This window comes from Brevibacillus fortis, assembly GCF_046196545.1.
In the GTDB taxonomy this organism is placed as follows: domain Bacteria; phylum Bacillota; class Bacilli; order Brevibacillales; family Brevibacillaceae; genus Brevibacillus; species Brevibacillus fortis_A.
Genome location: NZ_CP176370.1, coordinates 320,001 through 407,500, shown reverse-complemented (window position 1 = coordinate 407,500; position 87,500 = coordinate 320,001). Strand labels below are relative to the sequence as shown.

At 46.7% G+C, this 87,500-nt stretch carries 86 protein-coding genes, 6 tRNA genes and 2 pseudogenes (2 of these 94 cut by a window edge); 31 read left to right on the top strand and 63 right to left on the bottom strand.

Features of this window, described 5'->3' with window-relative positions:
* From ACKKE8_RS02420 to ACKKE8_RS02380, 9 genes are all read right to left on the bottom strand, one after another.
* Nucleotides 1-625 carry the beginning of a GntP family permease gene (locus ACKKE8_RS02420; RefSeq protein ID WP_409176770.1) on the bottom strand. 758 nt of this gene lie to the left of the window's left edge, so only the first 625 of its 1,383 coding nucleotides appear in the window; it begins with the start codon at nucleotides 623-625; its stop codon lies off the left edge, out of view.
* Between the two features lie 395 nt (nucleotides 626-1,020).
* Nucleotides 1,021-2,391 (bottom strand): sigma-54 interaction domain-containing protein, encoded by a 1,371-nt coding sequence (locus ACKKE8_RS02415; protein WP_409176769.1) that lies wholly within the window; start codon nucleotides 2,389-2,391, stop codon nucleotides 1,021-1,023.
* Nucleotides 2,392-2,504: 113 nt separating this feature from the next.
* Nucleotides 2,505-2,891, bottom strand: a complete 387-nt coding sequence (locus tag ACKKE8_RS02410; RefSeq protein WP_409176768.1) for an MmcQ/YjbR family DNA-binding protein — start codon at nucleotides 2,889-2,891, stop codon at nucleotides 2,505-2,507.
* 31 nt (nucleotides 2,892-2,922) lie between these two features.
* Nucleotides 2,923-4,149 carry an MFS transporter gene (locus ACKKE8_RS02405; protein WP_409176767.1) on the bottom strand — a complete coding sequence of 409 codons (1,227 nt, stop codon included), beginning with the start codon at nucleotides 4,147-4,149 and terminating at the stop codon, nucleotides 2,923-2,925.
* Between the two features lie 277 nt (nucleotides 4,150-4,426).
* Nucleotides 4,427-5,758 carry an alpha/beta hydrolase-fold protein gene (locus tag ACKKE8_RS02400; RefSeq protein WP_409176766.1) on the bottom strand — a complete coding sequence of 444 codons (1,332 nt, stop codon included), beginning with the start codon at nucleotides 5,756-5,758 and terminating at the stop codon, nucleotides 4,427-4,429.
* An 18-nt stretch (nucleotides 5,759-5,776) separates the two neighbouring features.
* Complete coding sequence (locus ACKKE8_RS02395) at nucleotides 5,777-6,796, bottom strand: FecCD family ABC transporter permease (protein WP_409176765.1); 1,020 nt, start codon at nucleotides 6,794-6,796, stop codon at nucleotides 5,777-5,779.
* Entirely contained in the window at nucleotides 6,789-7,796 is a 1,008-nt protein-coding gene (locus ACKKE8_RS02390; protein WP_409176764.1) for a FecCD family ABC transporter permease, read from the bottom strand. The genes ACKKE8_RS02395 and ACKKE8_RS02390 overlap by 8 nt, the downstream gene beginning before the upstream one ends.
* A 19-nt stretch (nucleotides 7,797-7,815) precedes the next feature.
* Entirely contained in the window at nucleotides 7,816-8,820 is a 1,005-nt protein-coding gene (locus ACKKE8_RS02385) for an ABC transporter substrate-binding protein (protein WP_409176763.1), read from the bottom strand.
* A gap of 112 nt (nucleotides 8,821-8,932) precedes the next feature.
* The gene (locus ACKKE8_RS02380) at nucleotides 8,933-10,582 is read right to left on the bottom strand and encodes an AraC family transcriptional regulator (RefSeq protein ID WP_409176762.1); all 1,650 of its coding nucleotides are present in this window, start codon (nucleotides 10,580-10,582) and stop codon (nucleotides 8,933-8,935) included.
* 200 nt (nucleotides 10,583-10,782) lie between these two features.
* On the opposite strand from ACKKE8_RS02380, the gene ACKKE8_RS02375 reads away from it, so the two are divergent.
* The gene (locus ACKKE8_RS02375) at nucleotides 10,783-11,796 is read left to right on the top strand and encodes an ATP-binding protein (RefSeq protein WP_409176761.1); all 1,014 of its coding nucleotides are present in this window, start codon (nucleotides 10,783-10,785) and stop codon (nucleotides 11,794-11,796) included.
* 283 nt (nucleotides 11,797-12,079) lie between these two features.
* Here ACKKE8_RS02375 and ACKKE8_RS02370 read toward each other — a convergent pair whose 3' ends face one another.
* From ACKKE8_RS02370 to ACKKE8_RS02360, 3 genes are all read right to left on the bottom strand, one after another.
* A complete protein-coding gene (locus ACKKE8_RS02370) occupies nucleotides 12,080-12,595 on the bottom strand; it encodes a DinB family protein (protein WP_409176760.1) in 516 nt (171 codons plus the stop codon).
* Nucleotides 12,596-12,679: 84 nt separating this feature from the next.
* Complete coding sequence (locus ACKKE8_RS02365; protein ID WP_409176759.1) at nucleotides 12,680-13,645, bottom strand: helix-turn-helix transcriptional regulator; 966 nt, start codon at nucleotides 13,643-13,645, stop codon at nucleotides 12,680-12,682.
* 69 nt (nucleotides 13,646-13,714) lie between these two features.
* Complete coding sequence (locus ACKKE8_RS02360) at nucleotides 13,715-14,365, bottom strand: polysaccharide deacetylase family protein (protein WP_409176758.1); 651 nt, start codon at nucleotides 14,363-14,365, stop codon at nucleotides 13,715-13,717.
* 285 nt (nucleotides 14,366-14,650) lie between these two features.
* On the opposite strand from ACKKE8_RS02360, the gene ACKKE8_RS02355 reads away from it, so the two are divergent.
* A complete protein-coding gene (locus ACKKE8_RS02355; protein WP_409176757.1) occupies nucleotides 14,651-16,654 on the top strand; it encodes a dipeptide ABC transporter ATP-binding protein in 2,004 nt (667 codons plus the stop codon).
* 60 nt (nucleotides 16,655-16,714) lie between these two features.
* On the opposite strand, the gene ACKKE8_RS02350 is transcribed toward ACKKE8_RS02355, so the two are convergent.
* Both ACKKE8_RS02350 and ACKKE8_RS02345 read right to left on the bottom strand, forming a co-directional pair.
* Nucleotides 16,715-18,946 carry a heavy metal translocating P-type ATPase gene (locus ACKKE8_RS02350; protein ID WP_409176756.1) on the bottom strand — a complete coding sequence of 744 codons (2,232 nt, stop codon included), beginning with the start codon at nucleotides 18,944-18,946 and terminating at the stop codon, nucleotides 16,715-16,717.
* 190 nt (nucleotides 18,947-19,136) lie between these two features.
* Nucleotides 19,137-19,433, bottom strand: a complete 297-nt coding sequence (locus ACKKE8_RS02345; RefSeq protein WP_409176755.1) for a hypothetical protein — start codon at nucleotides 19,431-19,433, stop codon at nucleotides 19,137-19,139.
* Nucleotides 19,434-19,574: 141 nt separating this feature from the next.
* On the opposite strand from ACKKE8_RS02345, the gene ACKKE8_RS02340 reads away from it, so the two are divergent.
* Nucleotides 19,575-19,949: a metalloregulator ArsR/SmtB family transcription factor gene (locus tag ACKKE8_RS02340; protein WP_035290894.1), complete on the top strand. Its 375-nt coding sequence runs from the start codon at nucleotides 19,575-19,577 to the stop codon at nucleotides 19,947-19,949.
* 25 nt (nucleotides 19,950-19,974) lie between these two features.
* Here ACKKE8_RS02340 and ACKKE8_RS02335 read toward each other — a convergent pair whose 3' ends face one another.
* The 9 genes from ACKKE8_RS02335 to ACKKE8_RS02295 form a co-directional block, all read right to left on the bottom strand.
* Complete coding sequence (locus ACKKE8_RS02335) at nucleotides 19,975-20,346, bottom strand: hypothetical protein (protein WP_409176754.1); 372 nt, start codon at nucleotides 20,344-20,346, stop codon at nucleotides 19,975-19,977.
* Between the two features lie 5 nt (nucleotides 20,347-20,351).
* Complete coding sequence (locus ACKKE8_RS02330) at nucleotides 20,352-21,746, bottom strand: sensor histidine kinase (RefSeq protein WP_409176753.1); 1,395 nt, start codon at nucleotides 21,744-21,746, stop codon at nucleotides 20,352-20,354.
* Nucleotides 21,743-22,423, bottom strand: coding sequence for a response regulator transcription factor (locus tag ACKKE8_RS02325; RefSeq protein WP_409176752.1), 681 nt, complete (start codon nucleotides 22,421-22,423; stop codon nucleotides 21,743-21,745). The genes ACKKE8_RS02330 and ACKKE8_RS02325 overlap by 4 nt, the downstream gene beginning before the upstream one ends.
* A 280-nt stretch (nucleotides 22,424-22,703) precedes the next feature.
* Nucleotides 22,704-23,327, bottom strand: coding sequence for an alpha/beta hydrolase (locus ACKKE8_RS02320; RefSeq protein WP_409176751.1), 624 nt, complete (start codon nucleotides 23,325-23,327; stop codon nucleotides 22,704-22,706).
* Nucleotides 23,324-24,274: a ring-cleaving dioxygenase gene (locus ACKKE8_RS02315; RefSeq protein WP_409176750.1), complete on the bottom strand. Its 951-nt coding sequence runs from the start codon at nucleotides 24,272-24,274 to the stop codon at nucleotides 23,324-23,326. Before ACKKE8_RS02315 ends, ACKKE8_RS02320 begins: the two co-directional genes overlap by 4 nt.
* Before the next feature lie 22 nt (nucleotides 24,275-24,296).
* Complete coding sequence (locus ACKKE8_RS02310) at nucleotides 24,297-24,935, bottom strand: nitroreductase family protein (protein WP_409176749.1); 639 nt, start codon at nucleotides 24,933-24,935, stop codon at nucleotides 24,297-24,299.
* Between the two features lie 211 nt (nucleotides 24,936-25,146).
* Nucleotides 25,147-25,650: a DinB family protein gene (locus ACKKE8_RS02305; protein WP_409176748.1), complete on the bottom strand. Its 504-nt coding sequence runs from the start codon at nucleotides 25,648-25,650 to the stop codon at nucleotides 25,147-25,149.
* Nucleotides 25,651-25,685: 35 nt separating this feature from the next.
* On the bottom strand, nucleotides 25,686-26,774 hold the full coding sequence (locus tag ACKKE8_RS02300; RefSeq protein ID WP_409176747.1) for a saccharopine dehydrogenase family protein: 1,089 nt from the start codon (nucleotides 26,772-26,774) through the stop codon (nucleotides 25,686-25,688).
* Nucleotides 26,771-28,171 carry an MFS transporter gene (locus ACKKE8_RS02295; RefSeq protein WP_409176746.1) on the bottom strand — a complete coding sequence of 467 codons (1,401 nt, stop codon included), beginning with the start codon at nucleotides 28,169-28,171 and terminating at the stop codon, nucleotides 26,771-26,773. The genes ACKKE8_RS02300 and ACKKE8_RS02295 overlap by 4 nt, the downstream gene beginning before the upstream one ends.
* A 134-nt stretch (nucleotides 28,172-28,305) precedes the next feature.
* Here ACKKE8_RS02295 and ACKKE8_RS02290 point away from each other — a divergent pair, with 134 nt between their 5' ends.
* On the top strand, nucleotides 28,306-29,394 hold the full coding sequence (locus ACKKE8_RS02290; protein WP_409176745.1) for a response regulator transcription factor: 1,089 nt from the start codon (nucleotides 28,306-28,308) through the stop codon (nucleotides 29,392-29,394).
* Between the two features lie 68 nt (nucleotides 29,395-29,462).
* Here the strand turns inward: ACKKE8_RS02290 and ACKKE8_RS02285 are convergent, their stop codons facing one another.
* The 6 genes from ACKKE8_RS02285 to ACKKE8_RS02260 form a co-directional block, all read right to left on the bottom strand.
* Entirely contained in the window at nucleotides 29,463-29,777 is a 315-nt protein-coding gene (locus ACKKE8_RS02285) for a multidrug efflux SMR transporter (RefSeq protein WP_069852705.1), read from the bottom strand.
* Between the two features lie 19 nt (nucleotides 29,778-29,796).
* Entirely contained in the window at nucleotides 29,797-30,132 is a 336-nt protein-coding gene (locus ACKKE8_RS02280) for a DMT family transporter (RefSeq protein ID WP_409176744.1), read from the bottom strand.
* Between the two features lie 97 nt (nucleotides 30,133-30,229).
* Nucleotides 30,230-30,814 carry a TetR family transcriptional regulator gene (locus tag ACKKE8_RS02275; protein ID WP_409176743.1) on the bottom strand — a complete coding sequence of 195 codons (585 nt, stop codon included), beginning with the start codon at nucleotides 30,812-30,814 and terminating at the stop codon, nucleotides 30,230-30,232.
* A 61-nt stretch (nucleotides 30,815-30,875) separates the two neighbouring features.
* On the bottom strand, nucleotides 30,876-31,358 hold the full coding sequence (locus ACKKE8_RS02270; RefSeq protein WP_409176742.1) for a GNAT family N-acetyltransferase: 483 nt from the start codon (nucleotides 31,356-31,358) through the stop codon (nucleotides 30,876-30,878).
* Nucleotides 31,359-31,450: 92 nt separating this feature from the next.
* The gene (locus ACKKE8_RS02265) at nucleotides 31,451-32,557 is read right to left on the bottom strand and encodes a threonine aldolase family protein (protein ID WP_409176741.1); all 1,107 of its coding nucleotides are present in this window, start codon (nucleotides 32,555-32,557) and stop codon (nucleotides 31,451-31,453) included.
* A 137-nt stretch (nucleotides 32,558-32,694) separates the two neighbouring features.
* The gene (locus tag ACKKE8_RS02260; RefSeq protein ID WP_409176740.1) at nucleotides 32,695-33,264 is read right to left on the bottom strand and encodes a bifunctional transcriptional activator/DNA repair enzyme AdaA; all 570 of its coding nucleotides are present in this window, start codon (nucleotides 33,262-33,264) and stop codon (nucleotides 32,695-32,697) included.
* Between the two features lie 169 nt (nucleotides 33,265-33,433).
* Here ACKKE8_RS02260 and ACKKE8_RS02255 point away from each other — a divergent pair, with 169 nt between their 5' ends.
* From ACKKE8_RS02255 to ACKKE8_RS02245, 3 genes are all read left to right on the top strand, one after another.
* Entirely contained in the window at nucleotides 33,434-34,366 is a 933-nt protein-coding gene (locus tag ACKKE8_RS02255) for a DNA-3-methyladenine glycosylase 2 (RefSeq protein WP_409176739.1), read from the top strand.
* Between the two features lie 19 nt (nucleotides 34,367-34,385).
* The gene (locus ACKKE8_RS02250; RefSeq protein ID WP_409176738.1) at nucleotides 34,386-35,504 is read left to right on the top strand and encodes a deoxyribonuclease IV; all 1,119 of its coding nucleotides are present in this window, start codon (nucleotides 34,386-34,388) and stop codon (nucleotides 35,502-35,504) included.
* Between the two features lie 84 nt (nucleotides 35,505-35,588).
* Entirely contained in the window at nucleotides 35,589-35,888 is a 300-nt protein-coding gene (locus ACKKE8_RS02245) for a metal-binding protein (RefSeq protein ID WP_409176737.1), read from the top strand.
* A gap of 13 nt (nucleotides 35,889-35,901) precedes the next feature.
* Here the strand turns inward: ACKKE8_RS02245 and ACKKE8_RS02240 are convergent, their stop codons facing one another.
* The 3 genes from ACKKE8_RS02240 to ACKKE8_RS02230 all read right to left on the bottom strand — a co-directional run bounded on the left by ACKKE8_RS02240 (nucleotide 35,902) and on the right by ACKKE8_RS02230 (nucleotide 37,992).
* Nucleotides 35,902-36,234, bottom strand: coding sequence for a hypothetical protein (locus ACKKE8_RS02240; RefSeq protein WP_409176736.1), 333 nt, complete (start codon nucleotides 36,232-36,234; stop codon nucleotides 35,902-35,904).
* A gap of 37 nt (nucleotides 36,235-36,271) precedes the next feature.
* Complete coding sequence (locus tag ACKKE8_RS02235) at nucleotides 36,272-37,051, bottom strand: cyclase family protein (RefSeq protein ID WP_409176735.1); 780 nt, start codon at nucleotides 37,049-37,051, stop codon at nucleotides 36,272-36,274.
* A gap of 137 nt (nucleotides 37,052-37,188) precedes the next feature.
* A complete protein-coding gene (locus ACKKE8_RS02230) occupies nucleotides 37,189-37,992 on the bottom strand; it encodes a MerR family transcriptional regulator (protein ID WP_409176734.1) in 804 nt (267 codons plus the stop codon).
* 91 nt (nucleotides 37,993-38,083) lie between these two features.
* On the opposite strand from ACKKE8_RS02230, the gene ACKKE8_RS02225 reads away from it, so the two are divergent.
* Both ACKKE8_RS02225 and ACKKE8_RS02220 read left to right on the top strand, forming a co-directional pair.
* Nucleotides 38,084-39,094, top strand: a complete 1,011-nt coding sequence (locus ACKKE8_RS02225; RefSeq protein WP_409176733.1) for an alpha/beta fold hydrolase — start codon at nucleotides 38,084-38,086, stop codon at nucleotides 39,092-39,094.
* A 158-nt stretch (nucleotides 39,095-39,252) separates the two neighbouring features.
* Nucleotides 39,253-39,804 (top strand): dihydrofolate reductase family protein, encoded by a 552-nt coding sequence (locus ACKKE8_RS02220; RefSeq protein ID WP_409176732.1) that lies wholly within the window; start codon nucleotides 39,253-39,255, stop codon nucleotides 39,802-39,804.
* Nucleotides 39,805-39,898: 94 nt separating this feature from the next.
* Here ACKKE8_RS02220 and ACKKE8_RS02215 read toward each other — a convergent pair whose 3' ends face one another.
* Nucleotides 39,899-41,218 (bottom strand): hemolysin family protein, encoded by a 1,320-nt coding sequence (locus ACKKE8_RS02215; RefSeq protein WP_409176731.1) that lies wholly within the window; start codon nucleotides 41,216-41,218, stop codon nucleotides 39,899-39,901.
* A gap of 197 nt (nucleotides 41,219-41,415) precedes the next feature.
* A complete protein-coding gene (locus tag ACKKE8_RS02210) occupies nucleotides 41,416-42,177 on the bottom strand; it encodes an exodeoxyribonuclease III (RefSeq protein ID WP_409176730.1) in 762 nt (253 codons plus the stop codon).
* Between the two features lie 226 nt (nucleotides 42,178-42,403).
* On the opposite strand from ACKKE8_RS02210, the gene mphJ reads away from it, so the two are divergent.
* Together mphJ and ACKKE8_RS02200 are read left to right on the top strand one after the other, a co-directional pair.
* A complete protein-coding gene (mphJ, locus tag ACKKE8_RS02205) occupies nucleotides 42,404-43,327 on the top strand; it encodes a macrolide 2'-phosphotransferase MphJ (RefSeq protein WP_409176729.1) in 924 nt (307 codons plus the stop codon).
* 144 nt (nucleotides 43,328-43,471) lie between these two features.
* Nucleotides 43,472-43,789 (top strand): hypothetical protein, encoded by a 318-nt coding sequence (locus ACKKE8_RS02200; protein WP_409176728.1) that lies wholly within the window; start codon nucleotides 43,472-43,474, stop codon nucleotides 43,787-43,789.
* 280 nt (nucleotides 43,790-44,069) lie between these two features.
* On the opposite strand, the gene ACKKE8_RS02195 is transcribed toward ACKKE8_RS02200, so the two are convergent.
* A complete protein-coding gene (locus ACKKE8_RS02195) occupies nucleotides 44,070-44,594 on the bottom strand; it encodes a DUF420 domain-containing protein (RefSeq protein WP_409176727.1) in 525 nt (174 codons plus the stop codon).
* A 187-nt stretch (nucleotides 44,595-44,781) separates the two neighbouring features.
* A complete protein-coding gene (locus ACKKE8_RS02190) occupies nucleotides 44,782-46,161 on the bottom strand; it encodes an amino acid permease (protein WP_409176726.1) in 1,380 nt (459 codons plus the stop codon).
* A 387-nt stretch (nucleotides 46,162-46,548) separates the two neighbouring features.
* Between ACKKE8_RS02190 and ACKKE8_RS02185 the strand changes: the two genes are divergently transcribed.
* Nucleotides 46,549-46,893 (top strand): carboxymuconolactone decarboxylase family protein, encoded by a 345-nt coding sequence (locus ACKKE8_RS02185; RefSeq protein WP_409176725.1) that lies wholly within the window; start codon nucleotides 46,549-46,551, stop codon nucleotides 46,891-46,893.
* A 101-nt stretch (nucleotides 46,894-46,994) separates the two neighbouring features.
* Here the strand turns inward: ACKKE8_RS02185 and ACKKE8_RS02180 are convergent, their stop codons facing one another.
* Genes ACKKE8_RS02180 through ACKKE8_RS02170 form a run of 3 tightly spaced genes read right to left on the bottom strand, consistent with a single transcriptional unit; the run spans nucleotide 46,995 to nucleotide 50,282 of the window.
* On the bottom strand, nucleotides 46,995-47,942 hold the full coding sequence (locus ACKKE8_RS02180) for an alpha/beta hydrolase (protein ID WP_409176724.1): 948 nt from the start codon (nucleotides 47,940-47,942) through the stop codon (nucleotides 46,995-46,997).
* 13 nt (nucleotides 47,943-47,955) lie between these two features.
* Nucleotides 47,956-49,026: an LLM class flavin-dependent oxidoreductase gene (locus ACKKE8_RS02175; RefSeq protein WP_409176723.1), complete on the bottom strand. Its 1,071-nt coding sequence runs from the start codon at nucleotides 49,024-49,026 to the stop codon at nucleotides 47,956-47,958.
* A gap of 29 nt (nucleotides 49,027-49,055) precedes the next feature.
* On the bottom strand, nucleotides 49,056-50,282 hold the full coding sequence (locus ACKKE8_RS02170; RefSeq protein WP_409176722.1) for an MFS transporter: 1,227 nt from the start codon (nucleotides 50,280-50,282) through the stop codon (nucleotides 49,056-49,058).
* A 250-nt stretch (nucleotides 50,283-50,532) separates the two neighbouring features.
* Between ACKKE8_RS02170 and ACKKE8_RS02165 the strand changes: the two genes are divergently transcribed.
* Nucleotides 50,533-51,114 (top strand): TetR/AcrR family transcriptional regulator, encoded by a 582-nt coding sequence (locus ACKKE8_RS02165; protein WP_409176721.1) that lies wholly within the window; start codon nucleotides 50,533-50,535, stop codon nucleotides 51,112-51,114.
* A 74-nt stretch (nucleotides 51,115-51,188) separates the two neighbouring features.
* Here ACKKE8_RS02165 and ACKKE8_RS02160 read toward each other — a convergent pair whose 3' ends face one another.
* Entirely contained in the window at nucleotides 51,189-53,159 is a 1,971-nt protein-coding gene (locus tag ACKKE8_RS02160; RefSeq protein WP_409176720.1) for a methyl-accepting chemotaxis protein, read from the bottom strand.
* 350 nt (nucleotides 53,160-53,509) lie between these two features.
* Here ACKKE8_RS02160 and ACKKE8_RS02155 point away from each other — a divergent pair, with 350 nt between their 5' ends.
* Together ACKKE8_RS02155 and ACKKE8_RS02150 are read left to right on the top strand one after the other, a co-directional pair.
* Entirely contained in the window at nucleotides 53,510-54,286 is a 777-nt protein-coding gene (locus ACKKE8_RS02155; protein ID WP_409176719.1) for a hypothetical protein, read from the top strand.
* Between the two features lie 255 nt (nucleotides 54,287-54,541).
* Entirely contained in the window at nucleotides 54,542-55,603 is a 1,062-nt protein-coding gene (locus ACKKE8_RS02150) for an SDR family oxidoreductase (protein ID WP_409176718.1), read from the top strand.
* A gap of 135 nt (nucleotides 55,604-55,738) precedes the next feature.
* Here the strand turns inward: ACKKE8_RS02150 and ACKKE8_RS02145 are convergent, their stop codons facing one another.
* The 4 genes and pseudogenes from ACKKE8_RS02145 to ACKKE8_RS02130 form a co-directional block, all read right to left on the bottom strand.
* Entirely contained in the window at nucleotides 55,739-56,944 is a 1,206-nt protein-coding gene (locus tag ACKKE8_RS02145; RefSeq protein ID WP_409176717.1) for an MFS transporter, read from the bottom strand.
* Nucleotides 56,945-57,040: 96 nt separating this feature from the next.
* Nucleotides 57,041-57,343 (bottom strand): ArsR/SmtB family transcription factor, encoded by a 303-nt coding sequence (locus ACKKE8_RS02140; protein ID WP_409176716.1) that lies wholly within the window; start codon nucleotides 57,341-57,343, stop codon nucleotides 57,041-57,043.
* 323 nt (nucleotides 57,344-57,666) lie between these two features.
* Nucleotides 57,667-58,656: a chitinase gene (locus tag ACKKE8_RS02135; protein WP_409176715.1), complete on the bottom strand. Its 990-nt coding sequence runs from the start codon at nucleotides 58,654-58,656 to the stop codon at nucleotides 57,667-57,669.
* Between the two features lie 42 nt (nucleotides 58,657-58,698).
* A pseudogene (locus ACKKE8_RS02130) lies at nucleotides 58,699-58,941 on the bottom strand (fibronectin type III domain-containing protein); the annotation flags it as partial.
* Between the two features lie 104 nt (nucleotides 58,942-59,045).
* Between ACKKE8_RS02130 and ACKKE8_RS02125 the strand changes: the two are divergent.
* Nucleotides 59,046-59,156: pseudogene (locus ACKKE8_RS02125) on the top strand (GNAT family N-acetyltransferase); the annotation flags it as partial.
* 360 nt (nucleotides 59,157-59,516) lie between these two features.
* Here the strand turns inward: ACKKE8_RS02125 and ACKKE8_RS02120 are convergent.
* A complete protein-coding gene (locus ACKKE8_RS02120; protein WP_409176714.1) occupies nucleotides 59,517-60,254 on the bottom strand; it encodes a hypothetical protein in 738 nt (245 codons plus the stop codon).
* Between the two features lie 2 nt (nucleotides 60,255-60,256).
* Nucleotides 60,257-60,928 carry a hypothetical protein gene (locus ACKKE8_RS02115; RefSeq protein ID WP_409176713.1) on the bottom strand — a complete coding sequence of 224 codons (672 nt, stop codon included), beginning with the start codon at nucleotides 60,926-60,928 and terminating at the stop codon, nucleotides 60,257-60,259.
* Between the two features lie 169 nt (nucleotides 60,929-61,097).
* Here ACKKE8_RS02115 and ACKKE8_RS02110 point away from each other — a divergent pair, with 169 nt between their 5' ends.
* The 3 genes from ACKKE8_RS02110 to ACKKE8_RS02100 are packed head-to-tail and all read left to right on the top strand — an operon-like array spanning nucleotide 61,098 to nucleotide 62,466.
* Nucleotides 61,098-61,508, top strand: a complete 411-nt coding sequence (locus tag ACKKE8_RS02110; RefSeq protein WP_409176712.1) for a hypothetical protein — start codon at nucleotides 61,098-61,100, stop codon at nucleotides 61,506-61,508.
* Between the two features lie 47 nt (nucleotides 61,509-61,555).
* On the top strand, nucleotides 61,556-61,999 hold the full coding sequence (locus tag ACKKE8_RS02105; RefSeq protein WP_409176711.1) for a disulfide oxidoreductase: 444 nt from the start codon (nucleotides 61,556-61,558) through the stop codon (nucleotides 61,997-61,999).
* Nucleotides 61,969-62,466 (top strand): thioredoxin family protein, encoded by a 498-nt coding sequence (locus tag ACKKE8_RS02100; protein WP_409176710.1) that lies wholly within the window; start codon nucleotides 61,969-61,971, stop codon nucleotides 62,464-62,466. Before ACKKE8_RS02105 ends, ACKKE8_RS02100 begins: the two co-directional genes overlap by 31 nt.
* A gap of 107 nt (nucleotides 62,467-62,573) precedes the next feature.
* On the opposite strand, the gene ACKKE8_RS02095 is transcribed toward ACKKE8_RS02100, so the two are convergent.
* Nucleotides 62,574-62,849 (bottom strand): carbohydrate-binding protein, encoded by a 276-nt coding sequence (locus ACKKE8_RS02095; RefSeq protein ID WP_409179060.1) that lies wholly within the window; start codon nucleotides 62,847-62,849, stop codon nucleotides 62,574-62,576.
* 368 nt (nucleotides 62,850-63,217) lie between these two features.
* Between ACKKE8_RS02095 and glpT the strand changes: the two genes are divergently transcribed.
* The 8 genes from glpT (at nucleotide 63,218) to ACKKE8_RS02055 (ending at nucleotide 70,510) form a co-directional block, all read left to right on the top strand.
* The gene (glpT, locus tag ACKKE8_RS02090; RefSeq protein ID WP_409176709.1) at nucleotides 63,218-64,582 is read left to right on the top strand and encodes a glycerol-3-phosphate transporter; all 1,365 of its coding nucleotides are present in this window, start codon (nucleotides 63,218-63,220) and stop codon (nucleotides 64,580-64,582) included.
* 198 nt (nucleotides 64,583-64,780) lie between these two features.
* Nucleotides 64,781-64,906, top strand: coding sequence for a hypothetical protein (locus ACKKE8_RS02085; protein ID WP_012684041.1), 126 nt, complete (start codon nucleotides 64,781-64,783; stop codon nucleotides 64,904-64,906).
* A 5-nt stretch (nucleotides 64,907-64,911) separates the two neighbouring features.
* Entirely contained in the window at nucleotides 64,912-66,405 is a 1,494-nt protein-coding gene (locus ACKKE8_RS02080) for a spore germination protein (RefSeq protein WP_409176708.1), read from the top strand.
* A 28-nt stretch (nucleotides 66,406-66,433) separates the two neighbouring features.
* A complete protein-coding gene (locus tag ACKKE8_RS02075) occupies nucleotides 66,434-67,543 on the top strand; it encodes a spore germination protein (protein ID WP_409176707.1) in 1,110 nt (369 codons plus the stop codon).
* On the top strand, nucleotides 67,521-68,735 hold the full coding sequence (locus ACKKE8_RS02070; RefSeq protein WP_409176706.1) for a Ger(x)C family spore germination protein: 1,215 nt from the start codon (nucleotides 67,521-67,523) through the stop codon (nucleotides 68,733-68,735). Before ACKKE8_RS02075 ends, ACKKE8_RS02070 begins: the two co-directional genes overlap by 23 nt.
* Nucleotides 68,736-69,093: 358 nt before the next feature.
* Nucleotides 69,094-69,513 (top strand): MarR family winged helix-turn-helix transcriptional regulator, encoded by a 420-nt coding sequence (locus ACKKE8_RS02065; RefSeq protein ID WP_007723602.1) that lies wholly within the window; start codon nucleotides 69,094-69,096, stop codon nucleotides 69,511-69,513.
* Nucleotides 69,514-69,540: 27 nt separating this feature from the next.
* Entirely contained in the window at nucleotides 69,541-70,182 is a 642-nt protein-coding gene (locus ACKKE8_RS02060) for a nitroreductase family protein (protein ID WP_409176705.1), read from the top strand.
* A 31-nt stretch (nucleotides 70,183-70,213) separates the two neighbouring features.
* Complete coding sequence (locus ACKKE8_RS02055; protein WP_409176704.1) at nucleotides 70,214-70,510, top strand: putative quinol monooxygenase; 297 nt, start codon at nucleotides 70,214-70,216, stop codon at nucleotides 70,508-70,510.
* 337 nt (nucleotides 70,511-70,847) lie between these two features.
* Here the strand turns inward: ACKKE8_RS02055 and ACKKE8_RS02050 are convergent, their stop codons facing one another.
* On the bottom strand, nucleotides 70,848-72,350 hold the full coding sequence (locus tag ACKKE8_RS02050) for an Ig-like domain-containing protein (protein ID WP_409176703.1): 1,503 nt from the start codon (nucleotides 72,348-72,350) through the stop codon (nucleotides 70,848-70,850).
* A 682-nt stretch (nucleotides 72,351-73,032) separates the two neighbouring features.
* On the opposite strand from ACKKE8_RS02050, the gene ACKKE8_RS02045 reads away from it, so the two are divergent.
* The gene (locus tag ACKKE8_RS02045; protein ID WP_409176702.1) at nucleotides 73,033-73,938 is read left to right on the top strand and encodes a DMT family transporter; all 906 of its coding nucleotides are present in this window, start codon (nucleotides 73,033-73,035) and stop codon (nucleotides 73,936-73,938) included.
* A 300-nt stretch (nucleotides 73,939-74,238) separates the two neighbouring features.
* On the opposite strand, the gene ACKKE8_RS02040 is transcribed toward ACKKE8_RS02045, so the two are convergent.
* Both ACKKE8_RS02040 and ACKKE8_RS02035 read right to left on the bottom strand, forming a co-directional pair.
* The gene (locus tag ACKKE8_RS02040) at nucleotides 74,239-75,441 is read right to left on the bottom strand and encodes an MFS transporter (protein ID WP_409176701.1); all 1,203 of its coding nucleotides are present in this window, start codon (nucleotides 75,439-75,441) and stop codon (nucleotides 74,239-74,241) included.
* 123 nt (nucleotides 75,442-75,564) lie between these two features.
* Entirely contained in the window at nucleotides 75,565-76,647 is a 1,083-nt protein-coding gene (locus tag ACKKE8_RS02035; protein WP_409176700.1) for a serine hydrolase domain-containing protein, read from the bottom strand.
* A 263-nt stretch (nucleotides 76,648-76,910) separates the two neighbouring features.
* Between ACKKE8_RS02035 and ACKKE8_RS02030 the strand changes: the two genes are divergently transcribed.
* Both ACKKE8_RS02030 and ACKKE8_RS02025 read left to right on the top strand, forming a co-directional pair.
* Nucleotides 76,911-77,360, top strand: a complete 450-nt coding sequence (locus ACKKE8_RS02030) for an Lrp/AsnC family transcriptional regulator (RefSeq protein ID WP_409176699.1) — start codon at nucleotides 76,911-76,913, stop codon at nucleotides 77,358-77,360.
* Nucleotides 77,361-77,705: 345 nt separating this feature from the next.
* Nucleotides 77,706-78,095 (top strand): hypothetical protein, encoded by a 390-nt coding sequence (locus ACKKE8_RS02025; protein WP_409179059.1) that lies wholly within the window; start codon nucleotides 77,706-77,708, stop codon nucleotides 78,093-78,095.
* Between the two features lie 328 nt (nucleotides 78,096-78,423).
* Here ACKKE8_RS02025 and glmS read toward each other — a convergent pair whose 3' ends face one another.
* From glmS to sigW, 6 genes are all read right to left on the bottom strand, one after another.
* The gene (glmS, locus tag ACKKE8_RS02020) at nucleotides 78,424-80,256 is read right to left on the bottom strand and encodes a glutamine--fructose-6-phosphate transaminase (isomerizing) (RefSeq protein ID WP_409176698.1); all 1,833 of its coding nucleotides are present in this window, start codon (nucleotides 80,254-80,256) and stop codon (nucleotides 78,424-78,426) included.
* A gap of 483 nt (nucleotides 80,257-80,739) precedes the next feature.
* Nucleotides 80,740-82,086 (bottom strand): phosphoglucosamine mutase, encoded by a 1,347-nt coding sequence (gene glmM, locus ACKKE8_RS02015; RefSeq protein ID WP_289675667.1) that lies wholly within the window; start codon nucleotides 82,084-82,086, stop codon nucleotides 80,740-80,742.
* 43 nt (nucleotides 82,087-82,129) lie between these two features.
* Nucleotides 82,130-83,377, bottom strand: a complete 1,248-nt coding sequence (locus ACKKE8_RS02010; protein WP_409176697.1) for a YbbR-like domain-containing protein — start codon at nucleotides 83,375-83,377, stop codon at nucleotides 82,130-82,132.
* Complete coding sequence (gene cdaA / locus ACKKE8_RS02005) at nucleotides 83,370-84,194, bottom strand: diadenylate cyclase CdaA (RefSeq protein ID WP_007725283.1); 825 nt, start codon at nucleotides 84,192-84,194, stop codon at nucleotides 83,370-83,372. The genes ACKKE8_RS02010 and cdaA overlap by 8 nt, the downstream gene beginning before the upstream one ends.
* A gap of 105 nt (nucleotides 84,195-84,299) precedes the next feature.
* Nucleotides 84,300-84,923 (bottom strand): zf-HC2 domain-containing protein, encoded by a 624-nt coding sequence (locus ACKKE8_RS02000; protein WP_409176696.1) that lies wholly within the window; start codon nucleotides 84,921-84,923, stop codon nucleotides 84,300-84,302.
* A gap of 17 nt (nucleotides 84,924-84,940) precedes the next feature.
* Complete coding sequence (gene sigW, locus ACKKE8_RS01995; RefSeq protein ID WP_409176695.1) at nucleotides 84,941-85,504, bottom strand: RNA polymerase sigma factor SigW; 564 nt, start codon at nucleotides 85,502-85,504, stop codon at nucleotides 84,941-84,943.
* 170 nt (nucleotides 85,505-85,674) lie between these two features.
* Between sigW and ACKKE8_RS01990 the strand changes: the two genes are divergently transcribed.
* Entirely contained in the window at nucleotides 85,675-85,833 is a 159-nt protein-coding gene (locus ACKKE8_RS01990) for an aspartyl-phosphate phosphatase Spo0E family protein (RefSeq protein ID WP_007725277.1), read from the top strand.
* Nucleotides 85,834-85,926: 93 nt separating this feature from the next.
* Here the strand turns inward: ACKKE8_RS01990 and rocF are convergent, their stop codons facing one another.
* From rocF to ACKKE8_RS01955, 7 genes are all read right to left on the bottom strand, one after another.
* On the bottom strand, nucleotides 85,927-86,823 hold the full coding sequence (gene rocF, locus ACKKE8_RS01985) for an arginase (protein ID WP_409179058.1): 897 nt from the start codon (nucleotides 86,821-86,823) through the stop codon (nucleotides 85,927-85,929).
* Nucleotides 86,824-86,993: 170 nt separating this feature from the next.
* Nucleotides 86,994-87,067: transfer RNA gene (locus tag ACKKE8_RS01980), tRNA-Gly, on the bottom strand.
* Nucleotides 87,068-87,076: 9 nt separating this feature from the next.
* Nucleotides 87,077-87,153 (bottom strand) — tRNA-Pro (locus tag ACKKE8_RS01975).
* A gap of 5 nt (nucleotides 87,154-87,158) precedes the next feature.
* Nucleotides 87,159-87,235, bottom strand: a tRNA-Arg gene (locus tag ACKKE8_RS01970).
* 20 nt (nucleotides 87,236-87,255) lie between these two features.
* Nucleotides 87,256-87,331 (bottom strand) — tRNA-Lys (locus ACKKE8_RS01965).
* Between the two features lie 6 nt (nucleotides 87,332-87,337).
* A tRNA-Gln gene (locus tag ACKKE8_RS01960) sits at nucleotides 87,338-87,412 on the bottom strand.
* A 21-nt stretch (nucleotides 87,413-87,433) separates the two neighbouring features.
* Nucleotides 87,434-87,500 (bottom strand) — tRNA-Tyr (locus ACKKE8_RS01955); it runs 18 nt beyond the window's last position.

Genomic DNA, 87,500 nt, shown 5'->3' with positions numbered 1-87,500 from the left:
CAGCGACAGCTTGCTTGCGTCTGCGCTCCAGCCATAGCATCCCGCCAACGAAAACCATAATAGCGCCGATCGTTCCAACAACAGGTGCAGCATAAGCATCCGTACCGAAATAAGTAGTAGGAATGATGTTTTGAATTTGTGGTGTACCTGGCAAAGCGTCCATCGTATACGTAAATGCCCCGAGCGCAATCGTTCCTGGAATGAGACGCTTCGGAATATTGGCTTCACGGAAAATCGCAGCGGCAAACGGATACACCGCAAATGCCACAACGAACAGGGAAACCCCGCCATACGTCAAAATTGAACAAGCCAGAACGACAGCCAAGATCGCACGATTGGAGCCGAGTGCCTTTACAATCGTGTGGGCAATGGACGAAGCAGCACCGCTCAACTCCATGACTTTTCCAAAAATGGCACCCAGTAAGAAAATAGGGAAGAATGATTTCACATAGTTTGCTGCATTCGTCATAAAGGTTTCGGTGTAGCTCGGCAGCAGAGAGATCCCGGAAAGCACAACGGCCAGCAGCGTAAAAATAGGGGCAAATACGATAACAGGATAGCCCCGATACGCAAAAAACATCAGGAGACCGAGCGAAATCAAGATGGATAACACTTCGATGATCATATAATTCTCCTTTCAATTTTCTCCTCCGCTTACAGAGGAAATGGTGTGGATTCACTTAGAGAAAACGCTTTCATATCTAACCCATTTGCATGGACCATGCCAACTCCAGCCGATTTAAGAAAAATCGTTCAACCATACCCATTCATCGTGCCTCGACTGTTTGCAAGCAGATGATAGCGCTTGCATTTTTTCCTGATTTCCGGAATTTTTTGTCCGGTTTTATGGAATCTAGCAAAAATCTGCCCACCTGTTAGGGAATCCGCTCAAGGAAGGCTAGCGGGAGGCCATCTTGCTCTATTCCAGAAAACCGGAATCTACCAAAACATTATTCCAGCAGATGAAAAAAGCCGCGAACCTGGCTCAACGCCACATCCCCGACTTATAAGAGCCTCGTACTACTGGTACTTCTCCCACTTTTCGTAGAAGCTGGACTTACTGATTTGCAACAGCTTGGCGGCGGTAAGCTTGTTCCCCCCTGCTTCCTGCATCGCTTGGCGAAGCGCTTCCTGCTCAGCCTCTTCCAAGACTTGTTTCAATGGCCGAACGGCATGAGTCGGAACTGACAAGGACGGAAGCGTCCCTTCGTCAGATACAGGCAGCCAAACATGCTCCTTTTTCAGGACATCGTCCTCCATTAGATGAAGGGCTCGTTCCAGCACGTTTTTCAACTCCCGTACATTGCCTGGCCAGGAGTAGCCCCGAAGTACGTTCCATACCTCTTCATCAATGGCCCTGACCGCAACGCCAGTGGACTCGCCAAGCTGTTTGAGCAGATTCGAAACCAGCTCCGGCAAATCCTCCAGACGCTCGCGCAACGGAGGGATCGAGAGTGACACGACATTCAACCGATAATAGAGGTCCGCCCGAAACTTCCCTTCCTTGATGCTTTGAAGCATATCCGAATTCGTGGAAGCGATCACCCGCACATCGATTGGCGTCGTCCGTACAGCACCTACCCGCTCGACTTCTTTTTCCTGCAACACACGCAGTAGCTTGGCTTGCAGTGGCAACGGCATGTCCCCGATCTCATCCAACAAAATGGTTCCGTGGTTAGCCAGCTCGAACTTTCCTTTTTTTCCGCGGCGAACAGCTCCGGTAAACGCACCTTCTTCATAGCCAAACAGCTCTGATTCCAGCAAAGAATCCGGAATAGCGGCACAATTTACCCGAATGAATGGACCCATTTTGCGCTTGCTTTCGGCATGAATGGCGTGGGCAAACAGCTCTTTGCCCGTCCCGCTTTCGCCCGTGATGAGCACGGTCGAATCGCTTTTCGCAACTTTCTGAGAAAATTTTTTAAGCTCCTGTAGCTTCTGGCTGTACCCAACGATTTGATCAAAATGATAGGTAGCACCCATTCGCCGCCGCAGTTCTTTCTTATAATAGGTCAATTCGTCCTTCAGCTGAGCAACCATCGCAGCCAAGGCAGTGAGCTCCTGCACATCCTGGAACAGCACCGTTCCCAGAACGGCAATCACTTTTCCTTCGTCCATGATCGGGATGCGATGCGCAATCATGTTCTGTCCTTTTATTTGCTGAATGTCGGCGATCTCGGCAACACCTTCCTGACCGACAATATGCATCCGCGTGTTTTCGATGACATCCGTCACTGGCTGTCCGATCACGTCCTGTACATTCAGAAATTCCCGATAGCTCCGATTCAATAGTAGTATTTTTCCGTCCTTGTCCGTTACGATCATCGGTTCATGGGCATTTTCAAAAACGACCTCAAGCAATTTGCTCATCTGCTGGAGATTCCAATCCAAAACCGGCTCCCCCTTTGTCTGAATGCTGCTGTGTCGAACGTTCGCTCACTACTCGTTACGCTAAAATTATACAGGAACGATCAGGGGAGGTGTGCTTTTTCATAAAGGCTGTGTTATCGAGACTGCTCTTGTAATTGCTTAACCAATCGCTTGGGAGCCGCGCACATATAGCCTTCCCGTATGTAATCCTCGATTTCACCATAGCTAGTCACGTTTTTGTCCAGGATCGAAACCCAGCCGTGATGACCAATGTACGGTGTCTTGTAAAAATGCTCCTGCGCAAGCAAAATCTCTTGGGTCGTCTTCAGCACCTTCACAGAAAGGGAGGGGCCTTCAGTGCCCCCCTCTCCCAAAATGACAAACGGCTTGTCACTTACGCGAAACGATGTATGCCCAAAAGCGTCTACCTGCTCCGTTACTTCTGGCAACCGCATCGCCAGCTCGCGAACAGCAGCTACCATCTTCAAACCTTCTATAGATGAAATCTGTTCGTGCACCATCTGGTCCAAGCCTCCCTTTGCTTCCAAACACTTATATACCAGTCTGTTCTGTACTTTGCACCACGTTTCCTTCTCTCATACGATAAAGCGGCAAAATAAAGCTGAGACCAATGATCATCAGGAATGCAGCGATCCCGTATATGACTGCGAGCGGAAGATGCAGCTTTAATACCCCCGTAATACTCATCATGACGACCATGGAGCCTGTAAACAACGGGGTCAGTATTCCATTCACCCGACCGATAAAGGTACTCTCTGTGTTTTTAAGCAGCATGGTGTTGATCCCAATTTGAATGGAGGGCAAGAGCAATCCCGCGATGAACTGGGCAACAAGCGTCAGCCACAGATTCGTGGACATCCCGCAAATCGCTACTGCGACCGCATTTCCAAGAAGTCCCATGACCAATAACTTTTGCGGTGGAATCGTTTTGGCAGCTGCCATCGTCATGGCCCCTCCAGCAATCATCCCTACACCTTGGGCGGTAATTAACCATTGCAAGCTTTCTTTTGGCAATTGCAATTGTTCGGTCACGATAAAAATCCCAAGCGGCTGAATCATTCCCAATGAGAAACCCACAGCCAAAAAGCAAAAGCCAAGCATTGACAATACGCGACTGGAGAACACATAACGAATCCCGCTGACCATCTCGCCAAGCAGTGCCGTTTCTTGCTGCTCTTCTTTCTCGACGCGATCTGGTGGCAACAAATACAGGACACCGGCTGCCGAGAGGAACGCAACTGCCGTGATGACCATGGCAACCTCCATCCCCCATTGCTGGAACACAAACGTACCGACAATCGGACCAAATACCATGAAGATCGCGAAAATAGTCTGGTACGCTGACATTCCTACCTGAAGTTGTTCACCAGGGACATGCAGCTTGAACAGCTTCATTCCGGACGGTTGAGAAAACTGAGAGAGAATGGCTGAAATGAGTGTGGCAAAAAAGATGGCTTTCCACGAGCCGTAAATGAAGGTAAGAAGCACTCCGACAACCGATAGAGCACTGAGCACCTCACACCAGACCATCGTTTTTCTCGGTTGCCAGCGATCAGCAAACGTACCAGCAAGAAAGGAAAACAGAAAGATCGGCGCATACTCCGCCACAGAAATCATGGAAACCGCGAATGGATCGCCTCCTGTATGATCCATCACAAAGAGCAGAATCGCCATGTTGCGCACCCATATTCCGATTTGCAACAGAAATGCTGATAACAAAATAGCCCTGACATAGCGATTTTTGAAAACATTTGACATAAAAAAGCCTCCTTATCCATTGCGATCTGGACAGGAGGCTACGCATATTATCGCCAAAAAGACATAGAAACCCTTTGGTGAGTCTAAAAAGGATCTACCATCTATTCGCCAATATGCACATACTACCCCTATCCAAAAACGCATCGTTCTATCCGATTAGTTTTGTGGAAATAGGAGTTAGCAGATCATTGGCTTAATGGTCACCCTTTCTTGTAGAATGAACCAAGGGTACCACAAAAAGTAAGCCTGTGACAAGAAAAATTCGCTTGATCTTGTCCTATGCTTTGTCGACAAGTGTGATGCGCTCTGCTGCAGGAATGCGCGGCTGAGCGTTCGGGATCGCGGCCGGATAACCGATATGCAGGTTCCCCAGCACTTTTTCCCCAGGGCGAATCCCCATCGCTTCGCGGAATTCCGGCTCGTGTATCCACGGATAGGTCTCCCATGTCAGACCGATACCTTTTTCCCACGCAAGCAAGCTAAAGTTATGAATGACAATGCTCGTCGAAGCGAAATCGTCCTGACGCGTAATCAGGTTCGGGCTTTCTTCCATGATGACCGTCATCAGCATCGGAATCGCCATAATTTTATTGTAAAACTTCTCGCCGACTTCTTTCTTTTTCGCAGAATCAATCTCCCGCTTCTCCTTCATGATCCGCACGGCCTCCGCGATTCTTCTCTTGCCTTCCCCGTACGTTACAATAAAGCGCCACGGTTGTGTCATGTGATAATTCGGCGCCCACACGGCTGTATCCATCAGTTCGGTAACCAACACAGGGTCTACCTCACGATCTGTAAAGCGATGAATCGAGCGACGCTCTCTAATCAATTTGGCTAGTTCCATTTCTGTCTCCTCCTTCTCATTCCAGAGCCATTGCAACGCCCCCGGAAATCTGGCGTTTGCATATTCGCTCAAATGATCCGCCCCTTCGTCAATGAACAGGGCGAGCTGATTTGCTGTGAAGCCACTATCAGCCAATATCTGATGCGCTTCTTTTGTCAGCGGGACCATTTGTTTCTGGACGTTTTGTTTTTTGGCACCTTCCTTACTGCCAACATCCATGTAGATGCGCAGCCCGGGACGGTACATTTTCTTTTCCCGCATAAACGGAACCATGCCTTCATACCAATACGATCCCGAGATGCTGCCGATTTTCGTGAAAACATCCGGATATTGGTGCGCAGCGTACATCGAGATCAAGCCACCAAGCGAAAATCCAATGATCCCTGTTTTTTCCGGCATAGGGTCTGTCCTATACTTGCTGTCGATATACGCCTTACATTCATTGGCGACGTAAGAAAGATACGCATCTCCTTGCCCGCCAAAATCGATGTTGCGCTCAGGCGAGATCGCTTTGGAAAACCAGGGCGTATAGTCATCCCTGCGGTTTCCTGGTTGGATGCCGACGAGAATCAGCTCAGGAATTTTTCCCTCTGCAAACTTATCTTCGATTACATTGAGTGCAGTACTAAACGCAGGATCAAACAAGTCACCGCCATCATGGACATACATGACGGGAAAACGGGAAGTACTCTTATCATAGGATGGCGGCAAATATACGAGCAGTGCCCGGTGATGGCATACGTCTGCTAACAATTGTCCCTTCACAATTTGCACGTCCCCTCTTTATTTTTTTCTTCTACTCAGTAAATAGAAGAAATACGGTACACCGATGATGGAAATGACGATACCCACTGGCAGTTCAATGGGTGTGAACACAGTTTTGGCTATAAAATCAGCTGCCACGACCATTAGCATCCCGATTGTTCCTGACAAGGGAAGAACATACCTGTGTTGGATTCCCGTCAAACGCTTCGCAATATGCGGTGCCATCAAGCCGACGAATCCGATGCCTCCGGAAACCGAGACACACGCGCTCACGATCCCGATACTCGACAGCAGGAGAATATTGCGCTCCTTTTCCACGGACACACCCAGATTCTTGACGGACTCCTCACTCAGTTGAAGCAAATCGAGAATATGCACCTTGCGCATCAAAACAGGAATGAGTATGACTAGCCATGGCAGCATCCCTGCAATATGCGTCCAGTTGGCACTCCAGATACTTCCCGAGAGCCATACGGTTGCCATTTCAAAATCGTTGGGATTCATTTTTAACGAGAGATACAGCGACACGGCACCCAATCCAGAGCCAATCGCGATCCCCACCAGAATCAGTCGTTGTGGGTCAAGCGCTCCGTTACGCCAGGCAAATAGATAAATCAGTCCAGCCGCAAGCAATCCGCCTGTCAAACCGAACAGAGGCATGGCAACGATGGAATACCAGCTCGCATCCATAAATTGTCCACCGAAGAAAAACATAAAGGCGACGATAGCGGCTCCTGCCCCAGCATTAATGCCCAAAATCCCCGGATCAGCCAGCCCGTTACGGGTGATCCCCTGTATGACGGTACCAGCGACCCCCAAGCCAAAGCCGACCAACGCCGCAATAACTATCCGGGGGAGGCGAAAATCAAAAATAACCAAATCGTATTCCGCTACAGGATCAATACGCAGTAACGTACGGATGACATCCAACACCGTCATGTCAAATACACCGTTGGTCAGGCTGATATAAATCACCAGCAAAATCAGGGCGATGTTGACGAGAAACAGCAAACGAAATCTACCTTTTCGATTAGGCATGCTTTCCCCCTCCTCTCTTGTAAATCAAATAGAGGAAGAACGGAACACCAATAAAGGCAGTCACCACACCGATTGGAGTCTCAAACGGATTGTTCAGGAAGCGGCTGAGAACGTCAGACAATGCCAGAAATATGCCGCCCAGTACAGCTGCACATGGAATAATCCAGCGATAATCGAGACCTACCAAAAAGCGGGTCATGTGCGGAATAATCAGCCCGACAAAGGCGATTTTTCCAGCCAGCGCAACGGAAATGCCAGTAAGAATGACAACAGCAGTCGTTGCCAGGACTTTGACCAACACCGTTCTCTGCCCGAGACCACGTGAAACCTCGTCGCCCAAGGACAAAATCGTGATCGATTTAGACAAAAGGAGTGCCAGGATTATACCGACAACGGCAAAAGGAACCGCCAGCTTCACCAGTTCTGGCTCCAAGAGATGCAACCTGGCATTGTACCAGAAGCTGACGTTTTGCGAGACTTGAAAATAAGTAGCAATTGCAGCTGAGATACTGCTCAAAAAGGTTCCCGTAATCGTACCGATGACCGCCATACCCACTGGTGTCAGCCCGTTCGGCAACAGTCGGGAAAAAGCGAGAACCATCGCAACTGCGAGTGCTGATCCGATCAAGGACATAGTAATCATCGTGACACTCGTAGCGGATGGAAGGAAAACCATGCAGAGCGTAACGGCAAAGACCGAACCATCAGATACACCCATAATAGATGGGGACGCGAGGTAGTTCCTCGTCATCCCCTGCATCAACGCTCCTGATATCGCCAGAAATGCTCCGATCATCAGTGCGCCCAAAGCTCGCGGCAAGCGAGAGTGCATCACGATTTGATGATCCACATTCCCTTCATCAAAGGCAACGAAAGCTTGATAAATCGTTCCGGCATCGATCTGCTTGGCCCCGTAATGAATGGAGAGCAAAATCGTAAGCAGGATCACTACTGGCGAAACAGCTAGTATGATCAAAGAAGTTGCTTTTTTGGATTGCATAGACTACCCTCGCCCACTTTTAGTTGGCAGACAATTTTTCTACAGCCGCCTTCAGGAATTGTGTTTTGCTCCAAGCTGTACCGCCTTGTGCAAGAGGATCGACTACGTTTACGTAAACCTTGCCGTTTTTCACTGCATTCACACTCTTCCAGATCGGGTTGTTCTGCAAATCTTCCAATGCTTTTGGATTGTCCTTATTCTCATCCGGGGAGAATTGGACGAACAAATAGTCCGGGTTGATCTGGCTGAATTTTTCCATCGAGATGATTTCTTGCGCTTTCGCCGCTTTTACTTCTGCAGAAGCAGTTAAACCAAGGTCTGCGTACAGAACCGGATTGAAGAACACCTTATCCGGATAGATGCTGATGTTGCCTTGACGCAGACGAATCGCGAGCACTTTTTTATCCTTCAAGCTTTCGCCCAGCTTCGCTTTGGCTGCTTCTGCCTCTGCTTTGTACGCTTGGAGCGCTTTTTCTGCTTCCGCTTGTTTGCCGGTCAGCTCACCCAACAGCTGGAGATTCGCTTCCCAGTTGGTCGAAATGTGGGAAACTGGGAAGGTAGGCGCAATTTTGTTCAATTTCTCCACCACTTCTGGCGGGAACTTGCTGCTACCCATAATGACGTCCGGCTTCAAAGACAAGATGGTTTCCAGATTCGGTTGCATTTTTTCCCCGATGGAGGTGGATTCACCTGTAATCGGTACAAACATCTCCGGGAATTTGCCGCCGACAGAAATCGCTCCTACCGGGTTTACGTTCAATACAAGGGAGTCTTCCATGGACTCCATGCTGCCTGCAATGACGATTCTCTCTGTTTTGCTAGGAACGGTATATTCTTTATCCAAATATTTGATCGTGCGTGTCTCTGCTTTATTGGCGTCATCGGCCGGCTTTTCTGCTGTAGCTGTTGTCGCAGGTGCTGCAGTAGGTGCAGTCGTGTTATTCGCTGCTTCTTTTCCTCCGCCGCACGCTGTCAGAGCCAATGTCAGCGCTGCAATGCTCAAGCCTAGGTATATCTTTTTCATTCTTGAAAGACCCCTCTCAGAAATGTAATGTTTCACTCCATACGAGTGATAACGATTATCATTCGTGATTATAAAGCATCCACTCAAGCCCGACCATGGACGAAATCCAGAATCAACATGGACGATCTCCTGAAAACAACCGCACACTCTCTTCCACGATCCGTTCATGAGCCGTTGCCGAGTATTCTCGCCAAGGGTCCGACATAATGACATGCGCCCGATTATTGCGGACTGCTTCGATCTCTTGCCATGGTCCCGATGCTTTCAAGGCTTGGAAGCATGCCAACGTTTCAGCCTCTTGGCAAACCAACAGCAGCAAGCGATCTGGCGCGAGCGCAGCTAATTCCTGTACGGTCACAAGCTGGTCGTACTCGTTCTGCTCCGAGACAAAAGCAGGTTTGACTTGCAGATCTTGATAAAACACTTCATTCATGCTGCGATTGCAGTGGACATAGAGCTGGTTTTTCAAAATCCGCACGATGAGCACCGTTTCATCGCCCAGAACGTGTTGAAGCTTTGCCCGGGCCCTCTTTACCTTTTTCTCATACTCGCAAAGCCAATGATGCGCTTCCACGGACTCACCCAAAAAGTCTGCCATAAGCTGCAGTTGTTCTTTCCACCCCTGCTCTTCAAAAGGTACATACAAGGTGGGCGCAATCTCGTTCAGTTGCTTCTGTTCCTGCAAACTCGTCTCGTCCAAGCCAATGATCACGTCCGGCTTGGCATCGCGAAGCAATTCGATGTTGGCTTTCCAATTCTGGTTAATTCGAAACGCGCTCAAATGTACTGGGATATCGTGTCGATAGCTGTGATGATAGTAAGCCGTCCATTTCGGGTGCAGTGGTGCCGCGTAAGGGATCATTTTCAAAGCTAGTAAATGACCGATGATAGTCGAACCGTACGCCGCAATTTTTCGTTGGCGACTTTTCATATAGAGAGTGGGTGAAACACCAACAGCTTTCTTGAATTTTCGACTAAAGTAAAACTCGTCGTTGTAGCCCACTTGATGAGCAATATCGCGCAGCTTGGCATGCGACTGCACCATCATCTGCTTCGCCCGGCTGATGCGAAGCTCTGCCAAATAGTCCATAGCTGAGATGCTATACGTTTTTTTGAACAGATCGACGAAATATTTTGGACTCACCTCTGCGATGCGAGCCAGCTGTTCTATCGTCACATTTTCCGAGTAATGCTCTTCCATATGTGCACGTGCCCGCTCTAGCGCCATTCCAGAATCTGTGGCCGAAAAGTGAGCATGCTTGACGATGTGGTACCATAGCTCTTGAAACGTGTGTTGGCCTCGAAAACGCTCGAGTGCCGTCTCCTGCTTCCATAGATTCTGGATCAAATCACAATAGACAGGCAGCTGCCCTGCCGATTGGACAGAGATCTCTCCCCGAAAAGGAAACAGATCCTTTTCCCGAAGGGCTTGGAAGCGCCGATGCCTATCTCTCGTTTCCATAAAGACATCAAAACGAAGCATGTACATCTCCAAATGATCAGCCGAATCAGGGACGATGCCAAACGTAAGCATAGGAGGACATACGTAAATCGCGTCCTGCCGCAATTGGTACTCCTCGTTCTCCAGTCGCAGGCGCCCGCGCCCCCCAGTTATTACCAGCAAAATATGCGAATGAGTGAATTGTTGGCGTAGTCGGTCATGTCCTTGTGCTTTGAGCCATGTAATGTCACGCAGCTTAAAAATGGCTTCTGCCATGGTCTTCTCTGTGAATTGTTGAACCAAGGCTTGTGTTTCGTTCATGTTCTCACCTCTGCCCGATCCTCTATGTAAATATTGATAATCATTCTCATTATCATCAATAGAGAAAGTATATCAAAAGTGACGCTTGCTTCCTATCGGGAATATTTGATCGATTTGAACCGATAACTTGAACGTGGTATGGTACGTACCAATAGATTACAACGTGAAACCATTCAACATTACGGAGTGAAAATGAAGATATGAAACGATATGTTCTCCCTTTTGTCTCTAGCCTCGTCGCGATTACTTTTGTGACAGGGTGCACCTCTGCCTCTGATCAACTGACGGTAAAAGACCCTACCCCACCTGCCACGGAAAACACAGGGAAGTCACCTGCTGATGCAACAAAAGGCGAAAAGCCAGCGGATGATCTGCTCAAACAGTTCACCGTACTAGCAGCGCAAGCCAAGGAAGCAAATGAGCTAACTGCCTTTTTGGATCAGCATCTGGCGAAAACGGACACGAAAACTGCTGATCAATTATTTTTTGTACTTGAACAGTACTATGAAAAACATCTGCCTACGATAAACGATAACTTCAAGGCACTCCTCGCCCAGACGGGAAATGCGGATAAGCTGTATGCCTTGCAATACCCATATGATTTCAACAAGCTAGAAGGCGATGACAGCTTCAAGCAATGGCTCCTCAATCAAACAGAGGGCGGACTCGTTTTAAAGGCAACGAACGACATGTCCTTCTACTGGCAAGTAGATTACAAAGCACTGGAAAAATATGCTGCTTCGCTCGATGAGGAAGGGAAGGACTACTTGTCCATTCAAGAAACGGAAACGGGCAAACCGTATTTGGGTGACGGCGGGTTGCAAATCACGCGAACCGAGCTCGGACCGAGAATGGTTGAAGTCGAAGAGTATTTGGTCAACTATCGCAGCAGCCCACGTGCAGTGAAGCTCCGTACGCTCTATATCGACTATCTCAAAACATACTTGTCTGATTACCGTTATGATGCCATTGACGAAGCAACCATGAAGCTGCTCCCGGCCGTCAAGGAAGAGTATCAGAACTTTGCCAAGAAATATGAGGCTACGAAAACAGGACGGATCGTCAAGGATTACTTGAGCGAGGTCGCTAAAAACAATGACGTGATCTTTGAACCCGGCAAGCCTGGTGAAAGCATCATCGGAGCCGCAAAGCCGAATATTGGTCAGTTCTTGAATGGGCTCGAGGTGCGGATTGCTCGGACGATGAATCCTTAAAAAACAAGCGGTTTGCGTGGCTGTAGTGGAGGAGAGGGAACAGGAGAAAACGACTCAGCTTCTAGGGCCACCCGCTGGGGGATTGACTGGCCGACTCCATGCAAAAAGCGAAACCGCGTCCAAAGTGGTCCCCTCAGGATGTGTTTCAGAGGTGGACGCTTAAGGGCGTGTTTCGCTTTTTGCATTCCGTCTCGGTCGGTGTCCCTAAGATCTTCGCTGTTTTCTCCTGTTCCCTCTACAAGCTGCTTGTTTTTTCGGTAGTTGATAAAAGATGAAAAAACCTTTACTGTTCTACCGCGGAAGTTTCGAACAAATAGAAAATGTAATCGGAGGAAGCTCCCGCGTGACCCATTTGTCTGAGCATGGCGGAGATATTGCCACGGTGATAGGTTCCGTGGTTGGCTACGTGCTGGACGATGTCGGCATAACGAGCATGAACCGTGCCCAATGCCGGGTGCGTATAAGGCGAGGTGTCTTCCATCGAGATTTGCCCGAAGAAATCTCTGAACTGCTGAGCTGATTCGGCAAACAGTTTTCGCAGCTCGTGTATGTTTTTCCCTTTTAATTCCTGTAAGAGAACCCCTACTTTTGGTCCTACCTCTTCGTAGCTCTCCCCCTTCATGGCCAACAACCAAACATAATCCGTCTTGAGAATGTGAGCCAACGTCTGGGTGATGGTCGGAAACACACTCGGAACCTCTTGCTCACTTACTCCCTCTGGTACCTCCTGCAGCCGCTCGAATACCTTTTCGTTTGCCCATACATGATATTCGTACAAACGCAATGCTTCATGCTTCATAATCAATCTGCCTCCATTCACTTTTTCCATCTCTTCTTTGCTTTTAATATAAATCAACTCTACTGACAAAAATGGTCAGTGAAATCACGTCGACTGATAAAAATGAAATAAATCGGCAGCGATGGCAGCCAATCGCTCTTTTACAAACGCTGGCTCTTCAACTTGAATGGATTTTCCGTATGGCAAAAGATAATGAGGAAGGATCGAATGGGCCATTTGCTCTTCTACTTGAAAGATCACCTGTGCCTCGCTGCGCTCGATCACAGTATGTCCGAGATACCAATGCCTACACAAATCAGCGAGTGACTGTGGCCTTCCTTTGACCTTGATCAAAATGGTGCTTCCCTGCTTGTCTGCTTCCGGTAGTAAATTCGAGAGAAAAAAATGGCGCGCAGAAAATTCAAGAGGGCGTTGAAAGCTGGCTTCTGTACGTTGGATCTCATGGACACGATCTGCACGAAAGCTACGAATGGTACTTCGGAGATGACAATAGGCAACGATATACCAATTTCCCTTCCAATAAACGAGCCCGTACGGATCGATTTGACGCTTCTGTCTCGTTGTCTGGTAGGCTTTCTGATACTCCATCGAAAGGGTGTATCCATTGGCAACAGACAGCTCCAGTTCCTGTAAGGTAGATTCGAGAGAAGGATCAACAGGAGGCTGGATCACCTCGAAGCCGATACTATGTCGGTCAATCGCGTCACGCTGCTCTTCATTTGTGTAACGTTTTAGCTTGGAAATGGCCCGGTGTAAATCTGCTCCAAAGGGATACCCGGCCTCTTGGGCAAAAGCCGCTGCATGAATCAGGGCTTTTTGCTCGTTAAGGTCGAAAAACAATGGAGCTTCATTGAATTGCTGAAGTAAACTATAGCCACCATTGTGTCCGGCATCGGAAATGATGGGTACACCGCTCGCACACAGTGAGTCGATATAGCGATAAACAGTGCGAATATTGATCTCGAGAATCTCTGCCAATTGCTTCGCTGTCATTCGCTTGCCGGTCTTCAACAGCCACAAAATGGAGAGCATATTATCTGCTTTGGACATGTACGGATTCGCTCCCCTGAAAAAAATCTTCTGATTCTACTAATTACCACAGAATTCAATCCATTTCCTCTATCTGCCCCTTCTCCTTTTCTCGACAGGAGAGGTCTTTTCTCGATAAGCTGCCAGTTGAAACATGGCGGAAATGGTTGAAAAGGTATATTTCTGTTCACTTAACACCTCAATGACATAGGGCAAGGCATCCACACTCCCCTTTAGCGTGTCCTTCGTACCGCCAGCGGAATGTTGAAGCACGACTGCACCTGGGGTGACATGTCCCAAGATGTTTCTCGCGACCTGTGGGCCGGTGAGACCTTTCCAATCCCAACTATCTATATCCCACAAAATCATTTCGTAGTCACTCGCCGCAAGTAGCTGGATGACCTCCTCATCCACTGCTCCATACGGCGGCCGAACTATCCGAGGTCTCACACCTACTACCTTTTCGATCTGATCCGAGGTACGTTCTACCTGCTCCTGAACAGCCAAGAGAGGGATTTTCGTAAAGTCAGGGTGATCCCAGCTATGGTTTCCTACAATGTGACCCTCACTTACGATCCGCTCCAGTATTTTCGGGTTGTACTCCACCATTTGTCCCACACAGAAGAAAGTGGCCCTTACATGATAGTGGGCTAATATGTCTAACACACGAGGCGTCCACAACTGATCCGGTCCATCATCAAAAGTGAGTGCGATTTCCTTTGACTTATTGAGCTTGTTCACAAGCGTTACCCTCCCTATAAGCCAGTATGCTGCTGCTTTGATGCATAGTATGACTAGGCTATCATTTGGTAACGATAAAACCCCCCCCTATTCCAGGCTTTTGGCAAAATTCAGGAAGATATCTGCATGAGTATGCAACGTATAAAAAAATTTTTTAACAACAGTTAATGAATATAGTATAATGATGATAATGATTTTCATTTTCGTAAAAATTCCTACTAGAGAGATTGTTAGATATACATGGAGGGTTAATCACGACAAAGCATGCTCGAAAGGGAGGATTGTATGGGAAAAGTTTTAGAAGTAAAAGATTTGCATGTGTCATTTGATACGTATGCAGGTGAAGTCAAAGCAGTACGGGGCGTCTCCTTCGATCTGGAAAAAGGAGAAACGCTGGCGATTGTTGGTGAATCTGGTTCCGGTAAATCCGTAACCTCACAAGCACTTATGCGTCTCATTCCTTCTCCTCCTGGACGCATTCCAAAAGGACAAGTTCTTTTTGAAGGAAGAGATTTGGTTACGCTTTCCGAAAAAGAAATGCAGGATGTTCGCGGTCGCGATATCTCGATGATCTTCCAAGACCCGATGACTTCCTTGAATCCAACGATGACTATCGGTAACCAAATCATGGAGAGCTTTATCAAGCACCAAAAGCTGAACCGTGCAGAAGCGCGCAGCCGTGCAATTGAACTGTTGGAAATGGTAGGGATCCCATTTGCCAAAGAACGTGTCGATCAATACCCACACCAGTTTTCTGGCGGGATGCGTCAACGGATTGTCATTGCCATCGCTCTGGCCTGCAATCCAAAAATTATCATCGCTGATGAGCCGACAACTGCTCTGGACGTATCGATTCAAGCACAGATTTTGGAGCTGCTGAAGGAACTGCAAAAAAAGATGGGTACCTCGATCATCTTTATTACGCATGACCTCGGTGTAGTTGCTAACATGGCAGACCGTGTAGCGGTTATGTATGCAGGTAAAATTGTGGAAATCGGTAAAGTCGATGAAATTTTCTACGATCCTAAGCACCCGTATACATGGGGTCTATTAGGTTCCATGCCTAGCCTCGATGCCAGCGACGACGAGCTGATGTCCATTCCTGGATCGCCGCCTGACATGTTCAAGCCACCTGTAGGTGATGCCTTCGCGGCTCGTAACCCATTTGCGTTGAAGGTCGATCTGGAATATGAACCACCGATGTTCAAAATCTCCGATACGCACTATGCAGCAACATGGCTCTTGCATGAAATGGCACCTGACATCAAACCGCCTGCTTCGGCTGTGAGACGAAAAGTCAATTCCGATGAGGCGACTGAGGCTCCAGTAAGCACCAAAAAAGCGTTCAACTACGAGAACCGCGAGAAACTGGTTGAAGTCAAAGATTTGAAACAGCATTTTGACCTCGGGAATGGTCATACGCTGAAAGCTGTAGATGGTATCACCTTTGACATCTACAAAGGGGAAATTTTCGGTCTTGTGGGTGAATCCGGTTGCGGTAAATCCACCACAGGACGAACCATTCTTCGCCTGTACGATGCAACTGGCGGAGAGGTCTTGTTCGATGGGAACAGTGTACACGGAAAGAAAACACTTGAAGAAAAGAAATGGCTCAACCGCAAAATCCAAATGATCTTCCAAGACCCGTACTCGTCGTTGAATCCACGTCTGACCGTATCCGATATTATTGCGGAAGGTCTGGACATTCATCGTCTGGCGACCAAGGAAGCACGCATCGCCAAGGTACACGAGCTGTTGGAAACCGTTGGTCTCAACCGCGAGCACGCAAACCGTTACCCGCATGAGTTCAGCGGCGGACAGCGCCAACGGATCGGGATTGCACGGGCATTGGCTGTTGATCCGGAGTTCATCATTGCTGATGAACCGATCTCTGCCCTCGACGTGTCCATTCAGGCGCAGGTCATTAACCTGCTCAAGCGCCTGCAAAAAGAAAAAGGCCTGACTTATCTGTTCATCGCCCATGACCTGTCCATGGTTAAATACATCAGTGACCGCATTGGTGTGATGTACCGCGGACGTATTGTGGAGCTGGCAGAAAGTAATCGCCTGTACGAGAATCCGATTCATCCGTACACCAAATCGTTGCTATCGGCAATTCCATTGCCAGACCCTGATTATGAGCGCAACCGTAAGCGCATCGTTTTCGATGATCAGGAATATTTGCGAGATCAAGGGGAAGAACGCGTCTTGCGTGAAATTGAGCGCGGTCACTTTGTCGCTTGCACCCAGAAAGAATTCGAAAGATACGGCGGCGGCGTTTTGGTGTAAACCTTATACAGAAAAAAGGGAGAGAGCTTCGACAGCTCATCTCCCTTTTTTATTTAGTCCTTAGTCCTTCATTCGCAAGAGTCTCATGCTGTTTAAGATGACCAGCAATGCGGCTCCCGTGTCACTGAGCACGGCCAGCCACAAGGTTAGATAGCCTGGGAATATCAGCACGAGTGCGACCAGCTTTACGATGATCGAAAACCAGATGTTTTGCTTGATAATCGTGAGTGCTTTTCTGCTGACCTTCATCGTGTGCGGCAGCTTTTCGAGGTTGTCAGCCATTAGTACGATATCAGCGGTTTCCATTGCCGTATCGGTACCAGCTCCACCCATGGCAATCCCCAAATCAGCTGATGCGAGAGCAGGCGCATCATTGATCCCGTCACCCACCATGGCCACGACCTTGCCTTCTTGTTGAAGTTTCTTGACCGCCTCAACCTTATCTTGTGGCAACAGCTCTGCAAAATAACGATTAACTCCAGTCTGACTCGCTACTTTTTTAGCCGTACCCGCATTGTCACCGGTCAGCATGACGATGTCTTCAATGCCTGCAGCCTTCAGCTTGCCAATGGCACTAACCGTAATCTCTCGAATGGTGTCGGCAACGGCAATAATCCCGATTAATTTGGTAGATGTGCCGATGACTACCAGCGTATTTCCTTCACTCTGCAACGACTCGATTTGCGTTTGCCATGCCGACAGATCGACTCCCAGCTCTTGAAACAGGGCGGGCTTCCCTGCATAAAATGTTTCGGTTCCGATGACAGCGCTCGCCCCTTTTCCGACGATCGCCTTGAAATCTTGCCCACTCTGGGAAGCGACCTGCTTTTGTTTCGCATAGGTGAGCATCGCTTGCGCAATCGGATGGGAAGAACGCTCTTCAATCGTTCTAGCGATCGACACTACTTCGCCTTCGCTTCCCTCCATCTCGATGACCGCTGCAACCTGTGGTTTCCCTTCCGTCAATGTACCCGTTTTATCGAAGGCAATCGCGGTGATCGCTCCTGCCTTTTCCAAAAACGTACCGCCCTTGATCAGGACTCCGTTTCTTGCGGCATTTCCAATCGCGGACACAATCGCAACTGGCGTGGAAATGACCAGTGCGCACGGGCAAGCAACAACCAGCAGCTCAAGCCCTCTGTAAAACCATTCTCCCCAAGTACCGAGTCCGAGTAATGGCGGGAATACAACCACGAATAATGCAAGCACGAGCACGATCGGCGTGTAGATCGCAGCGAATTTGTCGACGAACGCCTGAGTAGGCGCTTTTTTCTCCTGCGCTTCCTCCACGAGATGAATGATTCTGGCAATCGCCGTATCCTCCACCAGCTTGGTTACCTTGATCTCCACCGCGCCGCTTTCGTTGACACTCCCTGCAAAAACACTGTCTCCGACCAGCTTATCTACGGGAATCGATTCACCTGTAATCGGGGCCTGATTGACGCTCGATGTCCCGTGTACGATGACACCATCCAGCGGGATTTTCTCTCCCGGCTTCACTACGATGACTTGGCCGACAGCAATGTCCTCAACTGGCTTGCGGGTAAGAGACTCCCCCACCTTGACCCATGCCTCGGGCGGAGCCAAATCCATCAGATTGCGTATGGAGTCGCGCGTTTTTTCAATCGACTTGGTCTGCAGCAAGTTTCCGATGGAAAAGAGCCAGACGACCGTCGCGCCCTCCAGCCACTCACCGATTAATGCTGCTCCAACAGCCGCAACAGACATCAATACGTTCATATCCAGTGAACCACTTTTAATCGCGTAAAAAGCACTGCGCGCAGGTCGGTAGCCGCCACTTATGATCGACAACGCATAGAGTACAGTAACGACCAGCGGAGATATGCTTGGCGATAAGGAACCTAGAAAACCGAGGGCCAACAGCACACCGGAAATCGTCGTCAGTACCGTCCCTGCTTGATCCGTTTTCGGAACTGCTTTGGCGGTGCGTCTCGTAAGCAGCATGGCACTATATCCGGCCTTTGCGACTTCCTTGACCACCGCGTCTTCTCCCAGCCCATCCGCGACGAGCTGCATTTTACCCGTGGAAAAGTTCACGTTTACCTCTTTTACGGCAGGCAACGTCTGCATATGCTTTTCCAGCGATTTGGCGCACGAACTGCAATCCATACCTGTAACGCGATAGACAACAGCCTGTGAAGAAAGAATGCCTGCGCTTTCTGTTGTCGCAGCCGCAGACTCGAGAACCGTGAGAATTTTACCAGCATGCGTATGCTCACTGCCGCATTGATGCCCACTGCAACACTCATCTTTTTTTCGTTCTTCTGCCATCTGTTTTCACCTTTTTCCAAGCATCTATTTTGCCCAGCTTCGAATGAAATCAATCCACAAACATTCAAACAAATATTTAATTATTATATTATCGTATCCTTCTGCTTCGTTCAAGAATTGATTTGAATATTTCGCCCATTTTTTTACAGATCGAGAATAAAGAACAAGACCCCTATTACTAGGAGTCTTGTTACTTGGTACGGGCTTCTACTGGTGTTGGGGTGGTCTGCCAACGCTCCCCACAGTCCAGACATTTGCACTTGATTACTTTACGCTTTTCTAAGGCAAGACGAACGGCAAACAGGATAAAGGCCCCTGACAGTCCGAGGAACAAAAAGATGACAGGAGTCCCTTTCACCAAAATGCCGATCAAGGCAAGCACTGCCAAAACCGCTACATAAATGGTTATGTATAATGGCTTATTGATCGATTCCGTGAAATCGATCTTTGCAGACCGGCACTTCGGGCACTTTGGTTGCGCACTCATGGTATTCTCTCCCCATTCTTGGATCATGTCCATCTTACACGAAAACAAGAAGGGACACTACACTGCCATGAAAATGTCGGTTTTCCTTTTCACTTTCTCCGCGAATGTCTATAATAGTAGGACATTGTAGAGCATGAGGTGATGGTTACAGTGGATGACATCTGTGAAATCCAATGTTTTGATGAGGAAAAAGTAAATCGGTTAAAGCCGTTCGCCACAGAATCAGAAGGGGTAGCAAAAATCTTCAAGGCGTTGGCCGATGACACCCGCGCCAAAATCATTCACATCCTCTCGATGGAAGACGAGCTCTGTGTCTGTGATGTGGCTGCCATCATCGGAAGCTCGATCGCTAACACTTCCCACCATCTGCGGCTTCTTCGCAACATGGGACTAGCCAAGTACCGCAAAGAAGGAAAGCTCGTTTTTTACTCGTTGGATGATGACCATGTACGCCATCTCATTTCTGCGGGGATTGAACACGCTAAAGAACAGAAAACCATTGTCCGAGCTACCTGATTGCTCGGGCTTTTTTGTTATTCCTTCATTTTAAACATTTGATTAACCATGGCGATTTACACTCATTTTCCGGGTAAATCGCTGCCTGCAGATCAACACTCATTAGCCATTGAAAAAACACAGGCACATAGCCGACGACAGCATATCCGCCGAAACGCACAGCGTATTTTTTCCACCCGATCAATTGTGACCTCCTCACTAGCCCGTCCACGAATACCGACAGCCATACGAAGACAATCAGGTTCAATGCCATGCTAAAGAAAACACCCAGCAAATACTCTTGTCCGAACCCGTACGGCGCGCTTGGATCACGATAAATGTAGACGATCAAAGCAGCATACAGACCTGTAAAAAAAGGAGATAGGAGCGCTGCGAGTACACGTATGCCGATATTCATGGAAATCACTCCTTTGTTTCGCGCTCACCCGTCGGTAGGCTGACCGTGACCGTCGTCCCTTCACCTATATGGCTTTGAATGTGAATGCTGCCTTTTGCGACCTGCAAAATTTTTTGCACGATAGAAAGACCGAGACCACTTCCCGTTGCTTCTCGATTGCGTGACTTGTCTCCTTTGTAAAAACGGTCAAAGACATGCTCCTGCTCTTCTTCTGACATGCCGATCCCCGTATCCCGAATGGTCACGACGATTCGCGTATCCTTCTGTATCGAAATAGAAATAGAGCCAGCCGTCGGGGTGAATTTGATACTGTTGGAAAGCAGGTTCATCCATACTTGATTGAGCAGTTGCTTGTCACCCATGATGAAGGTCTCCGGTAAAGTCAGCTCCATCGCGAGCTTTTTTTGTTGCCACTGATGCTCCAAAACTAAGAGGACGTGCCTGATCTGCTCATCCAGACGAAAACGGGTCGGTTGGTACAGACCTGTCTCTTTGTCCAGGGAAGCGAGCGTCAACAGCTGCTTGCTCAAGGAAGACAGCCGTCTGCTCTCCTCTTCGATGATGGTCAAGTACGTCTCCCGCTGTTCGCTTGTCACACCACCGCTGCGGATGGCTTGCGAAAAGCCTTGAATCGATGTCAATGGAGACTGGATTTCGTGAGAGACATTGGAGACAAACTCTTGGCGCATCTCGTCCAGTTGTTTGAGTGACTCAGTCATCCTGGAAAAATTCATGGCCAAATCACCGATTTCGTCCCGGCGAGCGATGTCCAAGTGGATATCGTACTGCCCTTCTGCCAGCTTTTTGGTCGCATGGCTCAGCTTCTCGATCGGCTTCACCAAATAACGGGTAAATGTCAAAATCAGGATCAAGCTAAGTACGAACATCGCTGCCAGCAGCAAGGCAAACATAATATGCACCTCGCCAAACTGCTGCTCAATATTTGGCCGTACAAACAGGGCGTATTTTTTCCCTTCTGCTGTAAGTGGCAAGCCAATGCTATTTGCCAACGTGTTTTCAAAAAATCCGGTCACAAACAAGCCGTGCTGTTCTTCTGTGATCCCTCTGTAGGTCTCACCCGCCAACACTTTTTGAACGATGGCAGGCTCTATCTGCTGCTCGCGAAAAGGTGCTCCGAATTGGCTTGCTGCGCCGTTCTCATCCACGAGATGCAGCTGAAAATTCAAATTGGCTACATGGGTCATGTAGGCGGGCAGGTCGAGTGTGGATTTATGCTCATACAAATCGATAATTTGCTGTCCGATGCTCGTGATTTTTTGTTCATTATAGGCGCGCAGATTTCGTTGATAATACTCATTTGCCAATAAAAATCCAAGTGTGCCGCTGATCAGTACAATTGCGACGAAGGTAAGAACTACCCGGACGTAAAGAGATTTCACGCGCCTCGTACCTCCAGCTTGTAGCCTAAGCCGCGAACGGTAGAAATGACAAAGTCATTCGTTTTCTCCGTAAATTTCTCTCGCAGCCGTTTAATATGCACATCGATGGTACGACTATCGCTCTCAGTATCGCCGCCCCATACGAGCTCCAACAGTTGATCTCGGGTAAAAATCCGATCAGGAAAACTGGCAAGCTGAGCAAGCAGTTCAAATTCCTTTAACGGTAAATGAATCAACTCTTCTTTCACCTTCACGACATGGCTGATCCGATCGATAACGGTATCGTTCATGACGATGATTTGTTTGCTGACCATCTGATAGCGACGCAGCAAGGCCTTGATGCGGTACAGCAATTCGGTAGGCTCAAATGGTTTGGTCAAATAATCATCCGTCCCCGCCAAAAAACCTTTTTCCTTATCTCGTACCTCTCCCTTTGCCGTTAGCATAATGACAGGGAGGTCGTAAAATTCCCGTATCTCCCGGCACAGCTCCCAGCCGTTTTTGCCTGGCATCATCACATCCACGATGGCGAGCTGGACAGATTCCTGTTCCAACAGCTGCGAAGCCTCATCTCCATCCACACAAGCCAAGACGTGGTATCCCTCTTTTGCTAAATAAAATCGCAATAGCTCACGTACATGTGGATCGTCATCTGCAATCAGAATCGTCAGTTTCATCAAGCTGCCCCCCTCGTTACTCCGCCCTCTGGTTCTCCTGCTTCATTATTTTGAATGATACTCACTTGTATACCATCCTGCAAATCGTCACTGGCTTGCGCCTATCTACGTGGATCAATAGTAAAGAAGCAATATGAACAAGAGATGAACGAATACTGCTGGCTCTTGAAGACTTTTACACATTTGATTAAATCTGCGGGAAGCATGCTCTTTTCCCGGAAAAGCAACTGTTTGTGCGCACAAAAAAGCGGCAGCCACCTGGGCCCGCCGCTGTTGTTACTCATCGATTATTGCGAAACATCTCTGTAAACCACGCAGCCGATGCCTCTACTTCCTTCACCGTCAGCTGATGACCATATGAATCCCAATGTACAGTCACGTCAGCACCTGCTTCTGTCAGTAGCCGGTTTAGCTCCTCGGTCTCTTTTGCAGTACAAATCGGATCATTCGTGCCCGCTCCGATGAATACCGGAATGGCTGACATATCAGGCAGAGCTATCCCGCGGCGTGGAACCATTGGGTGGTAAAGAATCGCCCCTTTTAGCGAATTCGGGTAATGGAACAGGAGACTACCTGCGATATTCGCCCCGTTCGAATAGCCAACTGCCACGATATTGTCTCGCTCGATCTGATACGTAACCGCCGCCTGATCCAAAAACTCATGCAGCTCCTGCGTGCGGTAGACCAAATCCTCTTCGTCAAAAACACCCTCAGCTAAGCGTCGGAAAAATCGCGGCATGCCGTTTTCAAGAACATTCCCACGGACACTCAGAACAGAAGCGCCTGGATAAATGCGATTGGCCAGTGGCAAGAGGTCGTTTTCATCTCCACCTGTTCCATGTAGCAACAACAGGGTTGGTGCTTCTGAATCGGTTCCTTTTTGAAAAATGTGCTTCAAATTCATGATTTATCTTCCTCCAACACTCTGACTGTAATCGGCGGCAAGCCTTGCTCAATCTGGGCACGACGTGGCTCATACCACTCGGGGAGCATCAGTTTTTCACCCAATGTGTCAAATGGCTCATCTCGTTCAAAGCCCGGGGGATCGGTCGCAATCTCAAACAAAATCTCGCCCGGCTCGCGGAAGTAAATGGCGTTAAAGTATTGACGGTCGATAATATCTGTCGGATGGAGACCGGATTGAGTCGCGCGCTGCTGCCACAGTTGGTGATCCTGATCGTCTATGGCACGCCATGCGATATGGTGAATCGTACCTGCGCCACCTGCTCCTCTTGGTATCGGCTCGGCATTCACGTCAATGATATTGCCCAAATCGCCTTGAGCCTGGAACCGGACAAGACCATTTTCTTCGCCAACTCTGGTCAGTCCCATCAGTCTCTCGAGGACGTCCATCGTGTGGGCTGGAGCCATGCTGTACAAGATCGCTCCGCCGAAGCCTTTGATCGCCTTGTCAACTGGCACTCCGCCAAAGGACCATTTGCTTGCTGGACCGCCTTCACGTTCCACGATCTCCAACTGTAAGCCGTCTCTATCCGTAAATTGCAGATACGTCTCGTTAAAACGCTCCACGCGGCGGTACTCGATTCCGAATTTTTTCAGTCGATCCTCCCAGAAGGAAAACGCCCCCACCGGAATCAAGAAAGTGGTATAGCCCACCTGCCCACCGCCCACGCGTCCGCGGCGACCAGATTCCCACGGGAAAAAGGTGATCGCGGTACCTGGACTGCCGACCTCATTCCCGAAGTACAGATGATACACATCTGGCGCATCGAAGTTGATCGTTTTTTTCACCATGCGCAATCCGAGAAACCCTGCATAAAAATCAACGTTATTTTGGGCGCTTGTAACAAAAGCCGTGATATGGTGAATCCCTGCTGTTTGCTGTGTCATTTTGAATAGCCTCCTCTAATTATTATTTATTTGCTTGAAATGTGTTGTAGCTCACGAACTCTCCAACGGGCTTGCGGTACCCTCTTACACGCTGGCTGGATGTATCTTCTTTTCCAATCGTGATCATCAGAGCTGGCACAAAGCTGTCCGGAACCTTTGCGATCTCTTGGGCGGCTGCTGGGTCGAATCCGATCATCGGGCAAGTATCCCAGCCTTTATCCTTTGCAGCGAGCATGAACAGCATAGCGGACAAATTGGCATTGCGGATCGCTTCATCACGCTTGAACTGCTCTCCTCCAGACTCGTACATCGCTCTGACAGCAGAATTGTTGTGTTCGTACTCGCGTTGATCCATGATTCCTAAATGAAGCAGACCTTCATTGATGCGTTCTACGCTTTGGTATGCTTCCTTGTCTCCAAATACGAGCACCACTGCCGAAGCAGTTTTTACCTTATATTGTCTATATGCCGCTTCATATACACGCTCTTTTGCCTCTGGGTCAGTAATAACCACATAGTGGGCATGCTGCAAATTGAATGCAGATGGCGCGAATTTGACCAGCGACATGATTTCATCGATCTCAGCAGGTGTTATCGTTACGTCAGTGAGAAACTTGTTTGCGGATCTTCTGTTTTTTACAAGAGTAGTGAATTCACTCATGGGACTTCCTCCTCGATTTTTTCTATTCCATTCATTTTTCAATATCTTAAATTAAAGATAATAGGTTTAAAAATGTTCCTGCTTGGGGAAGTAGGATGACGATGTTACAAAAATAAATATCTTGAATTTAAGATAATTATAGGACTAAAATTCTCCCTTGTCAACAGCCCAAGGCCAGAAGAATGAAATCTCTTCCAGCCTAAGGCTCTTGTCAGTTGGCGTACCAATATAGAGCATACTCGGTCATGACAGAAGGATGCCCCATTTGGCGCAGCATCGCTGTAATATTTCCACGATGATACGTGCCGTGATTGACCACTTGCATGATGATTTCTGCCAAGCTCGTATCGCGTACCCTCGTGTACGGATTATCAAGGACAATGCGCCGCTCCAAATCTTCTTCTTGGCTGAGAAAAGCTCTGAATTGCTCGACCAGCTCGGCATACAACTGCTCTACTTCCTCCAAGCCTTTTCCCGTAATTTTCTTCTCTTGCTGCCATACCTCATTCATGGCCATTTGCATATCCATCCCCTGCAATATGAGAAGCCAGCTTTGATCCACCATATAAATGTGCTCCATCACTTTTGCAACAGTCGGAAAAACGCTTTGGACCTCCTGCTCGTAAACACCTTCCGGAAGTTCCTTCAAGCGATTGATTAACGTTTGATTCGCCCACGCGTGAAAATCGTACATGTTTTTGGCATAGTGTGTCATGATAAAGCCTCCTCTTTGGTTCGTCGATAGCTCTATCATAGACCGGCTTCCCTGACAAATATGGTCAGTGATGCTTCCTGCTCCAGCCGAAATCTCAATTTTTCTAATGAAAACAGTTGTTCCAAGTGGTGGACTCCTGGAGGAAACGTCTCTTCATACAACGATTTTGCTACGGCAGCCGCCACCATTGCGGTCATGTTGGACTGATCGCGCCCAAAAAGCAGACACTCTACTGTTGCCTCGTTAGTTCCCCGTTTTCCCCGTGCTTCTACCTTAATGGCAAATCGATCATCCCCCATTTTCCAACGCCCAAACGCTTCAATCGTGGCTTCCCGTACTTTGGGTTGATGGAGTAATCGGCAAATTCCTATGCTCCGAAGGGCTGCCACTACTCTCGTCATCCCATCCAGATCAAAACAAAGTCGAGTAGATACTGTAGGGACACCCAAGGTGCGTGCCAATGTCTGTTGATCGGAAAACGGAAATCGATACGCGTGCTTTTTCCCCAGTTCCGGTCCAAAATCAACGAGCTTGCCCTCTGTCATGCTCTCTACGGTTACACGCTGATGCTTGTTCATCACCTCGTAGCTCGTGCACAAGTTATCGACCGTCCATTCAATCGCGGCCTTCCCGTGTCGATCACCGAGACCAAGCATAATGAATATGTCCAGCTCACTCACCTGATCCAGCAAGCGATGAGCTTCCCCCGCGAGCAGGTTGGTCAGACCTGGCGCCAGTCCTACACTGAGCATGGCGGTTCCCATGTTCTTCGTTTCAGTTTGGCTCCCCCATTGTTCGATTTGCGTCAAAAAATGGCCATTCGCCGAAATATCGAGATAATGCGTTCCGTTCCGTACACACCCTTCCACAAAAGCCGTATCCGTCTGATCCAGACACATGACCACCAGCTTTACTTTTTCCAGCAAGCTTTGGTCCAAAGGCTTGTGAATATCGAGTTGCAGCGGCAGCACCTTCCCATCTGCTTCTCGGCAAAACGCTTCCGCCTTCTCCAAGCTGCGTCCGGCTGCATACACCCGCCCCGGATATGCGTTACCCAAATTTTTGCAAATCGATGCCCCTACATGACCGTACCCTCCGACTACCACAATTCGATCCTTGCTCATGCTTTCTCCACCTCTGCGCCTCTCTTTTTCTGCCGCTCCAGACGTCCTGCATACCACCAGACAAACAAACCGCTCAGGCAGATCAGGCCACCTGCTTCAAAAACCGTACGATACGCATCGATCGTCAGCTGCACAGCTTGATTCGATTCGCCGTTCATCATGCCCAGTCCCAACGCTGCGCCGACCACCATTCCTGCATTGCGCGTCAAGGCGATCATGCCTCCGATCGCGCCCGCATGCTCCATCGGGACGTGGCGCATGATGTAGCTGTTGTTGGGCGAAGCAATCAGCCCCATACCTGCTCCTACCAAAGCCAATACCGCGATGATTTCCACCGTAGATAATGCCTCTAGCCAGATCGCCAAGACGGTCAACCCTGCCCCCATCGCACCGAGACCTGCAAAAATGAGTGGCCGTGCCCGATAGCGGTCTGAAGCCCAGCCACTAAAAGGACCTGTTAGCGCCAGCAGCAGTGGGTAAGCAGTCATCATATACCCTGCCGTCAAAGGGGAAACATGCGCTTGATCAAGCAAGTAGAACGGCAGGACAACCAGTACGAGATTCGCGAGCACAAACGAAGTAAAGCTAATGAACAGTCCACTGGATACAGCTGATAGGCGAAAGACGGCCACGGGCAAAAACGGCACGGACTGTCGCCGCTCCCACCAGACAAACGCCCATGCCAAGACGAGTACACCCCCAAAAAGAATGAGCATTCCTTGTGAATCCCAGCCCCACCCGTTTCCATTGGAGATCGCCATAATGACTGAGCTGACCAGCAGCATGAACAGACCTGCCCCAACGAGATCGGGTGAACTGGCCTTCTTCTTCGTCTGCTCATGGGAAGGAATGTAACGAAAAGCCAGCCCCGTAGCCAAGATGGCGACAGGAACATGAATTAGAAACAACCACTCCCAGCTCAACCACGACGCGATCATCCCACCTGCAATCGGCCCGGTCATGCCGCCAAGCGCAACAGCTGTACTCATGATCCCCATTGCCCTTCCCCGCATTTCTTTTGGGAGCAAAATAGCAATGAGCGCGATATTGGTAGCCTGGAACATAGCCGCTCCAATGGCTTGCACGATTCGAAGCATGAGCAGCATCGTGATCGTCGTCGAAAACGCCACCAAGACAGAGCTTACCGTGAACAGCAGGAAGCCGTAATTGTGCAGCACACGATGCCCGTATCGATCTCCCAGCTTGCCCATGAAAGGAAGCAGAGACGCAATGACAAGCAAATAACCGGTTGTAATCCATTGTGCGATCGCCAGCTCCGTCTGGAAAATATATGTGAACTGAGGGAGCGATACATTGACAATCCCCGCCGTAAAATGAGACAAGAATGCACCCAGACAAATCGCGATCATCATGAAAAAGCGCTGCTGCTGGCTCATATGGTCTTTCCAACTCCTCGCGTATCTTGTAAATTTAGACTAAGAATTATTCTCAATTATAGAGAGGATCGAGGAGAGCACCATCCCACAAAGCTGGGATTTTCCTTTGCCAATAGACGTACAGGAGAATGCAGATGAGCATAAATCGGGAAGCGAGCAAACGAAAAGTGATGGCACTAGCTGAACGCTTTTCTCACTCTTCACAAGACTATCGGACAGCGCTCTTGCAGCTATTGCGAGAGTTCGTCCCTTTTGACGGGGCCTGCTGTACTGCCGTTGATCCGCAAACGCTTTTGTCCACCGGAGCCATTACGGAAGACGGGGTGGAAGCCATTCATCATGGCATATTTGAGCATGAATACTTGCGCGAGGACTTTAACCGGTATGATGATCTGTGCAAAGCGGCTGAGCCTGTCGCGACGCTGAGCCAAGCGACCGAGGGCCAGCTTGAACGCAGTGACCGCTATCGCAATGTTCTGCTCCCCGCCGGTTTTCATGATGAAATGCGTGCTGCCCTCAAGTATGACGGTGCATGCTGGGGCTATTTAACGTTGTTTCGCTCGCAGGGGCGTCCCTTTTTTTCTGAGCAGGAGCGTGAATGTATTTTGGTTTTGGCGCCGCTGATTGCTTATCAGTTGCGAAAGACGAGTCTGTCCTTACCCGCTGAGGAGAATACGTGGATGGAAGAAGAGATGGGGATATTGATGTTGTCGGAACAGTTCACCTTGCTCGCTGCCAATCCGACAGCGGAGAAATGGCTGACCCTGCTGCGCCAATGGGAGTCGATTGATCGCGATACCTTGCCCCGGCCAGTACGAGCCGTTTGTTCGCGGGCACTCTCCCAGCTGGCAGAATCAAGCCACACCACATCTATGGCAAAAGTCTGCATTCGCATGCCAGATGGCCCTTACATGACGATTCAGGCAAGCCCCATGAACAGCCAAAGCAGCACGGTCCACTTGGCTGTTTTGTTCAGTCCCGCAAAACCTGCTGACATGCTGCCGCTGATCGCCGAAGCGTATGGACTGTCTGTACGGGAGAAGCAAATACTCGACCAGATAGTCCGGGGCGCTTCCACGAAGGAGCTCGCACGCACACTGCACATCTCCGCTTATACGGTTCAGGATCATTTGAAATCCATCTTCGTAAAAACCGGGGTGTCCAGCAGGCGAGAGCTGATCTGGCAATTGTTTACCCGATTTGGCGTACAGGCGAACCAGTGAAAACCTAGCAAAAACCAAAAGCCCCCTTCTTACAGCACACGCTGCCAGAAAGGGGCTTTTAGCTATCGTTAAGCGATGAACTTCAAACCAACAATACTGATGACAATCCCTGTAATGAACAGAATCCGCTTCCTGTCCCTCGACTCTTTGAAAAACAACATCCCTACCAGCACGCTTCCTGCTGACCCAATGCCCGTCCATACAGCATAAGCTGTTCCGACTGGGAGCGTTTGTACAGCAGATGAGAGCAAATAAAAGCTAATACTTGCGAAGATCAAACAAGCAACCGTAGGCTTCCATTTTGTAAATCCTTCGGTCAGCTTTAACGAAATCACTCCACCAATTTCCGCGAAACCAGCGATAATCAACATCGCCCATGCCATACTGTCCACCTCCAAGTTGTTATGCGTTCTCTTCCTTTGGCTTGCTCGACAGCTTCAATCCAATAAGGCACGTGAGCAGCAACAGGATAAAAAAGATTTTCAAGAAAGATACATCCTCACCCAAGAACATAAATCCAACAACGGCCGTTCCCGCTGCACCAATCCCCGTGAAGATCGCATACGCAGTTCCGACTGGAATCCGCTTCATCGCCTGCGCAAAAAAGTAGAAGCTAGTGACGATCAATAAAACCGTGATGACACTCACTACAGGCTTCGTGAATCCATCCGAGAACTTCAGTCCCAATGCCCAAGCAATTTCGATCATTCCGCCAATAATTAAATAAAACCATGCCATGGTAATCACCTCTTTGATGTTCTTGTTGTAATAAAATGAATGAACGTCAGTCATTTTCTGCGCAATAAAAAAGAATTGGATATGCTCCAATACTTCTTTATTGGATACCTAATGCTCTTTTGCAAAATCGAAGGATTTCCGCTTTATATTCATCTGGTGCAAGATTTTTCTGATCGCTGCTGTAATAGCGTTCCGCTGTATTTTCGACAAGCGTAATAATAATTTTGGCCGTCCATCTCACATCAATATCTTTCAAGATGGCGTTATCATTGATTGCTTTCACGAGGACGCCTTCCATCCACTCATAAAAAGGCTTGTAGATCGTTCCCCATGTCTCCAATGAATTATCAACTGCAAATCCGGAATAGCAAAGGATGATGACATCCCGGTATTCATCCGTAAAGGAAAAGGTCTCATCGACCAACACTTCGAGAACGCTCTCGATATCACTTTTTCCCTGCAGCTTATCATTGATCCACTGGAAGGTAATCGTCAGCAGATTATCTGCAATCGCTGGGACCAGAGCCATCTTGGATGAGAAGTACAGGTAAAACGTCCCTTGGGCAATCCCTGCTTTTTTTACGATATCGGATATGGACGTCTTATCTAGCCCTTTTTCCGATATGATCTCGATAGCCGCGTTGAGGATTTTGGAATATTTATCGTCTTTGCTGACCGCCAAGTAACTTCCCTCCTTTTAACCGAACGATTATAACTGACTGACTGTCATTCATTTTATCCATTCATTTTGAAACTGTCAAATCCAGATAAAAAATCAGCTCCTCGCCATACTCGCCCGCAAACCTTAATCCTTGATCTACAAAACCCGCCTTTTTATACAGTTGGATCGCCGGGGTATTCGTATGATGAACCGTCAACACAATTTCATCCCGCATCGGGTAATACTCTCGTGCGATGTCAGGCAGGCTCTGTAAAGCTTTCAAAGCGTAGCCCTTCTTTTGATGACGGGAATCGATCGAGAATGACTTGAAAATAATCGCCTGATCATTTGGTGTGTAGGGATTGCCTGTGTGAGGTGTGAATAAGGCAAAACAGCCGATTAGATGACCCTGGCCAAAAATCACATAGGGCTGCTGATCAGAATTTTTTTGAGATGCTTCGATCACATCGACTGGCATAGACGTGTAGATTGCTTGTTCTTCGGGCAAATCATAAGCCATGATTAAAGGGTAGTCGTTTTTTTCGTACGGTCTGATAATGAACATATCGGTTCCTTTCTCTTCATTTCGGAAAAATGCGCGGCAGCCCGGTATGAATCGGTAAGCACCAGACTGCCACCGCCCCGAAATTGATTCATTTACTCGGCTTTTGATTTCTGCTCCCCTATTTTCTGATTCAGCTTTTCGAACGCCAAGCCCAGCTCTTCCTTCGGGATCATCGCATACCGATCGCCAATACTTACCTCATAGGAGCTAGAAGATTCGTCGTCCTGTCTTACATAATGCGTGAAGCCAATCCCTGTCTCTTCACTAAGTGAGACCAAGATACGCTCGAGCCCTTCTTTCGGCAAATCTGCGTGTACATGAAACATGTTGGATACAGGCACGGCCGGTCTCGTGGATATCCCCTGGCATTGGTTGTACAATCCCGCCAGCTCTTTTGCATGCTCGTAATATTGATTGAATTTATGTTTTCTCTGCTCAAAATGGTATTCTGCCGTGACAATATACGGGTACAAACTAATCAGGTCCCCGCCATGGCGTCTTTTCCATACCTTCGATTGCTTCGTGAAATCTTCATCCCCAGCCAGAATCGCTCCGGCAATGCCGCCTATCCCTTTGTAAAAGGAAACGTACACGCTATCGAACAATGCGCATACCTCATCGGCTGACTTCTGGTAATACGGCAGGATTTCCAAAAGCCGGGCACCATCTAGATGCAGCCGAATTCCTTTTTCCCGACAATAACGGGAGATCGCCTCCAAATCCTCATACGCGGGCAGCTGTCCGCCAATCTCACGCTGTGGCAATTCCAGCAACAGGCACGCGATATCGTCGTCCATGCCGAGAACATCGTCCAGTTCAATCACTCTGTCTTTATCAGCCAGCAAGACCGCCTCGATCTGATGCAGCTCCTTCAGCCCATCCTCCTCGTGGATCTCCAAGTGGCAGAGCGGATGGTAGGCGACCTTTTTGATTCCCTTCTCATCGCACCAGATGCGTAACGCGATTTGTTGGGCCATTGTACCGCTGGGAAAGAACACGGCAGACTCTTTGCCCAAATGTTCGGCCATCTTGCGCTGAAAATCCTCGATGAGCTCGCCTGTTCCGTACATATCACCCTCCACATTCCCATCCACCCTGGACAGGACCTGCTGCAATTGATGGAGGTCTCTCTTGCTATGCCCGGCGATTTGATAAGTGGTCTTTTTAAATACTTCCTTCAAGGTTTTCGTATCGCTCATTTTGGCGGGGCTCCTTTTCCTTTCGCATCTTCACCTTAACCCCTCCGTCCCGTTTTCGAAAAACTCTCATCGAAGGGGTCGTTATTCTCGGATGCAGATGCTTCTTACTTCTAAAGATATCACAATTCACAAGCAGCTTATGTCGTTTGTTGTTTGACGTACAGGTGGCGATATTCACTCGGGGTCTGGCCCGTCATTTTTTTAAACAACGTGATAAAATACGGCGTATTCGGCATTCCTACCAATTGCGCAACATCCGCGATCTGGTTGTTCGAATGAGCCAGCAGCTCTCGCGCCCTTTCTATCCGCTTTTTCTGGATGTACTCCACGGGTGTCATATCCATGAGTCGCTTAAACGTTCGCTGCAAATGAAACGGACTGCCATGGCACATATCAGCCAAATGCTCCAACGTCAGCTTTTCGTTATAATGAGAATCAATATACTGTGTAATTTGAGTCACCCACTCACGATCAGGCAACCTCTCTCCCGTGGGCTTGCATCGTTTACATGGGCGAAATTCATCCCGCAGGGCTTGGCTTGCATTTTGGAAAACCCGTACGTTCTCCCTCTTCGGCGGCTTCGACTTGCACGACGGTCTGCAAAAGATCTTTGTCGTTTTTACCGCATAAAAAAATTCATCATCGTAAGACGCATCGTTATGAATAATGGCCTGCCATCGCTCATCGGTTACCCGTTCCTCCAACACATGTCATCTCCTTTGCCATAGCCGTTATCGAATCGCTTGCTCTTACCGACAGTATACCCCCACGCTACGTGATCTGTACTGCTAGAAGATTAAAATAGCAAGATAACGAAATGACAGTATCACTTTACTTGTTATAAAACTAGGAGGAAGTCAGATAGGAGGTTTTCACATGACAAGCGGTCTATCACACGAGGCTTGGGTCGATAATAGAGAAGAAATAATCTTGTCCGTACCTACGGAATTCAGTTTTTCGCAAAATCTTCAATACTTGTCCAGAGCATCCAACGAATGCATGTTTCACATTCAGAACGGGCGCCTCTACAAAGCCATCCCGATTGAACAAGATCCACAAGTAGTCGAAATTCACGCAGATAACAATCAAGGATTGACTGTGCGTTTTCTCAGTCCTTCACTTCCCACTGAAAAAGTCCGGATAGAGGTAGCACGCTATGTTCGCGATTGGTTCGATCTTGATCGAGACCTGGTTCCGTTTTATGAGCTTGCCGCAGGGGATGCTCTTCTACGACAGGCCGTTGAAAAGTTTTACGGGCTGCGGACCATGGGCATTCCCGACCTGTTTGAAGCGCTCAGTTGGGGAATCATTGGACAACAAATTAACCTGACCTATGCGTACACGCTCAAAAGGCGATTGGTAGAGACATTCGGAAGACGGGTAGAGTTCGAAGGACAGACGTATTGGCTTTTTCCCACAGCCGAAAAAATCGCTGGATTGACCGTTGCTGATCTGGATGGATTGCGCATGACGACCAAGAAATGCGAGTATTTGATTGACGTTGCACAACTCATCGTTGAAGGGAAACTATCGAAAGAGCTATTATGGGACGGAGGAGATTATCAAACCGCGGAGAAACGATTGACCAGCATTCGCGGGATTGGACCGTGGACGGCCAACTATGTGCTCATGCGCTGTCTGCGAATACCCTCTGCTTTTCCCATTGATGATGTCGGCCTGCACAATGCGATCAAATTTTTACTAGGCAAAGAAAAAAAGCCGACAAAAGCAGAAATACGAGAGCTGTCCAAGGCTTGGACGAATTGGGAGTCGTACGCTACTTTTTATTTATGGCGTTTTCTTTATTAATCAAAGGAGGTTCTATCCTATGCTAAAAATAGGTTCGCACGTATCATTCTCCGGTAAAGGACTGCTAAATGCCGCCGAAGAAGCAGCCACCTACGGCTCGAGTACCTTTATGATCTACACGGGTGCACCGCAAAACACCCGCCGCAAGCCGATCGAGGACCAGTACATTACGGAAGGCAAAGAAGTAATGGCCAAGCAGGGCGTGGATGAAATTGTGGTACATGCCCCGTACATTATTAACTTGGGCTCTTACAAGGACGATACCTATGAGCTCGCTGTCCGCTTTCTGCAAGAAGAGATTCGCCGAACCGACTACATTGGCGTCAAAAATATCGTGCTGCACCCTGGCGCCTACACGGACAAGGATGCGGAGTACGGCATCGCCCGAATCGCAGAAGGCTTGAATGAAGTTCTGACAGGCGTCAAAGACACCAACGTGAAAATCGCATTGGAGACGATGGCAGGTAAAGGAACGGAAATCGGTCGCAGCTTTGAGGAAATCGCGGCCATCATCGATAAAGTAGAAGACAACGGCAGATTGACCGTCTGCATGGATACGTGCCACATTCACGACGCTGGCTACGATATCGTCAACGACTTTGATGGCGTCTTGGAACAGTTTGACCGGACAATCGGCTTGGACCGTCTCGCCGTCGTTCACTTGAATGACAGCAAAAACTTCCGCGGGGCAGGCAAAGACCGCCATGCGCCAATCGGTGCGGGACTCATCGGCTTTGATGCGATGAATTACATCGTGAACCACGAGAAAATCCGCCACCTGCCGCTTGTACTGGAGACACCTTGGATCAGCAAGGAAAAAGGCAACGAGCGTCCGATGTACGAAGCAGAAATCGCCCTCTTGCGCGGGGAAGTGGACAAGCGCTTCGGTGATGAATTCATGGACCATGTGGAGCGCCTCGATTTCTTTTTCCGCAAACAAGATATCACCAGACGCGAGTATGTGATCGGGATTTGGGAGCTGCTCAAAAACGACGCGAAGGCAAAGAAAGCCGATGGCCGCGAGCCGATGGAGCGTCTGTACGATATGGTGAAGGAAGCGAGATTGTTCCCAGAGCTCACCGAAGAGCAGATCAACCACCGCTTGACTGCCTACTTCGCGATTCCGACATTCTCGTAAGGTAAAAGCACTTCATGTAGGCTGACTGTGGCTTCCTCCTGTTGGAGTGAATCCGACATACGTACCAATAAAGGGGGGAGCCATATGCCTACACCAAAAAAGCCAGCACCTCAAGATGCTGACCCTACCAAAACATATAGGCTGCTTGGAGCTGATCGCTTGTTTTATCAGAGCAATACTCCGGGTACATTAGGGGGCTACCGGCCGCGCAAAATATACGGCCGACTGGATTGTCCCTCTGCCATCAGAGCCATTACACGAGGCGGTTATGTGCCGCATCGCGTATTTTTTGCGGATGAAGCTACCGCTATTGCTGCGGGGTATCGGCCTTGTGCTGTTTGTTTACGAGAGAAATATTTATTGTGGAAAGCGATGCGGGCGTAGCCTCCTGGTCTCTCTATAGAACACCTGTGGGGATTCGAAAGAGTACATAGTTGCCCGTCCACATTTGTGACGTGATAATCATCTTCTCTTTCCCCCGTTCAAAAAAGTATCCTGCGCCTTCTTGCTGGATAAAGGTCCAGCCTTTTTCTGTCACTGCTCGTTTCATCGCTTCTGCCGCTGAAGCTTGATTCGCTTGCGGCCCATACCCGTACCAATCGACGTTTTCCTCCGTCGTCAATTTGACGATGGTTCCCTTATTTTCGCCCAACAGCTCCGTCACTTCTCTTTTGGACTTGGATTCGAATGGTAATGCAGGATACCAGATCAGAGAAACATACGCGATCATGATGAAACAAAAGCCCAAGAAGAATAGGAGGAACAGACTACTCCTCTTCCTCAAAAATCGCAACCGGACGCGCCCATCCCGCGCTCGCTCCTTTCACTTTTACAGGAAACACAGAAACGGTAAACCCGTAGGGCCTCGGCAATTGCTCCAAGTTCGCCAGCTTTTCAATTTGGCAATACTCTTTCTCTTTTCCCACATAGTGAGCCGCCCATAAAACGCCATCGCGCGGATTTTGTTTATAATCAGCAGCTTGAACGGAAAATGGAATATCCCATCCCCACCCATCAGTTCCCATGACCTTGATTCCTTGATCGATGAGCCAATGTGTTGCTTCGGCGGATACGCCTGCATGTGATTGAAAATAGTGCTCTTCATAGTATCGTTTATCCGCATCCGTCCTGATCAGGACGATATCGAACGGTTTCAGTTCGTATTCGATTTGGGCGAGCTTCTGTTTTACATCATTCACCGTGATTTCATAGCCAGACGGCTTTTCACTAAAATCGAGCAGGACACCATCTCCGTAAAACCACTCCAACGGTAACTGATCAATCGTTTTCGCTGGCTCTCCCTCTGAAGTAGGCCAGTAATGCCAAGGTGCGTCTACATGTGTTCCCGTATGTGTCGTGAGTGTCACCGTTTCACTCGCCCAAGCCTTCTGTTCGGGAAAATCCGTTGGTTGCAAACCGAAATACTGCGCAGCTTGGACAGCCCCTTCTTCATGACTATTGTATTGAATCTCAGGTGGAAACGGTTCTTTTGCCAGACGATCAAGAGGCACACTCAGATCAATGAACCGACGTGCTTTTCTGTTCATAGCAGGATTCCCTTCTTTCCCCTTTGGAATTTTCTGTATTTTCCTTCAACCTTACTGTACTACTTGCCTTCCACCAGCGTCAAATGAACACAAGCAAAAGGCCAGTACCTCGTCGTCTATACAGGTACTGGCCTTCTTCATGGAGATTCAATGGGAATTTGTACTTCTACATACGTATCGCCCCCATGTGGGGATTGCAGATAGTTTTCTCTGCCCGGCTGATCTTTTTTGATCCGGTACTGATTGCGCTCTATCCATTTTGCCAAGTCAATACAGGCCGTAGAAGGAACAAATGGCTCTACGCGTTGGACCAAGGTGGCCATCATCGGCTCTTCTGGCAGCATACGTATTTCCAGCATGTCTGATGGCACGGGAATGTCCTGTTTGAGTACATAGCCGATCTCCAATTCGAATGCCGTCTCGTCTCTCTCCGACTCCTTCCACAAAACGATGGGAGAAAGCATCCCTCTCTGCTGCTTGCCCGCATAATGAGCCAGCCGATCGAGAAGCATCGGAATCTCTTCCACCGTACCTTCCGAACGGAACGAGACCACTTTTTGGGCTTCGACTTGTTTAAAGACAACCTCTTGTTCTACGTACCCCTTTTGCTCGATCGATAGAAGACGCTCCTTGATTCGATTCAATCGTGCTTGCTCTTCCTCAAGTAGCTGTTCCATTTCCCTTTCTTTTTGCCTGAATATGCCTTGCACTTGTTCCAGGGACATCTCTTCATGCAGCAATTGCTGAATTTGTTGCAACGTAAATCCCAAGTCCTTGTACATGAGGATTCGATTGAGCGTAACCAATTGCTCTGCTGCATAAAACCGATAGCCAGTCTCTTTGTCGATATCGGCTGGCTTCAAAATGCCAATTTGATCATAAAAACGAAGCGTCTTTAAGGACACTCTGCTCAATCGGGAAAATTCACTGATCTTAAACATGGAAAAACCCCAATCTATCATTCCCTTGACTTTCCCCTGTACGGGAACGTTTATAGTTGAAAAAATCATGCTTACAAAGGAGAAATACGAGATGGATTACGACATTTTTCACTTGGGAGAGGTTCGCTTGCAATCAGGAGTGACACTGCCACATGGATTTATTGCTTACAAAACGTATGGCACGCTCAACGCAGCCAAGGATAACGTCATTATATTTCCTACATCGTTTGGAGACCAGCATTACCAAAACGAATGGCTCATCGGGGAAGATAAGGCTTTGAACCCGAATCAATATTTTATCATCATTCCCAACATGCTCGGCAACGGGCTATCGTCTTCCCCGAGCAATACAGCAAGCCCGTATGATCAGGCAAATTTTCCGCACGTTACGATCTACGATAATGTCGTACTTCAGCATCGACTCATTACGGAGAAGTTTGGCATCCAAAAAATTGCGCTGGCAACCGGCTGGTCAATGGGGGCCATTCAGGCTTTTCATTGGGCGGCGAGCTACCCGGATATAGTCGAACGATTAGCTCCTTTTGCCGGAACTGCAAAAACATGGCCACATAACATCGTCTTGATCGAAGGCATCCGAGCAGCCTTGCAGGCCGATATAGCTTGGAATAACGGGCGGTATACAGCATCTCCCGAGGTTGGCTTGCGTACCTTGGGGCGCGTTTATGCGAGTTGGGGGTTTTCACAGCCATTTTACCGCGAGGCATGCTATAAAGCTTTGGGCTATGAGACACTTTCCGAATTTATCTCGGGATTTTGGGAGGAGAGCTTTGTTCCTTCGGATGCAAACGATTTGCTGGCGATGATGTGGACGTGGCAACATGCCGACATTAGCCAAAATGATACGTACAATGGAGACTTTGAGGCGGCGTTGCGAGGCATCCAGGCACGAACGGTTGTGATGCCCGTACGGACTGATTTGTATTTCACGCCAGAAGACAGTGAATATGAGACGAAGCACATCCCTAACGCAATTTTTAAGCCGATTGAATCAATCTGGGGACACTTGGCTGGGTTTGGGCTTAACCCTGTTGATACCGCGTTTATTGATAACACCTTAAAAGAACTGTTGGGGACAAACTGAAAATACGAAGAAGAGGGACACCTATAAAGAGGCCATTCAGGAAAAAGGTTCTTCGCTTTTGATAAAAAATGCTTTCCTTTTTTGCTCAAATAAAAATGCGTGCAAGCCCTAGATCGTTTCACATAAAATAGAGTGGAGAAAAAAGGAGGGATCTCCAAATGGCCTCATTAATTTATCATGTTGCCGTATCGTTAGACAATTTCATTGCCGATCAAGGGATCATGGATGGAAATATTGAAAACACTCTCTTTTTATTTGAGGGAGAACATGTACCGGACTTTTTATCTGAAATTCAGGAATATGATGCTGTGCTGATGGGCGCCAAAACCTACGAGTTTGGGTTTAAATTCGGGGCCAAGCCGGGCGAACCAGGCTATAAGGGGATCAAGCATTATATTTTCTCAAACTCCATGCAGTTTGAGTCCAATGAAGAAGTCGAGCTGGTCAAAGGCGATGCCATCGAATTTATCAAGAATCTCAAACAGCAAGAAAACGGTAAGCTGTGGCTATGTGGGGGCGGTGAATTGGCAGGAGCGTTACTGGCACATCAACTGATTGATCAATTAGTGCTGAAAGTGAATCCGGTGATGGTCGGTGAAGGTGTCCCTCTATTTGGAAGTGTGAAGCCACGTCTCAAACTAGAGTTAGTGGACATGAAACAGTACGCAAACGGCGTAACGAAACCTACTTACAACATTGTTTATATATAATCTCGCTTAATAAGAGAAACGGGACCGCATCCTTCGGCCCCGTTTCCTTACCTTCTGTCATATAGAAAAAAGATGGGACACCCCCATCTTTTGATTACGTTACATTCTGCAGCTCACGAGTTGGAACTTCTGCTGCCTTCTGAATCTCAATTTTCCGTATGCGATGCTTGTCTTTCTTTCTGATCGTAAAGACGAGATCATCGTATTGCCATTGGATACCTTCTTTGAGCGTAGAATTTTGACTGTATAGCCAACCCCCGATAGTATCGAGCTCTTCTTCATTAATATTGGCGTTAAGCAAGTCGTTTACCTCGGAGAGAAGTACCTTTCCGTCGACAATCACATGGCTATTCTCTTCCACGATTTCGATTTCGGCTTTTTCCTCCGCGTCGAATTCATCACGGATTTCACCTACGATTTCCTCCAAAATATCTTCGATCGTAACCATTCCGGAGGTACCGCCATATTCGTCAATCAGGATGGCGATATGCGTTCTTTGTTTCTGCATTTTTTTCAAAAGATCTTTTACAGGTGTAGCCTCTGAAACCGTCAAGAACGGTCGGATGAGCTTCGACATATCCAAATTTGAATCATCGGCATAATTCAGAAAGAACTCTTTCGTGTTAATCATCCCGATAATATGATCTTTGTTTTGCGATATAACCGGAAAACGGGTATATTGCTCTTCTTTCATGATTCGCAGATTTTGCTCAAGGGTATATTCCTTGTGCAAGCAGCTCATATCTGTTCGCGGGACCATAATCTCGCGGGCCAGCATCTCATCAAAGGCAAAGATATTGCTAACGTATCCATACTCAGACTGATTAATTTTGCCGCTCTCATAGCTTTCCGTCAGAATGATTCGCAGCTCTTCTTCTGAGTGACTTTCTTCGTGCTCCTTGGTCGGTTTCATACCGAACGAACGCACAAGCAGAGCAGCAGAGCCATTCAATACCCAAATCGCAGGGTACATCAATTTATAGAACCAAATAATAGGTTTCGCACACAGTAAGCTAACCGCTTCTGCCTTTTGGATTGCCACTGTTTTCGGTGCCAGTTCCCCGACAACCACATGTAGAAACGTAACGAGAGAGTATGCAATCACAAACGACAGAACTGCAACGACTTGTTCGGGTAAATAAGGCGTAAGAAATGGGCTAATGATGCTTTCAATCGTCGGTTTCCCCAATACCCCCAAGCCAATGGCTGTCAACGTAATCCCCAATTGACACGCTGACAAATATCCATCCAAATTACTAACTACTTTCTGAACAGCAAGAGCATTCTTTCTCCCTTCCATGACCAGTTGGTCTACACGGCTAGGGCGAAGCTTTACAATTGCGAATTCAGTTGCCACAAAAAAAGCAGTAGCAACAATCAGAAAAGCAATTAGTAACAAATTCATGGTTAGCAATATCCTATCCCCTCTTCATTAGAAGTCTTACATGGTCATTGTACGAAACTCCTCCCCCTCATATCAAAGTTCACTTATATCCAATTTCGTCTTAATTGTTTGATTATAGGCAGTTTTGCTATTTCAGGTCACTCACCCTCACAATTGCTGACTACAGGCATGGCATACTACCCATATCCTTCCCTTCCTCCTGCTCTTTATTCGATGTTCCCCAGCTCCAACACGACCGGACAATGATCGCTTCCCATCACCTGTGAGTCAATTCCCGCACTGAGCAACGACGGAGCCAGTCTCTCAGAAGCAAGAAAATAATCAATACGCCACCCGATATTTCGTTCTCTTACTTTCGGCATAAAAGACCACCACGTATATGCATCTGTCTGATCCGGATAAAAGTATCGATAAGTATCTACAAACCCAGCTGCCAGCAAATTCGTCATCTTCTCACGCTCTTCCGGAGTAAAGCCAGAATTATTGCGATTGGATTTCGCATTCTTCAAATCAATCTCTTGATGGGCGACATTCATATCTCCGCAAACCACCACAGGCTTCTTCGCATCTAGCTGCAATAAGTAGTTCCGAAACCGCTCCTCCCATTCCAGCCGATAATCCAATCTGGACAAGTCACGCTTCGCATTCGGAGTATATACCGTTACCAGGTAGAAATCCTGGAACTCCAATGTAATGATGCGCCCCTCAGGCTCATGGTCTTCTTCCAAGCCGTAACGCACAGATAGTGGTTCCATTTTTGTAAAAACAGCCGTTCCGGAATAACCCTTTTTCTCAGCGTAGTTCCAATATTGATGATACTCCTCGCCGATCTCCATCTCGATTTGACCTTCTTGCAGCTTCGTTTCCTGCAAGCAAAATATATCGGCATTCGCTTCTTTGAAGTACTCGTAAAACCCTTTGTTTACGCATGCGCGAAGTCCATTTACATTCCAAGATATCAATTTCATCAACGCTAATCTCCTCGTCGTTATTCGTTAGATTCTATGGTACACTATCTTTGTTTTCAATTATAGGAGGGTACAATGATGGACATTGCAATGGGCATCGCATTCATGAGACTTCGTTAAAATAGCCAAGACCCCATGTAGGCTCAGCCATTTTCAAAACTCAGAATGGTATGGGTTTATTTGTGTTTGATTGACTTTAACTATTCATGAATGAGGTGTTTTTGTTATGTCAAAAAACAATGTAGAGCAAATGCTTGCAATCGCGAAAAATAACGGAATCCTTGTAGACCCAACTACCGTGAAGGTGAATGAATCCGGCTTAGATTTCCTTGCGATTTTTGCAAGTACGATAGATGGTATTCCATGGGTATTGCGTCAACCGCGCCGGGACGATGTCGTGGAAACAGCTCGTTACGAGAAAAAGGTGTTAGATCTCGTATCAAATCATCTCAGTGTCGAGGTACCTGATTGGCAGGTTCACACCTCTGAATTCATCGCTTATCCGATCCTAGGTGGCACACCGATGGCGACGATCAATATGGAAACAAAAAATTATGAGTGGTATTTGAATCCTGAATCTCTACCTGAACTGTGCATACAAACGTGGGCGGAAGCATTGGTGGAATTACACGGTATTCATCATGACCTTGCTCGAGATGCTGGTATCCGCGTCAAGCAGCCTAACGAAGCACGAGCAAGCCTTCGAGAAAAGATGAATGAAGTCAAACGCGTCTTTGGCGTTTCTGGGGCGCTATGGGATCGTTGGCAAAAATGGTTTGCGGATGATTCATTCTGGCCTGCTCACTCCGTTCTCGTGCATGGTGACCTCCATCCGGGGCATATCCTGGTTGATGAAAACGGAAAGGTAACGGGGCTCCTCGATTGGACGGAGGCCGAGGTCGCTGATCCGGCGACGGACTTTACGGTCTTTTACATGTTGTTTGGAGATGCTGGCCTGGCTGACTTCATCAAACGCTATGAAAAAGCAGGAGGCCGTGTATGGCCGCGTATGCATGAGCATATCGCAGAAATGACATCCGTGTATCCCGTCATTCTTGCCATCTTTGCGTTGAAATCAGGGCTGGAAGAGTTCAAGATCATGGCACGACAAGCTCTGGGTGTCGACGAAAACGGCAAAGAGATTTCTTAATGAATAACCAACCACCGTTTCCGATTGGAGGCGGTGGTTTTCCATGTAAATAGCTATAATGAGCCATTACTGACTAGGAAATATGGTGTTACAATAAATCGGCTCATTTGGACAATCCCTTACTAAATAGATGGAGTGAATATGATGAAGCGAGGACTTCTTATTGGCATTGGTGCTATAGTCGTAGTAACTGGCGTGCTTTCCATTCCTGTTGAAGCAGGCCCCTCATCCGATACACGAATCATATTGGAGCACACAAACAAGACGTATATTTCACCGCCCTGTTATGAGCAAGCAAACAAAACGAACAATCTAGCCGAAGCTGATATTCAAAAAGCGCAGGAATTGAATTATCAGCCAGAATCCAGCTGCACGGCAAATTCACTTGCCCCCATTAAGCAACCGATTGCTTCCATACTCGCCGAGAACCTTGGAATGAAACAAAGCCAATGGGACTGGTAACTGCCGATTCTGCGGCTGACTGTTTCTTCCGAAGGGCACATCACCGCCTTGAAACAAGATCCCATTTTAGATTTCTTCTACGGACTGCATGTGGGCGAATGGGAAGACCTTAACTATGTGACTCTGTTAGAAATTATCTCCATCTTAACGGCTTTTCTTGTCGTATCCGGGTTCATTTATTTCCTGCCCAAACGCTGGTTTAAGAAACGCGAATCGAAAATATAAAGGCTTTGGCCATAAAAAAGAGCGTTAGCTATAGCAGCTAATGCTCTTTTTTGGATTAATAGTACGGAGAAATCATGATGTAAACAATGACACCCGTTGCACTGACATACAGCCACATCGGCATCGTCCAGCGGGCGATTTTTTTATGTTTTTCCACCTTCATGTTGAGTCCACGTGCAGTCGTAATCAGCGCAAATGGAACGATAAGCGCCGACAACAGAATATGTGTAATCAAAATGAAGTAATAAATCGGCCGCAGAATTCCTTCTCCCCCGTAGGAAGTGCTTGGTGCCATTCCGTGGTAGATCACATACGAAACCAAGAAGAGAGCTGTTGTGGAGAAAGCTGCAAAAATATATCCTCGATGCATCTTCATGTTTTTGAACTTCACGATGGAAACAAGTGCGGCAACCAGAAATACAAAGGTAAAACTGTTCATGACTGCATTAAAAAACGGCAGAAACGTCAGGTCGAGATGGCTGAAATCATTGTTCTTGGGCATGAAGTACAAGATGGCGATCAGCGTGTTAATCGCTATGGTGAGAATAACGATAATCGGTGTATAGTTGCGTTGTTTCATTCTTATGCTCCTTTTTTCTCAGATCATGAATGAGTATCCCGCTTTAGTCTACCCATTGACGAGCATGGACATTGGCAGCCGAAGACGGTTAACCAGTCCAGTCATCCTAATGATAAACGAAGTAGGTATGCCGTACAAAGGCGATTTGATGAACAAAAAAAGGACCAACAAATGTTGGTCCCCTTCGTTATTTCTTGTTTGATTGCTCGTCCAATGGTACTGCCTTGCTAACTCCTAATGCAAAGAAGCTGATGACCACAATCGCCAAGAAGACAATTCCGGCAATCAGGGAAACGCGTGTGTCATCATTGATCCACATACCAATGAGTACCATGATGAGAAAAGCAATGGTCAAATAGTTGCTCACTGGGGCAAAAGGCATTTTGAATGGATGGTTGTCCATTTCAGCACCCTTTGCTTTTCGGAATCTGATTTGACTGATCAAAATGACAAACCACGGTACCATACCAGGCAGCACACTCGCACTGTACACATACACGAAGAGATTTTCTGGGGCGATATAGCTTAAGATAACCCCAATGCCCAGACCAATCAGCACACCAATCGTACCTAACAACGGCACACCATTCGAAGACAGCTTCGTAAAAATTTTCGGAGCTTGACCATTAACACCTAAGGTATACAGCATACGCCCTGCACTATAAATCCCGCTATTACAGCCAGACATAGCAGCAGTAATCACGACAAAGTTAATGATACCTGCAGCAGCGGTAATACCAATTTTCGCAAAAGTAGCAACGAACGGACTGCCGATTGCCTGTAATTGATCCCAAGGGTAAACGGTTACAATAACAAAGATCGCACCGATATAGAAAATCAAAATACGCCAAATGATACTTTGGATCGCACTCGTTAATGTTTTTTTCGGGTCTTTTGCTTCCCCCGCGGTAATCCCGATGAGCTCGACACCTTGATACGCCCCAATCACCAAGGAAAGTGCGAAGAAAAAGCCTGTCCAACCGCCCGTAAAGAATCCGCCATTCTCCCACAGATTCGATAATCCGATTGCGTTTCCACCATTTCCAATGCCAAAGAAAATCAATCCAAACCCTGCAATAATCATCAAAACGATCGTGACAATTTTGATCATGGCAAACCAAAACTCAAATTCACCAAATGATTTTACCGAGACCAAGTTTGCTGCACCCAGAATCACCATGGCAATAATGCCTGGAATCCAAGGCGGTAAATCCGGGAACCAATACTGCATATACTGCCCGACGGCGATGATCTCTGCCATCCCGACAATGACCCACTGAAACCAGTTACTCCAAGCAGTCATATAACCTGCTAACGGATGGATATATTTATGCCCAAAGGTCGCAAATGAACCCGTACTTGGTTCCATATACAACATTTCACCCATTGCACGCATGATGAAAAAAATAAAAATTCCTACAATTGCATAAGCTAGCATGACGGATGGGCCTGTCCATTTGATCGTGCTGGCTGACCCCATAAATAGCCCAACACCAATCGTACCGCCCAAAGCAATCATCTGAATATGACGCGCTTCCAAGCCCCTCTTCAGTTCTTTGTTTTCCACGTAAGCTTCCTCTTCCTCTCTGCTGTTGGCGGTATTTTCTGATAGCTTCTAGTCATGTTGATTTTTATTGATTCAAAAACTGCCCCTTAAAATTCTCTTCACTTCTTATCAAGCATTCCTGCTAATTAGTAAGATTATTCACCTCGCTTGCCTTACGCTACATTTGTTGATACCTTCATATATTTTAATATGTTTTTATAATATCCACAATTATATTTACAAGGAAAATACTTGATAACCAAATATATTTGTATCTAAGAAGAAGAAAAATACGTGACAAATCAAGTAACTTGAAATGTGATCCTACCTCCATAAAGGATAAGCAGTATGAAATTTTCCCAGCAAAGAAATACTATCAGCGATTTTAAAATAGGAGGAAATGGAACCATGGAGCACTATTTAGCCAAACAGTATCGTGAAGGACTGCAAGCTTTTGGACAGCTGATGCCAGAGGCCTTGCGAGCATATAATGAATTCACCAGCCAATGCTTTTCGTCCGGTGAATTGTCATCCAAGCATAAGCATTTGCAGGCACTGGCCATCTCCCTTTACTCCGGAAATGAGCACTGCATTGTCTATCATTTGGAAGCGGCTCGAAACGATGGAGTTTCTCAGAAAGAAATTGCTGAAACTGTAGCGGTAGCCGGAGCATTCGGCGGCGGAACGACCCTTTCGCATGGCGTCATATTAATCAATGAGGTGATGGAGGAAAAACAGGGAACGATTCAATGAGAAGATGACCGAAAATTTCTGTACCTCTGCGGTTATAAGAGCTTACAAAAGCACAACAATCACCGAGATCGCCCTCGTTCGGTTGTTGTGCTTTTTGTCTCTTAGATTACGTCAGGATTAAGCGCTCTCGCCATCGCATCCACATAGCTTTGGCTGGCGCGCTTGCTCACTTCCGCTTCGGGGACAAACACTTCAAAGCAGTGGTAGCATCCGGGATACAGATGAAATTCTACGTCTACGCCCGCTTGTGCAAGGCGCGTCACATATTCGATCGTCTCATCCCTGAACAGATCGAGCTGTCCTACGCACGTATAAGTCGGCGGCAGCCCCGCCAAGTTTTCTGCTCTCGATGGCACCGCATATGCGGATACATGATCGTCGTCGGCACCTTCGCCCAGGTACATACTCCACGCAGCCAAATTGTTTGTCCGGTTCCAGGTTGCATTTTCAGCCTCAATTTCATAGCTCGACGCTGTACGATTACGGTTGTCGATCATCGGATACAACGGCATTTGGAAGATAAGCGCCGGTCCGCCTTTGTCGCGGGCCATTAAAGCAAGTGCTGCGGTCAGCCCGCCTCCCCCACTTGCACCAGCAATCGCAACCCGATCTAGATCGATGGCGAGTGACTCAGCTTCGCCCGTCATCCACGTTAAACCGGCGTAGCAGTCATTGATCGCTGCTGGATAAGGGTGCTCGGGAGCCAGACGATAATCGACCGATACGACGATACAATTAGCCACTTGAACGAAGCGTTCGCATAGAGCGTCATCCATATCGGGGTGCCCCAGCACATAGCCTCCTCCGTGAATCCACAGCATGGCCGGAAGCTTGCTGCCTGTTCGCTGGGCGGGCTCGTATATTTTGGCTAGCATCTCTCCTGCTGCGCCCTGAATCATTCGACTTGTGGTACGTACATGCTCTGACTTCATAATAGGCGGATTTTTCAGCATAGCCCTGCTCGACTCCAAATTCTCTTCGAGTTGAAAACCAGGGAATTGCGCTAATGTTTGTCTTAATTCCGGTAGTACCCGACTATGAAAATCCACGTGAATCCCTCCATTAAGCAAATGTTGATTCCTGATGTGTCTCTGCTTCCCACTTGGTTATTTCCTCTCGCACCCGAGGCGCTACCTCTGTTCCTAGCAGCTCAATGGCTCTCATTACCTGATCATGCGGCATCGTGGATATCGGCACATACATCATAAAGCGCGTCATGCCTACATGTTTGCGAAGGTGGATGATCTTTTGAGCAACCGTCTCCGGATCCCCCACATACAATGCCCCCTCGAAGCTGCGTGCGGCATCGAAGCTAGCACGGTTATAATGCGCCCAGCCCCGCTCCCTTCCGATTTTATTCATTCCTGCTTGTGTAGAAGGAAAGAATGTATCTGCCGCCAGTTCCGTATCTTCTGCAACAAACCCTAGTGAATGTGACCCAACCGTTAGCCGCGATACGTCATGACCAGCGTGCGTGGCCACCTTCTTGTAAAGCTGCACAAGTGGTGCAAACTGCCGCGGACTTCCACCAATGATCGCCAGCATCAGTGGCAATCCCAGCAGACCTGCACGAACTACAGATTCCTGATTGCCTCCGCTGCCAATCCATATGGGTAAAGGATTCTGAACGGGCCGTGGATACACGCCCAAATTCTGAATAGCTGGTCGATGACCGCCCCTCCAGGTTACTTTTTCGGACGCCTGTATTTTCAGGAGTAGTTCCAAATGTTCATCAAACAACTCATCATAGTCATTCAAGTCATAGCCAAACAGAGGAAAAGATTCGATAAAGGAACCCCGTCCCGCCATAATCTCTGCCCGTCCATTTGAAATACCATCGAGTGTAGCAAAATCTTGAAAAACACGCACTGGATCAGCCGAAGAAAGCACTGTCACTGCACTGGTCAGCCGAATCCTTTTTGTCAGTGACGCAGCCGCAGACAGCACCATTGCTGGAGAAGAAGCAGCATAATCCTTGCGATGATGTTCACCTATGCCAAATACATCAAGCCCAACCTGATCAGCGAGGACGATTTCCTCGACAACTTCACGCAATCTCTGTGCGTGGCTCATCACTTCACCTGTCTGAACATCCGGCGTGGTTTCCACAAACGAAGTAATACCAATCTCCACAAACCATCTCTCCTTTTGCAAAAATTGTTTCAGTCAACAGCTCTGGAAGTCACTGCCCAATACACCAGAGCCAAAGCACTGACAGAGGCTCCGAGCAAGCACACTCCCTCCCAACCAAAATGCGCATATGTATAGGTCGAGGCAATGGAGCCAGCAGAAGAGCCGATCGAATAGAAAACCATATACCCCGCTGTGAGCCGACTCCGCGCCTCTGCCCCCAAGGTGAAGATCATACTTTGATTCGTGACATGCACGGCCTGCACCGCCAAATCAAGCAAAACAATACCTATCGCCAAGGCAAATAACGACTGTTCTATATAGTTGATTAGCAGCCAGGATAGTAACAATAGACTTAAAGCAAAGCCCGTCGTTCTCTGTCCATAGCCTCGATCTGCAAGCTTCCCTGCCCTTGCTGCAGCTAACGCTCCGGCAACTCCTACGAGACCAAACGCCCCGATCGCCGTATGCGACAAAGATAATGGCGGCGCACTCAGAGGCAGTACCAATGGCGTCCACAAAATGCTAAACGCAGCAAAAATCAGCATAGCCAGAACAGAGCGAATACGTAATAGCCGTTCTTGTGCGAACAGCATCAGTACCGATCCCAGCAACTGGAGATAGGATAACGGCTTTACCTCCCGCTCCCTATTTGGCAATACCCGAAATAATACGCAAACCATTACCAATAGAAATGCAGCAGAGGCCAGATATACGGAACGCCACCCCGCAAGATCTGTTAAAACTCCTGCAATGGTTCGCGCTAGTAGTATGCCAATGACGATTCCACTTGTAACTACTCCAACCACTCGGCCTCGCTCAGCAGGAGCAGCCATTGTCGCCGCGAATGCAACGATCGTCTGCGTCACAACGGCAAGCAATCCCACCGCAGCTATACCTGCGAATAGTACCGTGCTGGTGGAGGCAGTCCCTACGATAACCAGCGCTACCACAGATAAAAACATCTGACCGATAATCAAGCGGCGCTGGTTCAATAAATCGCCAAGTGGCACAAGCAATAACAGTCCTACTGCATAAAAGATTTGAGTAAGGGTAATGAGAATCCCAATGATGGAATAGTCAATTCCGAACTCAATCGACAAATGATCAAGTAGTGGTTGTGCGAAGTAGATATTCGCAACTGACATCCCGCAAGCAACCGCAAACAATAGTGTTACATAGCGAGGCATAGGAGCGCTTTGGGCTGAATCCGCCTTCCTATCGGCTTTGGCCGTTACTTTTTCAATAGTCTCCTCCATCTGTCTTCACCTTCCCTCCATTCATTTTACGTTTAGAGCAAAATAACATACCGATCGGTACGTTATGATGCCCAGTAAATATATCCCACTATTTCTTTTTCTGTCAACAGCATTCTTTTTAGGTTAGGATAAACCGCCCTGAAATTGACAAGACAGCTAAAAAACAATAAAATATAAAATACCATTCAGTACAAAAAACTCTATTGGCGTTACATAGATTCGAATACATGAGTAATGAGAGGAACTCTTTATGGCAAGAACACGCGAATTTGACGAAGAAAAGGTACTAGATGCAGCTATGCAACTCTTTTGGGAGAAGGGGTATGAAGCTACCTCATTGAGTGATTTAACTTCCCGAATGGGTATCCAACGTCCAAGTATTTACTCAACCTTTGGGGACAAAAAAGAATTGTTCGAAGCCGCACTACGCAGATACACGATGTCTCGTGCTTCGGAGGTACGAACAAAGCTTCAAAACCAACCATCCGTAAAAGAGGCTTTTCGCCATTTTTTTAAAGAGGTGGCCGACGAGGAATATACAGAAAGTCTCAGCCGCGGATGCTTTTGCATTAATACCATGGTCGAACTTGCCCCTCATGATGAGAAATTTGAGATTTTGACAAGGGAACACCAAATGTACCTCTCTGTCATCTTTCAAGAAACGATCGAGCGAGGCATCCAATCAGGTGAACTCGATTCGAGTATAGACGCGAAAGCTACCGCACAAGCGCTTATCGTATCGTTAATTGGACTGACCGTAATCTTGAAATCTCGTCCAAATCGATCTTTTGTTGATAATTCGATAGAAGTCACGCTTACATTACTTAGGTAAACATTTGGATCAACTTGGACAAAAAAAGACCAACATCTGTTGGTCTTCTTTCTCTCCGTCACTACAAACTACTGTTATCGCTCCAATTTAAAACGCTGCACCAATGACTGCAACTCTTCCGCAATGTTAGCAAGGTGCGCTGCCGAAGCCGCCACTTCCTCCATCGAAGCATTCTGTTCTTCGCTGGCTGCGGCGACTTGGTCGACCTCTTGTGCAGTGGCTTGGCTCATAGCGCTCGATTCACCAAAGGCTACAAGCATCGCTGTATTCGATTGCATCAACCCTTCGCTGACGCGGGCTACTTGCGCGAGGTGAGCGTCAATGCGGTTAATAGCCTCATACATTTCCGTAAAACGCTGCTCAACCGATTGTGTCAAATCACTTCCCGCTGTAGCAGAATCCACGCCCTCCTCCGTGCGTCTAACCATGTGAAGGACACGATTCTGAACGTCGCCGATCAGACTGTCGATCTTTTCAGCAGCAGAACCTGTCTGATCAGCCAGCTTGCGTACCTCATCAGCGACGACAGCGAACCCGCGACCTTCTTGCCCGGCACGTGCCGCCTCAACAGCTGCATTCAAAGCAAGCAAATTCGTCTGAGAGGCAATCTCCTGGATGAAACTCGTCACCCCGCTAATTTCTCCAGCAACCCGTTTCAACTCCTCCATCTCATCTTTTGAACGAGTGGAGTGCTCTACGATCATATTCACCTGTTGTCTCGCCGCTCCGAGGGACTCCTCTCCGGTATTGGCCAGTCCTGTGATGAGCTGCGACATTTCCGTACTCTCACGCAGGATGCGGATGGCATCATCCAGCTCCTGTTGCGCTTGCGTCGCCGATTGCTTCACAGTATCTATACTCCGATTCATATCTGAAGACATGGACGCTATTTCTTGCATGGAGGCCGCCACTTGTTCAATCGTTTGCACGTTCTCCTCCGAATTCGCAGACAAATGATGAGAAGAAGCAGAGATTTGCTCGGAATGATCGGTAATTTGACGCAGGACATCGGACAATGATTGTGACATCGTATTGAAGTTGGATTCCAGCTGCCCAATCTCATCCGTTCTTCCACTCTCAATAGACCGGACCGTCAAATCCCCATGCGCGATCGAGTCGGTCAGTTGCTTCAATTGCAGGATTGGTCGCACCGTGCGTTTCATGAATATCCAAACGAACAGGGCAATGAGGGCAAGCAACAGTACGATGAACATAAATGAAATCCGCAACAGTGGCCCCGTTTTTTGATTGATTTCACTCCAATCTATCACGGAAACGACGTTCAATCCGAGCGAATTTTGCTTGTTGAAATGGTAGTATTCACGAAGCTCGTCAACGTTCATTTCGAACGACCCCTGCTCCTGATCACGCATCACTTGGAAGCGCTCGTCTTCAAGCGGCTTGCCTTGTGGGAATCGCGGATGCGACATCGTCACGTTGCTCTGATCGAACAAGCTGACATATCCCTTTTCACCGATCTTGTACGTCTTTACCAGCTCGTTTAAGTGATCGATAGAAACGTCGATACCCGCTACTCCTGTGCCGTTCGAGAGCGTCTTGGCAAACGTAATCACGTAGCTCCCACTGACCGCATCGATGTAAGGTGGCGTCACAATGACCTGCCCTTTATGCTGAATCGCTTGCTTGTACCACTCACGCGTAGTCGGATCAATTTCCTTTTTCGCCGAGTTGTAGTATCGATTGTCGTAGTACATGAACGCAGCCAAAACATTGTCGATGTCTTTCTCTATATTGCGGATGCGATCATAGATATACGTATCCGCATTTTGCCCCGGTGGAACTTGAACATCCGCAAAGCTATCAATGGTTACAGAATAATCCTTGTACGAATTATTGAGTACTTGCGTAATCATCGTGGTAACTGATTCGACTTGGGACAACAATTCGCGCTCTAGCTGGTTTCGCGCCAGTTGAGTCAAGGAAAGGCTCAGAACAACAGAGGGAACAACGATTAACAAGACGAGAAAAAACAGCATCTGCTTGGATAGCGATGCTTTATAGCCGGTAAACATCTTTTTGATCATCTGTGATGGCTCCTCTCTTATGGAAGTAAGATAACTAGCTGCTGTGAGAGCAACAGAACAAACCGTTTTTTGCAGCCCAAACACCGCCTCACAGGTCGACTGAAGGCGTACTGATTGACGGCCAAGCCCTATAACTCTGCTGGCCTTCTCCAAGTTCATGTAAAGTATATTTTCCCTATTACTATCACTCTGAAACTTCACTGCATACAAACAAGCCAGTTCTATTATCATTGTAAAATATGGAAAACTTCTTTCCGATACAAATAATAACCAAAAAGCAGTAATCCAAAGTCTGGATTGGCTGCCGTTTGGCTAACGAATTGATTGAAGAAAGGAGGTCACAATCATTCATGTTGTCTGTTATGTCCAGATTTGTCATGGGCTCTTCCGTCCAATATCATCGCGCAGGAATTCACCCCCAAACGAAAGCACCAGAGCAAGATCGTAGAAAGAATCAGGATCATGTAACGATAAGCCAGCAAGGCCTACAACTAAGCAATGGGAAAAACGCACCCAATAAGATGCTACAAAGCCTCATGGAACAAAAGCAAGCGATGCTGGAGCGACGAAATAACTATTATGCGGATGCGGTTGAAAAACTGACAGACCCGAAAGTCATGAAAGAACGACTGGATGAAATGGACAAACAGATCGAGGAAATCGATACGCAGATGAAACAAATCCAGTTGGAAGAACAACGCAAGGCGAGTGGCACGGAAGAGAGCAAGGAACAGAAAGCTTCAGATTCCGCCCCCCAACAAGAGGAATCACCACAATCCTCCCCTACCCTCCATGCTGTTTTAACGGCAACCCACGCTCTCAAGAATATACACAGTGTAAAACGCGCTCAGATCACCTTGGAACTAGAGGCTAAGGCGTGGGAACCCGCGTCAAAGGACGGAGATTTTACGAGGTCCAGAGAACTGAAGCGGAAGGCAGAAGGCTTGGACGGTAAGCTGCTGAAGATGGCTGACGAGATCGACAAAAAGCTTGAGAATTCTCAAGAGGTTAATCAGGCAGAGCGTTCATCTAACGACAAGCAACTAGATGAGCAAAAGAAAAACCCTTACCAACAGCGAATGGAAAACCAACATGTATCTGGAGCTACCATAAACTGGATCGCATAAGTTATAAGCGAGAAACCTCCTGCCGCTACACAGTAGTAGCTCAGGAGGTTTTTTCGGTTTGTTTCGAGAGGAAAATACCGGGTAATCCAGGCGACCGGATGATCCATGTGGCTGTTAAACGGTTGTTTAAAACAGCTCAGTTGTTCACGATACCGTTTCATCCGTGCTCGTCACAGCTACATTTTTCATCATATAATGAATTATTGATATTTCAGCAACTCCCTACCTAACAAACATACGGAGCTGGTTAACCATATGAATATCCTCGTAACCGGAGCAACAGGTTTTCTCGGAAAAAAACTATCCCAAGATCTATTAAACGAAGGTCATACCCTTTACTTACTCGCTCGAAATGAAAAAAAGGCAAGCGATTTGTTGCATAGCTTTGCCGAAAAACACCGGACACGGGTACATATTTTACTAGGTGATGTTTCGAAAAAAGGCTTGGGCGTCTCTGAAAATGATCGGGGACAGCTCAATCAAAAAATAGATGCGATGTACCATATTGCCGCATACCTATCCTTCGATCCCGCTCAGAAACCGCAGACGTACGAGGTAAATGTAGAGGGAACAAAAAATACGTTACAATTCGCAGAAGCCATTCGCTCCCCCCGCTTTATCTATGTGAGTACGGCTTATACCATCGGCACCGAAACAGAAGGACAAGAAGCGCTGTACAGCCCGGAACGTTCCTTCGTGAACAACTACGAAGAGACAAAATGCTTGGCGGAGCATCTCGTCTTCTCCTACAGCGACAAAATGGAGACCATCATTGTCAGACCGTCAATCATTATTGGTGATTCCAAAACGGGCGAAGCCGATACCAATTTTGGCTTGTATGGATTATTGAAAGGTCTTCGCGTACTGAAAAGAAGAGCATCCCGAACAGAAGGCTGGGACAAGCAAAAGTACCGGATCTTGGTGGATGTCGACGTGAACTCGAACCTCGTTCCGGTTGATTATGTCTCTTCTGTCTTGCTCGCTGCACTTATTCATGGCGAGCATAAGGAAATCTATCATGCTACCAACCCTGTTCCACCTACCCAACAACTGGTGGTGGATTGCATCAAAGAAGTTTTGGATTTTCCGAATTTAGTTCCTGTTCCATTTGAAACAGACGAGCTTCTAACCGAAGAAGAGAAAGCTTTTAATGCTTCTATGAGCTTGTTCCATTCGTATTGGAAGCGGAGTATCTCTTTCCCGAATGACAACACCAAGAAACTGCTGCAAAAATTGGGTCAAAGTGAGTTGCAGATGGATAAAGAGATGTTGATTGCGATTATGAGTGGGTTTCAGAAGCAGGCTGTTCTTAGTTAGTCAGCCGCAGCATGAATACCGTACAGGATGAATAGGTTCCTCAAAACAACAGGCCACCCTTAAAGGATGGCCTTCTGTTAACATCGCATCAACGACAGAACCGTTCCTTCGAGCCTGTGTCTCCGGGGCTGGCGATCAGCGGTTGTTGGACCGTGTTTCGTATGCGCCTGGTTTATGTCTAACTTTTTCTTTTAACATCACATGTAAAATCAGTGCAGCAACGATAGCGATCACAACGCCAATCATACCTAACCAAGTAATTGACGATAAGGATACTTGATCAACAGCGATGCCTCCAATTCCAGCCCCTGCCGCCATCGCGAGCTGCATCATAGATTGGTTAAGACCAAGCATTACCCCTGAATTATTCGGTGCAATCCGAACCAAATTATACTGTTGGGTTGGCCCGGAAGACCAAGCGGCGAAGGACCACAATACCAATATCGCGATCACCGTAAACGGTTCATGTGAGATAGATACGGTAATCGAGAGCAAAATGAGAGCTGCAACGTGCAGAACCATTCCACCAAGTAATGTAGAAAATACTCCCCATTTGTCCGTACTGTAACCACCGAATTTGGAACCGATCAAACTAGCTAAACCGAACGCCAATAAAGCCCCACTCAACAAATTTTCACTTATGTCAGCAGCTTCGAGAAGATAAGGAGATATATAGGTGTAGGCAATGGAATATCCACCCAGCCAAAAGAACGTAACCGATAAACCAAGCCCGACTCTCGGGTTTTTCAAAAGTGCTAATTGCTTCGAAAGAGGTACGGGTTCATCTCCTTTTACTCGTGGGATCGTGCGGGACAGGACAACCATCGCCAAAAGACCTGCAAGTGCAATAAACCCGAATACAGATTGCCATTCAAATGCGGCTGCCGCTACTCGTCCGAGGGGAACACCGATAATTAAAGATGCTGTAAATCCCATAATGACAGTTGCGATCGAACTTGCCTGCTTGCCTTCAGGAGAGATCTTGGCCGCGATATCTAACGCAGTTACAACCACCATTCCAGCACCTACAGCCATGATCACACGGGCCATAATAAAGAATTTAAACCCCTGAAGAGCGAACGACAGTATATTGGCCAATACGAAAATTCCTAGTGAACTAACAAGAAGCCTCCGCCTATCCATTTTCGCCGTTATCGCCATCATCACAGGAGTTAAAATGGCATAAACAAATGAAAAAATAGTAACCAGCTGTCCTGCCGCTGTAATGGAGATGCCCATAGTATCCGAGATCTTATCCAGGATGCCGGAGATCACATACTCTGAAGTTCCCACTAGAAAACTGACCAATGACAAAAAGTAAACCTTCCATGTATTCGACATGAATAGCACTCCTTAAAATTTAAACATATTAAGATATGTCGATATGAAACTTAAAATAAAACTGAACACTCCATGTAAGCATTCAGTATTATTCGATCATATTTGACTGCTAAAAAAAGCGCCTATTTCACTTATTTTTTCTTCGTCCCTGGTATAGTACGTATATTTGCCAATACGCTCCGTCTTGATCAGCCCAGCTCGTTGGAGAATGGACAAATATTGGGACGCGGTTGATTGGGTCATATTCAATTTCTCAGTTATTTGACTGACGCATACCCCGATCTTTCTCATATCAACTCCTTCATGGGGTGTAAAATGTTTTTCGGGCTCTTTTAACCAATGCAGAATTTGGAGTCTAGACTCGTTGGACAGCGCTTTAAAAATTTCAATTGGATCCATACGCATTATTATATCGAGAATTATCGATGTGTCAATGATTCTGATACAAATGAGGGAAGACATTGCTTAACCCTGTAACAGCAGATTAATGCCATTCGTCTGCTTCCTCTTGCCCCACTCCCCTCACATCCCAGGTACGTTTTTTCAAGGCGAAGCCATTTAACCCAACAATAAGAAAACCCCAGTTATGACCAATTTAATTGGCATACTGGGGCTACTTTTGTTGAGTGACAAATTAAAAAACTTTGAAACCAATGAGGGCATTCTGCTTGCCCAGACAGTTAAATTCTAGGTCGCTCTCTTTTTCCCTGAAGATTCCGTTATTACTGGTTCAGTGAATCAAGCGAAGTGCGAACATTATTAGCAAACGAATAGTTATTTTTAGCATCCCAGTTGATAGACCAGGTCATAACTCCTTGGAACTGCGGATAACCAGCTGGATTTTGGAGTTTGTAAGTTCCTCCAAAAGACGTGCCTTTCACCAAGTATTGAAGTGCTTTTTGGATATCGGCAGGAGACGTATAGCCTCCCCCGGCAGCACTTGGAGCAGAAGGCAGCCCGATCGCGACTTGGTTCTCCCTCAAGGCTGGAAACATGTTGTTAGGATTACGTCCGATAGGGAATCCTTTCAATAGCATTTCTGCCATCGCTACTTGGAAATCAGCCGTTCCTTGTTGATACGTACGACCATCTAACGCTTCTAGCGCTCCAGAATTATAGTGTTGGACGTGGATATAATTCATTCGATCGCGAAGGGCATGAATCACAGGCAGATAAGCGCCCCACGGCCCACCATAACTAGCGTAGCCTCCTTGGACATAAGCCGTTTCTGGCGCCATCGTCAAAATGAAAGATGGGCCAAATGTATTCGTGATCGTCTGAGTCGCTGAAATTAAGTTTATAATTTTAGGCGTTGTCGGATTTCTAAAATCAGTGTCCCCCGCATTTAGCGACAGGGAGCTTCCTTCCAGATCAATATCCATACCATCAAAACCATACGTTTGAATGATCGAGGTCATCGAGGTAATAAAATTTTGTTTGGCAGCATCCGCCGTCAGCTCGACTGTACCATTCGCTCCGCCAATCGAGATGAGGACCTTCTTCCCCTTTGATTTTAAGAAGGCGATATCTGACTTAAATTCCTCAATGGATGCATTGAACGGCACGAATCCCATTGTCGCATGATCGCCACCGACTGGTTCTGCGAACGCAACATTGATTACATCGTATTTATCTGAGACATCTCTTAGCTTGAGTACCGTAGAACCATTGTCAAAATTATGCCAGTAGCCGATCAAAACTCGTTTGGACACCGGTTCATTTGGGGATTTAGATAAAGTGGTTACCGTTATCGAGGCGCTGGGTGGGGATACATTGCCTGCGGCATCTTTTGCCTGTATCGTGAATGAATAGGTCGTATTCGCTAGAAGCCCAGTCACGGTATAGGATGTTGTACTCGATGTACCAGCAAGTGTATCTCCGTTGTAGACGAGATACTCTTGAACAGCTATGTTATCCGTAGAAGCTGACCAAGATAAGCTGACCGAACTACTTGATATCCCTACTTCACTAAGATTTGTGGGGGACGTAGGTGGAATGGTATCGGGAGCGGAGGGACCTTGCAGTTGCCACAGCGTCGGTACGTTGGGCGGTTCCCATCCGACAAGCCCACATCAAAAAACGTCAGATCGAAAACGGGATCGCGTTTGTCGGTCTATTTGCATCTGAAGGAAAAGAAGCCTTTTATGAGAAGTTCAACTTTAAAAACCATGCCCCACATATGACTGGGATGTTTAACGTATTCGATTCTTAGTTTCGGCACTAAAAGTGGCTGCCCGGTCTCTGGCAGCCACTTATTACGTTATCGGGTTCGTTAGTTCAACAAAGACAGCGATAGTCTAAGACTTTATTTTTCAAGTCTTGGGCCGTCGCTGTTTCTTTTTTTAGTCAGTCTAATACTTATTTTTCGAAGGCTAGGCGTTTAAGTCCATAAGAAATGCGTAATATCAAGGTCGCCAGTCTATGACTTTATTTTCTTCGAACATTTGGCGGATGCAACGAAGAAGAGAAATAAGGCGCAGGGCGGTAAACCAAACGTTTACCATAGCACCCAAAACTTTTTACGCTCTCAGAAAAACGTACGTGGGAATAATCGCCACGTACTTTCTCTGTTTTATGAGTTGTTATTCTTCATTTCCTTTTTTTCTTTTTCTTTCTTCTCACGATCTTTTTTCTGTTTTTCTTCATCTACTTCGTTTGAGATCATTGATTCCAATCCAAAGCCGTATACCAGTTCCTGGTATAGCGTATTATCCTTTTTAATATCCTTGATTTCGTCTGGAGTGAAGTAAATTCCTTTTGTTACCTCAAAGCATTCGTGCCCTTCACAAATTAGCTCTTCTGGAGACCAGCGATTTGGTGCTTTATCAAAGTTTCTATCGATAACCTCTTGATCAACAATAAATATACCAAGAGATTCTTTGCTAGGTTGATCAACTACTCTGTCTCCAGAACCACCGCCATACACGGGATGAGAATTACTTGGGTCATTAAGAAATGGAGTGAAGGAGCACCCTTCAGTAACTTCTACATCGACTGAATCATAATTAACTTCTTTATATCTTTTATTCTCCCTACTTAACTTTTCAATTTGTTTCTCAATTTTAGCGACAATTTTCTCGTCACTTACATCTTTACCTCGAATGCTCGAAACATTTTCCACACAAACAGTCATTTTTGAGCGGTTGCTCGTTAAGAGAGTACCTCCAATAAACATATTGTCGCCATGTTCATCGGCATGTTTCTGTTTATTTTTTGATGCTGCTTCAACTGCTGTAAAATAATTTCCACCAATCATTACACTAGTGAATAATGCGATTACAGTAAATAGCCAAAGTTTTTTCCTTTTCATTCTTAATCCCCCCTAGCCTCAGTATCAACTGAATCTAAATCGTCTGCGGTTGGCTGTGCGTAATTTGTAGAACAACCATACGCTTTACTGTGCATTATGCTCTTCGTGCAAGTGCTCCCCATGGAAGGTCCTCCGTCTATTAGGCCAAGCAAATGCCCAGTTTCATGATTTATCGTGTGTGAACCCCCGTTGGTTAAATCCCTTGATCTTATATATGCAGCTCCATAGGTGTAGTGAGTATGTCCATCAGATTGTTTAATTGAGCCATATCTCCTCACGCAGGAAAACCTGGAAGTAGTACTGTCTGAATCGCAGGTTACTGTGGAATTCGTATTATCCTCAATATAATATCGAAAGGTTGTTTCTTCCTCTTCAGCGGATGTCAAGTCACTGCAATTACTATCAGAACCTTGTCCTATGAAATAAATTCTATTGTTGGCTAATCCATCCCATCCTCCGTCAGCAAACAGGATATCTCGAACCTCTATATATGCATCGTTTTGACTCCAAGATGAAGAGTTTTCAGTTTCAACACAAAAATACTCGTCTACAGAATTATAATGTGTACTTTGAATGTGCCTCTTAGGGGAATAGGGATGGTGTGCAAATGCAGTTGATTGTACTAATAGTAGTAACAAAAAAACAACGGCGAAACATTGAAACATTCTTCCCATAAATCAATTCCTCCTGTCTTTTCCTGAAACAAAATCTCAACATTCAGATAACTTGTTAGCCCTCCTATCAATGGTTTTAAAAACAAAATCTGGAAATTTTTACATACTTATATTATAATCGAGAATACCAAATTGCAATAAACAAAATGGAAAAAAGAGGGGAATGTTGATGAAATTACGAATTTTTTGTCTAGTATTACTCTTTTTAATTGGATGTGAAAATAAAGACAACATTAATTCCTTGTCCTCTTCCTCCGTCGTAGACCGTGATAAACTTGTAGATCAATTTCTTATAATTCACGATTTTAATTCTGGTGAAGAGTTCGACACACAAAAGTTAAAAGAAATACAAAATGATTCAAATCGGCAAGATTATAAAAAAGTGCTCGATGATTTCTTTACACAACATTTACAAAAAGAGATGGAGTCATTTCAAACTATTAATAAAAGCGAACATGAACGACACATTCTAGTTATAACAAAAGATCGGTGGTTATATAGAGTGAGCTTAAAACAATGGCCAGATAATAATAATATTTGGACAGTAGATATGTATGGTGGTTTACCGCAGTCCCAGTAATATCCAAACCCTTAAAATAAGTTGTCACATAAATGAGGGAAAAGTTTATGACAAATCCTAAGCTTCTTTTTATCGGTTTAGCCGTTTCCATAATTGCAACGCTAGGTAGTTTGTTTCTATCGGAAGTTATGCATTTTATTCCTTGTGATCTTTGTTGGTTTCAAAGAATTACGATGTATCCCCTTACCATAATATTAGGAATTACTTATCTAAGAGGAGATTACCGACAAACCTTTTATGTTTTTATTTTTTCAATAATAGGTGGGCTGATAGCTTTATCACATTATTTGTTCCAAATGCTTCCTAATACATCTGGCGCCTCATGCGGAATAGTCCCCTGTACAGTTGATTATCTAAATTGGTTTGGTTTCATTACAATTCCTTTTCTTGCATTAGTCGCTTTTATAATTATTGGTATTACATCCTTTACTATTTGGAATAGGGTGAGGGAGGAGTTAAAGTGGGAAATACAACAGCCAAAAGATTTATGATTGTTTTCATTTTCCTTATTGTCATTATTGGCCTATTCACAGGATTATACATTTTTACTGAGGTCAAAAAGAATACACGTAATGATGAATATAGTGGAAGTAATCCGTATGCCAATAAGAATCTTCATCAAGAAACAATTAAACAACTAAATGATCCACTATACCAAAATATTATATTGCCAGAAGAACTTGATAAACGGTTACAAAATAACGATTCGTTGTATGTTTATTTCTATAGCCCGACATGCGTACACTGCCGTAACGCTACACCGAAACTTATGCAAGCAGCTGATCAATTAAATAAGGAGGTATTAATGTTTAACCTATTGGAGTTTGAAAACGGATGGGATGATTATCAAATTGAAGGAACTCCAACTCTACTAAAATACGAAAAAGGTCTTGAATCCCTTAGGCTAGAAGGCGATCAGGCTGACGAATCTTATGTAAAGTTTTTTTCATCAAACTAGGCCCTGTCGATGGAAGGCTTTAGTTGTAAAATCGTTACTAGATAGCCTGAAATCATATAACTCCTCCTAATTGGGATCATATCAATTTTGTGGTCGATTAAAAAAATTTAGTAGTCTGCCGGCATATATAATTCAGCTAGATGTCCAATACACCAGGTGTGTATCCAGTACGGCCCTTCAACGTAGCCATATAATCCCTTAGTTCCTTTTTCAAGCGATGTATGAGCAAATGTACATTTGTAATCTTGCCCTTGATACGTAACCATGTCTCCTACCTTGTATACGGTGTTGGGAGTCCACGGTGTCGTGGCGTGAGAAGACTGCGGGAATAGAGAAAAGATTAAGATAAGCGATAGTACTACCAAAACTCCTGTTTTTCTCATCAAAAAATACATCAAGCAAAGCCTCCTTCATTTTTACTTGTTCAAAAAAGATGCGTCATACAGATGAGAAACCATAAAGATATACTTACATGTGGAAAAAATGTATTTTTTTGAATAACATATACATAAGAAAACCTCTATCGAGGCTTTTTCGCAGAGGGCGACTACGTATGGAAAAACAACCCAGAATAACATCATTGACAACGTTTTCACAGAATAATAGAATACACTTAATGACAAGTTAACTATGATGGAGATTCGGAGACTCATACTTTTTGGCACTTTCATTTTTTGAAAGCGCCATTAAAGTGTGGGTTTTTTTACGTGTATCGCCATCTTTGTTAGAAATTACTTAGGGGGGGAATAAGATGCTCAAACTGTTTAAGCCTGCACCGCCGATTGACAGATTGCCTGACGAACAAATTGATTCTGAGTATAAAAAGCTCAGGCTTCAGGTGTTTCTCGGAATCTTCATCGGTTATGCGGCGTACTATCTCATCCGCAAAAACTTTTCGCTCGCCATGCCTTACTTGATTGAAGAAGGATTTACAAAAACAGAGCTCGGTTTTGCGTTATCCGCCATTTCGATTTCCTACGGGATCAGCAAGTTTGTAATGGCCATTTTTTCAGACCGAAGCAACCCGCGAATGTTCTTGCCTGCCGGATTAATTCTTTCTGCACTTATTAGTTTGCTGATGGGCGTTGTTCCTTACTTCACCTCATCTGTCACGATCATGTTTGTGATGCTGTTCCTGAACGGTTGGTTCCAGGGAATGGGCTGGCCTCCATCCGGGCGTGTTCTCGTACACTGGTTTAGTGTAAGTGAAAGAGGAAACAAAACAGCCATTTGGAATGTAGCCCATAACGTTGGCGGAGGCTTGATGGCCCCCCTCGCTGTTGCAGGTGCAGCGATGTTCACCGGGCTTTCGGGTAACGCCGCTTCCGGGTATGAAGGCGTGTTTATCCTGCCTGCTCTGGTTGCCATTGTTTTTGGATTCATTACGTATTTCTTAATTCGCGATACTCCGCAGTCAGTCGGCCTGCCGCCTATTGAAGAATATCGCAATGACTATCCAAACAAAGCGAAGAAAACGTTTGAAACAGAATTCTCCACAAAAGAAATCCTTTTCAAATATGTGTTGAACAACAAATGGGTTTGGGCAATCGCGATTGCCAACATCTTCGTCTACTTCGTCCGTTACGGCGTTCTGGACTGGGCTCCGACCTACTTAAGCGAGGAAAAAGGCTTTGATATGAACAAGTCGAGCGTTGCCTACTTCCTGTACGAATGGGCAGGTATCCCGGGAACGCTCCTGTGCGGCTGGCTGTCCGATAAATTGTTCAAGGGCCGCCGTGGACCCGCAGGGTTTGTCTTTATGCTCGGCGTATTGATCGCTGTTCTGGTCTACTGGTTCAACCCACCTGGAAATTCCGTGGTCGATATGATTTGCCTGATCGCTATCGGTTTCCTGATTTACGGTCCAGTCATGCTGATTGGTTTGCAAGCCCTTGATTTTGTTCCGAAAAAGGCTGCTGGAACCGCTGCAGGACTGACGGGTCTGTTTGGTTACCTGGGCGGTACAGTCACAGCGAATGCATTGATGGGGGTTATCGTTGATGCCTCCGGCTGGGATGCAGGATTTATGTTGCTGACAGCTTCGTGCGCATTGGCTGCTCTTGTTTTTGCCCTTACGTGGAATGTACGGGGGCAGGAAGTCGTTAAAAATCATTAAAATAGCAAAAAGAAGGATGAAAATCGTTGTGATTTTTATCCTTCTTTTTTTATCAGAACCGATTCCCCCGATCCAGAGTGGCCTAACCTGAACATTGAATACCACATTTTCCAGCTGATTGGAATAAGAATTGTCATGCTAGAACAAAATAGGACAAGCTCTTTTACGATTGTAATGAAGCTGCAAAGGAGGAAAACCATGTGGAAAACAATTGTTTCAAATCTTCCTGCCTGGCCAGTTTTTATTCAAGCCGCAGTCGTTTTTCTTGTTCCTTATGCGATTTCAAGATTATTTCATTGGATTCGTACAACGGAGGAAGAATGATATAGATGGAAAGTATCGCTCCGTTTACAGACGATTACCTATCGAATTTGAATCTTATCCGTCAGGAAATCGGCCAAAACGCAGATGTGCATATCCGCGAATTTTCTTTCGGACAGACTGCCATTCGTGCTTCCATTATTTTTGTAGATGGGTTATCCGATCGGGATCTCATCGATAATACTATTCTGAAAACGCTCATGAATGATTCTGTGGCAGTGATGGTACAGGAGAATTCTTCCGGGGCCGTTTCTGTTTCCAAAGAGTTTTTCATCAATCATGTGCTTTCCATCCATGAGATACTGGAATGCCGGGATGTATACGATCTGAGGACAAAAGTATTGACTGGCTTCACGGCACTATTGATTGAAGGGGCCGCAAATGCTCTCCTTCTTAATACCGTAAAAGTAAAAACAAGAAATATAGATGAACCTGTCTCAGAATCTTTGGTCAGAGGCCCTAGAGTAGGCTTCACGGAAACGTTAAGCGAAAATACCGCCCTCTTGCGGAGACACGGTGAAAATGGAGATCTTCTCTTCCTAAAATTTCAGGTGGGCGAGCGTGCAAAAAAAGAGCTGATTATCGCCTATATGAAAGAGATTGCGAATCCCGCGTTGGTTGAAGAAGTAAAAAACCGAATTACGAAAATTAAAATTGACCATGTGCCGGAATCCGGCTATGTGGAGCAATTTATTGAAGATAATTATCTCAGCCCATTCCCGCAGGTGCAGAGCACAGAACGGCCTGACCGCGTCATCAGTGCATTACTGGAAGGACGAGTGGCCATCTTGCTGGATGGTACTCCTTTTGCCTTAATCGTTCCGGTTACGTTCAGCATGCTCCTGCAATCGCCTGAAGACTATTATGAGCGCTGGATTCCAAGCACATTCATTCGCTTGTTGCGCTTTTTCACTGCCTTTGCTTCCTTGCTTATACCGGCCCTCTATATTTCTTTTATCTCATTTCACCAAGGGTTGATTCCTACCGAATTGGCTATTTCCATCATCAGCACTCGACAAGGAGTTCCATTTCCCGCTCTGTTGGAGGCACTGATCATGGAAGTTTCCATCGAGATTATGAGAGAAGCCGGTCTTCGATTGCCGAAACCAATCGGCCCTGCCATCGGGATTGTCGGTGGACTGATTATTGGTCAAGCTGCAGTACAAGCAGGTATTGTCAGCCCAATTATGGTAATCGTCGTGGCTGTCACTGCTATTTCCTCCTTTGCCATTCCGTCATACAACCTGGGTATATCCTTACGTCTCATTCGGTTTTTGGTCATGTTCTCCGCAGCCATGTTTGGATTGTACGGGGTGATTTTGTTTTTTCTCTTGCTTACGAGTCATTTGGTAAAACTAAAAAGTTTTGGTGTACCTTATGTTACTCCTGCTGTTCCCTATCGGTTAAGGGATTGGAAAGATTTTATGGTGCGCATGCCACTCATGATGATGAAACGCCGTCCAAAAATGCTGCATACCAAAGAGCCGACTCGCAAAGGATAGCCACTCAGTATAGAAGGTGAAGCCCAAAATGATACCCACCCGAAATGATCGGATCACCACCTCGCAAACAGCAGTGATCATCATCAACTTTATACTGGGAGCGGGAATCCTTACCCTGCCTAGAATCTCAGTGGAAAAAGCAAAAACACCGGATGTATGGATAAGTGTTCTCATTGGCGGTTTACTCGCGATGCTCACTGGGATAATCATTGTAAAATTAAGCCAGCGGTTCCCTGATAAAACGTTTTTTGAATACAGCCAGGAGATTGCAGGGGAATGGGTTGGAAGGATACTCAGCCTTCTGATCATCTGTTATTTTTGTTTAACCTCATCTCTTCAAGTCCGATCTATGGCTGAAGTAACAACCTTTTACTTGCTGGAGAAAACCCCAACGTGGGCCATTGTTATGGTATTTTTGTGGGTTGCTCTTTATCTTGTCGTAGGTGGCATCAATTGTCTCGCCCGTATGCTTGAAATTATCTTGCCAATTACTGTCCTCTTTTTTTTGGTGGTTTCCTTGATGAGCATAAAAATTTTTGAAATCGATCATCTTCGTCCCGTATTGGGGCTAGGGTGGAAACCGGTGTTCGATGGGATTAAACCAACTGCGCTCGCTTATACCGGTTTTGAAATAATGATGATTCTGGTGGTATACATGAGACAACCAAACAAAGGCGTGAAAGCTGTTGTGGTGGGAATTAGCGCCTCGTTGATCTTTTACCTGATCACAGTCGTGATGGTCATTGGGGCGTTTTCAATCGATGGAGTCGTCACAAGGACATGGCCGACCATTGATCTCATACGAAGCTTTGAAATTACCGGTTTACTCTTTGAACGGTTTGAATCGTTGCTGCTCGTATTATGGATTATGCAAATCTTTTCTACTTTCACGTTGGCTTACTACTCAGCCGCTCTAGGCCTCGCCCAGCTCTTCAAGAAAAATATTGAGCCGTTTCTATTTGGATTGCTGCCTGTTATCTACATCATCACGATGACTCCGAAAGAAATCAATGGCGTATTTGCACTTGGAGATTTTGTGGGCAATGCATCCATTTTCTTATTTGGCATACTGCCCCTTCTCCTTCTTATTATTTCTGGCTGGAAGGTGGGTAAGCATGAAGCAAAGTCATCATCGTGAGCGGCTCCTCCTCTTGACATCGTTATCTGTTTTCCTGCTCTTCTTACTGACCGGATGCTGGAGCAGCCAGGATATCGACAAGATGGGTATGGGCATCGGTTTAGCATTGGATGTCGGCAACAAATCAAATGTTGAAAAAAAGCTGGAAAAGCAAGGAAAGAGCCCTCCTCACGTTGACACAATCACCATGACTTATCAATTTATTAACCCAAAAGCAACAAGCAAAGAAAGCAGTTCGGCAGGACCACAACAAAAAGCATATTTGAATGCGTCCCAAACCGGTGAATCTATCCTTCCAATCATCCGTGAATTTTCATTGAGTCATGATGCCCCCTTGTTCAGCCCGCACTTAAAAGTCATTGTGATTAGCGAGGCTCTGTTACACACACATCGTTTGGAATCTTTGCTGGATCTATTTCTGCGAGATAACGAAATACGTCCAAGCTGCTTGGTATTGGTTAGTAACGGGAATGCCCGCCATGTCTTGGAAACCAAAAAGCCTGGAGAATTGCCAGCACTGAAATTGCTTGGAATCGTAGATAACCGAAGCCGAACAGCCAAAATTTTACCTCCTGTGTCACTCGCCAAATTAACAACCAAGTTGAATTCCGAATCAAGCTTTCTCTTGCAAAATGTAGCCGCTTCTGACAAAGAAGTGAAGTTTGAGGGGGCAGCCGTGATCAATGGAAAGACAAAAAAATGGGCAGGATTTTTAAACGAAATGGATTTGGAGGGCATAACGTGGATAACCGGAAAAGGAAAAGGAGGGCTAGTGAGAAGCCTTGACAAGGAGACAGGTCAACTAATCATCTATGAGATCGAAACCATGGAGAGCAAAATCACTCCCCATGTTGACGGAAACAAGATTTCCTTTGATGTGCATATCAATTCGAAAGGACGCTTGTCTGAAAATTGGGTGTTGAACGCAAATCCTTTTGAAAATGAATTCCTGAAAAGGGTGGAAAAAGCGGCTGAATTGGAAGTACGGAAACTGGTCAAGAGTGTCACAGCAAAAATACAAAACAATTTCCATGCGGATGTTGCCGGATTCGGAGAACGTTTGCGAATCGAGTATCCAAAAACGTGGGAGAAAGTAAAAAAAGATTGGGATCAAACATTTAGCACCGTACCCATCACTTACTTCGTAAAGCTGACCACGACTGATTTCGGCGCATCAAGGCCTAGCAAGTGAAGCTTCCTTCCGTTTCGATATTCATTAATTGTAATTGGAGTAAGTTACCCCCTCTCCCCTTACTCCATTCCCTCTTCCTATGAATCACTTAACTTCTGCTATGACCATACCGTCCCGTCTTTTTTTGAGGGAGAACATGATGATACCATGAAGAAATTGCTATCACCTCCGTTAGCCCAGCGACTTTTGCAGAGACCATATGTTGCAAACGCTGAAATAAGATGTTATATTAATTGACGTATCAATGGTTGATACCTCAAATATCATCAAGTTATCATGCTCAACTGACTGTATGTTGTCATTGCTTGTGGATATATGACTGAGTTCCTATTCATATTGCCCCCGGGAGGCATTTTTCATGACACGCAAGGAATTTGAAGAGGAGCAGATACTGAATCTGCTCATTGGATTAACCAATAAAATAAGTCCCAAGTTCGAACGCTGTACCGGAATCAGCTCTACTCGTCTCGCGATCTTGCAAATCCTTTGCGAATGCAACGAAATCAATCAGTCCCAGCTACAAAAGCACATCAATATCGACAGTGCTGCCATTACACGCCACCTGAAGCAACTGGAAGCGGATGGCATGGTGACCCGACATAAAAATCCAAATGATAACCGTGAAACCTTCGTTCGTCTATCCGAAGAAGGACATCATCGGATTGAAGGGTACAAAAGCGAGAAACGAAATTTTATCCAGCAGATTCTGGAAGGCTTCAGCGAGGATGAAACGCAGGTCTTAACTGATTTTCTCAAACGCATGCAAAACAACATTTGATTGTTCAAAAAAGGAGTCTGTTTTTACATGATAAACACAGTACAAAGAACAAATGATTTTCGTGAAATCACGTTTGGTCGTCGTTCTGTCAAACTTTATGATCCAGAAATAAAAATCAGCCGCGAGGAAATGACTGAAATTCTAGCGGGAGCCACACGCGCTCCATCTTCGGTCAACATGCAGCCTTGGCGCTTTGTGGTTATCGAAAGTCAAGAAGGGAAAGAAAAGCTTGCAGAGCTGGCACGCTTCAACAAGACGCAGGTACTCACCTCTTCCGCCGTCATTGCCGTATTCGTCGACATGAATAATGCGGAATATATGGATGAGATATTTGGAAAAGCTGTCGAGCTCGGATACATGCCGCAGGAAGTGAAGGACATGCAGCTGAAAGCCGTAAAGCCTTACTACGCCAATATACCAGCCTCTGACCTGCGGGATGTCAATTTTATCGATGCCGGTCTCGTATCCATGCAATTGATGCTGGTTGCCCGTTCATTCGGCTATGACACGAACCCGATCGGCGGCTATGAAAAGGATCAAATAGCAGAAGCTCTTGATTTGGACAAGGATCGCTATCAACCGATCATGCTGATCAGTATCGGGAAAGCAACCAAGGAAGGATACCCATCTTACCGTCTCCCTGTTGAGACAGTGACAACCTGGAAATAATTCAAATTCGTTGGAAGAAAGGTAGAAAACCATGCTTATTATACATGCCCATCTGCAAGTGATACCCGCACAGGAAGAAGTCTTCCTTCAAGCGGCCAAAGCCCTGGTTGCTGCAAGCCAAGCTGAAGAAGGGAATGTGGGATACACCCTTCTGAAAAGCACAGAGCAAGAATATCACTACACCATGGTAGAAAAGTGGAAGGACGCTGCCGCAGTAGCGGCGCACAATGCAAGCGCTCATTTTCAGGATTTTGTGAAGCAAGCTCCTTCCTTTTTTGCGGCAGCTATGGAAGTGGAAGTATTCGCAGGAGAGCCTGTGAAGTTGTAATTCAGGATGTACGGAAAAACAGCAAGGTTGGTCCTGCGATCAGCCTTGCTGTTTTTTTGTAGGAAGGAAAGACGCTGCCGTGAAAAGTGTCAGATCTGCCTGGCTGTGGTCGTTCGGCAGTCTCTCAAAGCCGTTTAAAGTCACCGTCATTGCTTGTGTGAACAAACTGAATCACTGGTTTTTACCCTGTTAAAGCATAAAGAGACTTTCCTTGACCATGCTTAATACCAAATAGTGATCAACTCTCTATTTCATCTTTCGACGATGTTAACGAGAAGAACCTCCTATCTCTTTGACAGGAGGTTAAGTACGTTATCCATTGACGCTATTTGAGTATCTACCCTTTCACTTGAACCGGGAAGACTGCTTTTTTTCCTTGAAAGGTTGCGATGATTTGCACTTTTCCCTTCTCTTTGGCCGTAACTCGTCCATTCTCGTCAACCACGGCCACTTCTTCGTTTGAAGAGGTCCATCGAATCCCCTTCGTCAGAGCTTCTTTGGTATCGTCATCATAAACGGCCGTAACCTTAAGTTCTTCCGTATCACCTTTATCCAATTTCAGTTTGTGCATTTGCATTTGCGGCTCAAGGGAGACGATGGTTTTTGTTTGGCCGCCGTATTTGATCAGATAGATGTCTCGCTTGTCCGCCATTGTTGTGCTTTTTTCCCAATATTCCCCCAATAGCAAGTACTGGTCATTTCCCTGGGGAACCGCATTAGCAACGCGTATTTGCGGGAACGAGATCGTTCTCTCCCACAAAAGGTCGCCAGATTGATCCAACTTCTTGAAATTCCATTTGGAAGGGTCAGCGTTTATCGAATCCATCACCCCGATCAGCATATAGCCATCATCCGATGTCTCGGACAACGATAAGCCTCTTTCTCCGTCCGACACTTCTCCGCTTCCCACTTCGGTATCGTAAAGCTTCTGCCAAACAACTTTCCCCTCCGAATCGATATGCCACGCAACGATGTCATCGAAACCGGGGTCAGAGTTGAAGCGGTTGGTGTATCCGGTGACGAGAAGCCCGCCATCGGTTGCAGGGAGGACTGATTTGATTGTGATAGAACCCTTCTGTTCGTAGGTATGTTCCCAAAGCTTGTCCGCTTCTTCGGACAGCTTTGCCACGTACAGGTGAGCATCGCCAGAGAACACACTACCTTGGACAAACATTTCCCCGCTTTTGGTAACATAAACCCGATGAGCCGAGTTGCTCAACGGCTTATCCCATTCGATTTCACCTGATGCTGCAATCTTCACGATATTGTACAGGTTCTGTCCGCTCTCTTCGAGGTATTTGCGTCCAACTGCGACCACACCACCGTCGGATGTTTCGGCGAAATCACTGTACAACAGGAAGTATCTTTCCGGTATCATCGCCCCCCCCTCTACCTCAATTGCTTTCGTCCACTCCTCTTCCCCGGTTTCACTCAATTTGATCAGCTGCAACTTGTCCGGCTCCGAGCGCAGCGCTCCCATCACTAGATATCCGCCTTCTTTCGCCTGCTCCACATCGACGATAAAGAACTCTTCCGGCATACGCTTTGACCATTCTTCCCGTCCCGTTCCATCTGCTTTCACCAGCAAAGGGGGGAGTATGCGATAAGCACTGTTCGTCCCGTTTGCCCAGACCAGCCCACCGCCATCTTTCGTCGTGACGACCTTTTGGACCAATTCTCGCGTCTCCTCTTTGGCATAACGCTGTTCCCACTTCAGTTGGATTTCATCATCGGCAGCGGAAGCTTGTCCGATCAGAAAAAGCGATGCCAGCAACGAGAAGGCAAACATCCGGATCAAGAACCGCCGGCAACGGAAATGATTCTTTTCCCTTGTTCTCATGTTTTCCACACTCCATTTTTAGAGATATTGGAAATGTTTTTCCAACCTATTGCTACTTATATAAGAGCATGAGCATGGCAATCTTGTACAGTAACCTTATTCCTAGGCAATAACTCGGAAAGCAGGCCCTCACTCAACCTTTTTCCTGTATTTTCCTACTTTGTAACTACTGGAGAGGATTACGCATACGAACGGGGTTTCGATGAATACAAAAGATCTAGGAAAATGGCCCGGAGGCACCAATAATTATCGGACCGACTCTAAAACTCTCTTTTCCCCATTCCAGTACTAAGACACAACTATCCTTCCAAAAAATTTAGGGTACTGTCTGATGATAGTAATGTTTTAGACTGATCCATTAATAGAAAAAGCGGTGGTTTAAGACTTTGAAAATTAAGTCTAAGACTACCGCTGCTGTTTAAGTTGCTGTGTATTTTATTATTAATATTGAAAACTAATTTTCGGGCAGTTGGATGCCACGCCAGCCGCTTACATCACATTGGCCATATTTATTATCACCCGCAGCCGTCACCGTGCCGTCAATGTCTGTACCGATACAGATAGCTATTTTTCTGTTTGAAGCACGTGGCCTACTGCCATTACTATGAGGGCAAGCGCTAGACTGACCGCTTCGCATGCAAGCACACCACATACCATTATTTACAAAGTGAGGGCTTGTCTCATGAACAGAACGAATTACTTACTGTTACTCGGGATAGGGCTGATTTGGGGTTCGCAATTTTTCTTCGTCGATCTGGTAATCAGCTCAATTCCACCCGTTACATTAGCCGCGTGTAAAGCATTATTGGGCGCGATCACACTCGCTGTCCTATATGGATTGTCACGTAATAAAGAGAGCATATCTGAACCAGCAAAAGCGTGGAAGTTATTCATCTGGGTCGGATTACTCGAAGCGGTTGTTCCCTTTATCCTGATCGGTTATGGACAGCAGTTTATTAACAGCAGCACAGCTTCTATTTTACTCGGCACAGGACCTATATTTACAATTCTGTTTGTCAAAATCTTTTCCCCGAGCGAAAAGCTCCCACTCAACAAATGGTTGAGCATATTATTGGGGTTCGCCGGATTGTGCCTGCTGTTTTCTCCCGATTTCTCTTCTTTTGCCCTTGGAGGAAGCTCGGTGGGCTATATCGCTTTATTGGGCGCTTCAATTAGCTTTTCTGCGTCTCTGCTCTTAATCAAGCGTCTGCCACCGATGTCTTCCATTTTAGCCATGCGAAACGTGCTTTGGATTGCGTCCGTCGTGTTAATCCCACTGGCTTTTATTTATGAAGATCCATTCGGCGTACGTTTGAACTGGCAGCAAGTCATCTATGTGTTCATATTAGGTGTGTTCCAAGCCGGGATCGTCTACATGATGTACAATACGCTGATCAAAAGAACAGGCGCTACTTTTGCTTCGCTCACGAATTACTTAGTCCCTCTGTTCGGTGTTTTACTCGGGTCTATTATCCTCGGTGATCAGTTGACCTGGAATGCAATCGTTGCTCTCGTCATCATATTTATTTCCATGGCGATCAGTGAAAAGAGAACGAAGCAGCCAAGAAGAGCCATGAAAGCGAAATAAAACATACTTTTCGTTGAACCAATAGAAGCAGCAATGGAAGCATGAGTTTCTCTGCCGACTACATAGCGTAGAACTGCTGATAACTTATCGTCCGCAGAAAATTTATCCATAAAAAAACTGCCCTCCAATTGTTAGGTTTGTCTAACAAATGGGGTGCAGTTCAGTGGTTGGACTGGCTTTTTGTACGGAAGTATTGAATAGTCTACTTTATTTTCTACGAACACCTGGAATATCGCCGTTTTTATTAAGTGTAAACGCAAATAGGATAGAAGGTATCCTGTCCTGTCTAGAGCTAGGTCTTCATTTTGAAGGAAATCCGTGCTTGCTTGCACGCCAAGCTACTAGAAGCGCAAGGATGAGCAAAATAAACAAAGCCCAAGGTAAGGAGCTGGGATCCATTATTTCGATAAGGACTCCGCCTAACATCCCGCCTCCACCGATGGCCAGGTTCCACGCCGTCACGAGCATGGACTGGGCCACATTTGCATTCTCGCCCGCAGCATCAGCTAGTGCAGTCTGTAGCAAAGTCGCTGCCCCTCCAAACGTCAATCCCCACAGAGCTACCATTAGATAAATCACGATGGGATGGCCGCTGCCTATACCAAGAACAAAAGACGCCGTGGCGAATACGATGAGGCTGATCAGAACCAGAGGTCGTAATTTTCGATCAATCAACACACCAATACCCCAGATCCCAACCAGCGAAGTCATTCCAAAAATGAGTAATACCCAATCAATACGCTCTGATAATCCAGCCTGAGCAAGATATGGTGCAATATAAGTATAGAGAATGTTATGGGCTAGAACCCAGGTAATTACGACAAACAGTACCGGCCTCACCCCGGGGATAACAAAGATCTGGTGGAGGGGGAGCCGTTTATCCACATTCTCTCCAGGATAGTCTGGCAGCTTCCAAAGTACCCATACAACCAGCATCAAAGCCAGTAGTGACATGATACCGAACACCAAGCGCCAGCCAATAAGAGCACCGAGAAATGTTCCAGCAGGGACACCAAGCGCCAGAGCGAGAGGGGTCCCTACCATAGCCACCGCCATTGCCCGCCCTTTCAGCGATTCTTGCACCATCCGACGAGCATAGCCTGCAATCATCCCCCACAATACGCCAGCGGAAACACCCGCGAAAAATCGAGCAACCAGCGTCAGCGTATAGCTGGAAGACAGAGTGGTGATCGAGTTGAAAACGAAAAATCCAAGGATGCACATCAGTAAAAGCGGTCGCCGTTGCCATCCGCGCGTCGCTGCTGTCAATGGAATCGCAGCTGATAGTGAGCCAAGGGCGTACAAGGTGACAAGCTGACCCGCCAGGACCTCCGATACTCCAAGCCCCTCGCTTATCTGAAGCAGCAAGCCAGCCGGAATCGTTTCGGTGAGAATACAGACGAATCCCGCCATAGCAAGGGCCAGTAAGCCGGACCAGGGAAGACTGTCGGATGGGAGAGCACCGGAGACACTCTTTGTCGAGGTAGTTGTATTCTGGTACATGACGTAGGCACCTCTCTTTACGGTTTGATATGAAACGATTGCTGTACAGTCCAGTTTATTCAAATTCTGTACAAGAGCCTTGGCTTGTTTCTTCTAGACCAAGGCTCTTGTGTTCGTTTTCGATTACTTATTCCTGTTATATACAGCTTCACAAAGGTCAACCGTAAACTGGCCGGACATGCCTTCCAGAGCGGTATTGGTGAACGCCACGACGCTGAGCCGCTGCAAGGGATCGACAAACCATGAGTGACCATATGTGCCCCCCATACGCCATGTGCCTGGAGATTCAGGGGTGTTTGCGGCGACAGGATCCTTGAGCAGCGTAAAACCAAGACCAAACCCGCGACCTGGCCAATAGGCCATTGGCAGATCACCAATCTGATTGGTGGTCAATTCGCGAACCAAAGACTCTGGCAAAAGCGGAGACCCTCCCTTGCGCAATGTTTCCAGCAATTGTAGAAAATCCCCGGCACTGCCAACCATGCCTGCTCCGCCAGAAGGAAAAGCTGCGCTATCAAGTGCCCGACCAGGGGAAAGCCGGAAGCCCGCCGTGCCCTCTATAAACGGAAGGTGGTCGGGATCAAGCAAAGGTCGAAGCTCTGGCAGATTATTGGCATAAGCCGTTGCCAGTCTTTCGGGGTCTATTGCAGTAAAACCCGTATCATGCATCGTAAGCGGTCCTGTTACCAGCGAATGGATAGCCTCATCAAGCGGTGTTTCTGTAACTTTTGCAATGACTGCCCCTAACACATCGGTCGCAATGGAATATCTCCACTCGGTTCCCGGCGTAGAGAGAAGGGGAACAGAGGCTATCCGACGCAAGTTTTCTTCCAGCGTGATAACCGACTGATCCATGCCATCCGATACCCCGGCTCGTTGATAGGAACCATTTTCCTCTTGAAAGAAGCGGTATGTCAGACCCGCGGTGTGCGTCATTAGGTGTCGAACTGTTATTGTTGCGTACTCACCGTTTTTCAAACGCGGTCGAAACTCCGGCAGCCAACGATCAACGCGGTCGTCAAGTTGTAACCGCCCTTGCGCAACGAGCACGAGAGCAGCCGTTGAAACGATGGGTTTTGTTACCGATGCCAGCCGGAATAACGTCTCTTCTCTCATGGGCCGATTTTCCTCTCGGTCAGCAAAACCGGCTGCACGGCTATAAACCAGTTCCCCATCTATCGCTACTTTAATGACCGCACCAACCAATCGCTTCTCTTACAGCGTTCGCTCGATGACCTCATCAATACGATCTGCCAAATGTTCCAGATCATTTTTTCTTGCATAAAGTTTACTCAACTCTTTTCATCCTTTCGGAATAGTTAAAGCCTTCATCGCTTTACTATTGTAAGTTAATTTTATAAAATTAGTTAAGGTAATTACATAAGGTAATCAAGTTAGATGTGCTTCTTCACGAATAAATTCAAGAAGTTTGATAGCAAATACTTATAAATCAAAAGGAGACGATATTGATGGATCACGTTGATAAGCAAATCCTTTACCACCTGCAAAACCAAGCGAGGATTTCCATGACCGACCTCGGAAAATTTGTAGGATTATCACAGCCCGCGGTGACGGAGAGGGTGAAACGTTTGGAGGAAAAAGGGGTCATAAGCGAGTATCGCACCATCATTTCCCCTGAAAAAGTGGGAAAGCATACGGTAGCCTTTATCCTGTTTCATACGAGAGATTGTCACGCTTTCCTTGATTTTTGCCGCTCCACTCCCGATGTTGTGGAATGTTATCGTATCAGTGGAGAACACAATTACCTCTTGAAAGTCATGACCGAGTCCACCCAAGCCCTCGAGGAATTCGGAAATCAATCTGATAAATACGGAACTTACACGACGCTGATCGTGATGTCATCGCCTATCGACCATAAATTTCTATTACCTTCATTTGGTGACGCAAACTTACTGTGATAGCTGGAAACGAAAAAAAACAGCATGAAAAAAGGGAATCCGATACTGAATCTGAAGCCCTCTCAGTTGAGAGGGCTTTTTGGCATCGGGAAATATTGAAGGTTAACCTTTAGGAATGTTAGGCGGGCCGGATGGCGAAATTAAGGGGTCATCACTTTTTCCCATACACCCCACTTGATTAGGATGTCTACTTACTCTTCCGAGTGAATATTCTCATTTCGTAAAAACTGAAACAAACCTCTCCGCTCACATAATTGTGAGGGTTGAGGTTTGTTTTTACTCTATTACTATCAATTTTTTCTGATACAATGACTTCATGCTATAAGAAAGGTTGGTGTGGCAGTAATGAAGAATGAAAGTCAACCTTACACGGATTTTGGAGAAATGTACCGAGATATCGATTTCGCAGCAGAAGCTTACTACAACGAGTTTTTCCATGCCTACAAGACGGAAGGGCGATTCCCCGAAGTATATACGCTCGAGCAAACAAAAAGAGCTTCTAGTGCCATCCAACTTCTTCAACTCTTGGAATGGGAATGGAACCCGGTTCGTTTACTGGCATTACTATCGACAGTAGGTGCTGCCCTAGGAATCGGACGCCCTATACCTGTTTTGGATTTTTGTACAATGATTGAAGGTATGAATCTAATAACGTCTCCATATGCAGACTACTATATTGAAAAGAAAGACATTCTTATAGCTACGTTGGAGATGTTTGCAAATGAGGAACCATAGAAGTTAAAAAGCACGTTATACCGTTGAACCCCGCCTCGACTCTGATAGAGCTTGTGGCGGGGTTTGGCAATTTGCAATTATTTATAAATTTTGAAAGAGTATGCAATCAAAGTTTATTAATTAGTAACAAACATTAATATCGATAAAAATAAGCCGAGGAAAAACAGATGTGCATACCTGAATTTCACTCGACTTATTAACATGACTTTAATCGCAAAGAAAAACTTTATACTCTTTACCAAGTCTAATGTAAATAAACTAACTCTAATGTAAATTTACTTACTCTAATGTCAACAAACACACAAGGATGTTCTTATTCCCTTCAATCCTATTCAACCGTCACACTCTTCGCCAAGTTCCGTGGTTTATCCACGTCAAGGCCACGAGCGACAGAAGCGTAGTAAGCAAGCAATTGCAATGGAATGACGGTCAGAATCGGTGTGAGCATTGGCAGAGTGGCTGGCATGTAAATAACCTCATCCACACTCTTCGCCAGGTCGTGGTTGCCTTCAGTCGCAAAGCCCAGTACATGAGCGCCGCGAGCTTTTACTTCCACGATGTTGCTTACCGTTTTTTCGTAGATGTCTGGTTGCGTAGCCAAAGCTACAACTGGAACATTATCTTCAATCAGCGCAAGAGTACCGTGTTTCAGCTCACCAGCTGGATACGCCTCGGAGTGAATGTAGGAGATTTCCTTCAGCTTCAGAGAGCCTTCCAGCGATACCGCATAGTCGAGGCTGCGGCCGATGAAGAACAGGCTGCTTACCTCTTTTGTGCCCTCTGCAAAGCGACGAATTTGATCATCGTCCTCCAGCATGGCAGCGATTTTGCCAGGGATCTCGCTCAGGTGCTCAACGACTTCAGCAACCTCTGCAGCCGCCATGGTGCCTTTTACTTGAGCCAAATACAGGCTGAACAAGTACAGGGCAACGACTTGGGAGGTGTATGCTTTCGTGGATGCTACCGCTACTTCTGGACCCGCCCACGTAAAGATCACTTCGTCAGCTTCACGAGCTACAGAGCTGCCTACCACGTTGGTGATAGCCAATACCTTCACGTTGCTCTTCTTCGCCTCACGCAGCGCAGCCAGCGTGTCTGCTGTCTCACCCGATTGGCTGATGACGATCATCAGTGTCTTGTCTGTGTAGATCGGATCACGGTAACGGAACTCGGAAGCGACTGCTACCTCTACAGGTACGCGAGTCCATTTTTCGATAACATCCTTACCGACGAGACCTGCGTGCATGGAAGTACCGCATGCCACGATGTAGATGCGATCGTATGTCGCCAGTTCCGCATCACTCATTTTCAGCTCAGGCAAAATTACTCGCTTGTTGTCCTCGTCAATGCGGGCACCCATGGTATCGCGAACAGCTTGAGGCTGCTCGTGCATTTCCTTGAGCATGAAGGAATCATATCCGCCTTTTTCCGCTTGTACCAGATCCCACTCGACATGGAACAGTTCCCGCTCGATTTTCTCGCCGGTCTCTGCATTCATCAGTTCCACACCATCGCGAGTCAATACAGCCATTTCGCCTTCGTTCAAAATGTACACGTCACGTGTATGCTCCAAAATAGCCGGGATATCCGAACCGATAAAGCTCTCGCCTTGACCCACACCAACTACCAATGGGCTAGCCAAACGAATCGCTACCAGCTTATCTGGCTCGTGCTCTGTCATGATTCCCAATGCATAGGCACCACGCATGCGTTGAACAGCACGACGCGCTGTAGAAACGATATCACCATCGTACATGTCCGCGAGCAAGTGAGCGATAACCTCGGTATCTGTCTCAGAAGTGAACGTGTAGCCTTTTGCCAGCAGCTCTTCTTTCAATGGCAGGAAGTTTTCGATAATCCCGTTGTGAACGACTGCAAAAGCCGATTTCTCATCTGTATGTGGGTGGGAGTTCTCGTCAGACGGTTTTCCGTGTGTCGCCCAACGTGTATGCCCGATTCCCATAGAACCAGTCAATGGCTTCGACTCCAAACGGCCTTCCAGAACAGCCAGGCGACCCTGAGCTTTTGAGTACTCCAATCCTTTTGCATTCACGACCGCAACCCCTGCTGAATCATAGCCGCGATACTCCAGCTTGCGAAGTCCTCCGATCACGATGTCTTGCGCTTGTTTATTTCCAATATATCCAACGATTCCGCACATAAGTGTATGGTCCCCTTCCAAATTGGCGAGGGACTTCGACCCGAACAATGGTACGGGGGTAAGTCCCCCGCCATTCCATGTTTTTTATATGATCATGCTGTTTCATCTATTTCGGCAATGGCAAAAAACGTATCACACGCAAGGTTTTGTCCATCAGATCACCCTGATGTTTTGTCCCTGCGCTCTGCGGCAGTGATACTGCTGCCGGGAGGTATCCGCCGAATGCTTCGATAAACCTCCACCTCGTCCACTGGGCTCCATGTCGGGCAGCCTCAGTGCTGGCGCTTTTCAATGGTATGCATTTGATTTTACGATGCTTGTTCTTTTTCGCACAATCCCCCCATTTTTTTCTTTCTTGGTGCTAGCGCACATGAACACTGTACCACAGATTATGAAGAGCGACAATATCTCGTCTTCGTATTTTAGTTGTATGCAAAAGGGAGCGGCATCGAAACCGCTCCCCTGCAACTTTTTACACTAATTTTACACCAATTCTTGTTTGACCACGTCAACGATCCGATTCACGAGACCTTCCAACTGTGCCGCATCTGGACCTTCTGCCATGACACGTACGATTGGCTCTGTTCCGGATGGACGAACCAGAACGCGACCATTGCCAGCCAAATCTTCTTCCACTTCACGAATCGCCTGCGCAATGGCTTCATTGCCATTCAGCTTTGACTTGTCCTCTACACGGACATTGATCAGAAGCTGCGGATACTTGACCATCACTTGTTTGAGCTCGGACAACGGCTTGCCAGACTCCTTGATGATGTTCAAGAGCTGCAGACCCGTTAACAGGCCGTCCCCTGTCGTATTATAGTCCAGGAAGACGATATGACCGGATTGTTCGCCACCGAGATTATAGCCACCGCGCAGCATCTCTTCTACTACGTAGCGATCCCCTACAGCAGTCTTCGTCGTATTGATGGAGCACTCTTCCATCCCTTTGAAGAAGCCCATGTTGGCCATTACGGTCGTGACAACTGTATTGTTGTTAAGCTTTCCTTTTGCCTTAAGTGCTCGTGCACAGATCGCCATAATATAGTCGCCGTCGATAATTTCACCATTATTATCCACTGCAATGCAGCGATCCGCGTCCCCATCAAAGGAAAGACCCAGGTCAGCTTTATGCTTCAAAACTTCTTCTACTAGACGTTCAGGATGCGTTGAACCGCACTGGTCATTGATGTTGATTCCATTCGGATTCGCACCAATCGTGATCACTTCAGCGTCCACATCCGCAAACAGACGAGCTGCCAATGATGAGACAGCACCATTTGCACAGTCCAATACTACCTTCAGACCGTCAAATCGCTCAGATACGGTACTCTTCAAGTGAGAGAGGTACTTTTGTCCACCCTCCAGGAATTCCAGTACCGTCCCGATTTGTTCGCCTGTTGGTCGAGGCATGGTATCCTCTGCCGCGTCCAAATACTGTTCTACTTCAGCTTCCACTTCGTCGGACAGTTTAAAACCGTTGCTGCCGAAGAACTTGATTCCGTTATCCGGAAACGGATTGTGAGAGGCGGAGATCATAACACCCGCATCTGCACCAAGTGCACGTGTGAGATACGCTACCCCCGAGGTGGAGATAACACCCAATCTGACCACTTCTGCTCCAACCGATAACAGTCCAGCCAAAAGTGCGTTTTCCAGCATTTGTCCGGAAATGCGCGTATCGCGCCCAATCACCACTTTTGGTTTCCCTTCCTGCTTGTGTCTGGTGAGAACGTAACCACCAACGCGTCCGATTTTAAATGCCAGTTCGGGTGTCAGTTGTGTATTTGCTACACCGCGTACACCGTCAGTTCCGAAATACTTCCCCATGATTGTCCCTCATTTCCTTCCTTGTGCACACAACAGCTTATGTTTACCTTTGCTTGTTCGTGATTTGAATTGTGACCTTTTTGGGTGCGCTCGCAGAAGTCTTGATATACTCCGACTGATTGAAGATGTAATTCAATGGTACTTCGTATACACCCGCCGGCATATTGCTGACATCTGCTACGACCTGCAAGTCTTCATGCCTCAACTGATTCAGCACTTCTGGTGCGCCGATCACGTCGAAGTCGATTGTAGACATCTCTTGGCCATCGGTGGATAGTACCTTTGCTTCCATGCTTTCTGATAGCCCGCTAATGCGAATCGGAATCTTATCCAAACGCTTGGTCGTTGATGGAACGACTTTCAGCGATACGGTCACATACTCCGGCTCGACCTTCACGATATTATCCATTAACGGTATCTTTAACTCTATGTCGCGATCTGATGTAATGTTGCCGAGATCGATTTCCGGGCCTGGGTATGTGCTGGATTTGATGCCATCAATGACTTCCTTCGGTCCATAGACCGTGACCTCTTCCACATTCATACCCATACTAGCCAAACTATAGCCATTCGGTAATTCATTCGTCAAGTTTAATTTGATGGGCACTTTGGCAAACGGACTCGTTACGGGGATGTTCACTTCTACCGTAAGTGGCACCACATCGGCCCCTTGAATCACGTTGCCAGACTTGTCAACGACTTTGAGCGGAATCGTTGTCTTGATTGGCGAAGTAGCCCCTTCCAAGTCAACCGAAGCCTTAACCGCTGCTACCTTATTCACTTGGCTTTCAGGTACCCTTACAAGCGCTCTAAACGGCTTCACAATAGGCTCTCCAGCCGTATAACCAGGAGCGACCTGTCCCAATTTCTCCACGGAAACTTCACGCTCAACGGTCTTCTTCTCTTCCAAGGTAATTTCCACGATATTCGGGATGATCCCTACCTTGACTTCATCCGGGAATCCCTTGTACTGGACAGGTACACGATGTGTTCCTTTGCCTAGGTTCGTCGCATCGACATACACTTCCCACGATTCCTCTGGGAAAAAATTGTGTCGATAAAAAGGATTATTGCTTTCCAAGGCGACCTTTACCGTTCGTTGCTGCTTGACCACCTGATAACGATCGGTATCGTATTTCACATGCAAATTGACACTATCAATAAAAGTTGGCTGACTTGCCTCAGGAGTCGTCGTTTGTTCGGCTTCCAGATTGACAATCATCCACGTCATGATAGCCAAAAGCAACGCAACAGCACGTGCAAACCAGTGACTGTTTAACCATTTATCCATGTTTTCGCCTCCATTGCCAACGACTTCCCATGGATTTGCCTTTGGACAGAGGCTGAAGCTGTTCTGTCAGCATCTCTGCCAGTTGCGCCTCCGTCAGATTGCGATTCATTGCTCCATGCGCGGCAAAGGACACCTGACCAGTCTCTTCGGATACGATGATCGCGATGCCATCGGAAACCTCACTTAACCCTATTGCCGCTCGATGGCGGGTGCCCAACTCCTTGGAGATGGAATTGTTTTCAGACAGTGGAAGATAACAGGCAGCAGCCATAATCATGTCTTTTCGCATAATGACTGCACCATCATGCAACGGTGTGTTCGGGATGAAAATATTAATCAACAGCTCCGAGCTGACTCGCCCATTAATGCCAATACCCGTTTCCACGTAGTCATTTAGACCCGTCTCTCTCTCAATGACGATCAATGCACCAATGCGACGTTTGGCCATGTACGTAACCGATTTGCCCACCTCTTGAACCAAGCGGCTAACCGCCTCGTCATCCTGTGTACTGCTTGAACGGGAAAAAAGCTTGCCTCGACCAAGCTGCTCTAGTGCTCGACGCAACTCCGGTTGGAAGATGATGACGACCGCCAAAACCCCAAATGTAAAAGCTTGATTCATCAGCGCGTGCAGTGCCGTCAGCTGAAAATATTTGCTGAGGAACCATGTGATGACGATGACCATAATCCCCTTCAGCAATTGTACAGCGCGCGTCCCGCGAATAAGCATAATGATTTTATAGAACACGTATGTAACGAGTAAAATATCCGTTGCATACCGTAGCAAATCCCCATAATCCATGGATATCGATATCATAACGAAGCCCCCATATCTCGCTCCATCTAATGAAGTCAGTCTATCTCCTGCGGAAAAAGCACGGCTCCACTGCCGTGCTCTGATAGCTGTACTCTCTATTTTCTCTTATGGCAAGATCGGAAGCAAGTCATTTCCAATATTTTTCACCTCATACCAAATCCAATCTACGATCGCTTCGATCGATTCGGTATTTCCCACGACTTGGGCGGTAGATGCCACGAACACTTTTCCTTCAATGGCCACAACATTCCCTGTTACATGGCCTCGAACATCTACGTTTCCGTTGCGAACGACCAAGTCTCCATTAATATTGGTTCCTGCTGGTACAACTACGACATTGCGTTCACGATCTATTTTTAATTTATCCAAATTAGCAGAGGATACCTGTAGAGTGTCATCCCGATCAAACCAGCTGTTGAATACGCTGCCGGTCATCAAAAAGAGAAATACCGCTGCAGCTGTCAAAAACGGATGATTTCGAAGCCATCCTGATAACAGATTCGCTTTCGTCGGCGCAGGCAATTGCGCAAGTACACGAGCTGTAAAATCAGAAGAGACATGAATATGTGAAGCGCTTTGAACAAAAGCGATGGCTCTCTGCAACTCATGCATATGCTGACGACAACTCACACAAGACTTTATGTGTGTTTGCAATTGCAGATTGGCTAATTCATCAGTGTCCCCATCTAGATATTCGTGGATGAGGCAAATCATATCCCGGCATTCCATCGTGATTTTCTCCTTTCTCACATCAATCGCAACTTGCTGCGTAATGCTTCCCTTCCTCGGTGAATACGCGTCTTGATTGTCGTTATGGGAAGCTTTACGATATCGCTGATCTCCTGCAACGACAAATCCTCGATATAACGCAAGATCATAATCGAGCGATATTTGGGCTGTAAGTGAGACAAAGCATCTTGCACCGTCTCCTGCAGCTCATGCGTTACGACTTTGTCCTCCGGTGTTCGCTCGTTAGAAGACAGGCGTGAATACCAGTCCAGGCCTTGCCCTGGTTCGGTTTCTTCATCCAATGAAAAGTCAGGTCGTTTTTTCCGGCCACGGTCGATACATAGATTGGTCGCGATCCTGTAGATCCACGTGGAGAACTTATAGCTGTCATCGTATGAATGCAAATTGGCATAGACACGCAAAAATGTTTCTTGCGCGATGTCCTCTGCATCCTGACGGTTTCCCACCATACGATATGCGAGCTGAAATATCTTGTCTTTATAAATCTCGATTAACTCCGCAAAAGCTTCACGGTCTCCGCGTTTTGCCCGCTGAGTCAACCGTTTCTCTACAAAATCCATGCGATCCTCCCCACAATACCGTAATCCTATATACGGATGATACTGCATATGGTTTCATTTTTAATCTAGTGTTTGTGCAGATAATTTGTTGGGAAATAGAGGAATACGCGTATGGCTTTCCTCTATATATAAGTAATGATAGCTCATTTATCTCACGGGTGGAAAGGAGAGTGCAACGATTGTCAAAAAAAGACGTTCTTCTCGAGATTGAAATGCTGCGAAAAGAACTCAACGATCAGTACAAAAAACAAGCCTGCATTACTCCAGAATTAGTTACGCTAAGTGTACAACTGGACCAGCTATTAAATAAACTTCGTCTCCATCCTTAGAATGTACAGCTTTCCCCCATCAATGTAAAGATGCGGTAAAACAAAAAAAGAGGGCCAAAAGCCTCTCTTTTTTCATGATGATCTTCATTTATTTTATAGTAATTTATCACCAAAAACGGAACTCATTAAGGCGACCGCAACGCGAGCTGTCATGTTTTCACGGTCTAGAATCGGGTTGACCTCTACGAATTCTGCCGAACAAAGAATATCTGCATCTGCCAGCATTTCCAATGAAACATGCCCTTCACGATAGGAGATACCACCTATTACTGGCGTCCCTACTCCCGGAGCATCGTGTGGATCAAGTCCATCCAAGTCGAGACTCAAATGCACGCCATCTGTATTTTTAGACACATGCACGATTGCTTCATCCATGACTCGAGCCATACCCAACTTATCAATTTCATGCATGGTGAAAACCTTCATCCCAATACGCTTGATCAATTCACGCTCACCTTGATCCAGATCCCGCGCACCGATGATGACCACGTTTTCTGCCTTTACCTTTGGAGTATATCCCCCAATGTTCGTCAGACGCTCATGCCCATACCCCAAACTCGCTGCCAAAGGCATACCGTGAATATTTCCCGATGGAGAAGTGGCACCCGTATTCAAATCACCATGAGCATCAAACCAAATCACACCCAGGTTTTTTACATGCTTAGCCACACCTGCAATCGTTCCAAGGGCAATGCTGTGATCGCCACCCAATACAAGCGGGAATCGACCAGCAGTCATGATATCGCTTACAACATTGGCAAGCTTTTCATTGGCTTCCACGACTTCATCCAGGTATTTATGGTTTTCCGTCTCGGTGAAGTGGTGAGGACGTGTGACAAAAATATCTCCTCGGTCTTCAATATTGAAACCCATCTTTTCCAGGCGTGCTACCACACCTGCATAACGGATAGCGCTAGGTCCCATATCAACTCCGCGGCGGTCTGCACCTAGATCCATCGGTACACCAACAATGCTCATGTTTTTGTTCATAGAAGTGCCACCCTTTCCTTCGTTCATTCATTCTCTACCCCTATATTGTAGCCCCGGAAAGCAAAATGACTCAACTCGACATGATTTTGCATAAATAACCTGTCGGACAAGCTTTGTCAAAACACAAAAAAACGAGCAACCATTTCGGTTTCTCGTTTCTAGTAAGCATATGGAGCGGGTGATGGGAATCGAACCCACGCGACCAGCTTGGAAGGCTGGAGTTCTACCATTGAACTACACCCGCATATAAAAATGGTCGGGAAGACAGGATTCGAACCTGCGACCCCTTGGTCCCAAGCCAAGTACTCTACCAAGCTGAGCTACTTCCCGATAAGTGGCGTGCCCTGAGAGATTCGAACTCCCGACCTTTTGATTCGTAGTCAAACGCTCTATCCAGCTGAGCTAAGGGCACCTATTATGATTTTAAAAAACTGGTGAGCCATGAAGGACTCGAACCTTCGACCCTCTGATTAAAAGTCAGATGCTCTACCAACTGAGCTAATGGCTCGCAAAATGGCTGGGGTACTAGGATTTGAACCTAGGAATGACGGAGTCAAAGTCCGTTGCCTTACCGCTTGGCTATACCCCAACAACCCGCAAAATAAAAAAATGGTGGGGAGAGACGGATTCGAACCGCCGAACCCGGAGGGAGCAGATTTACAGTCTGCCGTGTTTAG

What these genes read in the sequence shown, in the direction of transcription:
- ACKKE8_RS02410 (WP_409176768.1), bottom strand. Translation starts at nt 2,891, where the DNA reads ATGGTGCACGAACAGATTTCATCTATAGAAGGTTTGAAGATGGTAGCT.
- ACKKE8_RS02405 (WP_409176767.1), bottom strand. Translation starts at nt 4,149, where the DNA reads ATGTCAAATGTTTTCAAAAATCGCTATGTCAGGGCTATTTTGTTATCA.
- ACKKE8_RS02395 (WP_409176765.1), bottom strand. Translation starts at nt 6,796, where the DNA reads ATGCCTAATCGAAAAGGTAGATTTCGTTTGCTGTTTCTCGTCAACATC.
- ACKKE8_RS02390 (WP_409176764.1), bottom strand. Translation starts at nt 7,796, where the DNA reads ATGCAATCCAAAAAAGCAACTTCTTTGATCATACTAGCTGTTTCGCCA.
- ACKKE8_RS02385 (WP_409176763.1), bottom strand. Translation starts at nt 8,820, where the DNA reads ATGAAAAAGATATACCTAGGCTTGAGCATTGCAGCGCTGACATTGGCT.
- ACKKE8_RS02380 (WP_409176762.1), bottom strand. Translation starts at nt 10,582, where the DNA reads ATGAACGAAACACAAGCCTTGGTTCAACAATTCACAGAGAAGACCATG.
- ACKKE8_RS02375 (WP_409176761.1), top strand. Translation starts at nt 10,783, where the DNA reads ATGAAACGATATGTTCTCCCTTTTGTCTCTAGCCTCGTCGCGATTACT.
- ACKKE8_RS02370 (WP_409176760.1), bottom strand. Translation starts at nt 12,595, where the DNA reads ATGAAGCATGAAGCATTGCGTTTGTACGAATATCATGTATGGGCAAAC.
- ACKKE8_RS02365 (WP_409176759.1), bottom strand. Translation starts at nt 13,645, where the DNA reads ATGTCCAAAGCAGATAATATGCTCTCCATTTTGTGGCTGTTGAAGACC.
- ACKKE8_RS02355 (WP_409176757.1), top strand. Translation starts at nt 14,651, where the DNA reads ATGGGAAAAGTTTTAGAAGTAAAAGATTTGCATGTGTCATTTGATACG.
- ACKKE8_RS02350 (WP_409176756.1), bottom strand. Translation starts at nt 18,946, where the DNA reads ATGGCAGAAGAACGAAAAAAAGATGAGTGTTGCAGTGGGCATCAATGC.
- ACKKE8_RS02345 (WP_409176755.1), bottom strand. Translation starts at nt 19,433, where the DNA reads ATGAGTGCGCAACCAAAGTGCCCGAAGTGCCGGTCTGCAAAGATCGAT.
- ACKKE8_RS02340 (WP_035290894.1), top strand. Translation starts at nt 19,575, where the DNA reads ATGGTTACAGTGGATGACATCTGTGAAATCCAATGTTTTGATGAGGAA.
- ACKKE8_RS02335 (WP_409176754.1), bottom strand. Translation starts at nt 20,346, where the DNA reads ATGAATATCGGCATACGTGTACTCGCAGCGCTCCTATCTCCTTTTTTT.
- ACKKE8_RS02325 (WP_409176752.1), bottom strand. Translation starts at nt 22,423, where the DNA reads ATGAAACTGACGATTCTGATTGCAGATGACGATCCACATGTACGTGAG.
- ACKKE8_RS02320 (WP_409176751.1), bottom strand. Translation starts at nt 23,327, where the DNA reads ATGAATTTGAAGCACATTTTTCAAAAAGGAACCGATTCAGAAGCACCA.
- ACKKE8_RS02315 (WP_409176750.1), bottom strand. Translation starts at nt 24,274, where the DNA reads ATGACACAGCAAACAGCAGGGATTCACCATATCACGGCTTTTGTTACA.
- ACKKE8_RS02310 (WP_409176749.1), bottom strand. Translation starts at nt 24,935, where the DNA reads ATGAGTGAATTCACTACTCTTGTAAAAAACAGAAGATCCGCAAACAAG.
- ACKKE8_RS02305 (WP_409176748.1), bottom strand. Translation starts at nt 25,650, where the DNA reads ATGACACACTATGCCAAAAACATGTACGATTTTCACGCGTGGGCGAAT.
- ACKKE8_RS02300 (WP_409176747.1), bottom strand. Translation starts at nt 26,774, where the DNA reads ATGAGCAAGGATCGAATTGTGGTAGTCGGAGGGTACGGTCATGTAGGG.
- ACKKE8_RS02295 (WP_409176746.1), bottom strand. Translation starts at nt 28,171, where the DNA reads ATGAGCCAGCAGCAGCGCTTTTTCATGATGATCGCGATTTGTCTGGGT.
- ACKKE8_RS02290 (WP_409176745.1), top strand. Translation starts at nt 28,306, where the DNA reads ATGAGCATAAATCGGGAAGCGAGCAAACGAAAAGTGATGGCACTAGCT.
- ACKKE8_RS02285 (WP_069852705.1), bottom strand. Translation starts at nt 29,777, where the DNA reads ATGGCATGGGCGATGTTGATTATCGCTGGTTTCGCGGAAATTGGTGGA.
- ACKKE8_RS02280 (WP_409176744.1), bottom strand. Translation starts at nt 30,132, where the DNA reads ATGGCATGGTTTTATTTAATTATTGGCGGAATGATCGAAATTGCTTGG.
- ACKKE8_RS02270 (WP_409176742.1), bottom strand. Translation starts at nt 31,358, where the DNA reads ATGTTCATTATCAGACCGTACGAAAAAAACGACTACCCTTTAATCATG.
- ACKKE8_RS02265 (WP_409176741.1), bottom strand. Translation starts at nt 32,557, where the DNA reads ATGAGCGATACGAAAACCTTGAAGGAAGTATTTAAAAAGACCACTTAT.
- ACKKE8_RS02255 (WP_409176739.1), top strand. Translation starts at nt 33,434, where the DNA reads ATGACAAGCGGTCTATCACACGAGGCTTGGGTCGATAATAGAGAAGAA.
- ACKKE8_RS02250 (WP_409176738.1), top strand. Translation starts at nt 34,386, where the DNA reads ATGCTAAAAATAGGTTCGCACGTATCATTCTCCGGTAAAGGACTGCTA.
- ACKKE8_RS02245 (WP_409176737.1), top strand. Translation starts at nt 35,589, where the DNA reads ATGCCTACACCAAAAAAGCCAGCACCTCAAGATGCTGACCCTACCAAA.
- ACKKE8_RS02240 (WP_409176736.1), bottom strand. Translation starts at nt 36,234, where the DNA reads ATGATCGCGTATGTTTCTCTGATCTGGTATCCTGCATTACCATTCGAA.
- ACKKE8_RS02235 (WP_409176735.1), bottom strand. Translation starts at nt 37,051, where the DNA reads ATGAACAGAAAAGCACGTCGGTTCATTGATCTGAGTGTGCCTCTTGAT.
- ACKKE8_RS02230 (WP_409176734.1), bottom strand. Translation starts at nt 37,992, where the DNA reads ATGTTTAAGATCAGTGAATTTTCCCGATTGAGCAGAGTGTCCTTAAAG.
- ACKKE8_RS02225 (WP_409176733.1), top strand. Translation starts at nt 38,084, where the DNA reads ATGGATTACGACATTTTTCACTTGGGAGAGGTTCGCTTGCAATCAGGA.
- ACKKE8_RS02220 (WP_409176732.1), top strand. Translation starts at nt 39,253, where the DNA reads ATGGCCTCATTAATTTATCATGTTGCCGTATCGTTAGACAATTTCATT.
- ACKKE8_RS02210 (WP_409176730.1), bottom strand. Translation starts at nt 42,177, where the DNA reads ATGAAATTGATATCTTGGAATGTAAATGGACTTCGCGCATGCGTAAAC.
- mphJ (WP_409176729.1), top strand. Translation starts at nt 42,404, where the DNA reads ATGTCAAAAAACAATGTAGAGCAAATGCTTGCAATCGCGAAAAATAAC.
- ACKKE8_RS02200 (WP_409176728.1), top strand. Translation starts at nt 43,472, where the DNA reads ATGAAGCGAGGACTTCTTATTGGCATTGGTGCTATAGTCGTAGTAACT.
- ACKKE8_RS02195 (WP_409176727.1), bottom strand. Translation starts at nt 44,594, where the DNA reads ATGAAACAACGCAACTATACACCGATTATCGTTATTCTCACCATAGCG.
- ACKKE8_RS02185 (WP_409176725.1), top strand. Translation starts at nt 46,549, where the DNA reads ATGGAGCACTATTTAGCCAAACAGTATCGTGAAGGACTGCAAGCTTTT.
- ACKKE8_RS02170 (WP_409176722.1), bottom strand. Translation starts at nt 50,282, where the DNA reads ATGGAGGAGACTATTGAAAAAGTAACGGCCAAAGCCGATAGGAAGGCG.
- ACKKE8_RS02165 (WP_409176721.1), top strand. Translation starts at nt 50,533, where the DNA reads ATGGCAAGAACACGCGAATTTGACGAAGAAAAGGTACTAGATGCAGCT.
- ACKKE8_RS02160 (WP_409176720.1), bottom strand. Translation starts at nt 53,159, where the DNA reads ATGATCAAAAAGATGTTTACCGGCTATAAAGCATCGCTATCCAAGCAG.
- ACKKE8_RS02155 (WP_409176719.1), top strand. Translation starts at nt 53,510, where the DNA reads ATGTTGTCTGTTATGTCCAGATTTGTCATGGGCTCTTCCGTCCAATAT.
- ACKKE8_RS02150 (WP_409176718.1), top strand. Translation starts at nt 54,542, where the DNA reads ATGAATATCCTCGTAACCGGAGCAACAGGTTTTCTCGGAAAAAAACTA.
- ACKKE8_RS02145 (WP_409176717.1), bottom strand. Translation starts at nt 56,944, where the DNA reads ATGTCGAATACATGGAAGGTTTACTTTTTGTCATTGGTCAGTTTTCTA.
- ACKKE8_RS02140 (WP_409176716.1), bottom strand. Translation starts at nt 57,343, where the DNA reads ATGGATCCAATTGAAATTTTTAAAGCGCTGTCCAACGAGTCTAGACTC.
- ACKKE8_RS02120 (WP_409176714.1), bottom strand. Translation starts at nt 60,254, where the DNA reads ATGAAAAGGAAAAAACTTTGGCTATTTACTGTAATCGCATTATTCACT.
- ACKKE8_RS02115 (WP_409176713.1), bottom strand. Translation starts at nt 60,928, where the DNA reads ATGGGAAGAATGTTTCAATGTTTCGCCGTTGTTTTTTTGTTACTACTA.
- ACKKE8_RS02110 (WP_409176712.1), top strand. Translation starts at nt 61,098, where the DNA reads ATGAAATTACGAATTTTTTGTCTAGTATTACTCTTTTTAATTGGATGT.
- ACKKE8_RS02105 (WP_409176711.1), top strand. Translation starts at nt 61,556, where the DNA reads ATGACAAATCCTAAGCTTCTTTTTATCGGTTTAGCCGTTTCCATAATT.
- ACKKE8_RS02095 (WP_409179060.1), bottom strand. Translation starts at nt 62,849, where the DNA reads ATGAGAAAAACAGGAGTTTTGGTAGTACTATCGCTTATCTTAATCTTT.
- glpT (WP_409176709.1), top strand. Translation starts at nt 63,218, where the DNA reads ATGCTCAAACTGTTTAAGCCTGCACCGCCGATTGACAGATTGCCTGAC.
- ACKKE8_RS02085 (WP_012684041.1), top strand. Translation starts at nt 64,781, where the DNA reads ATGTGGAAAACAATTGTTTCAAATCTTCCTGCCTGGCCAGTTTTTATT.
- ACKKE8_RS02080 (WP_409176708.1), top strand. Translation starts at nt 64,912, where the DNA reads ATGGAAAGTATCGCTCCGTTTACAGACGATTACCTATCGAATTTGAAT.
- ACKKE8_RS02075 (WP_409176707.1), top strand. Translation starts at nt 66,434, where the DNA reads ATGATACCCACCCGAAATGATCGGATCACCACCTCGCAAACAGCAGTG.
- ACKKE8_RS02070 (WP_409176706.1), top strand. Translation starts at nt 67,521, where the DNA reads ATGAAGCAAAGTCATCATCGTGAGCGGCTCCTCCTCTTGACATCGTTA.
- ACKKE8_RS02065 (WP_007723602.1), top strand. Translation starts at nt 69,094, where the DNA reads ATGACACGCAAGGAATTTGAAGAGGAGCAGATACTGAATCTGCTCATT.
- ACKKE8_RS02060 (WP_409176705.1), top strand. Translation starts at nt 69,541, where the DNA reads ATGATAAACACAGTACAAAGAACAAATGATTTTCGTGAAATCACGTTT.
- ACKKE8_RS02055 (WP_409176704.1), top strand. Translation starts at nt 70,214, where the DNA reads ATGCTTATTATACATGCCCATCTGCAAGTGATACCCGCACAGGAAGAA.
- ACKKE8_RS02050 (WP_409176703.1), bottom strand. Translation starts at nt 72,350, where the DNA reads ATGAGAACAAGGGAAAAGAATCATTTCCGTTGCCGGCGGTTCTTGATC.
- ACKKE8_RS02045 (WP_409176702.1), top strand. Translation starts at nt 73,033, where the DNA reads ATGAACAGAACGAATTACTTACTGTTACTCGGGATAGGGCTGATTTGG.
- ACKKE8_RS02040 (WP_409176701.1), bottom strand. Translation starts at nt 75,441, where the DNA reads ATGTACCAGAATACAACTACCTCGACAAAGAGTGTCTCCGGTGCTCTC.
- ACKKE8_RS02030 (WP_409176699.1), top strand. Translation starts at nt 76,911, where the DNA reads ATGGATCACGTTGATAAGCAAATCCTTTACCACCTGCAAAACCAAGCG.
- ACKKE8_RS02025 (WP_409179059.1), top strand. Translation starts at nt 77,706, where the DNA reads ATGAAGAATGAAAGTCAACCTTACACGGATTTTGGAGAAATGTACCGA.
- glmS (WP_409176698.1), bottom strand. Translation starts at nt 80,256, where the DNA reads ATGTGCGGAATCGTTGGATATATTGGAAATAAACAAGCGCAAGACATC.
- glmM (WP_289675667.1), bottom strand. Translation starts at nt 82,086, where the DNA reads ATGGGGAAGTATTTCGGAACTGACGGTGTACGCGGTGTAGCAAATACA.
- ACKKE8_RS02010 (WP_409176697.1), bottom strand. Translation starts at nt 83,377, where the DNA reads ATGGATAAATGGTTAAACAGTCACTGGTTTGCACGTGCTGTTGCGTTG.
- cdaA (WP_007725283.1), bottom strand. Translation starts at nt 84,194, where the DNA reads ATGATATCGATATCCATGGATTATGGGGATTTGCTACGGTATGCAACG.
- ACKKE8_RS02000 (WP_409176696.1), bottom strand. Translation starts at nt 84,923, where the DNA reads ATGGAATGCCGGGATATGATTTGCCTCATCCACGAATATCTAGATGGG.
- sigW (WP_409176695.1), bottom strand. Translation starts at nt 85,504, where the DNA reads ATGGATTTTGTAGAGAAACGGTTGACTCAGCGGGCAAAACGCGGAGAC.
- rocF (WP_409179058.1), bottom strand. Translation starts at nt 86,823, where the DNA reads ATGAACAAAAACATGAGCATTGTTGGTGTACCGATGGATCTAGGTGCA.